Origin of the sequence: Streptococcus oralis, from assembly GCF_023109315.1 — a bacterium.
GTDB classification, from domain to species: Bacteria; Bacillota; Bacilli; order Lactobacillales; family Streptococcaceae; genus Streptococcus; species Streptococcus oralis_BS.
In genome coordinates, this window is record NZ_JALDUF010000001.1 from 1 (window position 1) to 115,343 (window position 115,343).

The window sequence follows — 115,343 nt, forward strand, 5'->3', positions numbered from 1 at the left end:
CGCGCCTGTAGACAGTGTCACAGTCGAACTCTATAAAGACGGCGTGGCAACTGGTCAAGTACAAGAGTTGACCAAAGACAACAACTGGACAGCCAGCTTTGAGCAACTGCCCGTCTCTGCGACCCTTGGTGGAGCAGCTCATCAGTACACCGTCAAAGAAGTTGGGGAAACTTCAAACAGCATTTTACTTGCAGGCAAGTGGTATGGAGTTGATTACGCAGGAAGCATGAAAGAAGGCTTCACCATCACCAATAAGGAAAAGACTCCAACAAAACCTTCTACACCAAATAATCCAGAATCGAATAAACCAGAGGTACCAAATACAAGTAATAACAAGACATTACCTAATACAGGAGATGGAAGCAACGTATCCCAATATGTATGGATAATGTTAACCTCAGGAGTATTACTGATGCTAATAGGATATAGACGTAAAAATCAAGGATAGTAGAAATAAGGAATAACTTCACTACTGTAAAGGATAGTGCTTAGAAGTCATGGGCAACTGTAGTGGGGAACATATAACTAAGTACGAGAGAGAATCAGATTGGTTCTCTCTTTTTGATATTCAAAGCAATGAGAATTCTAGTTTTAAAGTTGTCAAAGTTCTTCAAGTTTTGTGTCAGGTTATGGATGAAACTTAACGTTAAGGCTCTTATTATCGGCAGGCTTCTTCAGGCAATTTGAATATTAAGATTTACCTACTTTAGAAATGATAGAGCTTGCTAATTTCAGAAAATTTTCCCACTCTTTCATAAAGTGTGGTAGAATAGAAGAACTAAAATGACAAGGGGATTTATATGGAACAAACATTCTTTATCATTAAGCCAGATGGTGTGAAGAGAGGTCTAGTTGGCGAGGTTTTGAAAAGAATTGAGCGACGTGGTTTCAAACTCGAAAAATTAGAGTTACGTTCAACAGTTTCAGAAGATTTGATTGACCAACACTATCGCGACTTAGTTGGAAAAAGTTTTTATCCTCCTATCCGCCAATTTATGACCTCAGGTCCAATAATTGTTGGAATCATTTCAGGTCCCAAGGTAATTGAAAGCTGGCGTGACATGATGGGGGCTACTCGTCCAGAAGAGGCTCTTCCGGGGACCATCCGGGGAGATTTTGCTAAGGCGGCAGGAGAAAATCAACCCATTCAAAACGTCGTACATGGATCAGATTCAGAAGAGTCAGCTAAACGAGAAATCGCCCTCTGGTTTAAGGATTAGATTAGAAGAGAACAGTTCTGTGAATGACGGAACTGTTTTTTGTACAGTTCAGCGTCCTAATGTGACATTTTGGAAGTCATTTATCATTTTCTAATCCTGTCAGAGTATAATTTCTTATACGGAGGAAGAAAAGGAAATGATGAAATCAATTCGTGTTTTATTATTATTAGCTGTCGCTCAAATTTTATTTGGAAGTTGTTTATTGTGGAAGGAATCATTTTTATCCTTAAGAGAAGAAAATGTCTATTTTTTAATTCTCATAGTGGGAGTTTCTGGTTTTTGTGCTGGGATTAATTACTTCCATACCTTGGGTCATAAAAGTCATAGTATTTTGCATTCTGCAGAGAAAGTGAAGCTTATCCATAATCTTCTTTTAATCATCAATCTTTTAGCCAGCTGTTTCATTTTATCGGAAAGTATCCAAGTTGGTACTGAGCTTCAGCAGGATCTGGTTGACCTCTTTTTGCCTTCATTCTTTTTCTTGCTGGGAGTAGATCTATGGATTTTCTTACCTTTTGATAAATATATTCGGGATATGGACAACCATCTCAACAAGAAGAGAACGGTTGTGATTTCCGTTTTAGGCACGATTATTTTCTTGAGAAATCCCGTAACGATCTCCTCCATTCTCCTTTATATCGGTCTCGGTTTTTTATGTGCGCGTTTCCTCTTTCCAAAATCCGTGCAAAGGGAAATTTCATTTTACGGACATGTGATTCGCGATGTTTTATTTGTTATTTGTATTTTTACCTTTTTCTAAGAAAGGAAAGGAGAACTATAAATTTAGCATAGTAAGTCTATAAAGAAAATTCACACAAAAGAAAACTTTTTGGTATAATAGTAACATGTACACAAAAAATGAAGAAGAGCTTCGAGCTCTCGGAGAAAGATTAGGTCATTTGCTTCAAAAAGACGATGTTCTGATCTTGACGGGAGAGTTGGGTGCGGGTAAAACAACCTTTACAAAAGGCCTTGCCAAGGGTTTGGATATCCGTCAGATGATTAAAAGTCCAACTTATACTATCGTGAGAGAGTATGAAGGGCGTCTGCCGCTTTACCATTTGGATGTCTACCGTATCGAAGGAGACGCTGATTCTATTGACTTGGATGAGTTTCTCTTTGGTGGCGGTGTGACTGTTATTGAGTGGGGGCATCTTTTGGGTGAGGATTTACCAGATTCCTATTTGGAATTGGAAATTTTGAAAGAAGCTGAGGGTCGTTGTCTTCATTTTACGGCTCATGGCCCTCGGGCTGAACAACTCATCAAGGAGCTTCATGATGGAGTATGAGTTGTGCATTCGTGAGGCAGAGACTTCAGATGCTACAGCTTTGATTGCATTTTTAGATTGTGTCGGTCAAGAGACAGACCTCACTAGCCTAGATGAAAATGGTATCATGATGACAGCGTCTGAAATGGCTCTTTTTATCGAAAAACAAGCTGCATCGGAGAATCAAATTACTCTTCTCGCCTCACTGAATGATGAGATTGCAGGTATCTTAAATATCACAGCGGATCAACATTTAAGAGTTCGGCATATTGGAGATGTTTTTCTAGCAGTTCGCAAGAAATTTTGGAACCAAGGCTTGGCTACAATACTCCTAGAAGAAGGCATCGAGTGGGCTAAAGACAGTGGTGTCTTGCGCCGCTTGCAACTCAGTGTACAAAAACAAAACGAGGCTGCTATCCACCTCTATTCAAAAATGGGATTTATCATAGAAGGCTTGCAAGAAAGAGGAGCCTATTTAGCAGAAGGGATATTTTTAGATGTTTGTCTGATGGGCAAATTGATAGATGAATAACAAGATGATTAAAAAATTAATTGGAATGGTTCTAGGTTTCCTAGCAGTAACAGTTTTAGGTGTAGCGGTTTATGGCTATACCATCTACCAACAGGGAACAGAAACCCTAAGTAAAAAGACTTACAAAAAAATCGGGGAAGAAACCAACGTTATCGAAGCGACGGAGCCACTGACTATCCTCTTGATGGGGGTAGATACGGGAAATTCGGAACGTACAGATCCGTGGGCAGGGAATAGTGATTCCATGATTCTCTTGACGGTTAATCCAAAAACAAAGAAAACCACTATGATGAGTTTGGAACGAGATATTCTGACCAAGATTGAGAGTGGAAATGGCCAAGTTCAGGAAGCCAAACTCAATGCGGCCTATGCCAATGGCGGTGCGGAGCTTGCAATTTCTACTATTCAAAAGATGATGAATATCCACATTGACCGCTATGTAATGGTCAACATGCAAGGCCTTCAACAATTGGTGGATGCAGTTGGTGGAATCACTGTCAACAATACACTTGGTTTTCCAATTTCCATCACTGACCAAGAAGAGTTTAATAAGATTTCCATTGGTGTTGGGGAACAAAACTTGAATGGTGAGGAAGCCTTGGTGTATTCACGGATGCGTTACCAAGACCCTGAAGGAGACTACGGCCGTCAAAAACGTCAACGTGAAGTCATTCAAAAAATCGTAGAGAAGGTTTTGAGTCTAAACAGTGTGAGCCATTATCAAGGTATCCTCAAAGCTTTGAGTGACAACATGCAGACCAATGTGGACTTATCAGCTAAGAGCATTCCACAATTGCTCGGCTATCAAGATTCTTTCAAGAATATCGAAACGCATCAATTGCGCGGAGAAGATGCTGAGCTACAGGGAATTTCTTATCAGATTGTCACTTCAGAACATATGCTCGAAATGCAAAATCTCTTGCGTAGTTCACTAGGTAAAGAGCCAGTGACAGAATTGGAAACCAATGCGGTACTGTACGAAACAGCCTTTGGTCGGACAGCGCCTTCAACCAGTACTAGTGTTTCAAACGAAGAGGTAGAATAAAACAAAGAATCAAATCGTGGGAAATTTCCTGCGATTTTTTCAAAAAAATTCGAATAGATAAATAGGAGGAAAAATGAAAGCAGAAATTATTGCTGTCGGAACAGAAATTTTAACAGGGCAGATCGTCAATACCAATGCTCAGTTTTTATCAGAGAAGTTAGCCGAAATCGGGGTAGATGTTTATTTTCAAACAGCTGTCGGAGACAATGAAGCTCGTCTTTTGTCCTTGCTTGAGATTGCGAGTCAACGTAGTAATCTTGTGATTTTGACAGGGGGCTTGGGACCAACCAAGGATGATTTGACCAAACAAACTCTGGCTAAATTTTTGGGAAAAAATCTAGAGTTTAATCCTCAAGCGCAGGAAAAACTAGATATCTTTTTTGCCCAAAGGCCAGACTATGCGCGAACACCAAATAATGAGCGGCAAGCCCAAATTGTAGAAGGGGCGACCCCACTACCAAATGAGACTGGTTTAGCAGTAGGAGGGGTGTCGGAAGTAGATGGCGTGACCTACGTAGTCCTTCCAGGACCGCCAAGTGAGTTGAAACCCATGGTCTTAAATCAGCTCTTACCCAAGTTAATGACTGGTACTAAGCTCTATTCACGAGTGCTCCGTTTCTTTGGAATTGGGGAGAGTCAGTTGGTGACCATTTTGGCGGATTTGATTGACCATCAAACAGATCCGACCTTGGCGCCGTATGCCAAGACGGGAGAAGTGACCTTGCGCTTGTCCACAAAAGCAGTCAGTCAAGAAAAGGCTGATCGAGTGCTGGATATCCTAGAAAATCAAATCTTGGATCGTCAGACTTTTGAGGGAATTTCTCTGCGAGACATCTGTTATGGATATGGGGAAGAAACCAGTCTCGCAAGTGTCGTTGTAGAAGAGCTAAAGAAGAGACAGAAAAGCATTACTGCGGCAGAAAGCTTGACGGCAGGTCTCTTTCAAGCTACTTTAGCAGACTTTTCGGGCGTCTCAGCAATCTTTAATGGCGGTTTTATCACTTACAGCCTAGAAGAAAAGTCTAAGATGTTGGATATTTCCGAGCAAGAGCTAAAAGAACACGGGGTCGTTTCTGAGTTTACGGCTCGAAAAATGGCAGAGCAGGCACGGCTCAAGACTCAGTCTGATTATGGAGTCAGTCTGACAGGTGTAGCTGGGCCAGATAGCCTAGAGGGGCATCCAGCCGGCACAGTTTTTATTGGACTGGCACATGCAAAAGGGACAGAGGTGATCAAGGCTAATATCGCAGGACGGAGTCGAGCAGATGTACGTCACATCGCGGTTATGCATGCCTTTAACCTAGTTCGCAAGGCTTTATTAAGTGACTAAATTTTGATATAATAGTAAATAGGTCTAAGGACCAGTAGAATATAGGAGAACAGAATGGCGAAAAAACCAAAAAAATTAGATGAGATTTCAAAAAAGTTTGGAGCGGATCGTGAAAAAGCCTTGAACGATGCTCTTAAATTGATTGAGAAAGACTTTGGTAAAGGCTCAATCATGCGTTTAGGCGAGCGCGCGGAGCAAAAAGTGCAAGTCATGAGTTCAGGGTCCTTGGCTCTTGACATTGCTCTTGGTTCAGGTGGTTATCCTAAGGGACGTATCATCGAAATCTATGGACCAGAATCATCTGGTAAGACAACGGTTGCCCTTCACGCTGTTGCGCAAGCACAGAAAGAAGGTGGTATTGCAGCCTTTATCGATGCGGAACATGCTCTTGACCCAGCCTATGCTGCAGCCCTTGGTGTAAACATTGACGAATTGCTCTTGTCACAACCAGACTCAGGAGAGCAAGGTCTTGAAATTGCTGGAAAATTGATTGACTCAGGTGCAGTTGACCTTGTTGTTATTGACTCAGTTGCGGCCCTTGTACCTCGTGCAGAAATTGATGGGGATATTGGAGACAGCCACGTTGGTTTGCAGGCTCGTATGATGAGTCAGGCCATGCGTAAACTTGGTGCTTCTATCAATAAAACCAAAACAATTGCCATCTTTATCAACCAGTTGCGTGAAAAAGTTGGGGTTATGTTTGGAAATCCAGAAACAACACCTGGTGGACGTGCTCTGAAATTCTACGCTTCAGTCCGTTTGGATGTTCGTGGAAGCACACAAATCAAAGGAACTGGTGACCAAAAAGATACCAATGTCGGTAAGGAAACCAAGATCAAGGTCGTGAAAAATAAGGTAGCTCCACCGTTTAAGGAAGCCTTCGTTGAAATCATGTACGGAGAAGGGATTTCTAAGACTGGTGAGCTCTTGAAGATCGCAAGTGATCTCGATATCATCCAAAAAGCAGGAGCGTGGTACTCTTACAAGGGTGAAAAAATCGGGCAAGGATCTGAAAATGCTAAGAAATACTTGGCGGATCACCCAGAGATTTTTGATGAGATCGACCATCAGGTTCGTGTTCAATACGGTTTGATTGAAGATGAAGAAGGAACCACTTCTACTTCTGCCGCTGAAGATTTGGCACCTAACCAAGAAGTGACGCTTGACCTAGGCGATGGACTTGAAATCGAAATTGAAGATTAAAGATAAAACTAGGGAAAGCTTTCAAAATCATAAAAACGCATAATATCAGGTATTCAGAACCTTGATATTATGCGTTTTATTGTGAGAAAGTTCGTTAGACTTCTCTTCCTTGAAACAACTAATGATCACTAAAGCGCCTGTATTTGATGTGAAAGTCAAAATAATGTTCATCTTGTAATTTTTGGAAGATGTCGCGATAGGCTTCCTCGTCGAAATGGTCACCGCGGTAGAGAATTTCAAAACTCAAGCCATCATACTCTAGAAAAGCGTTAGCTGTTTTGAAGCCATTTTGTTGATAGAAGCTCATACGAGCTTTTCTTTGTTCCAAGTTATCGCATTCTTCATCCAATCGCTCTACTTCAAGCAACATGGTTCGCTGATAAAAATCAGTTAGTTTGTCGATAATTTCCTTCCCATACCCGTGACTTCTTAAGTGAGGCATGATGGCAAAAAAGCTGATATAGAAGGCCTTTTGGTTGGAGATGGCAAAAGCAAAGCCAACAAATTCTTCTTCGTTATAAAAAGCAAAAAAGTGGGCGTCATCTCGGTCCTGATAGCGCAAAAACTCAGAAAGAGGGACCCGTTCTTCCTCGGGGAAAGCTTCGTTATTTAGCTTTTCAACTTTATCAAGATCTGGAAACACATCGGTTATTAATTGACTGGTCAAACTCATAAATGACCTCCTTTCCTTGATTATAGCAAATTGTCTCTCTGTAAGCAATTGATTTCAGGATTCGTTAAAGAATCTTGTCGGTCCTCTGGAAAGCTGATATAATATCTTTATGAATAAAAAACGAACAGTGGACCTGATTCATGGCTCCATTCTCCCCTCGCTTTTGAGTTTTGCCCTTCCAATTCTGTTGTCCAATATCTTCCAACAACTGTATAATACAGCTGACGTCTTGATTGTAGGGCGGTTCCTTGGACAAGAATCCCTAGCAGCAGTAGGAGCAACGACGGCTATTTTTGATCTGATCATCGGCTTTGCCCTCGGAGTTGGAAATGGGATGGGAGTTGTCATCGCTCGCCTTTACGGTGCTCGTAATTTTGCTAAGATTAAAGAAGCTGTTGCAGCAACTTGGATTCTGGGTGCCATCCTGAGTGCTCTTGTCATGCTGATGGGTTTCTTCGGTCTTTATCCACTCTTGCAGTACCTAGAAACACCTGTAGAAATCCTTCCTCAATCCTACGAGTACATCTCCATGATTGTTACCTGTGTAGGGGTTAGTTTTGCTTACAATCTTTTTGCAGGCTTACTGCGCTCGATTGGTGATAGCCTTGCGGCTCTTGCTTTTCTTATCTTCTCAGCTATCGTTAATGTGATCTTGGATTTGTATTTTATTACGCAACTGCATCTGGGTGTTCAGTCTGCTGGTCTTGCGACTATTATCTCGCAAGGTCTGTCAGCTATTCTCTGTTATTTTTATATTCGTAAGAGTGTTCCAGAACTTCTTCCAGGCTTGAAACATTTCAAATGGAATAAGTCTCTCTATGTTGATCTCTTGGAGCAGGGGCTAGCCATGGGTCTGATGGGGTCAATCGTCTCTATCGGAAGTGTCATTTTGCAATCCTCTGTCAATAGTTTTGGTGCAGTCATTATCAGTGCTCAAACAGCAGCGCGCAGAATCATGGCCTTTGCCTTGCTGCCAATGACGGCTATTTCAGCATCGATGACGACTTTTATCTCTCAAAATTTTGGGGCGAAACGTCCCGAACGTATTGTCCAAGGCCTTCGTTTAGGGAGCTATTTGAGTATGTCTTGGGCAGCCTTTGCCTGTATTTTCCTATTTTTTGCCAGTCCTAGCCTAGTCTCTTTCTTGGCGAGTTCGACAGACAGCTACTTGGTAGAAAACGGGACCTTGTACTTACGTATCAGTTCTGTATTTTATCCATTTTTAAGCCTTTTATTGATTTATAGAAATAGCTTGCAGGGACTAGGCCAAAAACTTTTGCCACTTATATCTAGCTTTATCGAGTTGTTTGGGAAAATTATTTTCGTAGCTTGGATTATTCCATGGACAGGCTATACAGGTGTTATTCTCTGTGAACCGCTACTCTGGGTTGTGATGACTGTCCAACTTTACTTCTCCCTTTCCCAACACCCTTGGATAAAAGAAGGCAAGAAAATCGTGGCAGTCGGAGGGAAATTCTAGCTTGCTTTGCAAAAGAAAATCCATTTCCTCTAGTGAAAATCAGCTAGACTTGTGTTATAATAAGAAAGATTAAAATGTGAAAAAAGGAGATTCCTAATGGGACGTAAATGGGCCAATATCGTAGCCAAGAAAACGGCTAAAGATGGAGCTAACTCTAAAGTGTATGCAAAATTTGGTGTAGAAATCTATGTAGCAGCTAAAAAAGGGGAACCAGATCCAGAATCAAACACTGCTTTGAAATTCGTTATCGATCGTGCTAAACAAGCGCAGGTGCCAAAACACGTTATTGATAAGGCTATCGATAAGGCAAAAGGAAACACAGACGAAACCTTTACAGAAGGACGTTACGAAGGATTTGGACCAAATGGTTCTATGCTGATTGTGGATACCTTGACTTCAAACGTCAACCGTACAGCTGCGAACGTTCGTGCTGCTTTTGGTAAAAATGGCGGTAACATGGGAGCTTCAGGTTCTGTTTCTTACCTCTTTGACAACAAGGGTGTTATCGTATTTGCTGGTGATGATGCGGATGCTATCTTTGAGCTTTTGCTTGAAGCAGACATTGATGTGGATGATGTAGAAACAGAAGAAGGAACAATCACTGTTTACACAGCTCCAACTGACCTTCACAAGGCTATCGTTGCCCTTCGTGAGTCAGGTGTCGAAGAATTCCAAGTTACTGAACTGGAAATGATTCCTCAGTCAGAAGTTGAGTTGTCAGGTGAAGATTTGGAAACCTTTGAAAAACTTTACAGCGTTCTTGAGGATGATGAGGACGTCCAAAAGATCTACACAAATGTTGATGGATTCTAATAAAAAAGCGAACAGACTTGCTAGCTGTTCGCTTTTTATATTTGAGATTAGATTCTGGTTCCAGAATCTCTTTGCTGCTGGCTTTCTCCTAGGCCTACAGCTATTTTATGAACTAGTAAGAGCTGTCCATTGTCCTGTTTTGCAAAAGTTAAGGTAACAGTCTTGATCTTGTCACCAATAGAGATATAGGTGACTTTTCTCGTATCGTATCCCCCAATAGTGGAATCAAGCTCAGAGTCTGGCAGTCCGTGTTTTTTGATAATATCCTTGTAATTGGTACCACCTTTTCCTTTGTTATCAAGGTCACCTTCGATTAAAGCGTCGAACTGTTCTTGGGTCCAAGTGAAGGTATCGTCTTCTTCCTCCTCTTCAGGGAGTGAATCAATGGTATCATCTGTCAGGTCGCGTTCCATTGAGGAGCTAGCTTCTCTATAGGAACGGTTAAACTCTCTGACAAACTCTTTGTAGACATTAGCATACAACATCTGGGTCGTAAGGAAGAGTATAATAGAAGCAATTGACAAGGATGTTCCGATAATGGCCATTGTTTTCCGTTTTTTGAGGTTGACGATAAGGCCGATAATACCTAAGATCAAAGCGATAATAGCGATGAAAAACGATAGATAGTTAATAAATGGGATCCAAGATCCTAAAAGTGCGATGGCTCCAAAAATGGTTGCTAAAATCCCTAAAACCTTTTGTTCTTCTGGTTTCATTTGAACGTTTTCTCCCTTCATCAAGTGAATGGATTCCTATCCACGGTAGCTAGTGCTTATTATAGAGAAAATATTCTCCAATGTCAATTCAGACTAAAATAGTTCTCTAGGGAACTTTTTTCTTGACATCTTTTCTGAAAATGATAAAATAGTTCTCATGGAAACTTAATTAGTTCTCCAGAGAACTATTTTCATTTAGAAGGGAGAAAACATGGATAAACCGATGTTGGTCTTTAAACGTTTTGGGCATCAGGTTCACCTTATGGTGCAACAGGAAGCAAAACGTTGTGGTATTGAATTTATGGGCGGACCGCAGGGCCAAGTTATACGATTTTTAGACTATCGTGAGGAGTCTGAACAGGCGGTGTTAATCAAGGATATTGAGCAGGAACTCAATATCACCAAGTCAGTCGCCAGCAATCTAGTCAAGCGCATGGTACAAAATGGTTTGGTCGAGTTAGAGGCGAGCCCGAGCGATAAGCGGGCAAAATTTGTTCGCCTGACGGAGAAATCGCGTTCGCAGATGCAAAAAGTTAAAGCTTTTTTTGATCGGATTGATCAGAGCCTGCTAGAGGGTGTTTCAAAGTCAGACTTGGCAATCTTTGAAAAGGTACTCGGGCAATTGCAAGAAAATATTGAGAAGATAGGAGGAGAGAATGAAGAAACTCGCTAAACGTATTACAGGAAAAGAGTGGGGAATGATCGTCCTTACGATTCTTTTCACTTGTTTCTCGGTCTATCTCGAGTTAGAGGTACCGACCTACATTTCGCAAATTACAGAATTACTCGGAACGTCAGGGACACAGATGGATGCACTCTGGTCACCAGCTGCGAAGATGATTGGATTGTCTTTATTGGCTTTCTTTTCATCTGTTATGGTTGGTTTCTTTGCTGCTCGTGTTGCAGCATCCTATACAACCCATCTACGTAGAGACGTATTTCATCAGGTTTTGGATTTTTCACAGACAGAGATCAAGCGCTTTTCAATCCCAAGTCTTTTGACTCGGACGACCAATGATATTACCCAGGTACAGATGCTCTTTACCATGGGCTTGCAAGTGGTTACTCGTGGGCCGATTATGGCTATCTGGGCCATTGGAAAAATCCTTGGGAAGTCGGAATACTGGCTCTGGGCAGTAGTGGTAGCCGTCATTGTCAATGTCTTGATGACCACTGTTCTCATTACTCTAGCCTTTCCAAAACAATCTGTCATCCAAAAATTGACAGATAAACTCAATAGCATCACTCGTGAAAGTTTGACTGGGATTCGAGTTGTTCGTGCATACAATGCGGAAGATTACCAAGATAAGAAATTTGAAGCAGCCAACGATGAGGTAACACGTCTCAATCTCTTTGTCAATCGCTTGATGGCCATTATGAATCCCATTATGATGGCGATTTCTAGTGGCTTGAGTCTAGCCATTTACTGGATTGGTGCCTATATCATCAACGATGCAAGTTTGACAGAACGTTTGCCACTCTTTAGTGATATGGTGGTCTTCATGTCCTATGCTATGCAGGTCGTGATGGGCTTCCTTCTCATGGGAGCACTCTTTATCGTTCTTCCTCGTACCTTGGTTTCGGCAGGACGTATCAATCAAGTATTGGATCTGCATTCTTCTATTGAAAATCCTAGTCATGCACAGACAGCGGATCCTTCAGTTCAAGGACAAGTGGAATTCCGTGATGTGACTTTCCGCTACTCTAAAAACTCAGAAGCAGTCGTGGAACATGTCACTTTCAAAGCAGAAGCGGGTCAAACCGTAGCCTTCATCGGATCGACTGGATCAGGTAAGTCTACGCTTGTCAACCTCTTGCCACGTTTTTACGACGTTTCAGATGGACAAATCCTAGTGGACGGAGTTAATGTGCAAGATTACGATTTGGAAGATTTGCGCAATAAGGTCGGCTATATTCCACAAAAAGCTGTACTCTTTTCTGGAGATGTCAAGGGGAACTTGGACTTTGGTAAGAGCAAAGAAACTCCTCTGAGCGAGGCTGCTATGTGGCAAGCTCTTGAATTGGCCCAGTCTAAAGCATTTATCGAGGACAAGGAAGCAGGTCTTGCATCAGAAGTAGCCCAAGGTGGAACCAACTTCTCAGGAGGTCAAAGACAGCGTTTGGCCATTGCGCGTGCCTTGGCTCGTAAACCAGAGATTCTCATCTTTGATGACTCTTTCTCAGCCTTGGACTACAAGACAGATCGTGTCCTTCGCCAAGAGCTAGCTGAGAAAACAAAATCCATGACCAAACTTATCGTAGCGCAGCGGATTTCTACCATTATGGATGCTGACCTGATCTTAGTCTTGGATCAAGGAAAAGTCGTGGGGCAAGGCACCCACAAGGAACTTCTAGCTACCAATGAAGTCTACCAAGAAATTGCCTACTCACAACTATCGAAGGAGGAATTGGAACATGGAAAATAAGAAAATGTCTTTTTGGAAACACTCTAAACCTTTTCTAGCAGGTCTCCAACTTCCCCTACTAGTAGCGGTTGTAGCAGCTGTATGTTCAAGCATCATCACGGTTTATGGACCAACCAAGATTAAAGAAATTACCAACTTAATCTCAGATGGTTTGATGACGGGAATTGACCTAGAGGCTGTTTCAAGTATTGCTAGCTTTTTAGTGATTCTCTATGTACTTGGTGCTATCCTTAACTATACACAGGCCTATATCTTTTCAACAAGTATCCAACATTTTTCAAAACGCTTGCGGACGGCAATTGCTGAAAAAATCAATCGTTTGCCCCTTGGCTATTTTGATCGTCATTCTCAAGGAGATACCCTTTCGCGCGTGACCAATGACGTTGATACGGCCGCTCAATCTCTCAATCAAAGTTTGGGAACAGTACTCTCAGCTAGCTTCTTGTTGATTGCTGTTTTGGTGACCATGTTTAGCATGAACTGGATTTTAGCTCTGGTAACGGTTGTTTCTACGCTTGTTGGTTTTGCGGCAGTTTCCGTAATTATGGCTAAGTCACAAGGGTACTTTAGAGCTCAGCAAAACAACTTGGCGGCTGTCAATGGTTATGTAGAAGAAATGTATTCGGGACACAATGTTGTAACGAGCTACAACGCAGTAGACACCTCTAAAGCGAAATTTGCAGGTTTGAATCAGAACTTGCACGACAGCATCTGGAAATCTCAGTTTATCTCTGGTATCATGATGCCAGCCATGTTCTTTGTTGGGAATTTTAGCTATGTTTTGGTCATCATCGTTGGGGCCGCGCTTGCTCTAAAAGGGCATATCACTATCGGGGTTATTGTAGCCTTTATGGTCTATGTTCGTACCTTCTCACAACCCCTGTCACAGATTGCCCAAGGGATTACCAGCTTGCAACAAGCCAGTGCAGCCATGGGACGTGTCTTTGAATTTCTAGGTGAAGCTGAGATGCAGGATGAATCCCATAAGGAAAGACAATTGACTGGCATGAGGGGAGAAGTGGTCTTTGATCGCGTATCCTTTGGCTATACACCAGAACGCACCATCATCCATGACTTTTCTGCGACAGCTCATGCAGGCCAAAAGGTCGCTATCGTTGGGCCAACTGGAGCTGGTAAGACAACCATTGTCAATCTTTTGATGAAGTTCTATGAGGTTGATAAGGGAAGTATCCGTATCGATGGCGTGGATACTAAGGACATGAAGCGTTCGGAAGTGCATGATGCCTTTTCAATGGTCTTGCAAGATACTTGGCTCTTTGAAGGAACCATTCGGGAAAATCTCATCTACAATCAAACGGGCATCAGCGATGAGCGGATGATGGAAGCTAGCAAGGCTGTAGGAATCCATCACTTTATCATGACTTTGCCAGATGGCTACGATACTCTTTTGGATGACACAGTGACCTTGTCTGTCGGACAGAAACAGCTCTTGACTATCGCTCGTGCTTTATTGAAAGATGCACCGCTCTTGATTTTGGATGAAGCGACATCCTCAGTTGACACACGTACAGAGGAATTGATTCAGAAAGCCATGGACCGTTTGATGGAAGGCAGAACTTCCTTTGTCATTGCCCATCGCTTGTCAACTATTCGTAATGCTGATTTGATTCTTGTCATGAAAGATGGCAATATCATCGAACAAGGCAATCATGAGGAGCTGATGGCGCAAGGTGGCTTCTATGCCGACTTGTACAATAGCCAATTTACAGAAGACGAAGCAGAAGAATAAATCTAAAGAAGGCTTGACGGCCTTCTTTTTCTGCACTATACTAGAAGACAAATGCCTCACCGGTAGACAAAAACAAGGTAATGAATGAGAAGTATAAATGAAAAATTATCAAGAATGGTATCGAAATATCAGCTCCAGGCTCACCAGCCATCCCACCCTTCTATTTCTGTTACGCAGTTTTAATCGCTTGATGACAGTCGCCATGCCCTTGGTCTATCTGATCTTGCTAGTCACCACTTACCTGCAACTAGGATTGGGTCAGCAAGTTGGGGTTTATGTGCTTATCCCTGCATCAGGTTTTGTGATTTTGTCTCTTTTTCGTAAGAAAATCAACCACCCGCGACCTTATGAAACTTGGGACATCAGTCCTCTGCTTGAAAAAGATAGCTCGGGACAGTCGATGCCCAGTCGCCATGTTTTTTCGGCAACTATCATCTCCATGGCCTGTCTGCATGCTAGTCTACCTGTTGGCTTAGCATGCTTGCTCTTCTCAGCTTTGCTGGGCTTGGTGAGGGTTTTAGGTGGTGTGCATTATCCAAAGGACGTCTTGGTTGGCTATGTCTGCGGTCTGTTGTGGGGATTCCTTTTCTTCCTATTCTGACATGTAAGTTAGGCTGGTCCTACAACCACTTACTGCTTCATATAGACCACTTGCTTTTTTGCCCTTGTATTCCTATCTTAGCTTTGATATAGTAGAGTCAGAAAGGAGATGTGATGAAGTTACGAATTGAGATTGACGACAACTTAGAGGAGACTGAAATTGTCATCAAGACCCCCGCTTTGACAGATGAAATTGCAGACTTGCAACGACTTTTGCAAGAGTCAAAGGCTCCGAGGTTGACTTTTTACAAGGGGACAGGTGAATATTATCTAGACCTGTCAGAAATTCTCTTCTTTGAAACAGAAGGAAGCAAGATCTACGCTCATAACCAGAAGGAAGCCTATGAAGTTCGCCTCAAGCTCTATGAGTTGGAGTCCATCTTACCTCGCTATTTTAGTCGAGTTTCCAAGTCAACGATAGCAAACATCCGTCAGATTTACTCAGTGGACAAGTCCTTTTCAGGAACGGGCACCATTTCCTTTTATCAGACGCACAAGGAGGTTCATGTCTCACGACATTACCAGTCCCTCCTAAAAGAAAATCTAAGAAACATGAGGTAAAAGACATGAAAAAGAAAGCATTTGGTATTGTTTTATTGGTTTTAGCAGCCTGGATCTTGCTGCAAGGAAATTTTGGCATTCCTTCTTTGGATGGTAAAATATGGCCTTTGATTGGTATCGTCTTTTTTGCTTACCAATCAATTGAAGCTTTGCTTCGTCGTCATCTAACATCAGCAGTTTTTACCGCTCTAGTAGCCTTAATGATTGCGAATCATTTTTATAACATTTTTCCTATTCCAAACCAGTCTTTGTTTTGGGCTAGTATCTTAGCAGTGCTAGGAGTTGGCTATCTCACTCACTCAAGTAAGTTTTGGTATGGCAAAAAATGGTGGTACAACGGTGAACGAACAGTCGTCACGGATAAGGAAGTCGCTTTTGGTAGTGGGACCTTCTATAAGCAAGATCAAGATCTTGTAGATGACCAAGTTGAAGTTGCTTTTGGAGATGCAAAAATCTACTATGATAATGCAGAGATGTTAGGTGATTTTGCAACTTTAAATATTGAAGTGGCCTTCGGGAATGCAACTGTCTATGTTCCACAACACTGGCGTGTCGATTTGAAAGTAGAAACCTCCTTTGGTGCAGCTAAGGCAGATGCTCCTGTAGCGCCAACAAACAAAACCCTGATTATCCGTGGGGAAGTTGCTTTTGGTAAACTTGGAGTTGTTTACGTTAAATAAAAAAAGTCTCCTAATTTCCTTGCCAAAATAGAGAAAGTGTGATAACATAGTACGGTATGTGGTGCTAGCACATCCGCTATATTAGATCTAATAGGAGGAAAACACAATGGCTAAAGTATGTTACTTTACAGGTCGTAAGACTGTATCAGGAAACAACCGTTCACACGCGATGAACCAAACAAAACGTGCCGTAAAACCAAACCTTCAAAAAGTTACTGTTCTTATCGATGGTAAACCTAAAAAAGTTTGGGCTTCAGCTCGTGCTTTGAAATCAGGTAAAGTTGAACGCGTTTAATAAAAATGAAAAGACCGCTTAGGTCTTTTTCTTTTGCTCTAAGGATAAAATCATTTGAAAAATAGAGCAAATATCCGCCGATACAGCATTCTGCTTTTACACTTGGGCTGAAATATGATAAAATAGAGTATCAACTAGTTGAGGTAAAAAAAATGACTGTAAAAATTAATACAAAAGATGGTCAAATCGAACTGACAGATGAAGTGATTGCAACCGTAGTAGGTGGTGCCGCAACTGAGATTTTTGGTGTGGTCGGTATGGCTAGTAAAAATGCCCTCAAAGACAATTTCCAAGCCCTTCTTGGTAAGGAAAATTATTCTAAGGGTGTTGTCGTGAAGGCAGCCGAAGATGGTAGCATCGCAGTTGATGTTTATACCGTGTTGAGTTACGGAATAAAGATAAGCGAAGTGTCAAAAAACATTCAAGAGCGTGTTCGTTTTAGTCTAGAAAATCAACTAGGAATTACTGCTCAGACTGTGAATGTCTACATTCAAAATATCAAAGTTGTAGGAGAATAATCGTGTCAAAAATTACTACCAGTTTATTCCAAGAGATGGTGCAGGCTGCATCAACTCGTTTGAATAAGCAAGCAGAATATGTCAATTCATTGAACGTCTTTCCAGTTCCAGATGGAGATACTGGGACAAACATGGGAATGACCATTGAAAATGGTGCGAAAGAAGTAGCAGACAAGCCTGCTTCTACAGTTGGAGAAGTAGCGAGCATTCTTGCCAAAGGGCTCTTGATGGGGGCGCGTGGGAACTCAGGGGTTATCACTTCTCAGCTCTTCCGTGGCTTCTCCCAAGCTATCAAGGGAAAGGATGAATTAACAGGTCAAGACTTGGCTCTTGCCTTCCAATCTGGTGTCGAAGTAGCTTATAAAGCGGTTATGAAACCAGTTGAAGGAACTATTTTGACTGTTTCTCGCGGAGCAGCTATTGGGGCTAAGAAAAAAGCCGAGGAGACAGATGATGCTGTTGAGGTCATGCGTGCAGCCTTGGAAGGCGCAAAAGCAGCTTTGGCTAAGACACCAGAAATGCTTCCAGTCCTTAAGGAAGTTGGTGTGGTAGACTCAGGTGGTCAAGGTTTGGTCTTCATCTACGAAGGATTCCTTTCAGCTCTTACTGGTGAATACAGTGCTTCTGAAGACTTTGTAGCGACTCCTGCTAACATGAGTGAAATGATCAATGCAGAGCACCACAAGTCTGTAGCAGGGCATGTGGCAACTGAGGATATTACCTTCGGTTACTGTACAGAGATCATGGTAGCCCTCAAACAAGGTCCAACTTATTCTAAGGACTTTGACTACGATGAATTCCGTAACTACTTGAATGAACTCGGAGACTCGCTCCTTGTTGTCAATGATGATGAAATCGTCAAAGTTCACGTCCATACAGAAGATCCAGGTCTTGTCATGCAAGAAGGTCTCAAATATGGTAGCTTGATTAAGGTAAAAGTGGACAACATGCGTAACCAACACGAAGCGCAAGTTGAAAAAGAAGCAACTCAAGGAAACAAGCCTGCTGAAACAAAAGAGTATGCCCTTATCGCAGTAGTAGCTGGTCAAGGTTTAGCAGATATCTTCCGTGCCCAAGGTGTGGATTATGTCATCGAAGGTGGTCAGACAATGAACCCTTCAACAGAAGACTTTATCAAGGCTGTTGAACAGGTCAATGCTCGCAACATTATCTTCTTGCCAAACAACAAAAATATCTTTATGGCAGCTCAGTCTGCGGCTGAAGTGCTTGAACAACCTGCTGTTGTGGTAGAAGCACGTACAATTCCTCAAGGTTTGACCAGTCTTCTTGCCTTTGATCCAAGCAAATCAATCGAAGAAAACAAAGAACGCATGACTGCAGCCCTTGGTGATGTCATCAGCGGTAGTGTAACAACTGCCGTTCGCGATACAACTATCGATGGATTAGCAATTCATGAAAATGACAATCTTGGTATGGTAGATGGGAAAATCCTTGTATCAAATCCTGACATGCACCAAACCTTGACAGAAACATTGAAACATATGTTGGACGAGGACAGTGAAATCGTGACTTTCTATGTCGGTGAAGACGGAAGCGAAGAACTTGCCAATGAAATTGCCCAAGAAATCGCAGAAGAATTTGAAGATGTTGAAGTAGAGATTCACCAAGGTCAACAACCTGTATATCCATATCTTTTCAGTGTGGAATAAAATTTAATAGATAAAAAAGAAAGTTGATTTTACAGCTTTCTTTTTTTATGACATTTGTCATATTTCCTAGTGACAGAAGCATCTAGCTCCGCCAACTTCAAAAGTCTATAATTGAAGTATGAAATGGAGGAAGAAGAAATGAAAAATAAAATGATTATCGCAGTGAGTTTAGTAGCAGCAGGAGTTATGACCTATCTCATGTTTTCAGGATTGGACGAGGGTTTCTATCATTTTCCTTGGGAGCTCTTTGCTGGCTTTGGAATGATGTCTTGGCTTGTCAGAGAAGGTTTGAAATTGGTCAGAGATGTGAAAAAGGAGTTTGAGGAATGAAAAAAACAATCATCTATCTCTTTATCGGCCTGTCACTCTTGGTATGGTTAGTGGAAATGTGTACTGGTTGGTTTGACCAAACCTTGCTTCGCCAATTCATTCGTGGTGCTTGGGGTTTTGGATTTATGATTTTCGTTGTTTTCCCTATGGGAATGAAGTGGTTGAAAGGAGAATCTCATGGCTGTGATTAAAGTTGAGAAATTGAGTAAGAAAATAAAAGACAGGGAGATCTTGCGGAACATCTCCTTTGAAATCAACGATGGTGAGTGTGTCGCCTTGATCGGGCCTAACGGAGCAGGAAAAACAACCTTGATTGATTGCCTCTTGGGCGATAAGTTCATGAGCTCAGGTCAGATAGCCATTCAAGGGTTTGTACCAACAGATCCTCGATTAAAGCAGCTTATTTCTGTCTTGCCTCAAGAAAATGCAGTTGTCCAAAGCTTGAAAGTGAAAGAACTTCTATCATTTTTTAAGTCACTTTATCCCGACAGCCTTTCAGACAAAGAAATTGATGACTTGCTGAGATTCTCGGATAAGCAGAAAAATCAGCTAGCGGGCAAGTTGTCTGGTGGGCAAAAACGCTTGTTCTCTTTTGTGTTGGCACTAATAGGTCGTCCGAAAATTTTATTTTTAGATGAGCCGACTGCTGCAATGGATACCTCGACACGTCAGCATTTTTGGGAAATTGTCAATCAGTTAAAGAAAAATGGTGTGACTATTGTCTATTCTTCCCACTATATCGAAGAGGTGGAGCATACGGCTGACCGCATTTTGGTTCTCCACAAGGGAGAATTGATTCGCGATACGACGCCTTATGCCATGCGTGGTGAAGAACAAGAAAAGCATTTTACGGTACCTCTAACTTATCAGGAAGTTATCAGCACTTTGAACCAGGTTCAAGAGATTGAAATCAAGCAAAATGCACTTTCCTTCACAACCAAAGAAGCCAGCCAGGTATGGGAAGTCTTGCAAGAACAGGGCTGCACGATCGAAGAAATTGAAGTTCGCAATCGAACTCTCTTAGACAGCATCTTCGAAACGACTCAAGACTAAAGGAGATTGACGATGAAAAATATGACAAGTCTCATGAAAGTGGAAATCATTCTGATGAAACGGCAAGCCGTCTACTACTTGCTTTCCATCGGACTTCCAAGTGTGTTTTACCTTATATTTTCTGGTATGATGTCAGGGTCAGATATTCCAGAGATCGCTCTTCAAGCCTATCTTTTTGCCATGACGCTCTTTAGTATCATGTCAAGCGCCTTTTTCAGCATTCCTAGCACACTCGAGTCTGATAAGACAAACAACTGGCAAAAATTGATTCAACATTCTCCCGTATCTATGGTAGAATATTATGTATCAAAACTGTTCAGTACTCTACTGACTTTCTTGTTATCAATTATAGTTGTCTTTTCAGTTGGTCATTTTGTCCGTGGAGTGACTCTGCCTTGGCTTGATTGGTTGGTGATTGGAGTTATGTTGCTGGTCGGAAGTGTGGTCTTTATCAGTATGGGGGTCTTGGTGAGCTTGCTTCCCAGTGCTCAATTGATGACGGTTATTGGAAATATTGCCTATATTGCTTTGGCTGTCCTAGGTGGACTCTGGTTCCCTTTGAGTTCCTTCCCAGAATGGCTCCAATCTATTGGAAAACTGACTCCAACCTATCAACTGATGCAGGTCGTCTCTACTTATTTGGAGCACCATGAGTTGAATATTCTTTCTGCCTTGGTTGTACTAGGCTATACAGTGTTCTTTAGTGTACTGGTAATCCAGCTTAAAAAACGGATTGAGGTAAAATAAATCTATGTTGGAAAAATTTAAAAACACTCATTATATGTTTCATATTTCAACAGTGTTTATCATCTTTCCTATAGCGGGTGTCATCGTTGGAGAGTACCCGCTTTTAACCTTGTTATGGACCCTACTATTTGTCCTAGCTTTCTATTCGGTTTTAGTCAGTCAGAATCGCACCGTGCAGTGGCTAGCTTGGTGGATCATGCTTGCTTACATTTTTTACAGTTCCGTTTGGCTGAATGGGAGCTTCGCTTGGTTTATCTTTTATTTATCAAACCTCCTTATTTACCAACTGGATGAGATTTCTTTTCACTCTTGGCGTTTTGTCAGCTTTATTGTCTTACAACCGCTGATTTTGACAGGGATTTATATGGTCGATCAAGTTAGTCCCTGGCAACTGCTCTTTTTCTTGGTGACCTTTGTCTTTTCTGATGCCTTGACTTTTGGTCTCTATCGAATTCGGATGGCAGAAGAGCTAAAAGAAGAAAAGAGAAAACAAAATGCAAAGCTCAATCTCTTCTTGGCTGAAAATGAACGCAGTCGTATCGGCCAGGATCTCCATGACAGTCTAGGCCATACTTTTGCTATGTTGAGTGTGAAGACGGATCTTGCCCTCCAGCTTCTTCAAATGGAGGCCTATCCTCAAGTGGAAAAAGAATTAAAAGAAATTCATCAGATCAGTAAAGAATCCATGAACGAAGTTCGTACCATCATTGAAAATCTCAAAACCAGAACACTTGCCTCCGAGTTTGCGACTGTTAAAAAAATGCTGGAAATTGCTGGAATTGAAACGGAAGTCAATCACCAACTAGATACTGCTAGCCTAACTCAGGAATTGGAGTCAACAGCTTCCATGATTTTGCTTGAATTGGTGACCAATATCATCAAACATGCCAAAGCATCCAAAGCCTACTTAAAATTAGAACGAACAGAGAAAGAACTTATTCTAACAGTGAGAGATGATGGCTGTGGCTTTGCTTCTCTAAAAGGAGATGAACTTCATACAGTCTGCGATCGTGTCCTTCCTTTTTCAGGAGAAGTAAAGATAATCAGTCAGAAACATCCAACTGAAGTGCAGGTTCGACTACCTTATAAGGAGAGAAACTAAGATGAAACTACTTGTTGCAGAAGATCAAAGTATGTTGCGAGATGCTATGTGCCAGTTGCTTACCTTTCAACCAGATGTAGATTCTGTCCTACAAGCCAAGGATGGCCAAGAGGCAATCCAACTCCTAGAAAAAGAGTCTGTGGATATCACCATTCTTGACGTAGAAATGCCTGTTAAGACGGGCCTTGAAGTCTTGGAGTGGATACGAGCAGAAAAGTTAGAAACTAAGGTAGTCGTCGTGACGACCTTCAAACGCCCCGGCTATTTTGAACGTGCGGTCAAGGCTGGAGTGGATGCTTATGTCTTAAAAGAAAGAAGCATTGCAGATCTCATGCAAACCTTGCACACTGTTCTCGAAGGACGCAAGGAATATTCGCCTGAATTGATGGAAGTGGTGATGACACATCCCAATCCGTTAACAGAGCAAGAAATCGCCGTTTTAAAGGGAATCGCTCAGGGCTTGTCTAACCAAGAAATCGCAGATCAGCTTTATCTATCAAATGGAACCGTCCGAAACTATGTCACCAATATTCTTTCGAAACTAGAAGCTAGTAATCGAACAGAGGCAGCCAACATAGCAAAAGAATCTGGTTGGCTTTGATAAGAAGGGTTAAAAAATTCCGAAATGACAACTTGAATCAAAGGGAAACCATACTAGAAAGGAGGAGGCAAATTGCCTCCTTTTCTGGTTTAGAAAAGCGGTGAAAGCTAGTGTCAAAGAGTTAAAAGATCAGAATAAAAATAAAAAATATCTTGACAATGAAGGATAAATTGTGTTACAATAATAGACGGTACTTTTTACTTTTGGTCTCTCAAAAGTGTACAGGGACGTGCTGACAAATGTTGCAAAAGTACACACAGATGGTAGCTGTCACCAAGTGTATCATCACCAAAAATAAAAAAACACAGGAGAATGTAGATGCCTACAATTAACCAATTGGTTCGCAAACCGCGTAAATCAAAAGTAGAAAAATCTAAATCACCAGCTTTGAACGTTGGTTACAACAGTCATAAAAAAGTTCAAACAAACGTTTCTTCACCACAAAAACGTGGTGTTGCAACTCGTGTGGGAACAATGACACCTAAAAAACCTAACTCTGCCCTTCGTAAATTCGCTCGTGTACGTTTGAGCAACCTTATCGAAGTTACTGCCTACATCCCAGGTATCGGACACAACTTGCAAGAACACAGCGTGGTGCTTCTTCGTGGTGGACGTGTAAAAGACCTTCCAGGGGTACGTTACCATATCGTCCGTGGTGCACTTGATACTGCAGGTGTTAACGATCGTAAACAAGGCCGTTCTAAATACGGTACTAAACGTCCAAAAGCATAAGGAAAGGGGATAAAGAGAAATGAGTCGTAAAAATAGAGCTCCAAAACGTGACGTATTGCCAGATCCGCTTTACAATTCACAACTAGTTACTCGTCTTATCAACCGCGTTATGCTTGATGGTAAACGTGGTACAGCTGCTTCAATCGTTTACGGTGCTTTTGAGCAAATCAAAGAAGCTACTGGTAACGATGCACTTGAAGTATTTGAAACAGCTATGGAAAACATCATGCCTGTACTTGAAGTACGTGCACGTCGTGTTGGTGGATCTAACTACCAAGTCCCAGTTGAAGTTCGTCCAGAACGTCGTACAACACTTGGACTTCGTTGGTTGGTAACCATCGCTCGCCTTCGTGGTGAACACACAATGCAAGACCGTCTTGCGAAAGAAATCTTGGATGCTGCGAACAACACTGGTGCAGCAGTTAAGAAACGTGAAGACACTCACCGTATGGCTGAAGCTAACCGTGCCTTCGCACACTTCCGTTGGTAATAAAATGATACTAAGAGCGGTAAAGGCCCAAGGCAAAAATAGGAAACTGATGCAGTGTTCCGTGAACACAAAGCAGTTTATCTTTTTTGCACCGGGCCTCGCTCGGGTTCAAATCAGCTAACTTGAGCTTTTAGCCCGAGTTCAATTCAACTTGTCTACAAGTTGAAACCAACAAAAACAAGATAAACATTGAGAACGGGTAGGTCCTGCCTATCCGTTTTTATTAAAATCGTGTTATAATAGAATAGAAATCAAAAATAAATAGGAGAAACAAACCTCATGGCACGCGAATTTTCACTTGAAAAAACTCGTAATATCGGTATCATGGCTCACGTCGATGCCGGTAAAACAACAACTACTGAGCGTATTCTTTACTACACTGGTAAAATCCACAAAATCGGTGAAACTCACGAAGGTGCGTCACAAATGGACTGGATGGAGCAAGAGCAAGAACGTGGTATCACTATCACATCTGCTGCGACAACAGCTCAATGGAACAACCACCGCGTAAACATCATCGACACACCAGGGCACGTGGACTTCACAATCGAAGTACAACGTTCTCTTCGTGTATTGGACGGTGCGGTTACCGTTCTTGACTCACAATCAGGTGTTGAGCCTCAAACTGAAACAGTTTGGCGTCAAGCAACTGAGTACGGAGTTCCACGTATCGTATTTGCCAACAAGATGGACAAAATCGGTGCTGACTTCCTTTACTCAGTAAGCACACTTCATGACCGTCTTCAAGCAAATGCACACCCAATCCAATTGCCAATCGGTGCTGAAGATGATTTCCGTGGTATCATCGACTTGATCAAGATGAAAGCTGAAATCTATACAAACGATCTTGGTACAGATATCCTTGAAGAGGATATTCCAGCTGAATATCTTGAACAAGCACAAGAATACCGTGAAAAATTGATCGAAGCAGTTGCTGAAACTGATGAAGATTTGATGATGAAATACCTCGAAGGTGAAGAAATCACTAACGAAGAATTGAAAGCGGGTATCCGTAAAGCTACTATCAATGTTGAATTCTTCCCAGTATTGTGTGGTTCTGCCTTCAAAAACAAAGGTGTTCAATTGATGCTTGATGCGGTTATCGACTACCTTCCAAGCCCACTTGACATCCCAGCAATCAAAGGTGTTAACCCAGATACAGATGAAGAAGAAACTCGTCCAGCATCTGATGAAGAGCCATTTGCAGCTCTTGCCTTCAAGATCATGACAGACCCATTCGTAGGTCGTTTGACATTCTTCCGTGTTTACTCAGGTGTTCTTCAATCAGGTTCATACGTATTGAATACTTCTAAAGGTAAACGTGAACGTATCGGACGTATCCTTCAAATGCACGCTAACAGCCGTAAAGAAATCGACACTGTTTACTCAGGTGATATCGCTGCTGCCGTTGGTTTGAAAGATACGACAACTGGTGACTCATTGACTGATGAAAAAGCTAAAATCATCCTTGAATCAATCGACGTTCCAGAACCAGTTATCCAATTGATGGTTGAGCCAAAATCTAAAGCAGACCAAGACAAGATGGGTATCGCTCTTCAAAAATTGGCTGAAGAAGATCCAACATTCCGCGTTGAAACAAACGTTGAAACTGGTGAAACAGTTATCTCTGGTATGGGTGAGCTTCACCTTGACGTCCTTGTTGACCGTATGCGTCGTGAGTTTAAAGTTGAAGCGAACGTAGGTGCTCCTCAAGTATCTTACCGTGAAACATTCCGCGCTTCTACTCAAGCACGTGGATTCTTCAAACGTCAGTCTGGTGGTAAAGGTCAATTCGGTGATGTATGGATTGAATTTACTCCAAACGAAGAAGGTAAAGGATTCGAATTCGAAAACGCAATCGTCGGTGGTGTGGTTCCTCGTGAATTTATCCCAGCGGTTGAAAAAGGTCTTGTAGAAGCAATGGCTAACGGTGTTCTTGCAGGTTACCCAATTGTTGACGTTAAAGCTAAACTTTACGATGGTTCATACCACGATGTCGACTCATCTGAAACTGCCTTCAAGATTGCTGCATCTCTTGCACTTAAAGAAGCTGCTAAGACTGCACAACCAGCTATCCTTGAACCAATGATGCTTGTAACAATCACTGTTCCAGAAGAAAACCTTGGTGATGTTATGGGTCACGTAACTGCTCGTCGTGGACGTGTAGATGGTATGGAAGCACACGGTAACAGCCAAATTGTTCGTGCTTACGTTCCACTTGCTGAAATGTTCGGTTACGCAACAGTTCTTCGTTCTGCATCTCAAGGACGTGGTACATTCATGATGGTATTTGACCACTATGAAGATGTACCTAAGTCAGTACAAGAAGAAATCATTAAGAAAAACAAAGGTGAAGAATAATCTGTCTTCGCAATAGAAGGAAGTCACTTGGTGGCTTCCTTTTTTATTACCTTTATTGCACGCATATCTGCTGAATATATTATGGAAATTTAGGAATTAAATGAAAATCTTGCCAACTTCCATCCCATGTACGAAGAAATTAGACTGATTTAATAAATGAAAGCAAGGGAAAGTTCCTTATTTTGATGATATGCTAATAAAAATGATAAAAAAGTTCATAAATACACTTTTAGATAGAAAATTCAGAAAATTGCTTCTTTTGTCTTGAAAATTTTTGAAAAAATGGTATGATAGTAACAAGCTATTTTTAAGAGAAGAGAAAGGGGAACAATGGAGAAAATCAGTTTAGAATCTCCTAAGACGGGGTCGGACCTAGTTTTGGAAACACTTCGCGACTTAGGAATTGATACCATATTTGGCTATCCTGGTGGTGCAGTCTTGCCTTTGTATGATGCGATATATAATTTTAAAGGCATTCGCCACATTTTAGGACGCCATGAGCAAGGTTGTTTGCACGAAGCTGAAGGATATGCCAAATCAACTGGAAAGTTGGGTGTTGCTGTCGTCACGAGTGGACCGGGAGCTACAAATGCCATTACAGGGATTGCAGATGCCATGAGCGATAGCGTTCCCCTTTTGGTCTTTACGGGCCAGGTGGCGCGAGCAGGGATTGGGAAGGATGCCTTTCAGGAGGCGGATATCGTGGGAATTACCATGCCAATCACTAAGTACAATTACCAAGTTCGTGAGACGGCAGATATTCCTCGCATCATTACGGAAGCTGTTCATATCGCAACGACAGGTCGTCCAGGGCCTGTCGTGATTGACCTACCAAAAGACGTATCTGCCTTAGAGACAGATTTCATCTATTCACCCGAAGTGAATTTGCCAAGCTATCAGCCGACTCTGGAGCCAAATGACATGCAAATCAAGAAGATCTTGAAGCAATTGTCAAAAGCCAAGAAACCTGTTTTATTAGCAGGTGGTGGAGTTAGTTATGCAGAAGCAGCTACAGAACTCAATGAGTTTGCAGAACGCTACCAAATTCCAGTCGTGACCAGTCTTTTAGGACAAGGTACGATTGCAACGAGTCATCCGCTCTTCCTAGGAATGGGGGGCATGCACGGGTCTTTCGCAGCCAACATTGCAATGACGGAAGCCGACTTTATGATTAGTATTGGTTGCCGCTTCGATGACCGCTTGACTGGAAATCCTAAGACCTTTGCGAAGAATGCTAAGGTTGCCCACATTGATATTGACCCAGCTGAGATTGGCAAGATTATCAGAGCAGATATTCCTGTGGTGGGCGATGCTAAGAAAGCCTTGCAGATGCTTTTAGCAGAACCAACTGTTCATAATAATACTGAAAAGTGGATTGAAAAAGTTACCAAGGACAAGAATCGAGTTCGTTCTTATGATAAGAAAGAACGTGTGGTTCAACCTCAAGCCGTTATTGAACGCATTGGTGAGTTGACGAATGGGGATGCCATTGTTGTAACTGACGTTGGTCAACACCAAATGTGGACGGCTCAGTATTATCCTTACCAGAATGAGCGCCAGTTAGTCACTTCAGGTGGTTTGGGTACCATGGGATTCGGAGTTCCTGCAGCTATCGGAGCTAAGATTGCCAATCCGGAAAAAGAAGTTATCCTTTTTGTCGGTGATGGTGGTTTCCAAATGACCAACCAAGAGCTAGCAATCCTAAACATCTACAAGGTACCGATTAAGGTTGTCATGTTGAATAACCACTCACTAGGAATGGTTCGTCAGTGGCAGGAATCCTTCTATGAGGGTAGAACTTCCGAGTCAGTCTTTGATACACTTCCTGACTTCCAGCTGATGGCACAGGCTTACGGCATCAAAAACTATAAATTTGATAATCCGGAGACGCTAGAGAAGGATCTAGAAGTCATTCTGGAGGATGTGCCCATGTTTATCGAGGTGGATATTTCTCGTAAGGAACAGGTTTTACCGATGGTACCAGCTGGTAAGAGCAATCATGAGATGTTGGGGGTGAAGTTCCATGCGTAGAATGTTAACAGCAAAACTACAAAATCGTTCGGGAGTCCTCAATCGCTTTACAGGTGTCCTTTCTCGTCGTCAGGTCAACATTGAAAGTATTTCAGTTGGTGCGACAGAGAATCCTGATGTATCACGGATTACCATCATTATCGATGTAGCTTCACACGATGAAGTAGAGCAAATTATCAAGCAACTCAATCGTCAGATTGATGTGATTCGCATTCGAGATATCACAGATAAACCACACTTGGAAAGAGAAGTTATCTTGGTGAAGGTATCTGCTCCTGCTGAAAAGCGTGCAGAAATCTTGGCCATTATCCAACCTTTCCGTGCAACGGTAGTAGATGTGGCTCCAAGCTCCATCACTATTCAGATGACTGGAAATGCTGAAAAGAGTGAAGCTTTATTGCGAGTGATTCGACCATATGGTATCAAAAATATCGCTCGTACGGGTGCAACTGGATTTACCCGCGACTAATACTCTTTGATTTTCATTGACTATAAAATCCAGCATAAATTTGTTAAACCAGCCTAAAAGGCAATAAATAATAGAAAAGAGAGAAAAACTATGGCAGTTCAAATGGAATACGAAAAAGATGTTAAAGTAGCAGCGCTTGACGGTAAAAAAATCGCCGTAATCGGTTATGGTTCACAAGGACATGCGCATGCGCAAAACTTGCGTGATTCAGGTCGTGATGTCATTATCGGTGTACGTCCAGGTAAATCTTTTGACAAAGCAAAAGAAGATGGTTTTGACACTTATACAGTGGCAGAAGCAACTAAATTGGCTGACGTTATCATGATCTTGGCACCAGACGAAATCCAACAAGAATTGTATGAAGCAGAAATCGCTCCAAACTTGGAAGCTGGAAATGCAGTTGGATTTGCCCATGGTTTTAACATCCACTTTGAATTTATCAAAGTTCCTGCAGATGTAGATGTCTTCATGTGTGCTCCTAAAGGACCAGGACACTTGGTACGTCGTACTTACGAAGAAGGTTTTGGTGTTCCAGCTCTTTATGCAGTATACCAAGACGCTACAGGAAATGCGAAAAATATTGCTATGGACTGGTGTAAAGGTGTTGGAGCAGCTCGTGTTGGTTTGCTTGAAACAACTTACAAAGAAGAAACTGAAGAAGATTTGTTTGGTGAACAAGCCGTACTTTGTGGTGGTTTGACTGCCCTTATCGAAGCAGGTTTTGAAGTCTTGACAGAAGCAGGATACGCCCCAGAATTGGCTTACTTTGAAGTTCTTCACGAAATGAAATTGATCGTTGACTTGATCTACGAAGGTGGATTCAAGAAAATGCGTCAATCTATTTCAAACACTGCGGAATACGGTGACTATGTATCAGGTCCACGTGTGATTACTGAGCAAGTTAAAGAAAACATGAAAGCTGTCTTGGCAGATATCCAAAATGGTAAATTTGCAAATGACTTTGTAAATGACTACAAGGCTGGACGTCCAAAATTGACTGCTTACCGTGAACAAGCAGCTAACCTTGAAATTGAAAAAGTTGGTGCTGAATTGCGTAAAGCAATGCCATTCGTTGGTAAAAATGACGACGACGCATTCAAAATCTACAACTAATTCTTGTGAAGAAAAACAGAAGGCGAGTTGGGGGTACCTAACTCGCTTTTTATCTTAAACAGTATTTGAGGAGGAGACAATGCTAAGTGCAAAAGACGTGGTGAAAGCCCACAAAGTATTGAGTGGTGTAGTAGTCAATACTCCACTTGATTATGATCATTATTTATCAGAGAAGTATGGTGCCAAGATTTATTTGAAGAAGGAAAATGCCCAGCGTGTTCGTTCTTTTAAAATTCGTGGAGCCTATTATGCTATTTCTCAACTATCAAAAGAAGAACGTGAGCGTGGTGTAGTCTGTGCCTCTGCAGGAAATCACGCTCAAGGCGTCGCCTATACTTGTAATGAGATGAAGATTCCTGCAACCATCTTTATGCCCATCACAACACCGCAACAAAAGATTGGACAGGTCCGCTTTTTTGGTGGAGACTTTGTGACCATTAAACTAGTTGGAGATACCTTTGATGCCTCAGCTAAAGCAGCTCAAGAATTTACAGTTTCTGAAAGCCGCACCTTTATTGATCCCTTTGATGATGCTCATGTCCAAGCAGGTCAAGGGACTGTCGCTTATGAAATTCTTGAAGAAGCTCGTAAAGAGTCTATCAATTTTGATACAGTACTTGTACCAGTAGGCGGTGGCGGACTGATTGCAGGGGTTTCGACCTATATCAAAGAAACCAATCCCGCTATCGAAGTAATTGGTGTAGAAGCCAATGGTGCCCGTTCGATGAAGGCGGCCTTTGAGGCGGGAGGTCCAGTTAAACTCAAAGAAATTGATAAGTTTGCTGATGGGATAGCTGTACAGAAGGTTGGACAATTAACCTATGAAGCGACCCGTCAGAATGTTGAAACGCTGATTGGGGTGGACGAGGGCTTGATTTCTGAAACCTTGATTGATCTTTATTCCAAACAAGGAATTGTAGCAGAACCAGCTGGGGCTGCTAGTGTTGCAGCCTTGGAAGTTTTATCAGACTATATCAAAGGAAAGACGATTTGTTGTATCATTTCTGGGGGAAATAACGATATCAACCGTATGCCAGAGATGGAAGAACGTGCCTTGATTTACGATGGAATCAAGCATTACTTTGTAGTGAATTTCCCACAGCGTCCTGGAGCTCTACGAGAGTTTGTAAATGACATTTTGGGGCCAAATGATGACATCACTCGTTTTGAATATATCAAACGAGCAAGCAAGGGGACAGGTCCTGTCTTGATTGGGGTAGCTCTTGCCAATAAGCATGATTATGCTGGATTGATTCATCGAATGGAAAAGTTCGACCCGTCTTATATTAATTTGAATGGAAATGAAACATTGTATAACATGTTAGTTTAAACTAAAATAAAATTATTATCATATTATTTGCGTAATGATAACGATGGTGTTATAATGAGGGTGATGAAAGGGGGAGATTCCCATGGTTTTACAAATTTTACTTGTTGTATTGATTTTAGTGGTGATTGCATCGGTGATTATAGTTAGTTCTGTGTATGTGGTACGACAACAATCTGTCGCTATTATAGAACGCTTTGGTAAATACCAAAAGTTGAGCAATAGTGGTATTCATTTGCGGGCTCCCTTTGGGATTGATAGAATTGCAGCAAGAGTACAACTACGCTTGTTGCAGAGTGAAATCGTTGTAGAGACAAAGACGCAAGATAATGTATTTGTAACGATGAATGTGGCAACTCAGTATCGAGTGAATGAAAACAATGTCACAGATGCCTATTATAAATTGATGCGTCCAGAAGCCCAAATCAAATCCTATATTGAAGATGCTTTGCGCTCATCTGTACCAAAGTTAACCCTAGATGAGTTGTTTGAGAAGAAGGATGAAATCGCCTTAGAAGTTCAAAAACAAGTGGCAGAAGAAATGTCTACGTATGGGTATATCATTGTCAAAACGCTGATTACTAAGGTTGAACCTGATGCTGAAGTAAAACAATCAATGAATGAAATTAACGCGGCCCAACGTAAGAGAGTTGCGGCGCAAGAACTTGCTGAAGCAGATAAGATTAAGATTGTGACCGCAGCAGAAGCAGAAGCAGAAAAAGATCGCCTACATGGTGTAGGGATTGCAGAACAGCGTAAAGCGATTGTTGACGGACTGGCTGATTCTATCAAAGAGTTAAAGGGAGCTAATGTTGAGCTGACTGAAGAACAAATCATGTCTATCCTATTAACGAACCAGTATTTAGATACGTTGAATAATTTTGCGGATAAAGAGGGTAATAATACAATCTTCCTACCAGCAAATCCTAATGGAGTTGAGGATATAAGAACTCATATATTGTCGGCTTTAAAAGCCAAATAAAAATATGCAGAATAATATAGTTGTGACGAATATATGTTTTTTTATTGACAGATGAAATAAAAACGTATACAATTAAGAATTGTAAAGAATAATTCAGGAGAAGAACATGGTTAAGTCAAACTTTGAAAAGGTAGAAGCAGTTGTTGGCTGGGTTCGTGATAAGAAGATCACAGGTTACCGTATCTCTAAAGAAACGAATGCGCGTGAAATGTCTATCATTGCTCTAGCACAAGGACGCGCAAAAGTTAAAAATATTTCATTTGAAACAGCTCTTAGTTTAATCGATTTCTATGAAAAAAATCATGAAAAATTTGAAGATTGAACTGTGGTTACAGGCAGATTCCTGAATCGAGTCTGCCTTTTCTTTACAATTACAAACTAAAAAGACTGCATTCTTTATGCAGTCTTTATTTATTAATTGAGATAACGCTGAAGGAATTCTTTTGTCCGTTCTTCTTTAGGGTTCGTGAAGAGTTCTTCAGGTTTACCTTCTTCTGCAATGATTCCCTTGTCCATGAAGATGACACGATGGGAAACATCGCGAGCAAATTCCATTTCGTGGGTTACAACAATCATGGTCAAGCCTTCTTGAGCTAGGTCCTGCATAATTTTGAGGACTTCCCCGACCATTTCGGGGTCAAGGGCAGATGTAGGTTCGTCAAAGAGAATGGCGTCAGGATTCATGGAGAGTGCACGAGCGATAGCTACACGTTGCTTTTGTCCACCTGAAAGTTGTTTAGGCTTGGCTTGCCAGTAACGTTCTCCCATACCAACTTTTTCGAGATTCTCTTTGGCAATTTTTTCAGCTTCAGAGTGGTCGCGTTTGAGTACTGTCGTTTGGGCAACGATGGTATTTTCGAGGACATTCAGATTTTCAAAGAGATTGAAAGATTGGAAAACCATACCGAGCTTTTCACGATAATGGGTGAGGTTATAGCCTTTTTCCAGAACATTTTCTCCGCGATAGAGAATCTCTCCCCCTGTAGGTGTTTCGAGTAAATTGATTGAACGAAGGAAGGTTGATTTTCCGCTTCCCGAGCTTCCGATGATGGAAATAACCTCTCCTTTATGGACGGTGAGAGAAATGTCTTTTAGCACTTCGTTTTGCCCATAGGATTTTTTTAGGTGTTTGATTTCAAGGATTGGTTGTGTCATTTTTTCAAATCCCCCGTTTGCATTTGGTTAGCACCTGTAGTGTAAGTGTCCATGTCCATATAGCGTTCGATAAAACGTAGGATACGGGTCACAGTGAAGGTGAGGACAAAGTAAATCACTGCAATGATGGTAAAGGTCTGGAAGTATTGATAGGTTTGCGTCGCTACAGTATTTCCTGAGAAATAAAGCTCGACAACTGAAATAACGTTCAATACAGAGGTATCTTTGATATTGATGACAAACTCATTACCAGTAGCAGGTAGAATATTACGGACAACCTGAGGAAGGACAATCTTACGCATGGTTTGATTGTGGGTCATACCAAGAGCAGTTGCAGCTTCGAACTGCCCCTTGTCAACTGCTAGAATACCGCCACGAACGATTTCTGTCATATAGGCACCCGTGTTGATTGAGACGATAAAGATAGCAGCCAGTGTCCGGTCGAGATTGATACCGAAAGCTTGAGCAGTCCCATAGTAGATAACCATGGATTGAACAATCATCGGTGTACCACGGAAGATTTCAATATAGACATTGAGAATCCAACCGACTAGTTTTTGTAGGCTGTAAATGGCTTTGTTTTCAGAGAGAGGAGCCGTACGGAAGACACCAATGGCAAGACCGATAATGAGACCTACGATAGTTCCGATGATTGAGATTAAAAGAGTGATACCAGCACCACGCAAGAGCTGTTGCCAGTTTTCAGAAAGAATTTTAGCAACTTGGCTGAAGAAATTACTGCTACTTTCTTCAGTTGTTGTGGCTTCGGCAGGTTGCTCCTGAATCATACGATCCATGAGGGCTACTTGCTCATCCTTAGAGATGGTTTCAATACTCGCATTGATTTGGCTGATACGACTGTCATCTTTACGAAGTCCAATGGCGATAGCTGTATCTTCTTCGCCAGTTTTGAAACCTGGTTGGGGTTGGATCATTTTGAACTTAGCGTTAGCAGACTCAGCGGTCATTGCTTCAGGTCGTTCAGAAACATAGGCATCAATAACACCAGCCTCCAAAGCTTGACGCATCTGAGCGAAGTCCCCCATAGCTGTTTCTTTTTTGGCACCTGGAATTTGAGAAATCAAATCATAAAGGTAAACACCTTGTTGAGAAGTGATTTTTGCTCCGCTAAAATCTTCCAAAGATTTGGCATTTGCATAGGCAGAGTCCTTTTTGACCAATAGAACTGGCTCGCTAGTATAGTAACTGCTTGAAAAAGCAATTTCTTGTTTACGTTCAGCGGTTGGGCTCATACCAGCAATGATCATATCGATTTTGCCAGAAGTAAGGGCTGGAACAAGTCCTTCCCACTTGGTTTTCACGACCAAAGGTTCCTTACCTAGATCTTTGGCAATTTTTTTAGCGATTTGAACATCGTAGCCGTTGGCATATTGGTTGGTACCGTCGATTTTGACAGCACCATTACTATCGTCGTCTTGGGTCCAGTTGAAGGGAGCGTAAGCTGCCTCCATCCCGATGCGTAAATATTCGTCGGCTTGGACTTGGCTAACCAGTCCTAATGTAAGGGCTAGGCTAGCAAGAATAGATAAGCATAATTTTTTCATGTTTTCTCCTATTTCTAGTCTAAAAATGACTTCTCTCTATTGTATCTAAAAATGGTGAGATTTTCAATACAAGTAAGCCTTTACTTATAAAAAATGATATAATGGTGAAAAGATTGAAAGGGAATCGATTATGAAAAAAAGATGGCTGGTGACTTTGGTATTTGCTTGTTTATTATTTATACCGAGCTTAGTTTTTGCAGTAGACTTTGATATTTTATCCTATCAGGGAGATTTGAATATTCATGCAGATAATACTGCGATTTTTAAGGAAACAATCACCTACCGTTTTGGAGATGATTATAATGGCCAGCTAGTTGGACTAGGAAAAGCTGGGAAAATGCCAGAAGGATTTGACATTGATCCGGACCCGACCGTTCAAGTGTCTAAAAATGGGCAAATTATTCAAAATGTTTCCTTCTATACTATGGAGGAAGAGGACGGCTACAAGGTAAAAATTTACAATGCTGGATATGCCGGAGATACTGTTCGGGTGACGGTCATCTGGAAACTATCAAATCTTCTCTTCTTATACAAGGATATCGCTGAGCTAAATTGGCAGCCTTTGACAGATAGTTCAGAACCTATCGAAAATTTTGAGTTTCGGGTAAAGGGCTTTAATGGAGCTGAAAAACTTTTCTTTCATACAGGGAAACTCTTTACAGAGGGCAAAGTAGAGAAGATAGATGGTGGTTATCGTGTTTATTTACAGAACCTACCTCGTCAGCGTGGAGTTGAATTGCATGCCTATTGGCCTAGAAAAGATTTTGAAACAGCTTTGAATCAGGGACTGAAAGGTAATCGTTTAGCAGAATTTGAAAAAATAGAGGAGTCCATTACTGCTGAAAAAGCTCAGAGCAAAGATCTGGTTACGTGGATTATCCCTTTCCTACTCTCGCTTTCTTTAGTCTTTAGTGTTATTTTCTACTGCATTTACAGAAGAAAAACCTCTCCATCGAAGAAATATGCCAAAAATCACCGTCTCTATGAACCGCCAATGAACTTAGAACCGATGGTTTTATCGGAAGCTGTTTACTCCACTTCTTTAGAGGAAGTCAGCCCCTTGACCAAGGGAGGAGGGAAGTTCACCTTTGACCAACTCGTTCAGGCAACCTTGTTGGATGTGATTGACCGTGGAAATGTTTCGATCATCTCAAATGGAGATGAGGTCCGTCTAAAAGTCGTAAAAGAAAAAGGATTGGCAAGTTTTGAAAAGGATTGCCTTAATTTGGCCTTTTCAGGAAGAGAAGAAGTGCTTGTTTCAGATTTGTTTGCAGATTACCAAGTGTCAACTAGTCTTTACCAAGGTGCAAAAGCAGCTGATGAAAAACGAATTCAGAAAACGGGACGTAAGCTTAAGTCTTCTTTCGAGCAAGCTCTGAAGCAGATGCAGGATGGGGTGAGAAAGCGGGTTTCTTCTTTGCAACTTCCAGATTATTATCGTCCACTGAGTAATGGGGAAAAAATCCTGCGATTGACGATAGGTGTCTCTACGCTTCTACCTGCTTTCGTTGGTTTTGGCTGGTTCTTGTATAGTTTGGATGCTCACGGGTATCTTTCCCTGCCACTTCCTATCCTTGGGTTTGTGAGCTTGATGTTAGCTGCCGTCTATTATTGGACAACCCGATTTGATACTCGTGATGGTGTTTTAAACGAAGAAGGACTAGAAGCGTACTATCTCTGGACTAGTTTTGAAAACATGCTTCGCGATATCGCCCATCTAGACAAGGCAGCATTAGAAAGTATTGTTGTTTGGAATCGTCTCCTTGTTTATGCTACTTTATTTGGTTATGCGGACAAGGTGAGCCATTTGATGAGATCTTATCAGATTCAAGTCGAGAACCCAGATATCAATCTTTATGTAGCTTATGGCTGGCACAGTATGTTTTACCATTCAACTGCTCAAATGAGCCACTATGCTAGTATTGCAAATACAGCAAGCAATTACTCCGTCTCTTCTGGAAGTGGTTCTTCAGGTGGAGGATTCTCAGGAGGCGGAGGCGGTGGTAGCATCGGTGCTTTCTAAAAAATCTATCGCAGAATCCGAAATTATGCTATAATAGAAGACAGAAAAAGGAGTAATACATGTATCTTATTGAAATTTTGAAGTCGATCTTTTTTGGGATTGTTGAAGGAATTACAGAATGGTTGCCCATTTCAAGTACGGGTCACTTGATCTTGGTTGAAGAATTTGTACAATACAAGGACCAAAATGAAGCCTTCATGTCCATGTTTAATGTTGTCATTCAGCTCGGTGCTATCTTAGCGGTTATGGTCATTTACTTTAACAAGCTCAATCCTTTCAAACCTGGTAAAACTAAGGTCGAAGTCCGTCGAACTTGGCAATTGTGGTCAAAAGTCTTCGTTGCAACCTTGCCTTTGCTATTGGTTTTTAAATTAGATGATTGGTTTGATGCCAACTTCCATAACATGGTTTCGGTTGCGATCATGTTGATTATCTATGGGGTTGCCTTTATCTATCTTGAAAAACGAAACAAGGCGCAAGCCATTGAACCAACAGTAACAGAGTTAGACAAGTTGCCTTATAAAACAGCCCTTTACATTGGGCTCTTCCAAGTCCTCGCTCTCTTTCCAGGAACGAGCCGTTCAGGTGCAACTATCGTTGGTGGTTTGTTGAATGGAACGAGTCGCTCTGTCGTAACAGAGTTTACCTTCTATCTCGGAATTCCTGTTATGTTTGGGGCTAGTGCTTTAAAGATTTTTAAATTTATAAAAGCAGGTCAACTTTTGAGTTTTGGACAACTATTCCTGCTTTTGGTTGCTATGGGTGTTGCCTTCGCGGTCAGCATGGTTGCTATTCGCTTCTTGACTGGCTATGTGAAGAAGCACGACTTTACCCTCTTTGGTAAATACCGTATCGTACTCGGTAGTGTCTTGTTGCTCTATAGTTTTGTGCGTTTATTTGTATAAGAAAAAGCTTGAGGGAATCTTCCTTCAAGCTTTTTAAAATCCTGTTACTGTGACTCCTAGCAAACGAATGCCTTTTTCTTTTTCAGCTAGTTCCTCGTAGAGTTGAAGGGCAGTTTGAGAAATCTGACTAGCATCCTGTGTTGCTTGTGGGAGGCTTTTTCGTCTAGTTAGAGTAGAGAAGTCAGCATATCGTATTTTTAGGATAATGATTTTTCCAGCTTTGCCTTGTTGGCTGAGATTGTGAGCTACCTTTTCTGAGAGAAGAGTCAGCTCTTTTTTGATGTCTTCTTCTACTTGCAGGATTTTTCCGTAGGTTTTTTCCTTGCCAATGGACTTGCGAATACGATTGGCCTTGACCGGTGAATTATGAATGCCCCTAGCCTTTCGATAAAGATCAAAACCAAGTCTACCAAACCGATCGATTAAAGTGACTTCTGAGACGTCCAATAAGTCTTCACCAGTATAAATGCCCATTTCATGAAGCCGTTCAACTGTTTTTTTGCCCACACCGTGAAATTTAGCAATGTCCATTTGTTTGAGAAAATCCTCAGCCTGATCTGGGAGGATGACTGTTAAACCATGTGGTTTTTGATAGTCACTAGCCATTTTAGCTAAGAATTTGTTATAAGAGACGCCTGCAGAAGCAGTCAGATGTAGCTCCTGCCAGATATCTTGTTGGATGAGGCGGGCTATTTTGACAGCTGACTTGATACCGAGTTTATTTTCCGTTACATCCAAGTATGCCTCGTCAATACTCATAGGTTCAATCAAATCAGTGTAGCGTTTAAAAATAGCACGAATCTCAAGTCCCACAGTCTTATACTTTTCATAATTTCCTGAGATAAAGATAGCTTGGGGACAGCGCTCATAAGCTTCTTTAGAGCTCATGGCTGAATGAACACCAAAAGCTCGCGCCTCATAGCTACAGGTAGAAACGACACCACGTCCACCTGTTTGTCTGGGGTCACTCCCGATGATGACAGGTTTGCCCTTTAACTTAGGATTATCTCTGATTTCCACCGCAGCAAAAAAGGCATCCATGTCGATATGGATGATTTTTCTAGACAAATCATTAATCAATGGAAATATGAGCATTTAGCTTCCTTTCTAGCCGTATTTTCTTTCTCATTATACCGTTTTTTCTGAAAAAATGGAAAAGAGTAGTCTAACTTTCAAAAATATAATACAGATAATATCAAAAAACAGCCTGTATTATAAAAGAAAGCGCTAAAAAGGCTGTTTTCTCCTTGTTGAAATCGGTTACTGTGTGGTATACTTGACTTATGAATGTAACAGATAGTTGTTACTAGAAAGAAAAATGAGGACATTAACATGGTTGTTAAGACAGTTGTTGAAGCACAAGATATTTTTGATAAAGCTTGGGAAGGCTTCAAAGGCGTAGATTGGAAAGAAAAAGCAAGTATTTCTCGCTTCGTTCAAGCTAACTATACACCTTACGATGGAGATGAAAGTTTCCTTGCTGGACCAACAGAACGTTCACTTCACATCAAAAAAATCGTAGAAGAAACAAAAGCACATTACGAAGAAACTCGTTTCCCAATGGACACTCGTCCAACATCTATTGCTGATATTCCTGCTGGATTTATCGACAAAGAAAACGAATTGATCTTCGGTATCCAAAACGATGAACTCTTCAAATTGAACTTCATGCCAAAAGGTGGTATCCGTATGGCTGAAACTACTTTGAAAGAAAATGGATACGAACCAGATCCAGCTGTTCACGAAATCTTCACAAAATACGTAACAACAGTTAACGACGGTATTTTCCGTGCTTACACTTCAAACATCCGTCGTGCTCGTCACGCTCACACTGTAACTGGTCTTCCAGATGCCTACTCTCGTGGACGTATCATTGGTGTTTACGCACGTCTTGCTCTTTACGGTGCAGATTATTTGATGCAAGAAAAAGTAAACGACTGGAATGCAATTAAAGAGATTGATGAAGAAACAATCCGTCTTCGCGAAGAAGTAAACCTTCAATACCAAGCATTGCAACAAGTTGTTCGCTTGGGTGACCTTTACGGTGTTGACGTTCGCAAACCAGCGATGAACGTCAAAGAAGCTATCCAATGGGTGAACATCGCCTTCATGGCTGTCTGCCGTGTTATCAACGGTGCTGCAACATCTCTAGGACGTGTGCCAATCGTACTCGATATCTTTGCAGAACGTGACCTTGCTCGTGGTACATTTACTGAATCAGAAATTCAAGAATTCGTTGATGATTTCGTTATGAAACTTCGTACAGTTAAATTTGCTCGTACAAAAGCTTATGACCAATTGTACTCAGGTGATCCAACCTTCATCACAACTTCTATGGCTGGTATGGGTAACGACGGTCGTCACCGTGTTACTAAGATGGACTACCGTTTCTTGAACACTCTTGACAATATCGGTAACTCTCCAGAACCAAACTTGACAGTTCTTTGGACTGACAAATTGCCTTATAGCTTCCGTCGTTACTGTATGCACATGAGCCACAAACACTCTTCAATCCAATATGAAGGTGTTACAACAATGGCTAAAGACGGATACGGTGAAATGAGCTGTATCTCATGTTGTGTATCTCCACTTGACCCAGAAAATGAAGAACAACGTCACAACATCCAGTACTTCGGTGCTCGTGTTAACGTATTGAAAGCCCTTCTTACTGGTTTGAACGGTGGTTACGACGATGTTCACAAAGACTACAAGGTATTTGACATCGAACCAATCCGTGACGAAGTTCTTGAATTCGAATCAGTTAGAGCTAACTTTGAAAAATCTCTTGACTGGTTGACTGACACTTACGTAGATGCTTTGAACATCATCCACTACATGACTGATAAGTACAACTACGAAGCTGTTCAAATGGCCTTCTTGCCAACTAAACAACGTGCAAACATGGGATTCGGTATCTGTGGATTTTCCAACACTGTTGATACATTGTCAGCAATCAAATACGCTACAGTTAAACCAATCCGTGACGAAAATGGCTACATCTACGATTACGAAACAATCGGTGAATACCCACGTTGGGGTGAAGATGATCCACGCTCAAACGAATTGGCAGAATGGTTGATCGAAGCTTACACAACTCGTCTACGTAGCCACAAACTCTACAAGAACGCAGAAGCCACAGTATCACTTTTGACCATCACATCTAACGTTGCTTACTCTAAACAAACTGGTAACTCACCAGTCCACAAAGGCGTATACCTCAACGAAGATGGTTCTGTGAACTTGTCTAAACTTGAGTTCTTCTCACCAGGTGCTAACCCATCTAACAAAGCTAAAGGTGGATGGTTGCAAAACTTGAACTCACTTGCTAGCCTAGACTTTGGTTACGCAGCTGACGGTATCTCATTGACAACTCAAGTTTCTCCACGTGCTCTTGGTAAAACTCGTGACGAACAAGTGGACAACTTGGTAACAATCCTTGATGGTTACTTCGAAAACGGTGGACAACACTGTAACTTGAACGTAATGGACTTGAAAGATGTTTATGACAAGATTATGAATGGCGAAGATGTCATCGTTCGTATCTCAGGATACTGTGTAAATACTAAATACCTTACTCCAGAACAAAAAACTGAATTAACACAACGTGTCTTCCACGAAGTTCTTTCAATGGATGATGCATTGAGCTAATATTCAATTAGAATAGAAAGAAAGCCAGTTAATCTAACTGGTTTTCTTGTGTTTTAAAAACTTTTTTAAAAAAATAGTCAAATTTAGTCAAAAATTTATTGACTTTTACTGACTAATGTGATATAGTAGAAACATAAGGAAAATGACTTCCTTAGAAAAACTCATTTTCAATGATTCTATTTCTTGAAAATGTATAATAGATACCCTAGAAAGGGGTGAGGCCTATGTTAAATCTAACAGACTTTGAAAAGAAAATGATAAAAGGCTTATTTAAGAAAGAAAAACCAGAAATTATACGTAGGGTAGCTAGTTAGCTAGTCTAAAATTTTTAAAACAAAGGTCAAAGATAGTCAATATCAGATATCGCAAATAATTAAGAATAAACGAGGTAAAGAATATGAACAACAACTTTAATAACTTTAACAACATGGATGATTTATTTAACCAATTGATGGGTGGTATGCGAGGATATAGTTCTGAAAACCGTCGCTACTTGATTAATGGACGAGAAGTGACACCTGAGGAATTTGCTCATTATCGTGCAACTGGTCAATTACCAGGAAATGCAGAATCTGATGCGCAAATGCAACAACACGCTTCAGGTATGAAACAAGACGGTGTCCTTGCTAAACTAGGTCGAAACTTGACCGCAGAAGCTCGCGAGGGCAAGTTGGATCCTGTTATCGGACGAAACAAGGAAATTCAAGAAACAGCTGAAATCCTCTCACGTCGTACCAAGAACAATCCTGTACTTGTCGGAGATGCAGGTGTTGGTAAGACAGCCGTTGTCGAAGGTCTAGCACAAGCTATTGTGAATGGAGATGTTCCAGCTGCCATCAAGAACAAGGAAATTATTTCTATTGATATCTCAGGTCTTGAGGCTGGTACTCAATACCGTGGTAGCTTTGAAGAAAACGTTCAAAACTTGGTCAATGAAGTAAAAGAAGCAGGAAATATTATCCTCTTCTTTGATGAAATTCACCAAATCCTTGGTGCTGGTAGCACTGGTGGAGACAGTGGATCTAAAGGGCTTGCAGATATTCTCAAGCCAGCCCTCTCTCGAGGTGAGTTGACCGTTATTGGGGCAACGACTCAAGACGAATACCGTAACACCATCTTGAAAAATGCAGCTCTTGCTCGTCGTTTCAACGAAGTGAAGGTCAATGCTCCTTCAGCAGAGGATACCTTTAAAATCCTTCAAGGGATTCGTGATCTCTATCAACAACACCACAATGTCATCTTGCCAGACGAAGTCTTGAAAGCAGCAGTTGATTATTCTGTCCAATACATTCCTCAACGTAGCTTGCCAGATAAGGCTATCGACCTTGTTGATGTAACGGCTGCTCACTTGGCAGCTCAACATCCTGTAACAGATGTGCATGCTGTTGAACGTGAAATTGAGGCAGAAAAAGACAAGCAAGAAAAAGCAGTTGAGGCAGAAGACTTTGAAGCAGCTCTTAATGCCAAAACACGCATTGCAGAATTGGAGAAAAAAATCGAAAACCACACAGAAGACATGAAAGTGACTGCAAGTGTCAACGATGTGGCTGAATCTGTGGAACGAATGACAGGTATTCCAGTGTCACAAATGGGAGCATCAGACATCGAACGTTTGAAAGATATGGCTCATCGCTTGGAACACAAGGTTATTGGCCAAGATAAGGCGGTAGAAGCTGTCGCTCGTGCCATCCGTCGTAACCGTGCTGGTTTTGATGAAGGCAATCGCCCAATCGGTAGCTTCCTCTTTGTAGGGCCTACTGGGGTTGGGAAGACCGAGCTTGCTAAGCAATTGGCGCTCGATATGTTTGGAACCAAGGACGCTATCATTCGTTTGGATATGTCTGAATACAGTGACCGTACAGCTGTTTCTAAGTTAATCGGTACAACAGCAGGTTATGTGGGTTATGATGACAATAGCAATACTTTGACAGAACGTGTTCGCCGCAATCCTTACTCTATCATTCTCTTGGACGAAATTGAAAAGGCTGATCCTCAAGTAATCACCCTTCTCCTCCAAGTCTTGGATGATGGTCGTTTGACTGATGGTCAAGGAAATACAGTGAACTTCAAGAACACGGTCATTATCGCAACATCAAATGCTGGATTTGGCTATGAAGCTAACTTGACAGAAGATGCAGACAAACCAGAATTAATGGATCGTTTGAAACCCTTCTTCCGTCCAGAATTCCTTAACCGCTTTAACGCAGTTATCGAGTTTTCACACTTGAATAAGGAAGACCTTTCTAAGATTGTGGACTTGATGTTGGCTGAAGTTAACCAAACCTTGGCTAAGAAAGACATTGATTTGGAAGTTAGCCAAGCAGCTAAGGACTTTATCACAGAAGAAGGCTATGACGAAGTCATGGGTGTTCGTCCTCTCCGTCGTGTGGTTGAACAACAAATTCGTGATAAGGTAACAGATTTCCACTTGGATCATCTAGATGCTAAACATCTGGAAGCAGATATGGAAGATGGCGTTTTGGTCATTCGTGAAAAAGCCTAACTCAAGATTTTGAGAATAAAAAAAGAAGGAACTAGCTAAAAGCTGGTTCCTTTTTGTGTTTAGATGATATGGCGCTCAAAGGCATCATCTGAGATTCCTTGTTCCAGGATGAGTTTCGCCCATTCTTTAGCTGAAAAGAGGCTGTGGTCCTTGTAGTTCCCGCAAGATTCGATGGTTGTTCCTGGGACATCTTCCCAAGTAGTAGTCTCAGCGATTTCCTTGAGCGAATCCTTGATAACGGCTGCAATTTCAGCACTGGTATGGCGTCCCCACATAATCATGTGAAAACCTGTACGGCAGCCAAACGGCGAACAGTCAATCATCCCGTCAATTCGGGTACGGATGAGTTTTGCCAAGAGGTGTTCGATAGTGTGAAGGCCAGCGGTAGGGATTGAGTCTTCGTTCGGTTGCACCAAGCGAATATCATAATTGGAGATGATGTCTCCTTTTGGCCCTGTTTCTTCCCCAATCAAGCGAACATAGGGGGCTTTAACAATGGTGTGGTCAAGTTCAAAACTTTCAACAATAACTTCTTTTGACATGGTAGTTCCTTTCAGTTTTCTTCTTTCATTATAACATAAAGGGTGCTGTTGATGGAGTTTGATAAATGACTTTTTGGCACTAGAATGATAATAAAGTCTCTATACATAAACCTCAGAATTATAAAAAAGAATGGAGTAAAGGAAAAGAAAAACTGAGTTCTTTCTAATGAAGCTAGAGCGACTTTTGAAAAGTGGATCAACTTTTTCTGAAATTTCTGTTTAATCTCTGAACTAATTCTGAACTAGATTGGGTATACTGGAGAAAATAAAGATAAAGGAGTTCAGTATGGAACATATGGTGAAAATAGAAGGCGTCTGCAAAAAGCATGGCAGCAAGCAGATTTTAGAAGATATTTCTTTTACAGCTAGAAGCGGTCGGATTACAGCTTTTCTAGGCCCAAATGGTGCAGGGAAAAGTTCGACCTTGAGGATTCTCTTGGGGTTCGATTGGGCGACAGCAGGAACTGCGACTTTTGATGGACAAACCTATCAGTCAATGATTTATCCTCTCAAAACAGTAGGTGCAGCTTTTGACGGTATTGGAGGTCTGCCAAATAGAAAGGTTTACGACCATCTGCATATTATTGCTGCAAGTAATGCTATTCCGAAGTTTCGGATTGATGAGGTTTTGGAGATGACTGGGATCGCTCATAAGAAAAAGGATTTCTTATCAAGCCTGTCTCTGGGGGAAGGTCAACGCTTGGGTTTGGCAGCAGCTTTGCTGGGTGATCCTCAGTTTCTTATATTAGATGAGCCGACTAATGGGCTGGATCCAAGTGGGATTAAGTGGTTTAGAAAGTTCATCCGTCAGCAGGCTGATTTAGGGAAAACGGTACTTCTATCTTCCCATATCCTATCAGAGGTGCAAATGGTGACAGATGATGTAGTCTTGATTCATCATGGGCGAATTATTGAGCAGGGACGATTGGAAGAGGTGCTGCAAGATTCAGACAGTCTAGAAGATCTCTTCTTTGATTTGACAGAGGAGGTTTAAGATGAAAGAAACGATGTCCTTATTGCATTCAGAATGGTTGAAAATCCGATCAATCAAGGCTTTCAAAGTGAGTATGGCCCTCATGCTGCTATTGGTGCCTGTCGTATCCTGGCTGGAGGGCCGACAGTATCTGTCTATCGGCTTGGATGCTACACCTGAGACGGTTCCTAATCTGATAAATGCCATTGATCCGCTGGAATATCTAGGTCTCAACGGGGCTTCTATGGCGGTCATGGTTTTGGTCATCTTAGCTGGAATTTTGGGAGCTATGGAATTTCAGTCTCATAGCTTGAGAACCAGTCTCTTGACCTGTAATAACCGCCTGAAGTTGCTTGTGGGGAAACTCATGACCTTTGCTTGCTTTTCTCTTGCCACTAGCTTTTTATCAATCTACTTTAGTTATATGGTCATGCATCTGGCTTTAGGAAAGGAAGGGCTTGATCCGATTCTGCTCAATCCGGCAGCTTGGAGTTTGATTTTGTGGAAAACCTTATCTCTAACCTTATTAGGAATCCTTTCATTTTTGTTAGGTTTATTGGCTCGGACCATGCTAGTTCCTCTGCTTTTTCTCGTACCCCAAATCTATAATTTAGGAAACTACCTAGCTGCTCACACGAGTTGGGGAACTTATTTGCCACAGCCAGCAGGAGAGTTGTTTGCTGCAACGCCAACTTCCCAATATGCTAACAATCCCTTGCAAGGGCTGTTGATACTTGGTGCATGGTTGCTAGTCATCGGCGGCATGGCTTCTCTGCGCTTTTTGAAGACGGATTTAGGAGGGCGATACTGATGATAAAAGCTCTGCTTAGAAGTGAATGGATTAAGTTTCGTTCTTACTATCTCGCTCTTGGTGCAGCCTTGGTGGTTCTGGTAGTCGTTCCTTTTTTCCTGATGAATCTTGACTATAGTCAGACAGCAGTTGGCCAGACGAAGGCTCTGAGCGAGGTTTTGCATGCCCTCTATCTGGCGCAGCCTGTCATCGTCATCTTCACTTCTCTCTATTTTGCCCAAGAGTTTGTCAAGTCTGGGATGCGAACGAATTTTCTAACCGTATCAAATAGAAAGGCTTGGTTGGCTGGGAAATTCCTTTTTCTGGACTTGCTGCTCTTGGTTCTCTACAGTGTCATGATAGGCAGCTGTTTCCTTGTTATGCTGGCTCGTTTTGACCTAAGCTTTAGCTGGTCCTTACTAGAGAAATTCCTCTATTACAGCTTTTTTGGTCTTCTCAGCAATCTTTTTCTGGCTTTTTTAACTGCTGGCCTCGCTTTGCTATTTCAATCTTGGGTTGTGCCGGTGTCGGTGCTCTTTCCTCTTTTGATTGGTTTCAGCCGTTTATTAGCGACTTTCATCAAAGAAGCAAAATACCTGCCCGATCTAGCTACGCTAAATCTTTTTGAGTATGAAGGGCTTCAGCAGTCAATAGATCTGTCAGGTCTGGGAATACAGTTGTTATGGTTAGCTTTGGTTTGGAGCTCTGCTATATTCTTAACCTTGAAACGAGATGTTCGCTAGAGGTATGCTATAATGGAACTCATGAGACAGTATCGTATTTTGGTGGTTGATGACGACTGGAGCATTTTGAAGCTGGTGAAAAACGTCCTAGAGCTCGATGCTTATGATGTGACGACGCTTGATTGGATAGAAGAGCTAGATTTGACGCATTTTGTCGGATATGACTTGATTCTGCTGGATGTGATGATGGAGCCTGTTAACGGTTTTGAGCTGTGTTCCTACATTCGTCCTCATCTTTCGTGTCCGATCATCTTTTTGACGGCTAAGGAATTGGAGGCGGACAAGGTGGAAGGACTCTTTCGCGGAGCAGATGACTATATTGTCAAGCCTTTTGGAACCAAAGAATTGCTGGCGCGTGTCAGAGCTCATCTTCGGCGGGAGGAAAGACGGGAGGAGCGATACTCTGAAATTGCTTCTTGTCAATTTTATCCAGAGCGCTATGAAGTTGCCTGTTTTGGTAAAGTCTTGAAATTTTCAGAGCGAGAGTTTAAGTTGCTACATTTACTAGCTAGCAATCCCAAGCAGACCTTTTCAGCTGAACGCCTGCATACCTTGCTTTACCCAGAAAGCTCAGAAACACAGCTTCGCTCTATCTCAGAATACGTATATCAGATTCGCCAAAAATGCAAACAAGAAGGGCTGCAAGCAATCGCAACAGTGAGAGGAGTAGGCTATAGATGGCAATTAGAACCCGAAATTTCAAAAGCCTAGTCTGGACAACCAGTTTAAAGATCGTCTTTTTTCATGTTTTGATTTTTGTGCTTATAGGTTATGAATTTACGCAAGGAAGTGATCACGTTCTTTTCACCTTGTTCTTTTGGGCAGGGAGCTTGCTGCTGATTACTTTTTATCATATTTTGAAATTGCTCCGAAAAATCGACAGGGAAATAAAAATGCTAACGAGTAAGAAGCTTTTAGAAGAAAATCAAAGCCAGCTTTTTCGGATCGAGGAAATGCTCGAAGTCTATAGCGATTTACGGAGCAGCCACCAAGAAAATGCTCGTCTTCTAGAAAAAGAGCAGCAGCATAATCAGGAGTTGATTTTACAGCTATCAGCGACATCGCACGATTTGAAAACGCCCCTAACTGTGATTAAGGGTAATGCTGAGCTCTTGGAATTGGCGCAGTTAGGCCAGCCACAGGCAGACTATGCTGCTGAGATTTTGCAGGCCAGTCACAAGATGGAAGAGTATTGTGGCTCTCTTATTGATTACGCTAAGGCTTTTCAGATTGATTCTAATCAGTTCAGTCAGCTTTCCTTAGAGGAATTTTTGGCTTATCTCCAGGACGATTGGGCACTGTTCAGTAAACAGGAAAGCTATCGTTTTTATCTCCAAGAAGATTGTGATCTTAGTCTGATTTTGTCGATTCATTTGGACTATCTCAAACGGGCTTTGCTCAATATTTTACTGAATGCGCTTGAACATGCAGACCAGGATCAAAAGGAAGTCAAGCTAACGGTATCAGTGCAGCAGGACCAGTTGGTTTTTGCTATCTGGAACAACGGCCCTTCATTTTCAGAGGAGATGCTGCTGGGAGCGGAACGGCTCTTTTACCAGAGTGACCAAAGCCGCAATTCAGCTAATCCCCATCATGGTATTGGCTTAGCCTTTTCTAAGCAGGTCGCTCTCTTGCATGGTGGTTGTCTAACCCTGCTCAATCCAGAGCAAGGAGGAGCTTGTGTTGAGTTGACAATTTCATTGAAATAAATGAGAATGGAAAACCATAAAAACGCATAATACCAAGTGTCCAAAAGACTTGATATTATGCGTTTGATTTTTTTATTATGTAAAGATTTACTGGATTTTTCTCTCAAATTGAGTTTTTGTCCAGCCTTGTTTATTTACTTCCGATACAAGCGGTCGTATTGGTAGTATGGGTCAAAGGTTACGTTGATGCCTAGTTTGCGAAGGACGTTCTTGTCTTCATCGGTCAAGATGATGGTTGAATGAGCTTCGCTTCCTTTGAGATTACCAAGTTCTTCCATGGCACGCGCAGCATCAGGATTTTCCATAGCTGTGATGGCTAGCGCAATCAAAATTTCATTTGAGTGGAGGCGAGGATTGCGGCTACCTAGATGATCGATTTTAAGACCTTGAATTGGTTTGACGACTTCAGGCTCGATTAGTTTCACTTCCTTAGCGATGTCAGCTGATTTTTTGATAGCATTGATCAAGGCAGCAGCTGTAGGACCAAAGAGTTCAGAGTTTTTACCAGTCACGATTTCCCCATTTGGCAATTCAAGGGCTAGGGCAGGGCCACCAGTTTCTTCTGCTTTTTGGCGTGCAGCGACAGCAACCTGACGGTCTGCAGGTGTGATACCGAGATCGTTCATGAGAAGTTCAATCTTCTTGACAGCAGTTTCTCCGACCTTTTCAGCTTTAAAATCAAGTACAGTCTGATAGTAGCGACGGATGATTTCTTGTTTAGAGGCTTCGATAGCAGCCTCATTATCTGTAATAGCGAAGCCAACCATGTTGACACCCATGTCTGTTGGAGAAGCGTATGGAGATTCGCCGAGGATGCGCTCTAACATGCGCTTGAGCACTGGGAAAATTTCGATATCACGGTTGTAGTTGACAGTGGTTTCTCCATAGGTTTGAAGATGGAATGGGTCAATCATGTTGACATCATCAAGGTCTGCGGTTGCAGCCTCGTAGGCCAAGTTGACTGGGTGATGAAGGGGAAGGTTCCAAACTGGGAAGGTTTCAAATTTAGCGTAACCAGACTTGATACCATTGATTTGGTCGTGGTACATATTGGACATACAAGTGGCCAATTTTCCAGAACCAGGTCCAGGAGCTGTTACGACGATCAAGTTGCGACTGGTTTTGATGTAGTCGTTTTTCCCCATACCTTCTGGAGAAATGATGTGGTCCATATCAGTCGGATATCCTTTGATTGGGTAATGAAGATAAGAATCAATCCCATTTTTCTCAAGTTGGTTTCGGAAGGTATCTGCAGCGGGTTGCCCTGCGTATTGTGTGATGACAACTGAGCCAACAAAAATTCCCAGCTCATTGAATTTGTCAATCAAGCGAAGAACTTCTTGGTCATAAGAAATGCCTAGGTCGCCACGCGCTTTAGAATGCTCGATGTTGCTTGCGTTAATGGCGATCACAACTTCAACCTGCTCTTTCAATTCTTGCAAGAGCTTGATTTTGTTGTCAGGCTCATAACCAGGAAGAACGCGAGCAGCGTGGAAATCTTCTAACATTTTGCCGCCAAACTCCAAGTAGAGCTTGCCGTCAAATTGGTTGATGCGCTCCAAAATGTGGTCGCGCTGTAGATTCAGATATTGTTCAGAACTAAAAGCTTGTTTTTTCATTTTTTTACCTCTGACCTCTATTATAATAAAAAATTGAAAGTTAGGAAACTACGGAGCTAAAAAAGAAATTAAAAAGATTAAGCAAACGCTTGCACTAAGTTAAAAAAAGCGCTATCATAGACTATAGATTATTAAAATAATGAGGTAAGAAGATGCAAGAAAAATGGTGGCATAATGCTGTAGTCTACCAAGTCTATCCAAAGAGTTTTATGGACAGCAACAGAGATGGCATTGGTGATTTGCCAGGAATTACGAGTAAGTTGGACTATCTATCCAAGTTAGGAATCACAGCGATTTGGCTTTCTCCTGTTTATGACAGTCCGATGGATGATAATGGTTATGATATTGCTGATTATCAAGCGATTGCAGCTATTTTCGGGACCATGGAGGATATGGATGAATTGATCGCGGAAGCCAAGAAGCGTAACATTCGAATTATCATGGACTTGGTGGTCAATCATACCTCGGATGAGCACGCCTGGTTTGTCGAGGCTTGTGAAAATCCTGATAGCCCCGAGCGTGACTACTATGTCTGGCGGGATGAGCCTAATGATTTGGAGTCTATCTTTAGTGGGTCTGCTTGGGAATACGATGAAAAGTCAGGTCAGTACTATCTCCACTTTTTCAGCAAGAAACAGCCGGATCTCAACTGGGAAAATGAAAAACTGCGCCAGAAAATTTACGAGATGATGAACTTTTGGATTGATAAAGGTATTGGTGGTTTCCGTATGGATGTTATTGACATGATTGGAAAAATTCCTGATGAGAAAGTGGTTAATAATGGTCCTATGCTTCATCCCTATCTCAAGGAAATGAATCAGGCGACCTTTGGAGATAAGAATCTCTTAACAGTAGGAGAGACCTGGGGAGCAACGCCAGAGATTGCTAAGCTCTACTCGGATCCAAAGGGACAAGAATTGTCTATGGTCTTCCAGTTTGAACACATCTGTCTTCAATATCAGGAAGGGCAACCTAAGTGGCATTACCAAAAAGAGTTAAATGTAGGGAAATTAAAAGAGATTTTTTACAAATGGCAGACAGAGCTGGGAGTTGAAGATGGTTGGAATTCCCTCTTCTGGAACAACCATGACCTTCCTCGCATCGTCTCTATTTGGGGAAATGACCAAGAATATCGCGAAAAATCCGCCAAAGCCTTTGCAATCCTGCTTCATCTTATGAGAGGGACACCTTATATCTACCAGGGTGAGGAAATTGGGATGACCAACTATCCATTTGAAACACTGGACCAAGTAGAAGATATTGAATCTCTCAACTATGCGCGTGAAGCTCTTGAAAAAGGCGTTCCGATAGAAGAAATCATGGACAGCATCCGTGTCATCGGTCGTGATAATGCCCGTACTCCGATGCAGTGGGATGAGAGCAAAAACGCTGGTTTCTCAACAGGTCAACCTTGGTTGGCGGTTAATCCAAACTATCAAGAAATCAACGTTCAAGAAGCACTGGCAAATCCAGATTCTATTTTCTATACCTATCAAAAACTCGTTCAAATCCGTAAGGAGAATAGTTGGCTGATTCGAGCTGATTTTGAATTGCTTGATACAGCTGACAAGGTCTTTGCCTATATCCGTAAGGACGGTGACTGCCGCTTCCTAGTTGTGGCTAACTTGTCCAATGAAAAACAAAACCTTTCAGTAGAAGGAAGAGTTAAGTCAATCTTGATTGAAAACACTACTGCTAAAGAAGCAGTTGAAAAACAAACCTTAGAGCCATGGGATGCTTTCTGTGTGGAAATGACTAACTAAAATAAGAGAACCTCAAGTCTTTGATGCTTGAGGTTTTTTTACTAAAAAATATGTAGAAAAGTCTTTAAAAATATTTGTTAGAATTTTCTAAAAAATCTGTCGAAAGCCCTTGCTTTTATGAAAAAATAGGGTATAATGGTGAAAACACTATCTTTAAGGAGATTACTTATGAAATCGAAAAAGTGGCTCTTAGGAGCAGGTGCTGTCTTGAGTGCAGCCCTTCTTTTAACTGCTTGTGGGAAAAGTGAAAAGAAGGCTGATGCGCCCAAGACATTCTCTTATGTCTATGCTATGGATCCATCATCTTTGGACTACAGTGTGACGAGCAAGAGTTCAACTTCTGATGTTATAGCGAACGTTGTCGATGGCCTCTTGGAAAACGATAAATACGGGAACTTGATTCCGTCGCTTGCAGAAGACTGGTCCGTTTCTAAAGATGGCTTGACCTATACCTACAAACTTCGTAAGGGTGTGAAATGGTATACTTCTGAGGGAGAAGAGTATGCTGAAGTCAAGGCTCAGGATTTTGTTACTGGTCTAAAACACGCAGCTGATGGAAAATCAGATGGTCTTACTTTGATTCAAGATTCTATCAAAGGATTAGCTGCCTACATCAGTGGAGAAAGCAATGACTTTTCTACAGTAGGAGTCAAGGCTGTTGACGATTACACGGTAGAATATACGCTCAACAAGCCAGAAAGTTTCTGGAACTCTAAAGTCACAACTGCGACCATGCTTCCAGTAAATGAAGAGTTTTTGAATTCTAAAGGGGGCGACTACGGTGCGCCAACCCCATCAAGCATCCTTTATAACGGTCCTTATTTCTTGAAATCATTGACTTCAAAATCAGCCATTGAATATGAAAAGAATCCAAACTACTGGGATAAGGACAATGTCAAGATTGACAATATTAAACTAACCTTCTACGATGGATCAGACCAAGAATCCTTGATTCGTAGCTTTACTCAAGGTGCCTATACAACAGCCCGACTCTTCCCAACAAGCTCAAACTTTGAGTCGACTAAACAAGAGTACGGCGATAAGATTGTCTATAGTCCACAAGAAGCGACTAGCTACTACCTCACTGTTAACGTAAACCGCCAGTCTTACAATAAAACAGCCAAAACAGACGAAGCTCAAAAAACTTCAACAAAAGAAGCTCTTCTTAACAAGAACTTCCGCCAGGCGCTGAACTTTGCTCTTGATCGTCATTCTTATACTGCTCAGTTGAATGGTGAAGAAGGTGCGGACAAGATTATCCGTAACAGCCTAGTGCCTCATGACTACGTTCAAGTAGGTGAAAAAACTTTTGGAGAGTTGGCTCAGGCAGAGCTCGTTTCATATGGAGACCAGTGGAAAGATGTAGCCCTTACAGATGGCAAGGATACGATTTACAGTCCTGAAAAAGCCAAGGCAGCCTTTGCTAAAGCTAAGGAAGAATTGCAAGCCAAGGGTGTTACCTTCCCAATCCATTTGGATATCCCAGTTGAACAAACAGATGTAATAGCGGTTCAGCAAACTAACTCACTCAAGCAGTCTATCGAATCATCACTTGGTACTGAAAATGTCATTGTCGATGTCCTTCAAATGACCGATAATGAGAAAATGAGCATTACGTCTCAAGCCAAGGTTCCATCCCAAAAAGACTATGACTTGAACGGAACTGGTTGGGGACCAGACTATCAAGACCCAGCTACCTACCTCAATATTCTTGATGCCAAGAAGGGTTCTGCCCTCAAACACTTGGGAATTACTCGCGGAAAAGATCCAGAAGTGATGGCTCAGGTTGGACTGGACGAATACAAGAAACTCTTGGATGATGCTGCAGCTGAAACTAGCGACCTTAATAAGCGTTATGAAAAATACGCCAAAGCTCAAGCTTGGGTGTCTGATAGCTCACTCTTAATCCCAGTTGCTTCTTCAGGTGGTTCTCCAACGGTTAGCCGTACTGTACCGTTCACAAAAGCCTACTCTCAAGTCGGAATCAAGGGAGACCCATTTGTGTTCAAAGGATTGGAGTTGCAAAATGATGTTGTGACTGCAAAAGAATACGAAGAAGCCTTCAAGAAATGGCAACAAGAAAAAATCGAAACAAATGCCAAATACCAAAAAGAACTTGAAAAACACGTCAAGTAATCTATAAACAGAAAAGGAAGTTGCAGGAAACTGTGCTTTCTTTTTTGTTTTGAGACACTAGTCGTCATAAAAGCAGTAACTTTACATTTTTGAATAAATTTGATAAAATATGGTTATGTTATAAAACGTAACATAGATGAGTGACTGAGGAGTAGATGATCAAAATGAAAAAAAGACTAATCGGGACAGGTCTTGTCTTAGCGACAGGTATTTTGCTTTCGGCATGTGGACAGTTCAACACAAATACTAGCACTTATTCATCAACATTTAGTGCGAATCCAACAACTTTCAACTATCTTCTAGATTATTATGCAGATAACACTGCCGTTATTACCAATCTCGTAGATGGTTTGTTAGAGAATGACAGCTATGGGAACCTCGTACCTGCTCTTGCGGAGGATTGGTCAGTTTCATCAGATGGTTTGACCTATACCTACAAGCTCAGAAAAGATGCCAAATGGTATACAGCTGATGGTGAGGAATATGCATCAGTCAAGGCTCAGGATTTTGTCACTGGGATCAAATATGCCGCGGACAACAAGGGGCAAGCCATGGATCTGATCCAAAATTCAATCAAGGGATTAGATGACTATGTGACGGGTGTGACTAATGACTTTTCAACTGTTGGTGTCAAAGCCTTAGATGACTACACAGTCGAGTACACTTTGACTCGACCAGAACCGTACTGGAATTCAAAGACGACTAATAGTATCCTTTTCCCAGTCAATGAAGAGTTCTTGAAATCAAAAGATAAAGACTTTGGTACCTTGACACCAGACAGCATCCTTTATAACGGTCCATATCTGTTAAAAGATTTCACATCAAAATCTTCGATCGAATATGTGAAGAATCCACACTACTATGACCATGATAAAGTAACCATTGAAAAAGTTAAGTTAGCCTACTTTGATGGGTCAGATCAGGAGATGACCATTCGAAACTTTGAAAATGGTGCCTACTCAATTGCGGGAGTCTATCCAAATAGTTCGAACTATGCCAAGACAAAAGAAAAATACCAAGACAATATCGTTTATAGCTTACAAGACAAGACATCTTGGTACTTTAACTTTAACGTCAACCGTAAGACCTATAATCATACTGCTAAAACAACGGACGAACAAAAGAAATCAACTCAAATAGCTATTTTAAATAAAAACTTCCGTCAGGCTATCAACTTTGGTATTGATCGAACAGCCTACTCTGCTCAATCTAACGGTGAAGAAGCAGCAAGCAAGACCCTTCGTAATACTCTAGTTCCACCAACATTTGTCCAGGTGGGAGATAAGACCTTTGGAGAAGTGACAGCTTCTAAACTTGTAAACTATGGAACTGAGTGGTCAGGTATCAATTTGGCAGACGCTCAAGATGCTTACTTTAACAAGGAAAAGGCCCAAGCAAAATTTGCAGAAGCTAAAAAGGAATTGGAAGCCCAAGGCGTGACTTTCCCAATCCATTTGGATGTTCCTGTTGATCAGACGAATAAAAATGCGGTTTCTGGTATGAACTCAGTTAAACAAACCCTTGAAACAGTACTAGGTTCTGACAATATCGTCATTGATGTTCAACAGCTTTCTACAGATGACTTTGGAAATGTTGCCTTCCTAGCACCAAATCCAGCAGCTCGTGACTACGACCTAAACTTTGATGGTTGGGTTGGTGATTACCAGGATCCATCAACTTATCTAGACCCCTTCAATGCTGAGACCGGCTTCTATCTCAAGATTTTTGGTCTTGATGCCAAGGAAGACCAAGAACTCATTAAGAGTCTAGGGTTAGATACCTATACACAACTCCTGAAAGAAGCAGATGCCGAGAACAAAGATGTCGCTAAGCGTTATGAAAAATACGCCGAAGCTCAAGCTTGGATGATTGACAATTCTCTAATCATGTCTGCTATGTCAAATGGTGGTACAGCCTCTGTAACTAAAGTAACTCCGTTTACACGTGCCTACTCCCTAGTGGGCATCAAGGGTGACGGAAATAATTATAAGTACATGAGACTGCAAAAAGACCCTGTTACCAAGAAACAATTTGACGAAGCCAAGGCTAAGTGGGAAGCAGAAAGTAAAAAGGCTATTGAAAAGAGCCAAAAAGAGTTTGAAAATCATATCAAATAAAAACAGAAATGGGGCCCCATGATAAGGGGCCTTGTTTTTGTTTTATCAAGGATTCTGTTAATGGAAGTCATAAATTCAAAATATAGATAAGAAAAAATGAATGAAAACGCTGATAATAGCAGGAATGGATGGAATTTCTTTCATGATTGTGATATAATAATTATAATTATTAACGTGTATAGGGGATTACCATGAGTAGACGTTCAAAGAGAAATCGTTCAGGAAATGTGAAACGAAGTATTAATATAGTTTTATTAGCCATTTATTTATTATTGAGTGGCTCTTTGTTGTTCTTAATTTTTAGACATAACATCCTAGCCTTTAGACATCTCAATATCTTAGCTACAGTTCTAGTTTTACTATCTGCTGTCGCAGCTCTACTTTTAATAGTATATAAGAAAGCCGAAAAGTTCACGATTTTCTTTTTGGTACTTGCGGTGTTGACTAGTTCGGTTTCGCTATTTGCTTTGCACCAATTTGTGGGCTTGACTAATCACATCAATGCGACATCAAACTACTCAGAATATTCGATGAGTGTTGTGGTTTTAAAAGATAGTGAAATCAACAACGTTACCCAGTTGGAAAGTGTAACAGGTCCGACTGAAACGGATAATGACAATATCCAAAAATTGATAGCGGATATTAAGACGACTCAGAACAAAGACTTGGCGGTTGAACAAAGTGCATCTTACTTAGCAGCCTATAAGAGCTTGATTTCAGGTGATGCGAAAGCGATTGTCTTGAACAGTGTCTTTGAAAACATCATTGAAGCGGAGTATCCAGATTATGCTTCGAAGATTAAGAAAATCTATACGAAAAAACTAACCAAGGATGTTGCGGCACCAAAGGTATCTAAGAATCAATCCTTTAATATTTATATCAGTGGTATTGATACCTACGGACCTATCAGTTCAGTTTCTCGTTCAGACGTCAACATCTTGATGACTGTAAATCGAGATACTAAGAAAATCCTTCTCACCACAACACCTCGAGATTCTTATGTTCCGATTGCGGACGGAGGAAATAATCAAAAGGATAAATTGACTCACGCGGGGATTTATGGAGTGGACTCATCAATTCATACCTTGGAAAACCTATATGGAGTTGATATTAACTACTATGTTCGTTTGAATTTCACCTCTTTCTTGAAATTGATTGACCTTCTAGGTGGTGTGGATGTTTATAATGACCAAGATTTCACTTCTTTGCATGGGCAGTACCATTTTCCTGTCGGGAATGTCCATCTAGACTCTGAAAGAGCCCTTGGTTTTGTCCGCGAACGCTACTCTCTAGCGGATGGAGACCGCGACCGCGGTCGGAACCAGCAAAAAGTCATTGTTGCCATCATTCAGAAGCTAACCTCGACAGAGGCTTTAAAGAATTATGACAACATTATTCAAGGATTGCAAGATTCTCTTCAGACTAATATGCCTTTGGAAACCATGATGGACTTGATTAATACACAGTTGGATAGTGGTGGTCAGTATAAGGTTAATTCCCAAGACTTAAAAGGAACTGGTAGAACGGATCTTCCATCCTACGCTATGCCAGATAGCAACCTCTATATGATGGAAATTGATGAAAGTAGCTTGGCTGCAGCCAAGGCAGCTATCAAAGATGTGATGGAGGGGAAGTAGCATGATAGACATCCATTCACACATCGTTTTTGATGTGGATGATGGTCCAAAGTCGATAGAGGAGAGTAAAAACCTTTTAAGAGAAGCCTATAGTCAAGGGGTCAGGACCATTGTTTCCACGTCTCATCGTCGTAAAGGGATGTTTGAGACGCCAGAAGAGAAAATAGCAACTAACTTTTTGAAAGTTCGCGAAATGGCCAAAGAGGTGGCAGATGATCTTGTCATCGCTTATGGTGCAGAAATATACTATACGCCAGATGTTGTCGAAAAATTGGAAAAGAAATTGATTCCAACCCTCAATGATAGTCACTATGCTTTGATTGAGTTTAGTATGAATACACCCTATCGAGATATACATAAAGGACTGAGCGATATTCTCATGTTAGGGATTACACCAGTTATTGCCCATATTGAGCGTTACGATGCTCTAGAAAATAATGAAAAGCGAGTTCGGGAACTGATTGATATGGGGTGCTATACCCAGGTCAATAGTTCTCATGTCTTGAAACCAAAACTCTTTGGAGAAACCTACAAATTCATGAAAAAGAGAGCTCAGTATTTCTTGGAACGTGATCTAGTTCATGTCATTGCTAGCGATATGCATAATTTGGATCGTAGACCACCTCATATGAAAGAAGCCTATGATATCATTGCTAAAAAGTATGGCGAAGATAAGGCGAAGGAACTTTTCAAAGATAACCCACGAAAAATAATAATGGATCAATTGATTTAGGAGAAACAATGAAAGAACAAAATATGATGGAAATTGATGTATTTCAATTGCTTAAAATTCTCTGGAAACGGAAATTTCTAATTGCACTGGTAGCAATCGTAACTGGGGTAGTAGCCTTTGCCTACAGTAGCTTTATCGTGAAACCTGAATATACCAGTACGACACGTATCTATGTAGTTAATCGTAATCAGGGAGATAAGTCGGGATTGACAAACCAAGACTTGCAAGCAGGATCTTACTTGGTTAAAGACTATCGCGAAATTATTCTTTCGCAAGACGTTTTAGAGAAGGTTGCGACTGATTTGAAACTAGAACTCCCTCCAAAAGGTCTAGCTAGTAAAATCAAGGTAACAGTTCCAGTGGATACGCGTATTGTATCGATTTCTGTTACAGACCGTGCACCTGAGGAAGCTAGCCGTATCGCCAACTCTTTGAGAGAGGTTGCGGCTCAAAAGATCATCAGCGTCACTCGCGTTTCGGATGTGACAACACTTGAAGAAGCACGCCCTGCAACATCGCCATCTTCACCAAATATTCGTCGCAATACCATGGTTGGATTCCTTGCGGGGGCGGTTGTGATGGTTGTCACAGTTCTCCTTGTTGAGCTCTTGGATACACGAGTGAAACGTCCAGAAGATATTGAGGACGTGATGCAAATTGCACTATTGGGAGTAGTTCCAAATTTGGATAAATTGAAATAGGAGAGAAAAATGCCAACGTTAGAAATTGCACAAAAAAAATTAGATTTGGCAAGAAAAGCAGAAGAATACTACAATGCCCTTCGCACCAATATTCAATTGAGTGGGAATAACTTGAAAGTGATTTCCATTACCTCTGTCAAACCAGGAGAAGGAAAATCAACAACTTCTACCAATATTGCTTGGGCTTTCGCGCGTGCGGGCTATAAGACGCTGTTGATTGATGCGGATATCCGTAATTCAGTAATGTCAGGTGTCTTTAAATCACGGGAAAAGATTACAGGCTTAACAGAGTTCTTGTCAGGCACAACAGACCTGTCACAAGGTTTATGTGAAACCAATGTTGAAAATTTGTTTGTCATTCAAGCGGGTTCTGTATCACCAAACCCAACAGCTTTGTTACAAAGTGAAAATTTTGCGACCATGATTGACACCTTACGCAAGTACTTTGACTACATCGTTGTAGATACTGCTCCGATTGGAGTTGTTATCGATGCGGCGATTATCACGCAGCAGTGTGACGCTTCTGTTTTAGTAACTGCGGCTGGTGAAACAAATCGTCGTGATGTCCAAAAAGCTAAAGAACAACTCGAACAAACAAGCAAACCATTCTTAGGAATTGTGCTTAACAAACTCAATACTTCAGTTGAGAAGTATGGATCATATGGGGCTTATGGCTCCTACGGAAATTATGGCAAAAAATAACAAATAGCCTAGGGAAGATATTATGGAAGAAAAGGGATTAAAGATTTCTTTGGCAGTTTTCCAGAGTTTTCTTGTCATTATTTTAGCTTATTTGCTCAGTTTTGTTAAAGAAACAGATATTGTATATACCTCAATGGTAATTCTATACATTCTCCATTATGTTGTCTTTCATATTAGTGATTACGGACAAGATTTTTTCAAAAGAGGGTACTTGGCAGAGTTTATCAGAACAGCAAAATATATTATTTTCTTTGCTTTAGCGATTAGCATCTCGAATTTTTTCTTAGAAGATCGTTTTAGCATTTCAAGACGAGGGATGGTGTATTTTTTGATAATACATTCCATTTTGCTTTATCTGATGAATCTATGTATTAAGCGTTATTGGAAACGACTATTCCCAAACTTAAAAGGAAGAAAGAAAGTCTTTTTGATAACGGCGACTTCTAGAGTTGAGAAAGTAATGGATAGACTGATAGAAGCAAGTGAAATTTTATGGGAGTTAGAAGCGGTTAGTGTTTTAGATCAGCCAAACTTCCGTCATGAACATTTAAAAGTCATTCCTGCTGAAAATATTTTAGACTATACAACTCATGAAGTTGTCGATGAGGTCTTTATCAATCTACCTAGTGAAGAGTATAACATTGAAGATTATATTTCTCTCTTTGAAACCATGGGAATAGATGTGACAGTCAATCTCAATGCTTTTAACGATAATCTAGGTAGTGATAAAAAAATTCGTGAAATGGCAGGTTTGAATGTTGTATCTTTTTCAACAAAATTTTATAAACCTAGTCATGTGGTCGCTAAACGGATCATTGATATTTGTGGTTCAATTGTCGGACTGATTATCTGCGGTTTGGTGAGTATTGTTTTGGTTCCAATGATTAGAAAAGATGGTGGACCAGCGATTTTTTCTCAAACTCGTATTGGAAAAAATGGCCGACATTTCACTTTCTATAAATTTAGATCTATGTGCGTGAATGCTGAGAAACGCAAACAAGAACTTTTGGCTCAAAATACCATGCAAGGTGGTATGTTTAAGGTTGATGATGATCCTCGTATCACACCAATTGGTCGCTTTATTCGTAAGACCAGCATAGATGAGTTGCCTCAGTTTTGGAATGTTTTAATCGGAGATATGAGTCTGGTCGGGACCCGTCCCCCAACAGTGGATGAGTATGAAAAGTATACACCTGAACAAAAACGTCGATTGAGTTTTAAACCTGGGATAACAGGCTTGTGGCAAGTCAGTGGACGAAGCGAGATCAAGGATTTCGATGAAGTTGTCAAATTAGATGTAGCCTATATTGATGATTGGACTATTTGGAAAGATATTGAAATTTTATTGAAGACCGTTAAGGTTGTATTTATGAGAGATGGGGCGAAGTAATTTCTGCCCCTCAGTCTTGTTAGGAGAGAAATGAAACAGTCAGTTTATATCATTGGTTCAAAGGGGATTCCTGCCAAGTATGGAGGATTTGAAACCTTTGTTGAAAAATTAACCGAATATCAAAAAGACAGCAACATACAATACTATGTTGCTTGTATGCGTGAAAATTCAGCTAAATCTGGCATCACGGATGACCAGTTTGAGCATAATGGGGCCATTTGTTTCAACATTGATGTTCCTAATATTGGCCCGGCTCGTGCTATCGCTTACGATATTGCAGCGGTCAATAAGGCTATTGAATTGGCTAAGGAAAACAAGGACGAGGCTCCCATTTTTTACATTTTAGCTTGTCGCATTGGGCCCTTTATTTCTGGACTCAAGAAAAAAATTCGTGCGATCGGTGGCCGGATGCTGGTAAATCCAGATGGACATGAATGGCTACGAGCAAAATGGAGCTTACCAGTTCGTAAGTACTGGAAATTCTCAGAGAAACTCATGGTCAAGCATGCCGATTTATTGGTATGTGATAGCAAAAATATCGAACAATATATCCAAGAGGACTATAAGCAGTATCAACCAAAGACCACCTATATTGCCTATGGGACAGATACTGCTCCTTCAAGCCTGAAGGCAGAAGATACCAAGGTCCGGAACTGGTATCATGAAAAAGGTGTTAGCGAAAATGGCTATTATCTAGTGGTGGGACGATTCGTCCCTGAAAACAACTACGAAACCATGATTCGTGAATTTATCAAGTCTAAGTCCAAGAAAGACTTTGTACTTATTACAAATGTGGAGCAGAATAAATTTTACGACCAGTTGTTACAGGATACTGGTTTTGACAAAGATCCTAGGGTTAAATTTGTTGGTACGGTCTATGACCAAGAATTGCTCAAGTACATTCGTGAAAATGCTTTTGCCTATTTCCATGGGCATGAGGTTGGGGGAACCAACCCCTCTTTACTAGAAGCCCTTGCCTCAACAAAACTAAATTTGTTACTGGATGTTGGTTTTAACCGTGAAGTTGGTGAGGATGGAGCCATTTACTGGAAAAAAGAAGAGTTAGCGCATGTAATCGAAGAAGTGGAACGATTTGATGAAGATGCTATTTCGGAATTAGACGAAAAGTCTAGCCAACGAATTGTAGATGCATTTACGTGGGAAAAGATTGTGTCGGATTATGAGGAAGTGTTCATTGTATGAAAATTTTGCATTATACTTTAGGCTTTCAACCATCACGTACAGGTGGTCTTGTCAAGTACGCTGAGGATTTGATGACTCAGCAAGCTATAGATGGACATGAAGTAATTGCATTATATCCAGGAGAAATCTCTTTTATATTTAGGCAAGTTAGAATAAAAAAAGCAGAGAATCGAAAATTCCAATGCTACAAAATAATAAATAGCTTGCCCTTGGCTCTATTTGGTGGTATTTCAGAACCAGATAAATTTATGAAGAGCTGTGATAAAGTTTCTTATAGGAAATTTTTGAAAAGCATCAAGGTAGATGTGATTCATATTCACTCGCTTATAGGCTTACATAAGGAATTTCTTGAAGTTGCAAAAGAATTAGGGATTAAAACTGTATTTACAAGCCATGATTATTATGGTTTGGCGCCAGTTCCGCATTTCTATTTTAACGGAGTAGATTATAGTAGTAATAATACTAATTTAGCATGGAATGTTATGTCCTCCAACGCTCTCAGTGTAAAGAAACTTCGACTCTTTCAAGTCCCTTTTTACCCAACAATTCGGAAATTGCTGAAAATACTTGGGAAAAATCCAAAATCCAAGAAAAACTTAGTAATTCGTGAGGTCACAGAGGCTATTGACTACAGTGGTCTCCGTTCATATTATAAAGCAATGTTTGGGTTGATAGATGCTTACCTTTTCAATAGTCAGTTAGCTAAGGAAGTTTATGAAGCTAATCAGATAACCCCTAAAAATAATAGCATAGTTTCCATTTCTAACAGCTCAATAACTAAGCATAATATTCTTTCTAATTCTCGGGAGAAAACAGTGGTAGCTTATATTGGGCCTGATGAGGAATATAAGGGGTATTTTGATTTTCTAAATATAGTTGATGATTTAGATCTGGAAAAGTATGATATTAAAACATATGGGCATTTTCCAAATGAAGATTGCCCATCCTATATCCAACAGAATGGTTATTTTACAAAAGAAACTATCGATAGGATATACGCTGATATAGATATTCTTATCGTACCTAGTAAATGGAAGGAGACATTTGGTTTCATCACGATGGAGGCGTTATCTTATGGTGTTAATGTATTTGTTAGTGAAAATGTGGGTTCAAAAGACTTAGTTTCTCAAAATCATATATTTTATGACAAACAAGACCTACTTGATAAATTGAATAGTGTCCAGCGTGAGACAGTTAAACTTAAAACTTTGAAAGATCACGTAATAGAGATTATAGAATATTATTCAAGAGTTAGAATGTAAGAAACAATGCTAATTAGATGAATTAATATCAGTTGTTTTGCACTTGGTCATTAAGGATAAACAATTGCAATTTGGTAGACATCTATAATACGGCAGGTAGAATTATTTTTTGGATAGTTATATTAAGAACTTCTTGGAATTATATAAAATAGATAGAAAAGATTAGTTATGAATAAAATAGATTTTGTTGTTACTTGGGTAGATGGTGGAGATCCTATTTGGCAAGCCAAGAAGGCTAAATATTCTGGAGCTGTGGATACTTCTAAAAACAGTATGAATTCTGTGAAAGCCTACCGTGATTGGGGAACCTTTAAATACTGGTTTAGAGGGGTTGAAAAGTTTGCCCCTTGGGTCAATAAGGTCTACCTCGTGACCGACCAGCAAAAGCCAAGCTGGTTAGATATAAACAGTGAAAAATTGGTCTTGGTAGATCACACAGAGATTATATGCAATGACTACCTACCAGTTTTTTCTTCTAATGCAATTGAAGCAAATCTTCATAAGATTTCTGGTTTAAGTGAGCACTTTGTGGTTTTCAATGACGATATGTATTTGACGGCTCCAGTTGAACCAACAGATTTTTTCTCAGAGGATGGTTTGCCCAAATATAATACGGCACTTTCACCGATTATTCCTGAAAGATATGGAACAGGAAATTTTCAGATAAATGACATGGAGATTGTCACCAGCTATTTCAGTCGAAATGAAATTTTGAAAAATGGCCAATTCTTTGATCCGAAGCAGGGATTAAAAAGTATTGTTAAGTCGCTATTATACAGAAATAGTCAATTTATCTGTGGTTTCTGGGAGAGTCACCTGCCCTACCCCCTATTAAAATCAACGATGAACTTGGTATGGGAAAAGGAAAAAGCAGTCTTGGAGAGAACATCAGCGAGTCGTTTCAGGAATCCCTCTGATACCAATGTTTGGCTTTTTAAATATTGGCAAATTGCCAGTGGTCAATACGCTATCGGAAATCCTAAGTTAGGAGGCCTCTTTTCTTTGGATAATGCTGGACCAGATTTTTGGAAGCTACTGAATTCTGGCAAATACCAAATTATGTGTATCAATGATGGATTTGATATCAATGATGAAGAGAAAGTGATGCATGAATTTATTACGACAATGGAAAAGTTGTTACCTGAGAAAAGTGTATTTGAATTATAAAAAAGGAGTGAGACTATGCCAACTGTTTGTGCTCTAGTTGTTACATACAATCGTTCAAAATATCTTCAAAAGGCTTTAGAAGGTATTTTAAATCAACAGCAGGAAATTTCAGGAGTTTTAATTTATAACAATAATGCTACAGATAATACTGAAGAAACTCTTATTAAATTAGGTTATGTTGACTCAAAAGGTGATAAGATAAAAGAAAATTATCTTTATTCGACCGAAAAAGATGGAAAGCACTTTTACTATTACCATAATGACGAAAACCTAGGAGGTGCTGGGGGCTTTGCAAATGGAATTCGATTAATTTCAGAGCTTAATTATGATTATGTTTGGATTATGGATGATGATGTCTATCCGGAACCTAATTGTTTAGCTGAAATCATGAAACAAATGGGTGCCCAGAATGTACAGGTAGGTATTCCAAATCGTACGGATGAAAATTTTGATGATCGCGCTATTATCGGTTTTGATTTTGATGATTATCATAAGTTTTGGACAGAAATGAGGAAGACAGTAACTTATGGTCCGTTTAATGATGATGCTATAAAAGTTGTTGATATGCCATTCGAAGGTCCAGTTGTTGAAATGTCGTTACTTCGTAAAGTTGGTATACCTGATAGTGGTTTTTTTATTGAATATGATGATTCAGATTTTGCACAACGTCTACAAAAATATTCAGAAATTATTTTTGTTACAAAGGCGCAGTTGCATAGACAACTTGCTGTAAAGGTTGATCCTTCTGTTGTAAAAAAGGAAGAGCCATATAATTGGCGAAATTACTATAAAATTAGAAATAACATTATTTTTGATAAGCGTTATGGAAAAAATTGGAAAGTTCGTCAACTTAGTCCTATAATTTTAATTGCTCACCATATTGTCTTAGCAAATCGTCGGGGTCATTTAAAACAAAATCTCCCGATTATATGGAAAGCTTTTTGGGATGGGGTTTTCCAACGTATGGGGAAACGTGTAGACCCTAATTATTAGTAAGGAGAGAAAAATGTCTGAATTGCTGTTGAGTTTTATAATGCCGACATATAATTCCTCACTATACATTGAGGAAACATTAGACAGTCTTTTTAGATCCATAGGCGACTACTCTGATATTACTGAAGTTATTTGTGTTGATGATGGCTCCTCGGATAATACGATTGAGATAATTGAACGTTATCAGAGATTATTTCCAAATTTATATTTATTTAAAAATTCTCACGGTGGAGTGAGTTCTGCTAGAAATACTGCATTAGAACAGGTGAGTGGTAAGTTTTTAACTTTTGTAGATAGTGATGATTTGTTCTCAAGTGATTTTGTTGAATATTTTATGAACTTAGAACAAAATTTTGATTTGTTATTTACAGATGTGAAAAATACAGGAGGGGTTGTCAGTTATACTTCCGTGTCCCCAAATGATAAACTTGGTATATTTAAAGCTAATTTTGGAATTGGTAAGTATACAATACATCCCGGAATTGCTGGAAAATTTTTCAGAAGTCAATTTGTTCAAGATAACCAAATTAGATTTAATGAAAAGCTGTCGTTTGCTGAGGATATTCTATTTAATTTTTCGGCATTAACTATAGCTAACAATGTTCTACTTGATGATAAAGAATTCTATTATGTTAATGGTACTCATAGTTTGATGTACTACAATGAAAAAAATCTTACTGGTCAGCTTGAATTTGTTAAGGAAATTCGTTTACTTTTGAAACAATATCCAGAGAGTGACTCTAAAGATTTAATTGAAAGAATGGTTGTTCTTAAGGCAATGACAGTTTATATTGACCGTTACTTTGGTCCACTATGGTTAAATGGAACGTATACCTTAAACGAGGCTTCAGAACAACTTAAAGACGTAATTGAGAAACATCATTTTCAAAAAGTTTTCAAATTTAGGGATTTAGATAGTCAAATTGGAAAACGTTATGTTGTGTTTAGGAAATTATTGAGATTCAAACAATATAAGTTATGCCTGATATATAATCGGGTAATGGATAAAATTAAGGGATATGAGAGGTTTAGGAAACATTGATTGGTGATTTCTGTTTACAAAAATTATAGAAATAACATGTCTAATAGATATTATTACTATATATCTCTGTCAAAATTATTTTGCTTCATTTTAACACAACAATCGAAAGGTATGGTGAGTACTTGTGAATAACAATCGCTCTATTTCAGAAAAAATCTATTTATCTACTCTTTTTTTGTGGGTTATTGTCACTTCACTAGTAACAACCACTTATTTTGTTCGATTAGATGGTTTTCTATTCTTGTATAGGATGCTTCTCTATTTTACTATTATCATGATTTTGATAAAAGAGTTTATCACTCTTCCGAAGACCTTGTATTACTTTAGGTTTCACTGGAAATCGCTGTTAATAGCACTTGCATTCCTCTTTTCGATGTTGATAGTTTCAAAAAATCGTGATGGTTTACTTGACATAAACGTTTTATTATTAGTTTTTTCAGCTAGAGATATTGATTTTAGGAAATTGTTAGGAACGTTTTCTTTAGCGACATTCCTGGTACTTTGTTTGACAATTTATGCCAGTCAAAAAGGTATGATTGACAATATGTTTATGAATGCAGATGGTGGCTACCGTTTTAGTCTAGGATTTAACTATGTATCCTTTGCGTCACAGAGACTGTTTTTTGCCCTGTGTACTTATCTGATGTTTCGGGGCAAAAGAATTTCTTACCTTGAATTGTTGGGCCTACTCTTGGCTACCATTTATATGTATCAACAGACTTCGACATCTAGTCCGTTTTACTTAAGCATTTTGATACTAACCTATGCTTTGTTGAGTATTAAAATCTTTAAAAAAGAGTTTATCATTGGAAACTTCTGGACAAAGACACTTGTGCACTACGGTTTTATTTTAGCTTTAGTGATTATCTTGTATTTTTGTTTTTATTCATCTGGGAATTTATTTCACTTAGTCGATCAATTTACGCATAATCGCTTGCGTCTCAGTGTCAATGGTTTTCAAAATTTTGGAGTATCTTGGTTAGGGCAACCAATTTCCTTTACAACTCTTGATATATTTGGAAATTTCACTAGTAATTACAATTATATTGATAGCTCTTTTGTTCAATTATTGGTTATTGATGGCTTGATTGTCAGTGCATTTATGTTGTTTGCATTGACAAAAGTGATGCGTTATTTTGTGTCCATTCAAAAAGATATCGTACTGGCTTGCTTAGGGATTATGATTATCCATGGTATGTTTGATCCTCAGATGTTAGTTCTTCGTTATTCTCCATTAATCTTATTTATTAGTCGCCTATTTATTGTGAATGAGGATGCGAAAATTGAATAAAGAAGAGTATTCGTCAAATTCAAAGGAAGGCTAAAACAAGTTATTGTACTTATGAAAGTTTTAAAAAATTACGCCTATAATCTTTCCTACCAGCTGCTGGTGATTATTCTACCGATTATCACCACCCCGTATGTCACTCGGGTATTTAGCTCTGAAGATTTAGGAACTTACGGCTATTTCAACTCCATTATCACTTATTTTATCCTCCTAGCAACGCTAGGAGTTGCCAACTATGGTACCAAAGTCATTTCAGGACATCGCAAGGAAATTGAAAAAAACTTTTGGGGAATCTACTCTCTGCAATTAGGTGCAACAGTTCTTTCTCTGTCCTTGTATGCTCTTCTTTGTCTGAATCTTCCCTTTATGCAAAATCCGGTAGCCTACATTCTAGGCTTGAGTTTAGTTTCAAAAGGTTTAGACATTTCCTGGCTTTTTCAAGGGTTGGAGGATTTTCGAAAGATTACTGTTCGAAATATCACGGTCAAGCTCGTTGGAGTCATTTCAATCTTCCTCTTTGTCAAATCTGCAAATGACCTATACCTCTATGTTTTTTTGCTAACCATATTTGAACTTTTGGGGCAATTAAGTTTGTGGTTACCTGCTAGGGAGTTTATCGGCAGACCGCATTTTGATATAAAATATGCTAGGCATCATTTGAAGCCTGTCATATTATTATTCCTTCCGCAAGTGGCAATTTCCTTGTATGTTACGTTAGATCGTACCATGCTTGGAGCACTGGCTTCTACAAAAGATGTCGGGATTTACGACCAGGCATTAAAACTCGTCAATATTTTGTTGACCTTGGTGACGTCTCTGGGAAGTGTCATGTTGCCTCGTGTATCTAGTCTTTTGTCCTCTGGAGACCACAAGGCTGTCAACAAGATGCACCAAATGTCCTTTTTGATTTATAATTTGGTCATTTTCCCCATCATTGCTGGCATGCTGATTGTCAATGACGATTTTGTTCAGTTTTTCCTTGGTCAAGATTTTCAGGATGCACGTTATGCAATCGCCATTATGATTTTCCGTATGTTCTTTATCGGTTGGACTAATATTATGGGGATTCAAATATTGATTCCACACAATAAGAATAAGGAATTTATGATATCAACAACAGCTCCCGCAATTATCAGTGTAGGTTTGAATTTACTATTCCTTCCCAAACTTGGATATATCGGAGCAGCCATTGTTTCTGTATTGACAGAGGCGTTAGTATGGGCGATACAATTATACTTTACTCGCAGATATCTAAAAGAAGTTCCTGTTATCGGATCTATGACAAAAATTGTTCTAGCATCAGCTATCATGTACGGCATTCTGCTAGGTTCAAAAACAGTTATACATTTTTCACCAACTATGAATGTTCTAGCCTTTGCAGTGCTTGGTGGAATCATTTATCTTTTTGCAATTCTATCTCTGAAAGTGGTAGATGTAAAAGAATTAAAACAAATGATTAGGAAAAATTAGAATGCGCAAATATCGAAATATTAACTTAGATCTACTAAAAGTACTTGCATGTGTTGGAGTTGTTCTACTTCATACAACGATGGGTGGGTTTAAAGAGACAGGTTCATGGAATCTTTTGACATATTTATATTACTTAGGAACCTATTCTATTCCTCTATTTTTTATGGTCAATGGTTATTTATTGTTAGGCAAAAGGGAAATAACTTATCCTTATATACTTCAAAAAGTTGAATGGATTCTAATAACAGTGTCATCATGGAACATTATCGTTTGGCTCTTTAAAAGAGACTTTGCGGTTAATCCAATTAAAAAAATTGTAGGCTCTCTGTTACAAAAAGGGTATTTCTTTCAGTTTTGGTTTTTTGGTTCGCTTATACTTATTTATTTATGTCTACCCATTTTGAAAAAAATTCTTAATTCAAAAAGAAGATATTTTTATATTCTATCTTTATTGGTAGTTATTGGTTTGATTTTTGAGTTGGCCAATATTGTACTTCAAATGCCAATTCAAACATATGTTATACAAACTTTTAGATTATGGACATGGTTATTCTATTATCTTTTAGGTGGTTTTATAGCTCAATTTGATAAAGATATTATCAAAAATAGGTTTAAGAGATGGATGAAAGCAGTTGTGGTACTGTTGTTATTGATTTCACCGGTAATATTATTTTTCATAGCGAAGACCACTTATCATAATCTTTTTGCTGAATATTTTTATGATACTTTATTTGTAAAAGTTGTAAGCTTGGGAATTTTTCTAACTATACTCACGCTTACTTTGAATGAAAAACGGAGCGAGTGTATTGTTTCCCTTTCTAATCAAACTATGGGAGTTTTTATAATACACACATATATTATGAAGGTATGGGAAAAATTATTTGGTTTTAGTTTCGTAGGATCATATTTACTTTTTGCTATATTTACTTTAAGTGTTAGTTTTATTATTGTTGGAATATTAATGAAACTTCCTTATTTCAATCGAATTGTCAAATTATAAGAAGGAGAATGATATGTACGACTATCTAATCGTCGGAGCTGGTTTATCTGGAGCGATTTTTGCTCATGAGGCAACCAAGCGTGGTAAAAAGGTAAAAGTGATTGATAAACGTGATCACATCGGTGGGAACATCTACTGTGAGAATGTAGAAGGTATCAATGTTCATAAATATGGTGCCCATATCTTTCATACCTCTAATAAAAAAGTTTGGGACTATATCAATCAATTCGCTGAATTTAACAACTATATCAACTCACCTGTCGCAAACTATAAGGGAAGTCTTTATAATCTTCCTTTCAATATGAATACCTTCTATGCTATGTGGGGCACAAAAACTCCACAGGAAGTAAAAGATAAGATTGCTGAGCAGACAGCTGATATGAAGGATGTTGAGCCGAAAAATCTTGAAGAGCAAGCTATCAAGTTGATTGGTCCAGATATCTACGAAAAGTTGATTAAGGGTTATACTGAAAAGCAGTGGGGGCGCTCAGCAACGGAACTTCCTCCATTTATCATTAAACGCCTTCCAGTTCGTCTAACATTTGATAATAACTATTTTAATGACCGTTACCAAGGGATTCCTATTGGTGGTTACAATGTCATTATTGAAAATATGCTTAAAGACGTTGAAGTTGAGCTTGGTGTTGATTTCTTTGCTCACCGTGAAGAGTTAGAAGCATCAGCTGAAAAAGTTGTCTTCACAGGAATGATCGACCAATATTTTGACTACAAACACGGAGAGTTAGAATACCGTAGCCTTCGCTTTGAGCATGAAATTTTGGACGAGGAAAATTATCAAGGGAATGCTGTGGTGAACTATACAGAGCGTGAGATCCCTTATACTCGTATCATCGAACACAAACATTTTGAATATGGAACGCAGCCAAAGACAGTTATCACGCGTGAATATCCAGCTGACTGGAAGCGTGGGGACGAGCCTTACTATCCGATCAACGATGAGAAAAATAATGCTATGTTTGCTAAGTACCAAGAGGAAGCTTCAAAGAATGATAAGGTTATTTTCTGTGGGCGCTTAGCAGATTATAAATATTACGATATGCATGTGGTGATTGAACGAGCGCTTGAGGTTGTGGAGAAAGAATTTAGTAATTGAAAAACAACGAAGAAAGGTTGCTTCACTATGAAAGGTATTATTCTTGCAGGTGGTTCGGGGACACGTTTGTATCCTTTGACTCGGGCTGCGTCAAAACAGCTGATGCCGGTTTATGATAAACCCATGATTTACTACCCTTTGTCAACCCTGATGTTGGCTGGGATTAAGGATATTTTGATTATCTCAACACCACAGGATTTGCCCCGTTTTAAGGACTTACTCTTGGATGGTTCCGAATTTGGGATCAATCTTTCCTATGCGGAACAACCTAGTCCCGATGGACTTGCTCAGGCTTTTCTTATCGGTGAAGAATTTATCGGTGACGATAGTGTTGCCTTGATTTTGGGCGACAATATCTATCATGGACCTGGTTTGAGCAAAATGCTTCAAAAGGCAGCCCAGAAAGAGAAAGGTGCGACTGTTTTTGGCTACCAAGTGAAGGATCCAGAGCGTTTTGGTGTGGTCGAGTTTGATACAGACATGAATGCCATTTCCATAGAAGAAAAACCAGAGAATCCTCGCTCCAACTATGCAGTGACAGGTCTTTATTTCTATGATAATGATGTTGTGGAGATTGCCAAACAGATCAAACCAAGCGCACGTGGAGAGTTGGAAATCACAGATGTCAACAATGCTTATTTGAAACGTGGGGATTTGTCTGTTGAGGTGATGGGGCGTGGTTTTGCTTGGTTGGATACTGGAACTCATGAAAGTCTATTAGAGGCTTCACAGTACATCGAAACAGTGCAACGGATGCAAAATGTTCAGGTGGCAAACTTGGAAGAAATTGCTTACCGCATGGGCTATATCAGTCGCGAAGATGTCTTGACCTTAGCCCAACCGCTTAAGAAAAATGAATACGGACAGTATCTGCTCCGTCTGATTGGAGAAGCATAGATGACAGATAATTTTTTCGGTAAGACGCTTGCGGCACGCAAGATTGATGCTATACCAGGACTGCTAGAGTTTGACATTCCCGTTCACGGTGACAATCGTGGCTGGTTTAAGGAAAATTTCCAGAAGGAAAAGATGATACCACTTGGTTTTCCTGAAAACTTCTTTGCAGAAGGGAAACTGCAAAACAACGTATCCTTCTCCCGTAAAAATGTTCTTCGTGGTTTGCATGCAGAGCCTTGGGACAAGTATATCTCAGTTGCTGATGACGGAAAAGTCTTAGGAACGTGGGTGGATCTGCGTGAAGGTGAGACTTTTGGAAATGTTTACCAGACAGAGATTGATGCTAGTAAGGGAATTTTTGTCCCTCGTGGCGTCGCCAATGGTTTCCAAGTCCTCTCGGATACAGTTTCCTATAGCTATCTGGTCAATGACTACTGGGCTCTTGAACTCAAACCCAAATATGCCTTTGTCAGTTATGCGGATCCAGACTTGGGAATTGAGTGGGAAAACTTGGCGGAAGCTGAGGTTTCAGAGGCAGACAAACATCATCCCCTACTTAAGGATGTCAAACCACTTACGAAAGACGATTTGTAAAAGGAAACATTATGACTGAATACAAAAACATCATCGTGACAGGTGGAGCTGGATTTATCGGTTCTAACTTTGTTCATTATGTCTATAACAACTTCCCAGATGTCCATGTGACAGTATTGGACAAGCTGACTTATGCAGGGAATCGTGCTAATATTGAAGAAATTCTAGGAGATCGCGTTGAGTTGGTTGTTGGAGATATTGCGGATGCTGCCTTGGTGGATAAATTAACTGCTCAAGCGGATGCCATCGTTCATTATGCGGCTGAAAGCCACAATGATAATTCACTTAATGACCCGTGCCCCTTTATCCACACCAACTTCATCGGAACTTATACACTCTTGGAAGCGGCTCGTAAATATGACATTCGCTTCCACCATGTATCGACTGACGAAGTCTATGGTGATCTGCCTCTGCGTGAAGATTTGCCAGGTCATGGAGAAGGTCCAGGTGAGAAATTTACGGCTGAAACCAAGTACAATCCAAGCTCGCCCTACTCATCAACCAAGGCAGCTTCAGACTTGATTGTCAAAGCTTGGGTGCGCTCATTTGGTGTCAAAGCAACGATTTCTAACTGTTCAAACAACTATGGTCCTTACCAGCACATTGAGAAATTTATTCCGCGCCAGATCACCAATATCCTGAGCGGTATCAAGCCAAAACTCTACGGTGAAGGGAAAAATGTGCGTGATTGGATTCATACTAATGACCATTCATCAGGTGTTTGGACGATTCTGACCAAGGGTCAAATCGGTGAAACCTACCTGATTGGTGCGGATGGTGAGAAGAACAATAAGGAAGTGTTGGAACTCATCCTCAAGGAAATGGGACAGCCAGCTGATGCTTATGACCACGTAACAGATCGAGCTGGTCACGACCTCCGCTATGCCATCGATGCTAGCAAACTTCGTGATGAACTAGGATGGAAGCCAGAATTTACCAACTTTGAAGCAGGCCTCAAAGAGACCATCAAGTGGTACACAGATAACCAAGACTGGTGGAAATCTGAGAAAGAAGCAGTAGAAGCTAATTATGCTAAAACGCAACAAGTGATTAAATAATCAGATACTAAAAAAGCAAGAGAACTCGAGGTCTCTTGCTTTTTATGTATGTAGTAAGCTTTTATTTTCTTACTTCTTGTTTATAAAACTCTTTAAGGGCATCTTGCCAGGTTGGGATGACGAAACCGGTTGCCTTGGCTTTGGATAGGCTCATGGTTGAGTTGAGTGGACGTTTGGCCTTGGCAGGGAACTTGCTAGAGTCTACTGGCACTACTTCAACATCACTGTCCTTAAGAATCTCGATAGCAAAGTCATACCAAGTGGTATCTTCGGTGGAGTCATTTGATAAGTGGTAGTAGCCATACTCTTTTTGATTTTCAGTCAAGTAGGTCATGAATTCAGCTAAGGTACGCGTCCAAGTTGGGCGACCGTGTTGGTCGTTGACCACTGTGAGCGTTTTATGGGTTTTAGCTAGATTTTGCATGGTAAAAACAAAGTTCTTTCCATAATTTCCAAAGACCCAAGCAGTACGGATAATGTAATGCTGTGATGTAAGGTTTTCAACGAGTTCTTCACCCATTCGCTTGGTACGTCCGTACTCTGTTTGCGGATCAGGTAGGTCATTGATTTCCCACTCTTGTCCGATAGGTTTCTTTCCATCAAAGACATAGTCTGTCGAGATATAGACTAGAGTAGCTCCGTATTTCTCAGAGGCCTTGGCTACATTTTCAGTTCCAGTTACGTTGATGGCAAAATCCAGTTCTTTCCCTTCATCTTCGGCTGCATCAACAGCAGTGTAGGCTGCACAATGATAGACTAAAGTTGGCTTAACCTCAGCAAATACTTTTTCAACCATTTCAGAATTAGTGATATCCATTTCGGCCACATCCACTGCAACATAGTCCACATTTCGTTCATCTAGCAGATAACGTAGTTCTGTGCCGAGTTGACCATTGGCACCTGTAATTAAGATCATATCTTTCTCCTTGATTGTTCTTATACTTAATTATATCAAAAATATAGAAAAATCGGTTTTCAGTGAACCCTTTTTCGGTATAAACTTTGTTAGTGAAGCCCAAGAGAGACGAATAGTTATTACTTTAGAATACCCTTAAAAGTATTTTTCAGAATATACCAAACTAACACAAAAATTCTGAAAATTCTGTTGACAACTTTCTGAAAAGGGTCTATAATGGGATGTAAATTTTAAAGGAGAAAATGATGAAAAGTTCAAAATTACTTGCCCTTGCGGGTGTAACCTTGTTTGCAGCTGCGACTCTAGCTGCGTGCTCTGGATCAAGTTCAAGTGCTAAAGGTGAGAAGACATTCTCATACATTTATGAAACGGATCCTGATAACCTAAACTATTTGACAACTGGTAAGGCAGCTACTGCAAATATTACCAGTAACGTCATCGATGGCTTGCTCGAAAATGACCGCTATGGGAACTTTGTGCCATCTATGGCTGAGGATTGGTCTGTATCTAAGGACGGCTTGACTTACACATATACGCTTCGTAAGGATGCAAAATGGTATACCTCTGAAGGTGAAGAATATGCAGCAGTCAAAGCGCAAGACTTTGTTACGGGTCTGAAATATGCTGCTGATAAAAAATCTGATGGTCTTTATTTAGTTCAAGAATCAATCAAAGGATTGGATGCCTATGTAAAAGGAGAAATTACAGACTTCTCTCAAGTGGGAATCAAGGCTCTTGATGATTATACAGTTCAGTACACATTGAACAAGCCAGAAAGCTTCTGGAATTCTAAGACAACGATGGGAGTTTTGGCTCCAGTAAATGAAGAGTTCTTGAACTCCAAAGGGGATGACTTCGCTAAGGGAACTGATTCAAGCAGTATTCTCTACAATGGTCCGTTCTTACTCAAATCAATTGTTGCTAAATCTTCTGTCGAATTTGCGAAAAATCCTAACTACTGGGATAAGGACAATGTCCATATCGATAAGGTTAAATTATCATTCTGGGATGGACAAGATACCAACAAACCAACTGAAGCTTTCAAAGACGGCAGCTTTACAATGGCTCGTCTCTTCCCAACAAGCGCTAGCTACACAGAGACTGAAAAGGCATTTAAAGACAATATCGTTTATACACAACAAGACTCTACTACTTATTTAGTAGGTACGAATATCGATCGCCAGTCTTATAAGTACACTTCTAAGACAACCGATGAAGAAAAAACATCAACCAAGAAAGCTCTTCTAAACAAGGACTTCCGTCAAGCTCTTGCTTTTGGTTTCGATAGAACGGCCTATGCTTCTCAAGTAAATGGTGCAAGCGGGGCAACTAAACTGCTTCGTAACTTGTTTGTTCCTCCTACATTTGTACAGGCAGATGGAAAGAACTTTGGCGAAATGGTCAAAGAAAAATTGGTGACTTATGGTGACGAGTGGAGCAACGTGAACTTGGATGATGCTCAAGATGGACTCTACAACCCAGATAAGGCCAAAGCAGAGTTTGCTAAAGCTAAGACAGCTCTTCAAGCGGAAGGTGTGAAATTCCCAATCCACTTGGATATGCCTGTAGACCAAACCAATACAACAAAAGTTCAACGTGTCCAATCTTTTAAACAGTCAGTTGAAGAAAACTTAGGATCTGATAATGTGGTTGTCGATATCCAACAACTTCAAAAAGACGATGTCTTGAACATCACTTACTTTGCTGAAACTGCGGCTGGAGAAGACTGGGATATCTCAGATAACGTTGGTTGGTCTCCAGACTTTGCAGACCCTTCTACCTACCTTGATATTATCAAACCATCTGTAGGGGAAAATACAAAGACTTACCTAGGATTTGACTCAGGAACAAACAACGCTGCTGCCAAGCAAGTTGGTTTGGAAGACTACGAAAAAATGGTTGTCGAAGCTGGGGAAGAAACTACTGACGTTTCAAAACGTTATGAAAAATATGCTGCTGCCCAAGCTTGGTTGACAGACAGTGCCTTGATCATTCCAACAACTTCTCAAACTGGTCGTCCAATGTTGTCTAAGATGGTACCATTTACACTTCCGTTTGCATACTCTGGTAACAAGGGTATGAGCGAAGCCCTCTTGTATAAATACCTAGATGTACAAGATAAGGCGGTAACAACAGAAGAGTACCAAAAAGCTCAAGAAAACTGGTTGAAAGAAAAAGAAGAGTCTAATAAGAAGGCTCAAGAAGACCTCGCAAACCATGTGAAATAAATTTTACAGGATATGAGAAAGGATTTAGTATTCCTCTTGGATGCTAAGTCCTTTTTATATCTTTAAAGCGAGCTTTTAAATTTGGGGTGTCTTGAGAAATTTTTGCGAATTTTCCTTTTTCCTATTGCTTTCTTAGATATTATTTGTTATATTAAAAGCATAATTATTTTTTTATTTATGACAGTTAAGCACGGTACTTTCAGAGAAAGGAGTATTTTTAAAAAAAGAAATGTAAACGCTTACTGTTAAGTGAAAGGATTAAGGAGTTTATGGATAAACAATTTTTTGAAAAACACTGTAAGTTCAGTATTCGTAAGTTTACGCTTGGAGTAGCTTCAGTGATGATTGGAGCGACTTTCTTTGCTACTGCCCCAGTGTTGGCTGATCAAGCAAGGGTTGGTTCAACAGATAATTTGCCAAGTGAACTAGCTGATTTGGATAAGAAGGCTAGTGATGCGGGGCACGATTTTGACAAGGAAGCCGCCGCTCAGAATCCTGGTTCGGCTGAAACTACTGAAGGCTCTCAAACAGAAGAAGAGTTGTTGGCTCAAGAAAAAGAAAAGTCTGAAAAGCCAAGCAATTTGCCAAAAGAATTAGAAGATAAGTTGGAGAAAGCTGAAGACAATGGGCGCGAAGTTGACAAGGATCAGTTGGCCCAAGATACTGGGAAGCTCGTCCCAGAAGATGTGGCTAAAACGACCAATGGGGAATTAAACTACGGCGCGACTGTTAAGATCAAGACGCCATCAGGAGAAGGTAGCGGTATTGTCGTTGCTAAAGACCTTGTCTTGACGGTTTCTCATAACTTTATCAAGGATAGCCAAGACGGCAATATCCGTAAGGTTGTGGACAATGATCAGGGGGATGGAGATATCTATAGTATCTCTTATCCAGGATTGCCAGATGTCAAGTTTAGCAAGAAAGATATTATTCATTGGGATCGTGAAGGCTATCTGAAAGGCTTCAAAAATGATTTGGCCCTTGTGAGATTGCGTACAGTTCTAGAAAATACGCCTGTTGAAGTAACCAAAAAGCCAGTAGTTAAGAAAATCGGAGATAAACTCCATGTCTTTGGTTATCCAGAAGGGAAATTGAATCCGATTGTCAATACTACAGTTGATTTTGTGGAACCATACGGAGAAGGTGTCCAAGGGATTGGTTACCAAGGAGGCAAACCGGGCGCTAGTGGTGGCGGTATCTTTGATACAGAAGGCAAACTAGTCGGTGTGCATCAAAATGGTGTAGTTGGAAAACGTAGTGGAGGCATTCTCTTCTCACCAGCTCAACTAAAATGGATCCAGGACCACATGCAGGGAATTTCAAGTGTGAAACCAGCAGACTTGGAAGAGAAAGAAAAACCGGCTGAAGAAAAACCAAAAGAGGATAAACCTGCAGCTGCTAAACCTGAAACCCCTAAGACAGTAACCCCTGAATGGCAAACGGCAGCAAAAAAAGAACAGCAGGGAACAGTTACTGTTCGTGAAGAAAAGGGTGTCCGCTATAATCAATTGTCCTCAACTGCACAGAACGACAATGGCGATAAACCAGCCTTGTTTGAAAAACAAGGATTGACAGTTGACGCGAATGGAAATGCGACGGTTGATTTAACCTTCAAAGATGATTCTGAAAAGGGCAAATCACGCTTTGGTGTCTTCTTGAAATTTAAAGATACCAAGAACAATGTTTTTGTTGGTTATGACAAAGATGGCTGGTTCTGGGAGTATAAATCTCCAACCGATAGCACCTGGTATAAGGGCAACCGTGTAGCAGCACCAGAACCAGGTTCTGTAAACCGTCTTTCTATCACCCTCAAATCAGATGGACAACTCAATGCAACGAATAATGATGAGAAACTCTTTGATACGGTCACTTTGCCAGCAGCTGTTAATGAAACTCTCAAAAATGAGAAGAAAATCGTCCTAAAAGCTGGTTCCTATGGCAATGAGCGTACAGTTGTCAGCGTTAAAACAGACAATCAAGAAGGTGTAAAATCAGATGATACTCCTGCCCAGAAAGAAACAGGTCCAGTTGTTGACGATAGCAAGGTGACTTATGATACGATCCAGTCTAAGGTCCTCAAGGCAGTAATTGACCAAGCCTTCCCTCGTATTAAAGAATACAGTTTGAACGGGCATACCTTGCCAGGACAGGTGCAACAGTTCAATAAAGTATTTATCAACAAACACGAAGTCACCCCTGAAGTTACCTACAAAAAAATCAATGAGACAACAGCAGAGTACGTGATGAAGCTTCGCGATGATGCTAATCTTATCAATGCGGAAATGACAGTACGCTTGCAAGTTGTGGATAATCAATTGCACTTTGATGTGACCAAGATTGTCAATCACAATCAAGTCACTCCAGGTCAAAAGATTGATGACGAAAGAAAACTACTTTCTTCTATTAGTTTCCTTGGTAATGCTTTAGTCTCTGTTTCGAGTGATCAAGCTGGTGCTAAGTTTGACGGGGCAACCATGTCAAATAATACCCATGTCAGCGGAGATGATCATATCGATGTAACCAATCCAATGAAAGACTTGGCTAAGGGTTACATGTATGGATTTGTTTCTACAGATAAGCTTGCTGCAGGTGTTTGGAGCAACTCTCAAAACAGCTATGGTGGTGGTTCGTATGACTGGACTCGTTTGACAGCTTACAAAGAAACAGTCGGAAATGCCAACTATGTTGGAATTCATAGTTCTGAATGGCAATGGGAAAAAGCTTATAAGGGCATTGTCTTCCCAGAGTATACTAAGGAACTTCCAAGTGCCAAAGTTGTTATCACTGAAGATGCCAATGCGGACAAGAAAGTCGACTGGCAGGATGGTGCCATTGCTTATCGTAGCATCATGAACAACCCTCAAGGTTGGGAAAAAGTTAAGGATATAACAGCTTATCGTATCGCGATGAACTTTGGCTCACAAGCACAAAACCCATTCCTTATGACCTTGGATGGTATCAAGAAGATCAATCTTCACACAGATGGTCTAGGACAAGGTGTTCTCCTTAAAGGATATGGTAGCGAAGGCCATGACTCTGGTCACTTGAATTATGCTGATATTGGTAAGCGTATCGGTGGTGTTGAAGACTTTAAGACCCTAATTGAGAAGGCTAAGAAATATGGAGCTCATCTAGGTATCCACGTTAACGCTTCAGAAACTTATCCTGAGTCTAAGTACTTCAATGAAAAAATTCTTCGTAAGAATCCAGATGGAAGCTATAGCTACGGCTGGAACTGGCTAGACCAAGGTATCAACATTGATGCTGCTTATGACCTAGCACATGGACGTTTGGCTCGCTGGGAAGACTTGAAGAAAAAACTTGGTGAAGGTCTCGACTTTATCTATGTGGACGTTTGGGGTAATGGTCAATCAGGTGATAACGGTGCCTGGGCTACCCACGTTCTTGCAAAAGAAATCAATAAACAAGGCTGGCGCTTTGCGATCGAGTGGGGACACGGTGGTGAGTACGACTCTACCTTCCATCACTGGGCAGCTGACTTGACCTATGGTGGCTACACCAATAAAGGTATCAACAGTGCCATCACGCGCTTTATTCGTAACCATCAAAAAGATGCTTGGGTAGGGGACTATAGAAGTTACGGTGGTGCAGCAGATTACCCACTTCTAGGTGGCTACAGCATGAAAGACTTTGAAGGCTGGCAAGGACGGAGTGATTACAATGGCTACGTGACTAACCTCTTTGCCCATGACGTCATGACTAAGTACTTCCAACACTTCACTGTAAGTAAATGGGAAAATGGTACGCCAGTTACCATGACCGATAATGGTAGCACCTATAAATGGACTCCAGAAATGAAGGTTGAGCTAGTCGATGCAGCAGGTAACAAGGTTGTTGTGACTCGTAAGTCAAATGATGTCAATAGCCCGCAATATCGCGAACGTACAGTAACGCTCAATGGACGTGTCATCCAAGATGGCTCAGCTTACTTGACTCCTTGGAACTGGGATGCAAATGGTAAGAAACTTCCTACTGATAAGGAAAAAATGTACTACTTCAATACGCAAGCTGGTGCAACAACTTGGACACTTCCAAGCGATTGGGCAAATAGCAAGGTTTACCTTTACAAGCTAACTGACCAAGGTAAGACAGAAGAGCAAGAACTAACTGTAACAGATGGTAAGATTACCCTAGACCTTCTCGCAAATCAACCATACGTTCTCTACCGTTCAAAACAAACCAATCCTGAAATGTCATGGAGCGAAGGCATGCACATCTATGACCAAGGATTTAACAGTGGAACCTTGAAACACTGGACCATTTCTGGTGATGCTTCTAAGGCAGAAATTGTCAAATCACAAGGTGCAAATGAAATGCTTCGTATCCAAGGCAATAAGAGCAAGGTCAGTCTTACTCAGAAACTGACTGGCTTGAAACCAAATACCAAGTATGCCGTTTATGTTGGTGTCGATAACCGTAGTAATGCCAAGGCAAGTATCACAGTGAATACTGGCGAAAAAGAAGTAACTACTTATACTAATAAGTCACTCGCTCTCAACTATATCAAAGCATATGCTCATAACAATCGTCGTGACAATGCTACAGTTGACGATACAAGTTACTTCCAAAATATGTACGCCTTCTTTACAACTGGATCGGACGTATCAAATGTTACTCTGACTTTGAGTCGTGAAGCTGGTGATGAAGCAACTTACTTTGATGAAATTCGTACCTTTGAAAACAATTCAAGCATGTACGGAGACAAGCATGATACAGGTCAAGGAACCTTCAAACAAGACTTTGAAAATGTAGCTCAAGGAATCTTCCCATTTGTAGTGGGTGGTGTCGAAGGTGTCGAAGACAACCGCACTCACTTGTCTGAAAAACACGATCCATATACACAGCGTGGATGGAACGGTAAGAAAGTTGATGATGTTATCGATGGAAATTGGTCACTCAAGACCAATGGACTAGTGAGCCGTCGTAACTTGGTTTACCAAACTATTCCGCAAAACTTCCGTTTTGAAGCTGGTAAGACTTACCGTGTAACCTTTGAATACGAAGCAGGTTCTGACAATACCTATGCCTTTGTAGTCGGTAAGGGAGAATTCCAGTCAGGTCGTCGTGGTACTCAAGCTAGCGACTTGGAAATGCATGAATTGCCAAATACTTGGACAGATTCTAAGAAAGCCAAGAAGGTAACCTTCCTTGTGACAGGTGCAGAAACAGGCGATACTTGGGTAGGTATCTACTCAACTGGAAACGCAAGCAATACTCGTGGAGATGCTGGCGGAAATGCCAACTTCCGTGGTTACAACGACTTCATGATGGACAATCTTCACATTGAGGAAATTACGCTAACAGGTAAGATGTTGACAGAAAATGCTCTGAAGAACTACTTGCCAACGGTTGCCATGACCAACTATACGAAAGAGTCTATGGATGCTTTGAAAGAGGCGGTCTTTAACCTCAGTCAGGCAGATGATGATATCAGTGTGGAAGAAGCGCGTGCAGAGATTGCCAAGATTGAAGCTCTGAAGAATGCTTTGGTTCAGAAGAAGACAGCTTTGGTAGCAGAAGACTTTGAAAGTTTGGATGCGCCAGCTCAACCAGGCGAAGGTCTAGAGAATGCCTTTGATGGAAATGTATCTAGTCTATGGCATACATCTTGGAATGGTGGAGATGTAGGCAAGCCTGCAACCATGGTCTTGAAAGAACCAACTGAAATCACAGGACTTCGCTACGTTCCACGTGGATCAGGTTCAAATGGTAACTTGCGTGATGTGAAACTGGTTGTCACAGATGAGTCTGGCAAGGAGCATACCTTCACCGTGACAGATTGGCCTGATAACAACAAGCCAAAAGACATTGATTTTGGCAAGACAATCAAGGCTAAGAAAATTGTCCTTACTGGTACCAAGACTTACGGAGATGGTGGTGATAAATACCAATCTGCAGCGGAACTCATCTTTACCCGTCCACAAGTAGCAGAAACACCTCTTGACTTGTCAGGCTATGAAGCAGCTTTGGCTAAGGCGCAGAAATTAACAGACAAAGACAATAAAGAGGAAGTAGCTGGAGTTCAGGAGAGCATGAAATATGCGACGGATAACCATCTCTTGACGGAAAGAATGGTGGCCTACTTCGCAGACTATCTCAACCAATTAAAAGATTCTGCTACGAAACCAGACGCTCCAACAAGTAGCAAGGGGGAAGAACAACCACCAGTTCTTGATGTACCTGAGTTCAAAGGCGGCGTCAATGCAGCAGAAGCAGCTGTACATGAAGTCCCTGAGTTCAAAGGCGGCGTCAATGCGGTTGAAGCAGCTGTCAATGAGGCCCCAGAATACAAAGGTGGCATCAATGCAGCAGAAGCAGCTGTACATGAAGTTCCTGAGTTCAAGGGAGGAGTTAATGCAGCAGAGGCAGCTGTCAATGAAGTCCCTGAGTTCAAGGGTGGAGTTAATGCAGTTGAAGGAGCTGTCAATGAAGTCCCAGAGTTTAAGGGTGGCGTCAATGCGGTTCAAGCCTTGGTAAACGAGAAACCAGCCTACACAGGTGTATTGGCTACCGCTGGAGATCAAGCCGCTCCAACAGTTGAAAAACCTGAGTACCCGCTCACTCCAAGCCCAGTAGCTGATGCCAAAACTCTGGAAGATAAAGAAGAGAAACTTCCTGCTACAGGAGAACATGGTTCAGAAGCTGCCCTCTTCTTAGCAAGTGTGAGTATCGCTTTATCTGCTGCGGTCCTTGCGACAAAACGTAAAGAAGATTAATGAGATTTGATTTCAGCTATTCAAAGCAACTCGAATCAAAAAGGAACAAACAGCCGGAGAGGACCTCTTGGTTCTCTCCTTTTTCAAAGGAGAAATGATACCGCTTACTCATGTATGCGGATGAAAGGAATAGGAGAAAGATGGATAGACATTTTTTTGAGAAACGCTGTCACTATAGTATAAGAAAATTTGCAATCGGTGCAGCCTCCGTTATGATTGGTGCTAGTATCTTTGGCGCCAATATGGTTCAGGCGGCAGAAACAGCAACACCTTCAGAGACAGAGGGAAGTATTACTCATGTTCAAGCCTTGGATAAGTTACCAGATGATTTAGCCGCTGCGCTTGAAAAGGCGGATGCAGCAGCTGCAACAGAAGCAAATCATGAGGAGACTCCAGCGACTGATGAGGGAACCAATCCTGCAACAAGTGAAGAGGCAAAACCTGAGACAAGTCCTGCAAGTCCCAAGCCAGCAGCAACGCCGAAACCGGTTGAAACACCAAAGGCAGACAATAAACCTGCGGAAACCACTACGCCCGCAACAAAACCAGATGAAAAGCAAGTCGAAGATAGAGAGGATGTCAACCATCTCGAAGGTGCTACTGCTCAGGCGAGTAACCATGAGACTGGTACCAGCTTTACTGCAGATAAGGCTATCGATGGAGATGACAATACTCGTTGGGCTACAGACAAAGATGTACCAAAACCAACTTTTGAACTAACTCTGCCAAAGACTACCTTGATTAAACATGTAGAAATCGACTGGGATCGTCGTCTTCGGAATGGGCAAAATGACCCCAATATCAAATCTTGGAGTCTCTACTACGCAGGTCAAGAAGACGTGGGCGCTAATGGAGAAAAACAATGGAAACTCGCTCATACCAAAATAGGAGATCCAGTCTTAGATGAGAAAGTTGACCTAGCTGAAAGTATCAAAGCTAAGTACCTCAAATTGGAGGTCAATAATTACCAAGCTGGGACCATGAACTGGAGAAACGTTGGAATCCAAGAAATTCGAGCTTATTCTAACGTTCCGGACCATAGTAAGGTAACGGATATCCGCCAAGTAACCGAACTAACAGTAGCAGAAGACGGACAGTCTCTTGTCTTACCAACTTTACCAGGGAAAGTTAGCCTTATCGGAAGCAACAAGCAAGGTGTGATTGACCTTCAAAATCACATCTATAAGCCTTTGACAGATCAACGCGTCAATGTCATGGTCCAACAAATCAGAGACAGTCATACCTTTACAAAAGAGTTTGAAGTAGTCATCAAGGGCTTACATCAGGACGAAGGTGTGGGTGTGAAACCAAAAGTAGCACCAGCTGTTCAACAATGGTATGGGAAAGAAGGCCAATCTTCTATCACTTCAGATACAGTTCTTGCGACAGGAGATTCAGGCTTTGATCAGGCTGCAACCTTCTATCAGTCAGACCTTGCCAGCCGTGGATTGGAACTAGCAACAGGTGACAAGCAAGCTCAAAAACGAATCGAATTTAAAAAAGTTGAAAACAAGGGTTATGGTAAAGAAGGGTATGGTATCACTATCCAAGATGATGTGATTACCATCGAAGCTGCCACAAACACAGGAGCCTTCTACGCCACTCGTACTCTTCTTCAAATGGGAGAAACAGATCTACAAAATGGTGAAATTCGCGATTTCCCAAGTTTCAGCCACCGTGGCTTTATGCTAGATACAGGTCGTAAATTTATCCCTTATGACACCCTTGTAGACATCATGCTCAACATGGCTTACTACAAGATGAACGACTTGCAGTTGCACCTTAATGATAACTATATCTTCCTTAAGGAACACTTGGCAGGTAAGAATTTAAGTCCAGAAGAACAACTCAAGTATGTCCTTGAACATGCTAAGACTGGTTTCCGTGTGGAGACAGATATTGTTGGTAAGAATGGTCAAAAATTGACATCAGATGAGCATTATACCAAGGAAGAAATGCAAAATCTGATTAAACTTGCCAAGGCCTTGCATATCAACCTAGTGCCAGAAATTGATACACCAGGTCATGCACTATCATTTGTCAAAGTTCGCCCAGACCTCATGTATCAAGGTAGTCTGAGCGATTATGCAGGCAAGCATAATGTCGAGCGCGTAGCCATGCTCGATCTAGACAATAAATACGAAGAAACTCTTAAATTTGTCAAATCCGTCTATGACAAACTCCTAGATGGACCAGATGCACCGCTTCATGGGGTATCAACTGTTCATATCGGAACGGATGAATACTATGGCAGCAGAGAAAGCTATCGCCGCTATGTCAATGACCTTATCAAATACATTAAAGGAAAAGGCTATACCCCTCGTATCTGGGGCTCGCTCAGTGCGAAACGTGGGAGCACTCCTGTTGATTGGAACGGAGTAGAAGTTGATATCTGGAGCATTGGCTGGCAACGACCAAATGAAGCCATTGCTCAGGGAGCTAAGATTATTAACATCACGGATGTGCCGACATATAGTGTCCCAAGTGGAAGCAATAGTCAAGCAGCCTACGGGGACTATGCAAACTACGAACGCCAGTACAACAGCTGGACACCGAATGATTTTAGAACAGGTGGAGGTCCACTTCTACCAGCTTCTCATCCAAGTATCCTTGGTGGTGGGCACGCAGTTTGGAATGACAATATCGACCTTCATGAGACAGGTTTGACCTCTTATGACATCTTCAAACGCTTCTTCAAGAGCATGCAAACCACTGCGGAACGCACCTGGGGATCCGACCGTGCAGCTGCGACCTTTGCAGAACGCACCCTACCAACGAGCCCTTATGCGCCACAGTCAAATCCTGATAAAGAGATTGATCAAAGCGACTTGTTTACCATCAATCCTGAAACAGTCAAGAACTATGCAAGTAAGAAAGTGAAGACAAGCGAGCGGGGATTGGCTTTTGAGAAAGATAGCAGTATCGAAGGCTTGGCAGGTGATGTTGGTCCAAGTCACGTCTTGAAGTTTGATGTAACTGTCACTGGAGATGGGGAACAAACCTTCTCAACTAGTGGGGACAATCGTATCTATCTAGCTGATAAAGATGGCTATCTTGCTTATCAATTTGAACAGTTCCATATCCAATTCAATAAAAAACTTGAAAAGAACAAACGTTATCAAATCTCCATCGTGACCAAACCACAATCAACGGAAGTCTATGTGGATGGTGAAAAGATTGAGCGTATCGCAAATCCAGAATACCCTCGCTTTGCCCACAATAGCTTGGTACTACCGCTTGAAAGTATCGGTGGGTTCAAAGGAATCTTGCATAGTGCAGAGTTGTCGGATAAACCATTTGTAAATCCTCGTTTGATTTCAAATGATAAGATTACAGCAACCGCAAGCAGTCAGCAACTTCCAGGAAACGCGACTGAAGGCGCTGTTGAAAAGGCCTTTGACAATGATCCAAATACCTTCTGGCATACTAAGTGGACTGGTGACACTGCGCCATACACCCTTACTATGACCTTGAAAGAAGCAGAAAAAATCAATGGCTTGACGTATCTCCCACGTCCAGGTGGTGGAAATGGTGTTGTGACGCGCTACGAAATCTACGCACAAAAAGATGGCCAAATGGTCAAGGTTTCAGAAGGAAGCTGGGACAACAACGCCCAAGAAAAAACAGTCAACTTTGCGGCAGTACATACCAACAAGATTGAGTTGAAAGTATTGGAAGGCGTTGGTGGTTTTGCAAGTGCAGCCGAAGTTCATCTATTGAAACCTGTCAAAGAAGAGCAAGAAACGCCTGCACCAAGTCAACCAGAAAAACCAACTACACCTGAAAAACCAAAAGTAGACCAAACCGGTGATGGAACAGTTGAATTGGCAGATCAATTCACTGCAAGTAAACCAGCTAGCGAAGACAGCATTGCAGATGCCAGCAAGAGCGCAGACTATCTCAAGAAAGAGTACAAGGTCTTCCCAACGCCACAAAAAGTGACTTATGGAGAAGGAGTCACAGCTCTTCGTAAGCAAGTCAATCTGGTCATGGGCAATCAACTCGATATCTATACTCGTAATCGCTTGAAGAGTGTCTTGCAGGACAATCAAGTATCTTATACAACTGGTAAGGCGGCAATCGCTGGCGCAACCAATATCTATCTTGGGGTGCATGGACAAGGCTCACAAGCAGAGCAAAACTTGTCCAATGTTTCAGCAGGTCTCTTTGACAAGATTGACGCCTATGTCTTGAGCATCAAGGATAATTCGATTTCCATCGTCGGAAAAGACACAGATGCGGTCTTCTATGGTTTGACAACCTTGAAACACATGCTCAAGGAAAGCCAAGTACCAGTCCTTCGAAATGTGACAGTAGAAGATTACGCAGAGCTCAAGAACCGTGGTTTCATCGAAGGTTACTATGGAAATCCATGGTCTAATGCCGATCGTGCAGAGCTCATGCGTTATGGTGGCGATTTGAAATTGAACCAATACTTCTTTGCACCAAAAGATGATCCATACCACAACAAGAAATGGCGTGAACTCTATCCAGAAGAAAAACTAGCTGAAATCCGTGAACTTGCTCGTGTCGGAAATCAAAGTAAAACCCGCTATGTCTGGACTATCCATCCATTCATGAACAACCGCATCCGCTTTGGCAATGAAGCGCATTACCAAGAAGATTTGGCAACCATCAAGGCTAAATTTACCCAGTTGATGAAAGTGGGTGTCCGCGAATTTGGTATCCTTGCAGATGATGCTCCAAGCCCAGTCGGAGGCTACAATAGCTATAACCGCTTGATGCAAGATATGACCAAGTGGTTGACTGAAATGCAGGGAACTTACAGTGGCCTTCGCAAAGAAATGATCTTTGTTCCTGGACAGTATTGGGGTAATGGACGTGAGGATGAGTTGAAATCCCTCAATGAAAATCTCCCAAGTTCAACATCCATGACCTTGACGGGTGGTAAGATTTGGGGTGAAGTCTCTGAAAGCTTCCTTTCAACTCTCAAGAACAATCTATCCGCAGGTGGCAAGACCTATCGCCCAGTTTCACTTTGGATTAACTGGCCTGTAACAGATAACTCTAAACAACACTTGATTCTAGGTGGTGGTGAGAAATTCCTTCATCCAAATGTGGATCCAAGTTTGCTATCGGGTATCATGTTGAACCCAATGCAACAGTCTGAACCATCTAAGATTGCCCTCTTTGCAGGAGCTCAATACTCATGGAAACAGTGGAAATCAGAAGAAGAAGCTAAGAAAATCAATGACATTGCCTTCAACTTTGTAGAAAATGGTCATTTTGAAGATAGCAAGGTATCAGCAGCCTTCCGCGAACTTGGTAAGCACATGATCAACCAAAACATGGATAATCGTGTCGTCAAACTAGAAGAATCTGTAGACTTGGCTCCAAAATTAACAGACTTCATGACCAAGCTCAAAGCAGGTCAGGATGTGACTGCCGAACGTGCAGCCTTGCGAGCTGAATTTGCCAAGATTAAAGAAGCAGCCGAACTTTACAAAGCATCAGGCGACCAAAAGATGGTTGCCCAAATCCACTATTGGTTGGATAATGCAATCGACCAAATGAATGCTCTCGATGCCTTCCTTACAGGAGCTGAAGCCATGGCTACAAACGATGCAGCTAAACTCTGGGATAGCTACTATAAAGGTTTGAAATTGTACGAACAGTCTCAAACTCACACCTTCCATTATGTAGACCATATGGAAAAGGCTGAATTGGGTGTTCAACATATTCGTCCATTTATCCTATCCCTGAAAGAAGTTCTAGCGTCTGAAGTTCAAAAAGTCTTGCATCCAGATCAAATCATCAGTACCTTTATTACCAATCGAACAGGTGTAGAAGGTGGTTTGGCAGAAGTAACGGATGGCGACTTGGCAACCCATGCGATTATTAAATCACCAAACAGCATCAAGACAGGTGATTATATTGGTATGAAGTTCAACAAGCCGGTAGCGATCCAAACCTTGACCTTTGCAATGGGAACGCAGGCAAATCCACGTGATACCTTTAGTAAGGCCGAAGTGCAGTATTTAGATGAAAATGACAACTGGGTAACTTTGAAAGAGCCAAGCTATGTCGGAAATGAATCCCTGCTTAAGTTTGAGAATCTCAACATCAAGGCTAAGGCAGTTCGCATGATTGCGACAGCAGACCGCGAGAACACTTGGTTTGCAGTTCAGGAAATTGCAGTTAACCGTTCAGTTGAAAAATCTCGTAGCCAACAAGCAACGACAGTTAGTCTAAGCTCAAACTTAGTTTACAAACTAAATACCTCAGCCCGTCAAATCACTGATGGCAAGGATAATACAGAAGCCATGATGGCAAATGCTGACGGTAGCAATACGACACCAGTAGATGCTTGGGCACAACTTGACCTCGGTGAAGTCAAGTCAATCACTAAAGTTCGTCTTCGCCAAGGAACGGGTGATAAGCTTGCCGCAGGTGTACTTGAGTACTCTACAGATGGAACTTCATGGCAAGAGTTGGATCGCCTATCAGGAGAACAAACCAAGGAAGTGACCAGAGCGATCAATGCTCGTTACATCCGAGTACGCAATACCAAGGCCCTCGACCTCTGGTGGCGTATCCAAGACTTCTCTGTTGAGACACGCTCTGGAAATAGTGAGTTAACAGACACCAACGTCGACGCCTTGAAGGAAACACCAGTAGTGGATAGCTTGGGCAGTTACGAACTTCAAATTCCAGCTGGAACTAAACTCCCTGCTCATAGCTATCTAGGTATGAAGCTTGACCGTATCCATCAAATCAAGAGCATCCAGCTCCAAGGTCAGGCAAACCCTGCTCTTACTCTAGAGTACTCTGCAAATGCGCAAGAATGGACGCCAGCTAGCCAGTTGACTGATAGATCTGTAGCAAGCCACTTAGTACGTTATGTTCGTCTGGTCAACAAAACAGATCAGGAACAAGCTGTGACAGCCACTTCTCTCCTTGTGACGACTAAAGAAGTGCAACCAACAAAATTGGAATCAACTTCAATGGGAATTCACCCAGCATATGGTAGCAATGATGTTCGTAAACTGAACAACCTAGATCAATTATTTGATGGTGTTTACAACAACTTCGTTGAATTTTCAGACTATGCTCGTAAAGATGGTCATGTGACCTTGAAACTTGGCAGCGAACGCACCATCAAGAAGATTAGAGCCTACATCCAAGACGGAACTCAAAACTATCTTCGTGATGGTAAGATTCAAGTCAGCCAAGACGGTAAAACTTGGACTGATGTCGTTACAGTAGGAGATGGTGTGGCCAATAGCCAACACGATGATTCATTGACAGATGGTTGGACACATGATTCTAAGATGCCAGGAAATCGCTACATCGAAGGTGAATTGACAACACCAGTCAAAGCCAACTATCTCCGTGTCCTCTATACAGCAGACTATGATGCCCGTTTTGTAGGCTTTACAGAATTGGTCATCAACGATGGTGAATTTGTCAAACCAATCAATGATCCAACAGTAGAAGGAAGTAGTGGAGAAAGCCAAGGCAACCTTTATAATAATCTTGTAGACGGAAAAGTCTTGACTAGCTATAAGTCTGAAAAAGACAAGGGCGAGTTGGTTTATCACTTGTCTGAGCCGACCAATGCCAACCACCTTCGTCTTGTTTCCAGTCTTCCTGAAGGAGCGAAAGCACGCATTCTTGCTAGAACACTCAAGGATGGTCAAGACAGCTGGACAGACCTCGGTGCCATTACATCTAGTCTCCAAACCTTCGCTATCCGAAATGGTGGCTCTCTTCTAGACGTCAAATTAGTCTGGGAAGGTGGCAAGGCCGAGTTTTATGAATTGGCGAGCTTCTATCAAGAATTAACAGAAGAATCGGTTCAATCAAGTAAGGGCGAAGAGCCAGCACCTGTTCTTGAGGTTCCTGAATTCACAGGCGGTGTCAATGCAATTGAAGCCTTGGTACATGAACTTCCAGAGTACACAGGCCCAGTAGCAACGGTAGGCGACCAACCAGCTCCGACAGTTGAGAAGCCTGAGTTCAAGGGCGGTGTCAATGCAGTTGAAGCCCTAGTACATGAACTTCCAGAGTACACAGGTCCAGTAGCGACAGTAGGTGACCAAGCTGCTCCGACAGTAGAGAAGCCTGAGTTTAATGGTGGTGTCAATGCAGCTGAAGCCTTGGTACATGAGCTTCCAGAGTATACAGGCCTAGTAGCAACAGTAGGCGACCAACCAGCTCCGACAGTTGAGAAGCCTGAGTTTAATGGTGGTGTCAATGCAGCTGAAGCCTTGGTACATGAGCTTCCAGAGTACACAGGACCATTATCGACAGTAGGCGATCAAGCCGCTCCAACTGTAGAGAAACCTGAGTTTAAACTTAGCTCATTTGCTTCAGATGAAGATAAGACACCGGCACCGGATCTAAAACAAGAAGTGACGAAGCAAGAAACTGCTGAACAAAGCTTGCCAGCAACAGGTGAGAGCCAATCTGACACAGCCCTCTTCCTAGCAGGTGTTAGCCTAGCCCTATCTGCTCTCTTTGTAGCAAGAACAAAGAAAGACTAGTATTCAACAAAACCTCTTAGCAAGATTACGAAATCTGTTTCCTATCTTTCCTAATGAGGTTTATAGTACGCAGAAAGCCTGAGAAGAAATCTTCTCAGGCTTTTGCTAATCATATAAATACGATACTGCTATGAAAAAATCACCCAGAATACTCTGAGTGATAAATGTTATGGTTGTGCTGGTTGCGGATTCTGGTTTTGTTGGCCAGGGGTTGTATTTGATTGTTGCGTATTATTGTTAGGATTGGTAGTCGTACTATTATTTGTGCTTGTATTTGTGCTTGGAGTAGTCGAGCTTGACTGAGAAGTCGAGCTCTCAGATGTTGAGCTAGAACTTTCAGGTGTTGGGGCTTGCTGTGGAGCAGGTGTAGTCCATGTAGAACGAGCACCATTTTTAAAGACAAATTCTCCACCTCTGTAGAGTCCTTCTGGCATAGTCCAGTCACCAGGATGATCATCTTCAGATAGATAAGTCATCATCGAACGGTAGACCTTAGCTGCAACATAGAAGCCATCACCAACGATAGGAGTAAGGCGGTTTGAGTAACCAGTCCAAACGGCCATTGAATATTTACGAGTATAGCCAACGAACATTTCGTCCGGAGCTACATAACCCGTATTTTTAATGTAGTTTTCAATCTCATCATCTGTATAGTTTGACGTACCAGTTTTACCAGCTTGTGGTAGCCAAGGGAGGTAGGCTCCTCGACCAGTTCCGTATGCCAAAACGGTTTTCATCATATCTGTCATCATATAGGCTGTCGTTTCTTTCATAGCACGTGTACCAGAATCAGAGAATTCTTTTGAACTGCCATCACTAAAGACAATCTTATTGATATACATAGGTTTGCGGTAGATACCGCCATTGGCAAAAGCAGCATAAGCCGCAGCCATCTTCTCGCTGCTTGCTCCATACTTTTTGTCAGATTCGGTTGTATTACTTGAAATAGCATTAGCATAGTGTATGCTTGGGTAGTCAATACCGAGTCCATTTAGAAACGTCTTGGCACGATCGAGCCCTACTTTCTCTAGCGTTTCTACAGCCGGTACATTCCGTGATTGCTGGAGAGCATACTGGAGTGTTATGTTTCCAAAGTAACTCTTATCCCAGTCATAGACAGGGGTAGAGGTTCCGGGGTAATTATAAGGACTATCGTGAACAATCGAAGCAGTTGAATCATAAACGCCGTATTCCAAAGCAGGAGCATAGTCTGTAATAGGCTTCATGGTAGAACCCCAGTCACGGTTAGTTTCTACAGCCTGGTTTATTCCAAAGGAAACGTTACTTGATTGGTGGCGAGCACCTAATTGGGCAATGACTTTCCCGTTTGTGACATCAACGATAGTAGAGGCTACCTGTAACTCATCATCTGGATAGTTGACATACTCGTCCGTATTGTAAATATCCCAGAGACGTTGTTGGACCTTAGAATCAACGTTTGTGTAGACTTCCATACCCGTAGTTAAAAGGTTGTAACCTGTTTCCTGTTCAACTTGGTCAATCACCTCTTTGAGGTAATTATCCATGTAAGGAGGATAACTGTTAGCTGATTTTAGGCTTTGAAGTCCATCTGTAATCGGAGTATTAATAGCTTTTTCGTATTGTTCGGCTGTAATGTAACCTTGCCCCTTCATCTCAGAGAGGACGAGATTACGGCGTTCTTGGGCGGCTTCCGGATGCGAGTATGGATCATACTGGTTTGGAGCCTGAGGCATTCCGGCAAGGAGGGCCAATTGAGGAATACTCAAATCTTTGAGGTCTTTGCCATAGTAACTTTGAGCAGCCGTCTGCATTCCGTAGTTACCGTTTGACATGTAAACCTTGTTGATGTAGTAGGTCAAGATCTCTTGTTTAGTCGCTTTTTGTTCTAGCTGGACGGCGAGCCATGCTTCTTGAGCCTTACGAGAAAGGGTTTGATCAGAAGTTGACGTAGAGAAATAGGTTAACTTGATCAACTGCTGCGTCAAAGTTGAAGCCCCTTGAAGGCCTCCGCCACCACGAAGATTTCGTAGGGTAGCACCTAGGATACGGATAGTATCGATTCCTCGGTGATTAAAGAAGCGATGGTCTTCGATCGAAACAATAGCATTGACCAAATCGGTCGGTACTTCGTTTGCTTGTGCATTGACCCTACGTTCTGATCCGAGATCGGCAATGAGTTCATCGTTTTTGTCATAGATCTTGCTAGACGTTGTAGCGACCAGTTTACTTTCAGATAGGGCTGGAGTCTTGCTAACATAGTAGAGAAAGAGACCTCCGCCCAGCATAATAGCTACGATAAATACAGTTAAGAAGCAGATACTGATATATTTAGTTATTCGCAGGATAGTTTGTTTGTTCATCTTGTTTTACCACCTAGTAAATGTTCTTTGATAATATCGAGATAGGGAATCTGGGGAAAGGCACCTAGCTCAATCCTATATCCATTTTCTCGAATATATCCAAGTGGCATTGACTTTTGTCCCTTATCTTGATGATAGAAACGAATCAGGTCAACAGCCGGCAATAAATAAGTTTCTTGCTGAGAAGCAAAGTGAAGAAGGACAAAGCAGATTCCTCGCTGAGCAAGGACCTGTTCCATATGCTGAATCTGATGGTGATGGAAATTCTTCATCGGAATTGCATGTCTTTGTCTGGTTTCCTTGGCTTCAAAGTCGATGTAGTATCCATCATAAACCCCTGAATAGTCAGTCGTTGAGGCCTGCCTAAAGTAGGCTTCAACGATCTTGGCTCGACTTCGTTGGGGATAGTCGACACGTACGATTTGGATGGGAGTTGGTTTCTTGTGAATCACTGCCAACCCATGTGACAAATAGTAGTCGTTCGTAGCGTTGATCATCTTTTCAAGAGACATTCCCCGATTTGCGAAATTTTTAGTTTGTGACGGGGGAGCTTGTCTCTTCTGTGATGAAATTTTATGTGGATAGTTGACCATAATTCTCCTTATTGGTACAATAACATCACTCTATTATATCATAAATTTGCAAAGAAAGGGTTAAAAATGACAACAGCCTTGATTTTAGGCTATTCTGCCTTCGACCTTGGTCTCTTTAATGACAAGGATATTCGCGTTGATATTATCAAAACAGCTATTCGGAGAGACCTGGAGCGTTTAGCGGAGGAAGGGGTGACCTGGCTTATCTTTACTGGGGCTCTGGGCTTCGAGTACTGGGCGCTTCAGGTGGCAAAAGACATGAAAATAGACTATGGATTTCAGCTGGCGACCATTTTTGATTTTGAGACCCATGGCAGTAACTGGAATGAAGCCAATCAAGTGAAGTTGAGCGAATTCAAGCAAGTTGATTTTGTCAAATATGCCTATCCACAATATGAACACAAGGGACAACTACGTGATTATCAGAAATTTTTACTGGAGAACACAGATATTTGCTATCTTTTTTATGATGAAGAAAACAAAACTAAATTACAATATTTTTACCAAATGATGAAAAATCAAGCGGACTATGTTACAAGGCAATTAACATTTGATGAGTTAAATGAACTAGCAGAAAATTTTTCTGAAAAGTAACCCTTTGACCTTGATTTTTACTTGTCTTTTTTTATATAATAATACTAGTAACCCAGAATGGAGAGAGACATGGCAAGTATTATATTTTCAGCAAAAGATATTTTTGAACAAGAGTTTGGACGCGAAGTACGTGGATATAGCAGAGCAGAGGTGGATGAATTCCTAGATGATGTGATTAAGGATTATGAAACTTACGCAGCTTTGGTTAAATCCCTTCGCCAAGAAATTGCTGATTTGAAGGAGGAGTTGTCTCGTAAACCACAGGCGGCTCCAACTCAACCAGACTCTATTGAAGTAACAGCTTCTACTTCAATGACAAATTTTGATATTTTGAAACGCTTAAATCGTCTCGAAAAAGAAGTATTTGGTAAGCAAATCTTAGACAACCAAGATTGATATTGAATAAGGGATGAGTGCAATTTTTGGATAATCGCGTGAAGAGGTTCTCTTTTCATGAGGAAAGTCCATGCTAGCACAGGCTGTGATGCCTGTAGTGTTTGTGCTAGGCGAATCCATAAGCCTAGGGACGAGTGATCGTTACGGCAGTCGAAATGGCTAAGTCTTCGGATAGGTCAGAATAGGCTTGAAAGTGCCACAGTGACGGAGTCTTTCTGGAAACGGAGAGAGTGGAACGCGGTAAACCCCTCAAGCTAGCAACCCAAATTTTGGTCGGGGCATGGAGTGCACGGAAACGAACGTAGTACTCTGACTGCTAGCAGATTTATGCTGTTAGCGGTAGACAGATGATTATCGAAGGAAGTGGTCCTAGTCACTTCTGGAACAAAACATGGCTTATAGAAAATTGCATATAGGTTGGGGCTGAGAAATCTTTCTCAACCTCATTTTTTAAAGTGAACAAGAGAAAGGTCTTGCAAGACTAGAAATGAAAGAACAATTTAATTTAATCGCAACTGCTGCGGCGGGCCTCGAGGCAGTCGTTGGACGTGAGGTGCGAGAACTTGGTTATGATTGCCAGGTTGAAAATGGGCGTGTCCGCTTCCAAGGAGATGTGAAGGCAATCATTGAGGCCAATCTTTGGCTTCGTGCAGCGGATCGCATCAAGATTGTAGTCGGAAGTTTTCCAGCTAAGACTTTTGAAGAGCTTTTTCAAGGTGTTTTTGCTCTAGATTGGGAAAACTATCTCCCGCTTGGGGCGCGTTTCCCGATTTCAAAGGCCAAATGTGTTAAGTCAAAACTTCATAACGAGCCCAGTGTTCAGGCCATTTCTAAGAAAGCTGTTGTGAAGAAATTACAAAAACACTATGCCCGCCCAGAAGGAATTCCCTTGATGGAAACTGGTCCTGAGTTTAAGATTGAGGTGTCTATTCTGAAAGATGTGGCAACTGTCATGATTGACACGACAGGTTCTAGCCTTTTTAAACGAGGTTATCGTACGGAAAAGGGTGGAGCACCTATCAAGGAAAATATGGCAGCGGCCATTTTGCAACTTTCCAACTGGTATCCAGACAAGCCCTTGATTGATCCAACCTGTGGTTCAGGAACTTTCTGTATCGAGGCGGCTATGATTGCTAGAAAGATGGCGCCGGGTCTTCGCCGTTCCTTTGCTTTTGAGGAATGGAACTGGGTTAGCGATCGGTTAATCCAAGAGGTCCGTACTGATGCTGCTAAGAAAATTAATCGTGAGATAGAACTGGATATCATGGGCTGTGATATTGATGCTCGTATGGTAGAAATTGCCAAGGCAAATTCTCAAGCAGCAGGTGTCGCAGGAGATATTACTTTTAAGCAAATGCGGGTACAGGACTTGCGCACAGACAAGATCAATGGCGTTATCATTTCCAATCCACCATATGGGGAGCGCTTGTCCGATGATGCAGGAGTTACGAAACTTTATGCTGAGATGGGACAAGTCTTTGCACCACTGAAAACCTGGAGTAAGTTTATCTTGACGAGTGACGAAGCTTTTGAAAGTAAGTACGGAAGTCCAGCGAATAAAAAACGAAAACTCTATAACGGGACCTTAAAAGTGGATTTATATCAATATTTTGGTCAGCGTGTGAAACGCCAAGAGGTAAAATAGAAAGGTAAACTCATGAGCAAGAAAAGACATGATCGTCATAAAAAAGAACAGCAAGAGCCACAATTCGACTTTGACGAAGCAAAAGATTTGACTGTTGGTCAAGCAATTCGTAAGAATGAAGAGGTTGAGGCTGGAGTATTGCCTGAAGACAATATCTTGGACAAATACATCAAACAGCACCGCGAAGAGATCGAGGCAGATAAGTTTGAAACTCGTCAGTTTGAAAAAGAAGAACTGGCTTCTACTCAAAACTTAGAGGAATTGATCCAAGAAGTTCGTGAAACAAGTGAACTTTCTGGAGAGGTAGACGATTCAGACCTGGTTTCCGAGGAATTTAGTGAAGAGATAGATAATGAAGAAACTACTCAGTTTGTTCCCCCACTTCAAGATGAAGAAAGTGCTGAAATAGAGCCTCTCGTTTTAACAGAAACAGAATCCAAGGAAATGAATGAGGAAAATGAGGAACAAGAAGAAACCTATACTTCCCTATCACGATCAGTACAGACGGAACCTGAAACAGGCTCTAAAAAGAAACGTCTGATTACCATCGTTTCTGTGGTAGCTGTGATTCTTGTTCTTGCTGGTACGTATTATGTTTACCGTCAGGTATCCCGTTCGAACCAAGAAATCCAGTCTTCTCAATCATCTTCAGGAAATCAAGAATCGCAAACCGATTTGCAAGAGTTCAATACGCTTTATGATTCCTTCTATACGGATGCCAATAAGACTGCTTTAAAAAATAGCCAGTTCGATAAGTTGAACCAGCTAAAAACCTTACTGGATAAGTTAGAAGGTAGCCGTGATTATGCACTAGCTAAGTCAAAATACGATAGCCTAGCAACTCAAATCAAGGCCATTCAAGATGTCAATGCCCTCTTTGAAAGTCCAGCTATTACTGATGGTGTCTTGGATACCAATGCTAAAGCCAAGGCGGATGCTAAGTTCACGGAAGTTAAAACGGGAAATACAGAGCTTGATAAACTGTTAGATCAGGCGATTAGTCTTGGTAAGAGTCAACAAACCAGTGCTTCCAGCTCAAGTTCTAGCACGAGTCAAGCAAGCTCAAGTTCAGCTACAGAAAGCAGTGCAAGCAGTACGACGCCTTCAACAAGTACCACAGCACCGGCTAGAGATACAAATGGTGGTTTGTCAGGCGATGGGGTTAATCTTCAAAGAAGTGCTAGTCGTGTACCCTACAACCAATCAGCTGTAGACGATAGCAATAACCCTGCTTGGACGTTTGCAGATGGTGTATTGGAACAAATCTTAGCAACCTCACGTGCACGTGGCTATATAACTGGCAACCAATACATTCTCGAACGTGTCAATATTGTAAACGGAAACGGCTATTACAACCTCTACAAACCAGATGGAACCTACCTCTTCACCCTCAACTGTAAGACTGGTTACTTTGTAGGGAATGGTTCTGGCCATGCAGATGACTTGGACTATTAGGAGTCCGTTACAAAATTCTTTCCTTTCATAGGTAAAAATGATAAAATAAAACAAATTAAATAAGAGGAGTGTCACATGACAAAAGCTAACTTTGGTGTTGTAGGTATGGCCGTAATGGGTCGTAACCTTGCCCTAAATATCGAATCTCGTGGCTATACAGTTGCCATTTACAACCGTAGTAAAGAAAAAACAGAAGACGTAATTGCCTGCCATCCTGAAAAGAACTTTGTGCCAAGCTATGACGTTGAAAGTTTTGTAAACTCAATCGAAAAACCTCGTCGTATCATGCTGATGGTTCAAGCTGGACCTGGTACAGATGCAACTATCCAAGCTCTTCTTCCACACCTTGATAAGGGTGATATCTTGATTGATGGAGGAAACACTTTCTACAAAGATACCATCCGTCGTAATGAAGAATTGGCAAACTCAGGTATCAACTTTATCGGTACAGGGGTTTCTGGTGGTGAAAAAGGTGCCCTTGAAGGTCCTTCTATCATGCCTGGTGGACAAAAAGAAGCCTACGAATTGGTTGCTGATGTTCTCGAAGAAATCTCAGCTAAAGCACCAGAAGATGGCAAACCATGTGTGACTTACATCGGTCCTGATGGAGCTGGTCACTATGTGAAAATGGTCCACAACGGTATTGAGTATGGTGACATGCAATTGATCGCAGAAAGCTACGACCTCATGCAACACTTACTTGGCCTTTCTGCAGAAGACATGGCTGAAATCTTTACTGAGTGGAACAAGGGTGAATTGGATAGCTATTTGATCCAAATCACAGCTGATATCTTGAGCCGTAAAGATGATGAAGGTCAAGATGGACCAATCGTAGACTACATCCTTGATGCTGCAGGTAACAAGGGAACTGGTAAATGGACTAGCCAATCAGCACTTGACCTTGGTGTGCCATTGTCACTTATCACTGAGTCAGTATTTGCGCGTTACATCTCTACATACAAAGAAGAGCGTGTGCATGCTAGCAAGGTCCTTCCAAAACCAGCTGCCTTCAAATTTGAAGGTGACAAGGCTGAGTTGATCGAAAAGATCCGTCAAGCCCTTTACTTCTCAAAAATCATTTCATATGCACAAGGTTTTGCCCAATTGCGTGTGGCTTCTAAAGAAAATAACTGGAACTTGCCATTTGCGGACATCGCATCTATCTGGCGTGATGGCTGTATCATCCGTTCTCGTTTCTTGCAAAAGATTACAGATGCCTACAACCGCGATGCTGATCTTGCAAACCTTCTCTTGGATGAGTACTTCTTGGATGTTACTGCTAAGTACCAACAAGCAGTGCGTGATATCGTAGCTCTTGCTGTTCAAGCTGGTGTACCAGTGCCAACCTTCTCAGCAGCTATTACTTACTTTGATAGCTATCGTTCAGCAGACCTTCCTGCTAACTTAATCCAAGCACAACGTGACTACTTTGGTGCCCACACTTACCAACGTAAAGACAAAGAAGGAATCTTCCACTACTCTTGGTATGACGAAAAATAAGTAGGTCTGCCATGGGGAAACGGATTTTATTACTTGAGAAAGAACGAAATCTCGCTCATTTTCTCAGTCTGGAACTCCAAAAAGAGCAATACCGTGTTGATCTGGTCGAGGAGGGACAAAAAGCCCTCTCCATGGCTCTCCAGATAGATTATGACTTGATTTTACTGAATGCTCGTCTGGGGAATATGACGGCCCAGGATTTTGCAGAGAGGCTGAGTCGGACAAAACCTGCCTCAGTGATCATGGTCTTGGACCATCGCGAAGAATTGCAAGACCAGATTGAGACAATCCAGCGCTTCGCCGTTTCTTACATCTATAAGCCAGTGATTATTGATCAGCTGGTGGCTCGTATTTCAGCGATTTTCCGAGGTCGGGACTTTATCGACCAACATTGTAGTCAGATGAAGGTCCCAACGTCTTACCGCAATTTGCGTATGGATGTAGAACATCATACCGTTTATCGTGGCGAGGAGATGATTGCTCTGACGCGCCGTGAGTATGACCTTTTGGCCACTCTCATGGGAAGCAAGAAGGTCTTGACTCGTGAGCAGTTGTTGGAAAGTGTTTGGAAGTACGAAAGTGCGACAGAAACCAATATCGTGGATGTTTATATCCGTTATCTACGTAGCAAGCTTGATGTAAAAGGTCAAAAAAGCTACATTAAAACCGTGCGTGGTGTTGGTTATACCATGCAAGAATAGAAAAGCAGTTGCAGTTGTGTAACTGCTTTTTTTGAGGAGCTTCTATATATTGACATACAGTAAAGTCTTTGCTACAATCAGTTATGGAGGAAAGATCGAATGAAAAAATTTAAAATAGTGATGCAAGTTGGACTAGCTGTCTTTCTCTTTGCTTTTCTAGCGACAAGCACCGTCTTTGCGGATGATGCTGATTCGGAAGGCTGGCAATTTGTCCAAGAAAATGGTAGAACCTACTATAAGAAGGGGGACCTCAAAGAAACCTACTGGCGAGTGATTGATGGGAAGTACTATTATTTTGATCCTTTATCTGGCGAGATGGTTGTCGGCTGGCAATATATACCTGCTCCACACAAAGGGGTTACGATTGGTCCTTCTCCAAGGCAAGATGTTGCTTTTAGACCAGATTGGTTTTACTTTGGTCAAGATGGGGTACTACAAGAATTTGTTGGTAAGCAAGTGTTAGAAGCAAAAACTGCTACAAATACCAACAAACATCATGGTGAACAATATGATAGTCCAGCAGAGAGACGAGTCTATTATTTTGAAGATCAGCGTAGTTATCACACTTTAAAAACCGGTTGGATTTCTGACGAAGGGCATTGGTATTATTTACAGGAGGATGGTAGCTTCGATGCTCGTATCTACAGTTTAACGGTTGGGGAGCTAGTGCGTGGCTGGACCAATGATAACTCAACTTGGTACTATCTAGATCCAGAAACTGGTATCATGCAAACTGGTTGGAAATATCTTGGTAATAAATGGTACTACCTCCGTTCATCAGGAGCCATGACAACTGGTTGGTATCAGGAAGGCTCCACTTGGTATTATTTAGATGAACCAAATGGCGATATGAAAACGGGCTGGCAATACCTTGGGAACAAGTGGTACTACCTCCGTTCATCAGGAGCTATGGCGACTGGCTGGTATCAGGAAGGTTCGACTTGGTATTATCTACAAACAAGTAATGGTGATATGAAGACAGGCTGGTTCCAGGTTAATGGTAAATGGTACTACGCATATAGTTCAGGTGCTTTAGCAGTGAATACGACCGTAGATGGTTATTTTGTCAACTATAATGGCGAATGGGTCCAATAATGAAAGAGGCGATTGTGAATGGAAACAATCGCTTTTTTTGTGAAAATATAATAAAATAGATAGGAGAAAATACTACTGTATGAAATGAGACGGTCTTTTCGTCTGGTTAAAGGAAAACATGACAAAAAAAGTTGGTGTCGGTCAGGCACATAGTAAGATTATTTTAATAGGGGAGCATGCGGTCGTATACGGCTATCCTGCCATTTCCCTGCCTCTCTTAGAGGTGGAGGTGACATGTAAGGTGGTCCCTGCTGAAAGTCCGTGGCGTCTCTATGAGGAGGATACCTTGTCCATGGCGGTTTATGCTTCGCTGGAGTATTTGGATATCAAAGAAGCCTGCATTCGATGTGTGATTGACTCGGCTATCCCTGAAAAACGGGGAATGGGTTCGTCAGCAGCTATCAGCATAGCAGCTATTCGAGCAGTTTTTGACTACTATCAAGCCGACCTGCCTCATGATGTACTAGAAATCTTGGTCAATCGGGCTGAAATGATTGCCCATATGAATCCAAGCGGGTTGGATGCTAAGACCTGTCTCAGTGACCAGCCTATTCGCTTTATCAAGAATGTTGGTTTTACAGAACTTGAGATGAACCTATCTGCCTATTTGGTCATTGCTGATACGGGCGTGTATGGTCACACTCGTGAAGCTATCCAAGTGGTTCAAAGCAAGGGGAAAGATGCCCTACCGTTTTTGCATGCCTTGGGAGAATTGACCCAGCAGGCAGAAGATGCGATTAGACGAAAAGATGCTGAAAGACTGGGACAAATCCTCAGTCAAGCGCATTTACATTTAAAAGAAATTGGTGTTAGTAGCCCTGAGGCAGACTCCCTCGTTGAAACGGCTCTGAGCCAGGGTGCTCTAGGTGCCAAGATGAGTGGTGGTGGGCTAGGAGGCTGTATCATAGCCTTGGCAACCAATTTGACTCAAGCTCAAGAACTAGCAGAAAGATTAGAAGAGAAAGGAGCTGTTCAGACATGGATCGAAAGCCTGTAACAGTACGTTCCTACGCAAATATTGCCATTGTCAAATATTGGGGAAAGAAAAAAGAAAAAGAGATGGTTCCTGCTACTAGCAGTATCTCTTTGACTTTGGAAAATATGTACACAGAGACGACTTTGTCGCCTTTACCGACGGATGCGACTGCTGATGCCTTTTATATCAATGGTCAACTTCAGAGTGAGGATGAGCATGCCAAAATGAGCAAAATCATTGACCGTTACCGCCCAGAAGGTGAGGGCTTTGTCCGTATTGATACCCAAAACAACATGCCTACCGCAGCGGGCTTGTCCTCAAGTTCCAGTGGTTTGTCCGCCTTGGTCAAGGCCTGTAATGCTTATTTCCAGCTTGGTTTGAATCAGAGTCAGTTGGCGCAGGAAGCTAAGTTTGCCTCAGGTTCTTCCTCTCGGAGCTTTTATGGACCACTAGGTGCCTGGGATAAGGATAGTGGGGAAATTTACTCTGTTGATACAGACCTGAAACTAGCTATGATTATGTTGGTGTTAGAGGATAAGAAAAAACCAATTTCTAGCCGTGATGGAATGAAACTTTGTGTGGAAACCTCGACGACCTTTGATGATTGGGTTCGTCAGTCTGAGAAGGATTATCAGGATATGCTGGTCTATCTCAAAGAGAATGATTTTGCCAAGGTTGGGGAACTAACGGAGAAAAATGCCCTTGCTATGCACGCTACGACCAAGACTGCTAGTCCAGCCTTTTCATATCTAACGGATGCGTCCTATGAAGCCATGAACTTTGTTCGTCAGCTTCGTGAGCAAGGTGAAGCCTGTTACTTTACAATGGATGCCGGTCCCAATGTCAAGGTCCTCTGTCAGGAGAAAGATTTGGATCATCTATCTGAAATCTTTGGTCAACGTTACCGCCTGATTGTGTCGAAAACAAAGGATTTGAGTCAAGATGATTGCTGTTAAAACGTGCGGAAAACTATACTGGGCAGGGGAATACGCTATTCTAGAGCCAGGGCAATTAGCCTTGATAAAGGCCATCCCCATCTATATGAAGGCTGAGATTGCTTTTTCTGAGAACTATCGTATCTACTCAGACATGTTTGATTTCGCAGTGGACTTGACGCCAAATCATGACTACAGTTTGATTCAAGAAACAATTGCTTTGGTGAATGACTTCCTCGCCAATCGTGGTCAGACTTTGCGACCTTTTTCCTTGGAAATCCGTGGAAAAATGGAACGCGAAGGCAAAAAGTTTGGTCTGGGTTCTAGTGGTAGCGTCGTTGTCTTGGTGATCAAGGACCTGCTGGCTCTATATGATATTACGGTTGATCCGGAACTCTTGTTCAAGCTGGCAAGCGCGGTCTTGCTCAAGCGAGGCGACAATGGTTCTATGGGAGACCTTGCCTGTATTGTGGCAGAAGATTTGATTCTCTACCAGTCGTTTGATCGCCAAAAGGTGGCTGCTTGGTTGCAAGAAGAAAGCTTGGCTACAGTTTTGGAGCGTGATTGGGGCTTTTCGATCTCACAAGTGCAACCAGCTCTAGAATGTGATTTCCTAGTGGGCTGGACCAAGGAAGTGGCCGTATCAAGTGGCATGGTCCAGCAAATCAAGCAAAACATAGGCCAGAATTTTTTAAGTTCCTCAAAAGCAACGGTATCTGCTTTGGTAGAAGCCCTGGAGCATGGGAATGCAGAAAAAATTATCGAGCAGCTGGAAACAGCCAGTCAGCTTTTAGAAGGTTTGAGCCCAGATATTTACACACCTTCGCTGAGACAGCTGAAAGAAGCCAGTCAAGATTTGCAGGCTGTTGCCAAAAGCAGTGGCGCTGGTGGTGGTGACTGTGGCATTGCCTTGAGTTTTGATGTGCAATCAACCGAAACCTTAAAAAATCGTTGGGCCGATCTGGGGATTGAGCTCTTATACCAAGAAAGGATAGGACATGACGACAAATCGTAAGGATGAGCATATCCGCTATGCCCTTGAGCAGAAAAGTTCCTATAATAGCTTTGATGAGGTGGAGTTAATTCATTCTTCCCTGCCTCTTTATGACCTGGATGAGATTGATTTGTCTACAGAGTTTGCAGGTCGAAAGTGGGACTTTCCTTTTTATATCAATGCCATGACAGGTGGGAGCAACAAAGGTAAAGAAATCAATCAAAAACTAGCTCAGGTGGCAGAAGCCTGTGGGATTTTGTTTGTAACGGGCTCTTATAGTTCAGCCCTAAAAGATCCAACAGATGATTCTTTTTCTGTCAAATCTAGCCATCCAAAGATCCTCCTTGGAACCAATATTGGCTTGGACAAGCCTGTTGAGTTAGGACTTCAGACTGTAGAAGAGATGAATCCTCTTCTCCTTCAAGTGCATGTTAATGTCATGCAGGAATTACTCATGCCCGAGGGAGAAAGAAAGTTTCGAAGCTGGCAATCGCATCTAGCAGATTATAGCAAGCAAATCCCAGTTCCTATTGTCCTAAAGGAAGTGGGCTTTGGGATGGATGTGAAGACTATCGAAAGAGCCTATGAACTGGGTGTTCGAACGGTTGACCTGTCGGGTCGTGGTGGTACTAGCTTTGCCTATATCGAAAATCGTCGCAGTGGTCAGCGTGATTACCTCAATCAATGGGGCCAGTCTACTATGCAAGCCCTTCTCAATGCCCAAGACTGGAAAGACAAGGTCGAACTCTTGGTCAGTGGAGGGGTTCGTAACCCGCTGGATATGATTAAGTGCCTGGTCTTTGGAGCCAAGGCTGTGGGACTGTCACGTACCGTTCTGGAATTGGTTGAAACCTACTCGGTCGAGGAAGTGATTAGCATTGTCCAAGACTGGAAAGAAGATCTGCGTTTGATCATGTGTGCCCTTAATTGTGCCACCATAGCGGATCTGCAAAACGTAGACTATATTCTTTATGGCAAACTAAAAGAAGCAAAAGATCAGATGTAGAGAGGTCGGGACAAGAATCCCGCCCTTTTTTGTAGCCTTTTGTCAACTGTGGTGGGCTGAAAGAACCTAGTTTGTAGGAGCGATTTCTGTCCTATCTCCTTTTTCCATCCTCAGACCGAGGTGACTTTTTTGAATTGTGATAAAATAGAAAAGAGAGGATGCAGCTATGAAAAAATTTCAAATCTTTTTATTTATTGAAGCCTGTCTATTGACGGGAGCTCTGATTTTGATGGTATCAGAGCATTTTTCGCGTTTTCTGCTGATTCTATTCCTCTTTTTGCTCTTGCTCCGCTATTATACAGGTAAAGAGGGCAACAACGTTTTCCTCCTTGTGGCGACTATTCTTTTCTTTTTCATCGTCATGCTCAATCCCTTTGTGATATTAGCTATCTTTGTAGCAGTTATCTATAGTCTCTTTCTTCTCTATCCGATGATGAATCAAGAAAGAGAGGAGACGGACTTGGTCTTTGAAGAGGTGGTAACGGTTAAAAATGAACACAATCCTTGGTTTGGCAATCTCCATCATTTCTCTAGTCACCAGATCTGCCAATTTGACGATATCAACCTCTTTCGCCTCATGGGCAAGGACACCATTCATTTGGAAAGAGTTATTCTAACCAATCATGACAATGTCATTATCCTTAGAAAGATGGTGGGAACGACTAGGATCATCGTACCTGTAGATGTGGAAATCAGCCTCAGTGTCAACTGCCTCTATGGAGATTTAACATTCCTTCATCAACCTAAGCGAGCCCTCCGTAATGAACACTATCATCAGGAAACCAGAGACTACCTCAAGAGTAACAAGAGCGTCAAAATTTTCCTAACTACTATGGTTGGCGATGTGGAGGTGGTCAGAGGATGAAAAAGCAATCGTACCTATTAATCGGGCTGACTTCACTCCTCTTTATTCTCTTTTTGGCTAATAGTCTGCTTGATATTCTAAATCTTGATTGGTCCTATTTGCTACAGGATATCGAGAAAACAGAAAAGTTAATCTTCTTAGTCTTGGTCTTTAGCCTTTCCATTACCTTCTTTTTTGTCCTCTTTTGGCGGGTGATGGAAGAAATTTCACGCAGAAAAATGCAGATCAATCTCAAGCGACTGCTAGCAGGAAAAGAGGTGGTTTCTTTTGCAGATCCAGACTTGGATGCGAGTTTCAAGTCCTTATCTGGCAAGCTCAACCTTTTGACAGAGGCTGTTCAAAAGGCTGAAAATCAAGGTCTGGTCAAGGAAGAAACAATCATCGAGAAAGAACGGAAGCGGATAGCACGTGACTTACATGATACGGTTAGTCAGGAGTTGTTTGCGGCCCATATGATTTTATCAGGTGTCAGTCAGCAGGCTTTGAAGCTGGATAGAGAAAAGATGCAGACCCAGTTGCAAAGTGTTGCAGCCATTCTCGAAACAGCCCAGAAAGATCTGCGGGTCTTGCTCCTACATTTGCGACCTGTTGAGTTGGAAGAGAAGAGTTTGGTTGAGGGGATTCAAATCCTCTTAAAAGAGCTTGAGGACAAGAGCGATCTCAAGGTCAGTCTCAAGCAAAATGTGTCTAAATTGCCTAAGAAAATCGAAGAGCATATCTTCCGTATATTACAGGAGTTGATCAGCAATACCCTCCGCCATGCCCAGGCATCTTGCCTAGATGTCTACCTCTATCAGACAGAGGTTGAATTGCAGCTGAAGGTGGTGGACAATGGGATTGGTTTCCAGTTAGGGAGCTTAGACGACTTGAGTTATGGACTGAGAAATATTAAGGAGCGGGTCGAAGATATGGCAGGAACGGTTCAACTTTTGACAGCACCTAAGCAAGGACTGGCGGTTGATATCCGTATTCCCCTGCTAGACAAGGAATCATAAAGGAGTAGAGATGAAAATTTTACTGGTAGATGACCATGAAATGGTCCGATTGGGCTTGAAAAGCTACTTTGACCTCCAAGACGATGTAGAAGTTGTGGGCGAGGCGGCCAATGGGTCTCAAGGTATTGAGTTAGCCTTGGAACTCCGTCCAGATGTCATTGTCATGGATATCGTCATGCCTGAGATGAATGGGATTGATGCTACCTTGGCCATCCTCAAAGAATGGCCTGAAGCGAAGATTTTGATTGTGACTTCATACTTGGACAATGAAAAAATCATGCCAGTCTTGAATGCTGGTGCCAAAGGCTATATGCTCAAGACTTCTAGTGCAGACGAGCTACTCCATGCCGTTCGTAAGGTGGCTGCTGGCGAGCTGGCCATTGAACAAGAGGTCAGTAAGAAGGTCGAATACCACCGCAATCATATTGAGCTTCATGAGGACTTGACTGCGCGTGAGCGAGACGTACTTCAACTCATCGCTAAGGGCTACGAAAATCAACGCATTGCAGATGAACTCTTCATCTCTCTCAAGACGGTCAAGACCCACGTGTCCAACATCCTAGCCAAGCTTGAGGTCAGTGATCGTACCCAGGCTGCAGTCTATGCCTTTCAGCACCACTTGGTAGGGCAGGAGGACTTTTAGATGAGTCTTACAGATATACTTGAGGAGCTAGAAGCAGCAAAAGACCCTGAGAAAGCAGACCCAATGGAAGCCTATATGCGCCATCAATTTCCCTTTCTAGGCATTGCAGGTCCTGAAAAAGATGCACTCTATAAAAAGTATTTTCCAGAAACGAAAAAAACAAAGATTATCGATTGGGATTTTGTAGACACTTGCTGGGAAAAGGAGCCTAGAGAATACCAATATGTAGCTGCCAACTATTTGAAAGCCATGCAGTCTTATCTAACGAAGGATGATTTGCCTAAGCTTGAGCGTCTGGTCGTGACCAAGTCTTGGTGGGACACGGTAGATATCCTAGATCGAGTAGTAGGAAGTTTGGTAGCCGACCATCAGGAGCTTGAAGAAGTGCTTTTAAAATGGAGCCTATCAGATAATATCTGGTTGAGGCGAGTCGCTATTGACCACCAGTTGTTAAGAAAAGAAAAAACAAACGTTCAACTGATGGAAAAGATCCTGCTCAACAATCTGGACCAGACAGAATTTTTTATCAACAAAGCCATCGGCTGGGCTCTAAGAGACTACTCTAAAACCAATCCCGAATGGGTAGCACGTTTTATTGAGAAAAATAAGAAGAGAATGGCTGAACTTAGTATCAAGGAAGCGAGCAAGTACCTCTAGCACTATTGAAAAGCGCATTCATGACTTGAAAATTAACCGTAGTTTATGCTATAATAGACTGTATTTAAAAAATTTTAAGGAGAAATGACAGAATGTCTGTATCATTTGAAAACAAAGAAACAAACCGTGGAGTCTTGACTTTCACTATCTCTCAAGACCAAATCAAACCAGAATTGGACCGTGTCTTCAACTCAGTAAAGAAAACTCTTAACGTTCCAGGTTTCCGTAAAGGTCACCTTCCACGTCCTGTCTTCGACCAAAAATTTGGTGAAGAAGCTCTTTATCAAGATGCAATGAACGCTCTTTTGCCAAACGCTTATGAAGCTGCAGTAAAAGAAACTGGTCTTGAAGTAGTTGCACAACCAAAAATTGACGTGACTTCAATGGAAAAAGGTCAAGACTGGGTTATCACAGCTGAAGTCGTGACAAAACCGGAAGTTAAATTGGGTGACTACAAAAACCTTGAAGTATCAGTAGATGTAGAAAAAGAAGTAACTGACGCTGACGTTGAAGAACGTATCGAACGCGAACGCAACAACTTGGCTGAATTGGTTATCAAAGACGGCGCTGCTGAAAATAGCGACACTGTCGTCATCGACTTCGTTGGTTCTATCGACGGTGTTGAGTTCGACGGTGGAAAAGGTGAAAACTTCTCACTTGGACTTGGTTCAGGTCAATTCATCCCTGGATTTGAAGACCAATTGGTAGGTCATTCAGCTGGTGAAACTGTTGATGTTATCGTAACATTCCCAGAAGACTACCAAGCAGAAGACCTTGCAGGTAAAGAAGCTAAATTCGTAACAACTATCCACGAAGTTAAAGCAAAAGAAGTTCCAGCTCTTGACGATGAACTTGCAAAAGACATCGACGAAGAAGTAGAAACTCTTGACGAATTGAAAGAAAAATACCGCAAAGAATTGACTGCTGCGAAAGAAGAAGCATACAAAGATGCCGTTGAAGGTGCAGCAATCGATAAAGCTGTAGAAAATGCTGAAATCGTAGAACTTCCAGAAGAAATGATCCACGAAGAAGTTCACCGTTCAGTAAATGAATTCCTTGGAAACTTACAACGTCAAGGGATCAACCCTGACATGTACTTCCAAATCACAGGAACTACTCAAGAAGACCTTCACAAACAATACGAGGGAGAAGCTGAGTCACGCACCAAGACTAACCTTGTTATCGAAGCAGTTGCCAAAGCAGAAGGATTTGACGCTTCAGAAGAAGAAATCCAAAAAGAAATTGAGCAATTGGCAGCAGACTACAACATGGAAGTTGCACAAGTACAAAACTTGCTTTCAGCTGACATGTTGAAACACGATATCGCAATCAAAAAAGCTGTTGAATTGATTACAAGCACTGCAACAGTTAAATAATCTTAAAAGAGAAAAAGCCCACCTGACTAGGTGGGTTTTCTGTTGCACTATTTTCCAAAAATTTCTTTAAGGTCTGCGTCTGTAATCCCAATCATGGCTGGAATACTAGACCAGTTTTCCTCGGTGAGGATGTAGGATTGTTCAGAGTCACTTGCTGTGGCAGTTTCAGAGAAGGCTTGTTTATTTTCTTCAATGTCATTTTCAATTAAATCACTGAAGCGTTCAATCAGATAGGTCTTGCGAGCAGTCCCGATGTGCTTGACTGCATAGTCGAAAGCCTGTAATTCACCAAGAAGGATGAGCTTGCTCTTGGCCCGTGTAATAGCTGTGTAGATGAGATTTCGTTCCAGCATGCGCTTGCTAGCACTGGTAATGGGCAGGATGACAACGGGGAACTCACTTCCCTGAGACTTATGGATGCTCATAGCATAGGCCAAGCGAATCTTGTACCATTCGTTACGTGGATAGATGACTTCATTGCCATCAAAATCAATGAAAATCTCGTCTTGTTTGGACTCGGTGTATTTACCAGGAATTAGGTCTGTGATGTAGCCTAGGTCTCCATTAAAGACATTGACTTCAGCGTCGTTGACTAGGTGAATGACCTTGTCCCCTGTTCGATAGTGACACTGAGTTGCTTCAAAGCTAACTTGCCCCTTTTGCTGAGGATTGAGCAGGTCTTGCATGAGTTGGTTGATGGCGTCAATACCAGCAGTTCCTCGATACATAGGCGCTAGCACCTGAATATCGCGAGCCGGAATGCCACTTCTGAGGGCAGCGCCAAGAATTTTCTCAATCGTAGCTGGGATATGGCCGCTAGCGATTTCAAAGTAGGAACGGTCAGCTTTTTTCTGGGTAAAGTCAGCTGGCAAGATGCCTTGTCGAATCTGACTAGCCAAGGTGACGATAGTTGATTCTTCACTCTGACGGTAAATCCGTTCCAAGCGCGTCTGAGGTATCAGGGGTATCTGGAGCAGGTCTGCAAGGACTTGTCCAGGACTGACAGAAGGCAACTGGTCACTGTCTCCCACGATGAGAATTTTGCTGTTAGAAGAGATATTGGAGAAGAGTTGGTTGGCTAACCAAGTGTCCACCATAGAAAACTCATCCACGATGATGAAGTCGGCATCCAGATAATCTTCCAGATGGCTGGTATCATCATCTCCCGTCATTCCCAAATGGCGGTGTATGGTAGCACTTGGCAATCCTGTCAATTCATTCATGCGCCGAGCGGCTCGACCAGTTGGGGCAGCGAGAAGAATAGGTAAGTTGCTCTTTTTCTTGAGATTGAGTCCTTCAAGCAGGGCATAGACAGCGATAATCCCATTGATAACAGTGGTTTTACCTGTACCAGGTCCACCTGTCAGGATAAAGACCTTGTTCTGGATGGCGTCACAGATAGCTTGCTTTTGGATACTATCGTATTGGATACCCAGTTCTTCCTCGACAGTAGAGATATGCTTGTGAATGGTTTCCAAATCCTGATTTTTCTGCTTTTCTTTTTCAAGGATACGAACCAAGTGACTGCGAATGCCTTCCTCAGCAAAAAAGAGGCTGTTATCAAAGATTTTGGTATCAATCTGCTGGACCTTGTCTTCTTCGATCAAATGAGATAATTCCTGAGCGACTTGGCTGGGATCCAGTTCCACGGGACGGGAAGATTCAAGGAGAGTAAGGGTTTGTTCCAGCAAATCCCGGGCTTCCATATAGGTATCGCCTGTATCCATACATCCCTGAAAAAGACTGTGGACAAGGCCAGCACGGAAGCGTTCAGGAGCTTGACTTTCGATGCCTAGTTCGGCAGCCAATTGGTCTGCAATGATAAAACCTAAGCCCTTGATATCTTCAACCAGTTGGTAGGGATAGTTTTCGACAATATCTAGCGTTTCTTCCTTGTAAAAGTCTTGAATCTGAAAGGCCAGTTTATTAGGAATACCGTAGTTAGCAAGTTTAGCCAAGACCATCTCTGTTCCATAGTTGAGACGGAGGGTGGAAACAAAAGCCTCACGGTTTTTGACAGAGAGTCCTGCAATACTTTCTAGCTTTTCAGGATGTTCCAGAATTTCGTCAATGGTATTGTCACCATAGCTATCGACGATTTTCTGAGCAGTTTTGAGACCAATTCCCTTGAAATGGCTACTGGAAAAATATTTGACTAGCCCTTTTCTAGTTGGTTTTGCCCGTTCATAACGGCTGATCTGAAGCTGTTCCCCATACTTGGAGTGCTGAACGATTTGCCCCCAAAAAGTGTAGTCTTCTCCTTCAATCACGTCCGCCATGGTTCCTGTAACGATGATTTCAAAATCATCGAAGTCCTCCGCATTGGTATCTTCGATATCTAGGAGGAGAATACGATAAAAATTACTGGGATTTTCAAAAATAATGCGTTCAATGGTGCCTGAAAAATAAACTTCCATAGGTTTCCTTTACATGAGTTCGTGAGAATTGGCCCCTTAGCTTCTTCAACAAGCTAGGAGGCTAAAAGGTCTTTTTCTCGCAATAGAAAAAGAGACTGAGACTTAGCATTCTCGGCCTCTTCCTTATCTTAAAAAGTTCCGATACGGTTAAGTGGCCAGAAACGGAATTTTGCTTCGCCCTTGATATCGCTGGCCTTGAAGGTACCAACATGGCGGCTGTCGCTAGAGACTAGACGATCGTCACCAAGGAGAAGGTACTCACCTTGAGGGACAGTAAAGCTGAAGCTGGTATTGGAATTGACATCAACTGTAAAGGCCTGCGCCTTTTGAGCAAGTTCTCTAAAGTAAACTCCCTTATTGCCTTCAAATCCTTTTCCAGTATAGGTGTTTTGCAACTTTTCTGTTTTGAACAAGTTGAGGTATTCAGCTAGGTAGGGTTCATCCGTTTCTTCACCGTTGATAAAGAGTTTGTCATTTTCATAGCGGATGGTATCTCCAGGCATACCGATGACCCTTTTGACAATGTCTTTATTTCCGTCTTCCTCATGCGCAACCACGATATCGAAACGGTCAATTGGGAGATGTTTGACAACGAAGAGAACCTCTCCGTCGGCTAGGGTAGGATCCATAGAGTGCCCTTCCACACGGACATTGCTCCAAAGGAAGATACGGCTAAGGCCGACCAGCGCGATAATCAGGAAGAAAACTCCCCATTCTTTTAGAAATGTTTTAAACGAATTCATAACTCACCTTTCTAGAAGTACTTTGGCTTTTTCAGTATTTTTAAAATGCAGTTTGGCGCAGAAATGAAGTCCCTTCATGCCATAGGCTTGAAGGATTTTGCTAGCAACCTTATCAGATGCAGTTCCAGCGCCACTTGGCAGTTGATAGCCTAGTTCCCGTCCAAGATTTTCCAAGTTTTCGAGGAAGAGATCTCGCGCGATGATAGAGCTAACTGCAACAGCCAGGTATTTGCCCTCGGCTTTTTCTTCTAAGCTAATTTTGTTTGGAAAACGGTTGGCTTCTTGCGCCAAGTACTTGTCATAGTTTTTAGGGCTTGTAAAAGCATCAATCACGATTTTTTCTGGCTGGACTCCTTTTTGAAGCAGGAGAAAGATAGCCTGGTTGTGAAGGGCAACCTTTACAGAAACAGCATTGTAGCGCTCTCCGATAACTTCGTTGTACTTGCTCGGTGAAAGGAGGAGCGCTT

The 115,343-nt window shown here is 41.5% G+C and carries 95 protein-coding genes and 1 other RNA gene (1 of these 96 running past the window's edge); 83 read left to right on the top strand and 13 right to left on the bottom strand.

Annotation, left to right across the window (positions count from 1 at the left end; all coding sequences use genetic code 11):
• The 8 genes from M1F74_RS00005 to recA all read left to right on the top strand — a co-directional run.
• The coding region (locus M1F74_RS00005; protein WP_247945929.1) for a Cna B-type domain-containing protein at positions 1–448 on the top strand (448 nt) is incomplete at its 5' end.
• A gap of 352 nt (positions 449–800) precedes the next feature.
• Positions 801–1,220, top strand: coding sequence for a nucleoside-diphosphate kinase (gene ndk, locus M1F74_RS00010; RefSeq protein WP_247945930.1), 420 nt, complete (start codon positions 801–803; stop codon positions 1,218–1,220).
• 136 nt (positions 1,221–1,356) lie between these two features.
• Positions 1,357–1,980, top strand: a complete 624-nt coding sequence (locus M1F74_RS00015; protein WP_247945931.1) for a hypothetical protein — start codon at positions 1,357–1,359, stop codon at positions 1,978–1,980.
• A gap of 85 nt (positions 1,981–2,065) precedes the next feature.
• Entirely contained in the window at positions 2,066–2,509 is a 444-nt protein-coding gene (gene tsaE / locus M1F74_RS00020; protein WP_000288252.1) for a tRNA (adenosine(37)-N6)-threonylcarbamoyltransferase complex ATPase subunit type 1 TsaE, read from the top strand.
• Complete coding sequence (locus tag M1F74_RS00025; protein ID WP_247946210.1) at positions 2,499–3,020, top strand: GNAT family N-acetyltransferase; 522 nt, start codon at positions 2,499–2,501, stop codon at positions 3,018–3,020. Before tsaE ends, M1F74_RS00025 begins: the two co-directional genes overlap by 11 nt.
• 4 nt (positions 3,021–3,024) lie before the next feature.
• Positions 3,025–4,065, top strand: coding sequence for a biofilm formation/cell division transcriptional regulator BrpA (gene brpA, locus M1F74_RS00030; protein WP_247945932.1), 1,041 nt, complete (start codon positions 3,025–3,027; stop codon positions 4,063–4,065).
• A 73-nt stretch (positions 4,066–4,138) separates the two neighbouring features.
• Positions 4,139–5,395 carry a competence/damage-inducible protein A gene (locus tag M1F74_RS00035; RefSeq protein WP_247945933.1) on the top strand — a complete coding sequence of 419 codons (1,257 nt, stop codon included), beginning with the start codon at positions 4,139–4,141 and terminating at the stop codon, positions 5,393–5,395.
• A 54-nt stretch (positions 5,396–5,449) separates the two neighbouring features.
• Positions 5,450–6,598, top strand: coding sequence for a recombinase RecA (gene recA, locus M1F74_RS00040; protein ID WP_001085446.1), 1,149 nt, complete (start codon positions 5,450–5,452; stop codon positions 6,596–6,598).
• Between the two features lie 118 nt (positions 6,599–6,716).
• On the opposite strand, the gene M1F74_RS00045 is transcribed toward recA, so the two are convergent.
• A complete protein-coding gene (locus M1F74_RS00045) occupies positions 6,717–7,271 on the bottom strand; it encodes a GNAT family N-acetyltransferase (protein WP_000060287.1) in 555 nt (184 codons plus the stop codon).
• Positions 7,272–7,380: 109 nt separating this feature from the next.
• Between M1F74_RS00045 and M1F74_RS00050 the strand changes: the two genes are divergently transcribed.
• Both M1F74_RS00050 and M1F74_RS00055 read left to right on the top strand, forming a co-directional pair.
• Entirely contained in the window at positions 7,381–8,751 is a 1,371-nt protein-coding gene (locus M1F74_RS00050; RefSeq protein WP_247945934.1) for an MATE family efflux transporter, read from the top strand.
• 96 nt (positions 8,752–8,847) lie between these two features.
• Complete coding sequence (locus M1F74_RS00055) at positions 8,848–9,564, top strand: YebC/PmpR family DNA-binding transcriptional regulator (RefSeq protein WP_247945935.1); 717 nt, start codon at positions 8,848–8,850, stop codon at positions 9,562–9,564.
• Positions 9,565–9,611: 47 nt separating this feature from the next.
• Here the strand turns inward: M1F74_RS00055 and M1F74_RS00060 are convergent, their stop codons facing one another.
• On the bottom strand, positions 9,612–10,301 hold the full coding sequence (locus M1F74_RS00060; RefSeq protein ID WP_247946211.1) for a CD20-like domain-containing protein: 690 nt from the start codon (positions 10,299–10,301) through the stop codon (positions 9,612–9,614).
• A 190-nt stretch (positions 10,302–10,491) separates the two neighbouring features.
• Here M1F74_RS00060 and M1F74_RS00065 point away from each other — a divergent pair, with 190 nt between their 5' ends.
• The 24 genes from M1F74_RS00065 (at position 10,492) to M1F74_RS00180 (ending at position 32,440) form a co-directional block, all read left to right on the top strand.
• A complete protein-coding gene (locus M1F74_RS00065) occupies positions 10,492–10,953 on the top strand; it encodes a MarR family winged helix-turn-helix transcriptional regulator (RefSeq protein WP_247945936.1) in 462 nt (153 codons plus the stop codon).
• Complete coding sequence (locus tag M1F74_RS00070) at positions 10,937–12,706, top strand: ABC transporter ATP-binding protein (protein WP_247945937.1); 1,770 nt, start codon at positions 10,937–10,939, stop codon at positions 12,704–12,706. The genes M1F74_RS00065 and M1F74_RS00070 overlap by 17 nt, the downstream gene beginning before the upstream one ends.
• Complete coding sequence (locus M1F74_RS00075) at positions 12,696–14,456, top strand: ABC transporter ATP-binding protein (protein ID WP_247945938.1); 1,761 nt, start codon at positions 12,696–12,698, stop codon at positions 14,454–14,456. Before M1F74_RS00070 ends, M1F74_RS00075 begins: the two co-directional genes overlap by 11 nt.
• A gap of 97 nt (positions 14,457–14,553) precedes the next feature.
• Positions 14,554–15,057, top strand: coding sequence for a phosphatase PAP2 family protein (locus M1F74_RS00080; RefSeq protein WP_247945939.1), 504 nt, complete (start codon positions 14,554–14,556; stop codon positions 15,055–15,057).
• A 113-nt stretch (positions 15,058–15,170) separates the two neighbouring features.
• Positions 15,171–15,617, top strand: coding sequence for a LytTR family DNA-binding domain-containing protein (locus M1F74_RS00085; RefSeq protein ID WP_247945940.1), 447 nt, complete (start codon positions 15,171–15,173; stop codon positions 15,615–15,617).
• A 5-nt stretch (positions 15,618–15,622) separates the two neighbouring features.
• Positions 15,623–16,297 (top strand): LiaF transmembrane domain-containing protein, encoded by a 675-nt coding sequence (locus tag M1F74_RS00090; RefSeq protein WP_247945941.1) that lies wholly within the window; start codon positions 15,623–15,625, stop codon positions 16,295–16,297.
• Positions 16,298–16,403: 106 nt separating this feature from the next.
• Complete coding sequence (gene rpmB, locus M1F74_RS00095) at positions 16,404–16,592, top strand: 50S ribosomal protein L28 (RefSeq protein WP_001140948.1); 189 nt, start codon at positions 16,404–16,406, stop codon at positions 16,590–16,592.
• A gap of 152 nt (positions 16,593–16,744) precedes the next feature.
• The gene (locus M1F74_RS00100) at positions 16,745–17,110 is read left to right on the top strand and encodes an Asp23/Gls24 family envelope stress response protein (RefSeq protein ID WP_000216435.1); all 366 of its coding nucleotides are present in this window, start codon (positions 16,745–16,747) and stop codon (positions 17,108–17,110) included.
• Between the two features lie 2 nt (positions 17,111–17,112).
• Positions 17,113–18,780 carry a DAK2 domain-containing protein gene (locus M1F74_RS00105; protein ID WP_084910516.1) on the top strand — a complete coding sequence of 556 codons (1,668 nt, stop codon included), beginning with the start codon at positions 17,113–17,115 and terminating at the stop codon, positions 18,778–18,780.
• A gap of 123 nt (positions 18,781–18,903) precedes the next feature.
• A complete protein-coding gene (locus M1F74_RS00110; protein ID WP_057488782.1) occupies positions 18,904–19,110 on the top strand; it encodes a hypothetical protein in 207 nt (68 codons plus the stop codon).
• The gene (locus tag M1F74_RS00115) at positions 19,107–19,301 is read left to right on the top strand and encodes a hypothetical protein (protein ID WP_247945942.1); all 195 of its coding nucleotides are present in this window, start codon (positions 19,107–19,109) and stop codon (positions 19,299–19,301) included. The genes M1F74_RS00110 and M1F74_RS00115 overlap by 4 nt, the downstream gene beginning before the upstream one ends.
• Positions 19,288–20,163: an ABC transporter ATP-binding protein gene (locus M1F74_RS00120; RefSeq protein WP_247945943.1), complete on the top strand. Its 876-nt coding sequence runs from the start codon at positions 19,288–19,290 to the stop codon at positions 20,161–20,163. Before M1F74_RS00115 ends, M1F74_RS00120 begins: the two co-directional genes overlap by 14 nt.
• Before the next feature lie 12 nt (positions 20,164–20,175).
• Positions 20,176–20,910 (top strand): ABC transporter permease, encoded by a 735-nt coding sequence (locus tag M1F74_RS00125; RefSeq protein WP_247945944.1) that lies wholly within the window; start codon positions 20,176–20,178, stop codon positions 20,908–20,910.
• Between the two features lie 4 nt (positions 20,911–20,914).
• Complete coding sequence (locus tag M1F74_RS00130; protein WP_247945945.1) at positions 20,915–22,012, top strand: sensor histidine kinase; 1,098 nt, start codon at positions 20,915–20,917, stop codon at positions 22,010–22,012.
• Between the two features lies 1 nt (position 22,013).
• Positions 22,014–22,613 (top strand): response regulator transcription factor, encoded by a 600-nt coding sequence (locus M1F74_RS00135; RefSeq protein WP_247945946.1) that lies wholly within the window; start codon positions 22,014–22,016, stop codon positions 22,611–22,613.
• 318 nt (positions 22,614–22,931) lie between these two features.
• A complete protein-coding gene (rpsL, locus tag M1F74_RS00140) occupies positions 22,932–23,345 on the top strand; it encodes a 30S ribosomal protein S12 (RefSeq protein ID WP_001142332.1) in 414 nt (137 codons plus the stop codon).
• A gap of 19 nt (positions 23,346–23,364) precedes the next feature.
• Entirely contained in the window at positions 23,365–23,835 is a 471-nt protein-coding gene (rpsG, locus tag M1F74_RS00145) for a 30S ribosomal protein S7 (protein ID WP_000087873.1), read from the top strand.
• Between the two features lie 279 nt (positions 23,836–24,114).
• The gene (gene fusA / locus M1F74_RS00150) at positions 24,115–26,196 is read left to right on the top strand and encodes an elongation factor G (RefSeq protein WP_000090342.1); all 2,082 of its coding nucleotides are present in this window, start codon (positions 24,115–24,117) and stop codon (positions 26,194–26,196) included.
• A gap of 330 nt (positions 26,197–26,526) precedes the next feature.
• On the top strand, positions 26,527–28,227 hold the full coding sequence (locus M1F74_RS00155) for an acetolactate synthase large subunit (RefSeq protein WP_045617707.1): 1,701 nt from the start codon (positions 26,527–26,529) through the stop codon (positions 28,225–28,227).
• A complete protein-coding gene (gene ilvN, locus M1F74_RS00160; protein WP_001253806.1) occupies positions 28,220–28,696 on the top strand; it encodes an acetolactate synthase small subunit in 477 nt (158 codons plus the stop codon). The genes M1F74_RS00155 and ilvN overlap by 8 nt, the downstream gene beginning before the upstream one ends.
• A gap of 90 nt (positions 28,697–28,786) precedes the next feature.
• Complete coding sequence (gene ilvC, locus M1F74_RS00165; protein WP_000290683.1) at positions 28,787–29,809, top strand: ketol-acid reductoisomerase; 1,023 nt, start codon at positions 28,787–28,789, stop codon at positions 29,807–29,809.
• 79 nt (positions 29,810–29,888) lie between these two features.
• Complete coding sequence (gene ilvA, locus M1F74_RS00170; protein WP_247945947.1) at positions 29,889–31,139, top strand: threonine ammonia-lyase IlvA; 1,251 nt, start codon at positions 29,889–29,891, stop codon at positions 31,137–31,139.
• An 82-nt stretch (positions 31,140–31,221) separates the two neighbouring features.
• On the top strand, positions 31,222–32,118 hold the full coding sequence (locus M1F74_RS00175) for an SPFH domain-containing protein (RefSeq protein ID WP_000244066.1): 897 nt from the start codon (positions 31,222–31,224) through the stop codon (positions 32,116–32,118).
• A gap of 106 nt (positions 32,119–32,224) precedes the next feature.
• Positions 32,225–32,440: a hypothetical protein gene (locus M1F74_RS00180; protein WP_000241003.1), complete on the top strand. Its 216-nt coding sequence runs from the start codon at positions 32,225–32,227 to the stop codon at positions 32,438–32,440.
• 92 nt (positions 32,441–32,532) lie between these two features.
• Here M1F74_RS00180 and M1F74_RS00185 read toward each other — a convergent pair whose 3' ends face one another.
• Both M1F74_RS00185 and M1F74_RS00190 read right to left on the bottom strand, forming a co-directional pair.
• On the bottom strand, positions 32,533–33,273 hold the full coding sequence (locus tag M1F74_RS00185) for an amino acid ABC transporter ATP-binding protein (protein ID WP_000193353.1): 741 nt from the start codon (positions 33,271–33,273) through the stop codon (positions 32,533–32,535).
• Entirely contained in the window at positions 33,270–34,838 is a 1,569-nt protein-coding gene (locus M1F74_RS00190) for an ABC transporter substrate-binding protein/permease (protein ID WP_247945948.1), read from the bottom strand. Before M1F74_RS00190 ends, M1F74_RS00185 begins: the two co-directional genes overlap by 4 nt.
• Before the next feature lie 130 nt (positions 34,839–34,968).
• On the opposite strand from M1F74_RS00190, the gene M1F74_RS00195 reads away from it, so the two are divergent.
• Entirely contained in the window at positions 34,969–36,861 is a 1,893-nt protein-coding gene (locus M1F74_RS00195) for a DUF2207 domain-containing protein (RefSeq protein WP_247945949.1), read from the top strand.
• 59 nt (positions 36,862–36,920) lie between these two features.
• Positions 36,921–37,766 carry an undecaprenyl-diphosphate phosphatase gene (locus M1F74_RS00200; protein ID WP_247945950.1) on the top strand — a complete coding sequence of 282 codons (846 nt, stop codon included), beginning with the start codon at positions 36,921–36,923 and terminating at the stop codon, positions 37,764–37,766.
• A 33-nt stretch (positions 37,767–37,799) separates the two neighbouring features.
• On the opposite strand, the gene dinB is transcribed toward M1F74_RS00200, so the two are convergent.
• Positions 37,800–38,861, bottom strand: a complete 1,062-nt coding sequence (gene dinB, locus M1F74_RS00205) for a DNA polymerase IV (RefSeq protein ID WP_061588726.1) — start codon at positions 38,859–38,861, stop codon at positions 37,800–37,802.
• 237 nt (positions 38,862–39,098) lie between these two features.
• Here dinB and pflB point away from each other — a divergent pair, with 237 nt between their 5' ends.
• Positions 39,099–41,414 carry a formate C-acetyltransferase gene (gene pflB, locus M1F74_RS00210; protein WP_247945951.1) on the top strand — a complete coding sequence of 772 codons (2,316 nt, stop codon included), beginning with the start codon at positions 39,099–39,101 and terminating at the stop codon, positions 41,412–41,414.
• A gap of 397 nt (positions 41,415–41,811) precedes the next feature.
• Positions 41,812–43,917: an ATP-dependent Clp protease ATP-binding subunit gene (locus M1F74_RS00215; protein ID WP_247945952.1), complete on the top strand. Its 2,106-nt coding sequence runs from the start codon at positions 41,812–41,814 to the stop codon at positions 43,915–43,917.
• A gap of 59 nt (positions 43,918–43,976) precedes the next feature.
• On the opposite strand, the gene M1F74_RS00220 is transcribed toward M1F74_RS00215, so the two are convergent.
• Entirely contained in the window at positions 43,977–44,459 is a 483-nt protein-coding gene (locus M1F74_RS00220) for an S-ribosylhomocysteine lyase (RefSeq protein ID WP_247945953.1), read from the bottom strand.
• A 286-nt stretch (positions 44,460–44,745) separates the two neighbouring features.
• On the opposite strand from M1F74_RS00220, the gene M1F74_RS00225 reads away from it, so the two are divergent.
• The 5 genes from M1F74_RS00225 to M1F74_RS00245 are packed head-to-tail and all read left to right on the top strand — an operon-like array spanning position 44,746 to position 48,674.
• On the top strand, positions 44,746–45,453 hold the full coding sequence (locus M1F74_RS00225; RefSeq protein WP_247945954.1) for an ABC transporter ATP-binding protein: 708 nt from the start codon (positions 44,746–44,748) through the stop codon (positions 45,451–45,453).
• Between the two features lies 1 nt (position 45,454).
• Positions 45,455–46,243, top strand: coding sequence for an ABC transporter permease (locus M1F74_RS00230; RefSeq protein ID WP_247945955.1), 789 nt, complete (start codon positions 45,455–45,457; stop codon positions 46,241–46,243).
• A complete protein-coding gene (locus M1F74_RS00235) occupies positions 46,243–46,965 on the top strand; it encodes a lantibiotic ABC transporter permease (RefSeq protein WP_247945956.1) in 723 nt (240 codons plus the stop codon). The genes M1F74_RS00230 and M1F74_RS00235 overlap by 1 nt, the downstream gene beginning before the upstream one ends.
• A 12-nt stretch (positions 46,966–46,977) precedes the next feature.
• A complete protein-coding gene (locus M1F74_RS00240) occupies positions 46,978–47,676 on the top strand; it encodes a response regulator transcription factor (RefSeq protein WP_247945957.1) in 699 nt (232 codons plus the stop codon).
• A complete protein-coding gene (locus tag M1F74_RS00245) occupies positions 47,643–48,674 on the top strand; it encodes a sensor histidine kinase (RefSeq protein WP_247945958.1) in 1,032 nt (343 codons plus the stop codon). Before M1F74_RS00240 ends, M1F74_RS00245 begins: the two co-directional genes overlap by 34 nt.
• Before the next feature lie 134 nt (positions 48,675–48,808).
• On the opposite strand, the gene M1F74_RS00250 is transcribed toward M1F74_RS00245, so the two are convergent.
• On the bottom strand, positions 48,809–50,293 hold the full coding sequence (locus M1F74_RS00250) for a DUF1846 domain-containing protein (RefSeq protein WP_247945959.1): 1,485 nt from the start codon (positions 50,291–50,293) through the stop codon (positions 48,809–48,811).
• Positions 50,294–50,445: 152 nt separating this feature from the next.
• Between M1F74_RS00250 and M1F74_RS00255 the strand changes: the two genes are divergently transcribed.
• From M1F74_RS00255 to rfbB, 20 genes are all read left to right on the top strand, one after another.
• Positions 50,446–52,056 (top strand): glycoside hydrolase family 13 protein, encoded by a 1,611-nt coding sequence (locus M1F74_RS00255; RefSeq protein ID WP_247945960.1) that lies wholly within the window; start codon positions 50,446–50,448, stop codon positions 52,054–52,056.
• A 168-nt stretch (positions 52,057–52,224) separates the two neighbouring features.
• The gene (locus M1F74_RS00260; protein WP_247945961.1) at positions 52,225–54,192 is read left to right on the top strand and encodes a peptide ABC transporter substrate-binding protein; all 1,968 of its coding nucleotides are present in this window, start codon (positions 52,225–52,227) and stop codon (positions 54,190–54,192) included.
• Positions 54,193–54,347: 155 nt separating this feature from the next.
• Entirely contained in the window at positions 54,348–56,309 is a 1,962-nt protein-coding gene (locus M1F74_RS00265; protein WP_000594267.1) for a peptide ABC transporter substrate-binding protein, read from the top strand.
• Between the two features lie 191 nt (positions 56,310–56,500).
• On the top strand, positions 56,501–57,946 hold the full coding sequence (locus M1F74_RS00270; protein ID WP_247945962.1) for an LCP family protein: 1,446 nt from the start codon (positions 56,501–56,503) through the stop codon (positions 57,944–57,946).
• Between the two features lies 1 nt (position 57,947).
• Positions 57,948–58,679: a capsular polysaccharide biosynthesis protein Cps4B gene (cps4B, locus tag M1F74_RS00275; RefSeq protein ID WP_247945963.1), complete on the top strand. Its 732-nt coding sequence runs from the start codon at positions 57,948–57,950 to the stop codon at positions 58,677–58,679.
• A gap of 8 nt (positions 58,680–58,687) precedes the next feature.
• Entirely contained in the window at positions 58,688–59,380 is a 693-nt protein-coding gene (cpsC, locus tag M1F74_RS00280; protein ID WP_247945964.1) for a capsular polysaccharide biosynthesis protein, read from the top strand.
• A 9-nt stretch (positions 59,381–59,389) separates the two neighbouring features.
• Positions 59,390–60,082 (top strand): tyrosine-protein kinase, encoded by a 693-nt coding sequence (locus M1F74_RS00285; RefSeq protein WP_096421676.1) that lies wholly within the window; start codon positions 59,390–59,392, stop codon positions 60,080–60,082.
• Positions 60,083–60,104: 22 nt separating this feature from the next.
• On the top strand, positions 60,105–61,472 hold the full coding sequence (locus tag M1F74_RS00290; protein ID WP_180833765.1) for a sugar transferase: 1,368 nt from the start codon (positions 60,105–60,107) through the stop codon (positions 61,470–61,472).
• 30 nt (positions 61,473–61,502) lie between these two features.
• On the top strand, positions 61,503–62,675 hold the full coding sequence (cps2T, locus tag M1F74_RS00295; RefSeq protein ID WP_084910624.1) for a beta 1-4 rhamnosyltransferase Cps2T: 1,173 nt from the start codon (positions 61,503–61,505) through the stop codon (positions 62,673–62,675).
• On the top strand, positions 62,672–63,937 hold the full coding sequence (locus M1F74_RS00300) for a glycosyltransferase (RefSeq protein ID WP_247945965.1): 1,266 nt from the start codon (positions 62,672–62,674) through the stop codon (positions 63,935–63,937). The genes cps2T and M1F74_RS00300 overlap by 4 nt, the downstream gene beginning before the upstream one ends.
• A 168-nt stretch (positions 63,938–64,105) precedes the next feature.
• Positions 64,106–65,104: a Stealth CR1 domain-containing protein gene (locus M1F74_RS00305; protein ID WP_084910628.1), complete on the top strand. Its 999-nt coding sequence runs from the start codon at positions 64,106–64,108 to the stop codon at positions 65,102–65,104.
• A gap of 15 nt (positions 65,105–65,119) precedes the next feature.
• Positions 65,120–66,097, top strand: a complete 978-nt coding sequence (locus M1F74_RS00310) for a glycosyltransferase family 2 protein (protein WP_084910630.1) — start codon at positions 65,120–65,122, stop codon at positions 66,095–66,097.
• Between the two features lie 13 nt (positions 66,098–66,110).
• Positions 66,111–67,139 (top strand): glycosyltransferase family 2 protein, encoded by a 1,029-nt coding sequence (locus M1F74_RS00315; RefSeq protein ID WP_084910633.1) that lies wholly within the window; start codon positions 66,111–66,113, stop codon positions 67,137–67,139.
• Positions 67,140–67,263: 124 nt separating this feature from the next.
• On the top strand, positions 67,264–68,430 hold the full coding sequence (locus M1F74_RS00320; RefSeq protein WP_084910635.1) for a polymerase: 1,167 nt from the start codon (positions 67,264–67,266) through the stop codon (positions 68,428–68,430).
• Between the two features lie 51 nt (positions 68,431–68,481).
• Positions 68,482–69,897 carry a flippase gene (locus M1F74_RS00325; RefSeq protein ID WP_084910636.1) on the top strand — a complete coding sequence of 472 codons (1,416 nt, stop codon included), beginning with the start codon at positions 68,482–68,484 and terminating at the stop codon, positions 69,895–69,897.
• A 1-nt stretch (position 69,898) separates the two neighbouring features.
• Positions 69,899–70,897 (top strand): acyltransferase, encoded by a 999-nt coding sequence (locus tag M1F74_RS00330; protein ID WP_247945966.1) that lies wholly within the window; start codon positions 69,899–69,901, stop codon positions 70,895–70,897.
• 13 nt (positions 70,898–70,910) lie between these two features.
• Positions 70,911–72,011, top strand: coding sequence for a UDP-galactopyranose mutase (gene glf, locus M1F74_RS00335; protein WP_084910641.1), 1,101 nt, complete (start codon positions 70,911–70,913; stop codon positions 72,009–72,011).
• Between the two features lie 27 nt (positions 72,012–72,038).
• Positions 72,039–72,908, top strand: coding sequence for a glucose-1-phosphate thymidylyltransferase RfbA (gene rfbA, locus M1F74_RS00340; RefSeq protein ID WP_247945967.1), 870 nt, complete (start codon positions 72,039–72,041; stop codon positions 72,906–72,908).
• On the top strand, positions 72,909–73,502 hold the full coding sequence (locus M1F74_RS00345) for a dTDP-4-dehydrorhamnose 3,5-epimerase family protein (protein WP_247945968.1): 594 nt from the start codon (positions 72,909–72,911) through the stop codon (positions 73,500–73,502).
• An 11-nt stretch (positions 73,503–73,513) separates the two neighbouring features.
• The gene (gene rfbB, locus M1F74_RS00350) at positions 73,514–74,560 is read left to right on the top strand and encodes a dTDP-glucose 4,6-dehydratase (RefSeq protein ID WP_247945969.1); all 1,047 of its coding nucleotides are present in this window, start codon (positions 73,514–73,516) and stop codon (positions 74,558–74,560) included.
• A gap of 61 nt (positions 74,561–74,621) precedes the next feature.
• On the opposite strand, the gene rfbD is transcribed toward rfbB, so the two are convergent.
• On the bottom strand, positions 74,622–75,476 hold the full coding sequence (rfbD, locus tag M1F74_RS00355; protein ID WP_247945970.1) for a dTDP-4-dehydrorhamnose reductase: 855 nt from the start codon (positions 75,474–75,476) through the stop codon (positions 74,622–74,624).
• 245 nt (positions 75,477–75,721) lie between these two features.
• On the opposite strand from rfbD, the gene M1F74_RS00360 reads away from it, so the two are divergent.
• The 3 genes from M1F74_RS00360 (at position 75,722) to M1F74_RS00370 (ending at position 92,948) form a co-directional block, all read left to right on the top strand.
• A complete protein-coding gene (locus M1F74_RS00360) occupies positions 75,722–77,704 on the top strand; it encodes a peptide ABC transporter substrate-binding protein (protein WP_247945971.1) in 1,983 nt (660 codons plus the stop codon).
• Positions 77,705–77,973: 269 nt separating this feature from the next.
• Entirely contained in the window at positions 77,974–84,441 is a 6,468-nt protein-coding gene (locus tag M1F74_RS00365; protein WP_247945972.1) for a SpGH101 family endo-alpha-N-acetylgalactosaminidase, read from the top strand.
• Positions 84,442–84,581: 140 nt separating this feature from the next.
• A complete protein-coding gene (locus M1F74_RS00370) occupies positions 84,582–92,948 on the top strand; it encodes an SIALI-17 repeat-containing surface protein (protein ID WP_247945973.1) in 8,367 nt (2,788 codons plus the stop codon).
• A 167-nt stretch (positions 92,949–93,115) separates the two neighbouring features.
• Here M1F74_RS00370 and pbp1a read toward each other — a convergent pair whose 3' ends face one another.
• Together pbp1a and recU are read right to left on the bottom strand one after the other, a co-directional pair.
• Positions 93,116–95,290, bottom strand: a complete 2,175-nt coding sequence (gene pbp1a / locus M1F74_RS00375) for a penicillin-binding protein PBP1A (RefSeq protein WP_247945974.1) — start codon at positions 95,288–95,290, stop codon at positions 93,116–93,118.
• On the bottom strand, positions 95,287–95,883 hold the full coding sequence (recU, locus tag M1F74_RS00380) for a Holliday junction resolvase RecU (protein ID WP_247945975.1): 597 nt from the start codon (positions 95,881–95,883) through the stop codon (positions 95,287–95,289). The genes pbp1a and recU overlap by 4 nt, the downstream gene beginning before the upstream one ends.
• A gap of 66 nt (positions 95,884–95,949) precedes the next feature.
• On the opposite strand from recU, the gene M1F74_RS00385 reads away from it, so the two are divergent.
• From M1F74_RS00385 to tig, 17 genes are all read left to right on the top strand, one after another.
• Entirely contained in the window at positions 95,950–96,477 is a 528-nt protein-coding gene (locus tag M1F74_RS00385; protein WP_247945976.1) for an SLOG family protein, read from the top strand.
• A gap of 69 nt (positions 96,478–96,546) precedes the next feature.
• Positions 96,547–96,873, top strand: coding sequence for a cell division regulator GpsB (gene gpsB / locus M1F74_RS00390; RefSeq protein WP_061418633.1), 327 nt, complete (start codon positions 96,547–96,549; stop codon positions 96,871–96,873).
• A 22-nt stretch (positions 96,874–96,895) separates the two neighbouring features.
• Positions 96,896–97,277: RNase P RNA component class B (gene rnpB / locus M1F74_RS00395), an RNA gene on the top strand.
• An 83-nt stretch (positions 97,278–97,360) separates the two neighbouring features.
• Positions 97,361–98,518, top strand: a complete 1,158-nt coding sequence (locus M1F74_RS00400) for a THUMP domain-containing class I SAM-dependent RNA methyltransferase (RefSeq protein WP_247945977.1) — start codon at positions 97,361–97,363, stop codon at positions 98,516–98,518.
• A gap of 12 nt (positions 98,519–98,530) precedes the next feature.
• Positions 98,531–99,973 carry a cell division site-positioning protein MapZ gene (gene mapZ, locus M1F74_RS00405; protein ID WP_247945978.1) on the top strand — a complete coding sequence of 481 codons (1,443 nt, stop codon included), beginning with the start codon at positions 98,531–98,533 and terminating at the stop codon, positions 99,971–99,973.
• Positions 99,974–100,048: 75 nt separating this feature from the next.
• Entirely contained in the window at positions 100,049–101,473 is a 1,425-nt protein-coding gene (gene gndA, locus M1F74_RS00410) for an NADP-dependent phosphogluconate dehydrogenase (RefSeq protein WP_247945979.1), read from the top strand.
• An 11-nt stretch (positions 101,474–101,484) separates the two neighbouring features.
• Positions 101,485–102,174 (top strand): response regulator transcription factor, encoded by a 690-nt coding sequence (locus tag M1F74_RS00415; protein ID WP_247945980.1) that lies wholly within the window; start codon positions 101,485–101,487, stop codon positions 102,172–102,174.
• A gap of 99 nt (positions 102,175–102,273) precedes the next feature.
• Positions 102,274–103,269, top strand: a complete 996-nt coding sequence (cbpF, locus tag M1F74_RS00420; RefSeq protein WP_247945981.1) for an N-acetylmuramoyl-L-alanine amidase family protein — start codon at positions 102,274–102,276, stop codon at positions 103,267–103,269.
• Positions 103,270–103,387: 118 nt separating this feature from the next.
• Complete coding sequence (gene mvk / locus M1F74_RS00425; RefSeq protein ID WP_247945982.1) at positions 103,388–104,266, top strand: mevalonate kinase; 879 nt, start codon at positions 103,388–103,390, stop codon at positions 104,264–104,266.
• Entirely contained in the window at positions 104,248–105,201 is a 954-nt protein-coding gene (mvaD, locus tag M1F74_RS00430) for a diphosphomevalonate decarboxylase (protein WP_247945983.1), read from the top strand. Before mvk ends, mvaD begins: the two co-directional genes overlap by 19 nt.
• A complete protein-coding gene (locus M1F74_RS00435; RefSeq protein WP_247945984.1) occupies positions 105,188–106,195 on the top strand; it encodes a phosphomevalonate kinase in 1,008 nt (335 codons plus the stop codon). Before mvaD ends, M1F74_RS00435 begins: the two co-directional genes overlap by 14 nt.
• Entirely contained in the window at positions 106,179–107,180 is a 1,002-nt protein-coding gene (gene fni / locus M1F74_RS00440; RefSeq protein ID WP_247945985.1) for a type 2 isopentenyl-diphosphate Delta-isomerase, read from the top strand. The genes M1F74_RS00435 and fni overlap by 17 nt, the downstream gene beginning before the upstream one ends.
• A gap of 166 nt (positions 107,181–107,346) precedes the next feature.
• Positions 107,347–108,045: a cell wall-active antibiotics response protein LiaF gene (liaF, locus tag M1F74_RS00445; RefSeq protein WP_084853524.1), complete on the top strand. Its 699-nt coding sequence runs from the start codon at positions 107,347–107,349 to the stop codon at positions 108,043–108,045.
• The gene (locus tag M1F74_RS00450) at positions 108,042–109,040 is read left to right on the top strand and encodes a sensor histidine kinase (RefSeq protein WP_247945986.1); all 999 of its coding nucleotides are present in this window, start codon (positions 108,042–108,044) and stop codon (positions 109,038–109,040) included. The genes liaF and M1F74_RS00450 overlap by 4 nt, the downstream gene beginning before the upstream one ends.
• A 10-nt stretch (positions 109,041–109,050) precedes the next feature.
• Positions 109,051–109,683 carry a response regulator transcription factor gene (locus M1F74_RS00455; protein WP_000698421.1) on the top strand — a complete coding sequence of 211 codons (633 nt, stop codon included), beginning with the start codon at positions 109,051–109,053 and terminating at the stop codon, positions 109,681–109,683.
• On the top strand, positions 109,684–110,340 hold the full coding sequence (locus M1F74_RS00460; protein ID WP_247945987.1) for a DNA alkylation repair protein: 657 nt from the start codon (positions 109,684–109,686) through the stop codon (positions 110,338–110,340).
• Positions 110,341–110,432: 92 nt separating this feature from the next.
• Positions 110,433–111,716 (top strand): trigger factor, encoded by a 1,284-nt coding sequence (gene tig / locus M1F74_RS00465; RefSeq protein WP_247945988.1) that lies wholly within the window; start codon positions 110,433–110,435, stop codon positions 111,714–111,716.
• A 47-nt stretch (positions 111,717–111,763) separates the two neighbouring features.
• Here tig and recD2 read toward each other — a convergent pair whose 3' ends face one another.
• From recD2 to rnhC, 3 genes are all read right to left on the bottom strand, one after another.
• Positions 111,764–114,133 (bottom strand): SF1B family DNA helicase RecD2, encoded by a 2,370-nt coding sequence (recD2, locus tag M1F74_RS00470; protein ID WP_247945989.1) that lies wholly within the window; start codon positions 114,131–114,133, stop codon positions 111,764–111,766.
• 128 nt (positions 114,134–114,261) lie between these two features.
• Entirely contained in the window at positions 114,262–114,876 is a 615-nt protein-coding gene (lepB, locus tag M1F74_RS00475; protein ID WP_001083990.1) for a signal peptidase I, read from the bottom strand.
• 3 nt (positions 114,877–114,879) lie between these two features.
• On the bottom strand, positions 114,880–115,343 hold the 3' portion of the coding sequence (gene rnhC / locus M1F74_RS00480) for a ribonuclease HIII (protein ID WP_000146844.1). The gene runs 418 nt beyond the window's last position; 464 of the gene's 882 nt are visible here — the last part of the coding sequence; its start codon lies beyond the right edge, outside the window; it ends in the stop codon at positions 114,880–114,882.

Coding starts and splice junctions, on each gene's coding strand:
- ndk (WP_247945930.1), top strand. CDS start 801: ATGGAACAAACATTCTTTATCATTAAGCCAGATGGTGTGAAGAGAGGT.
- M1F74_RS00015 (WP_247945931.1), top strand. CDS start 1,357: ATGATGAAATCAATTCGTGTTTTATTATTATTAGCTGTCGCTCAAATT.
- tsaE (WP_000288252.1), top strand. CDS start 2,066: ATGTACACAAAAAATGAAGAAGAGCTTCGAGCTCTCGGAGAAAGATTA.
- M1F74_RS00025 (WP_247946210.1), top strand. CDS start 2,499: ATGGAGTATGAGTTGTGCATTCGTGAGGCAGAGACTTCAGATGCTACA.
- brpA (WP_247945932.1), top strand. CDS start 3,025: ATGATTAAAAAATTAATTGGAATGGTTCTAGGTTTCCTAGCAGTAACA.
- M1F74_RS00035 (WP_247945933.1), top strand. CDS start 4,139: ATGAAAGCAGAAATTATTGCTGTCGGAACAGAAATTTTAACAGGGCAG.
- recA (WP_001085446.1), top strand. CDS start 5,450: ATGGCGAAAAAACCAAAAAAATTAGATGAGATTTCAAAAAAGTTTGGA.
- M1F74_RS00045 (WP_000060287.1), bottom strand. CDS start 7,271: ATGAGTTTGACCAGTCAATTAATAACCGATGTGTTTCCAGATCTTGAT.
- M1F74_RS00050 (WP_247945934.1), top strand. CDS start 7,381: ATGAATAAAAAACGAACAGTGGACCTGATTCATGGCTCCATTCTCCCC.
- M1F74_RS00055 (WP_247945935.1), top strand. CDS start 8,848: ATGGGACGTAAATGGGCCAATATCGTAGCCAAGAAAACGGCTAAAGAT.
- M1F74_RS00060 (WP_247946211.1), bottom strand. CDS start 10,301: ATGAAGGGAGAAAACGTTCAAATGAAACCAGAAGAACAAAAGGTTTTA.
- M1F74_RS00065 (WP_247945936.1), top strand. CDS start 10,492: ATGGATAAACCGATGTTGGTCTTTAAACGTTTTGGGCATCAGGTTCAC.
- M1F74_RS00070 (WP_247945937.1), top strand. CDS start 10,937: ATGAAGAAACTCGCTAAACGTATTACAGGAAAAGAGTGGGGAATGATC.
- M1F74_RS00075 (WP_247945938.1), top strand. CDS start 12,696: ATGGAAAATAAGAAAATGTCTTTTTGGAAACACTCTAAACCTTTTCTA.
- M1F74_RS00080 (WP_247945939.1), top strand. CDS start 14,554: ATGAAAAATTATCAAGAATGGTATCGAAATATCAGCTCCAGGCTCACC.
- M1F74_RS00085 (WP_247945940.1), top strand. CDS start 15,171: ATGAAGTTACGAATTGAGATTGACGACAACTTAGAGGAGACTGAAATT.
- M1F74_RS00090 (WP_247945941.1), top strand. CDS start 15,623: ATGAAAAAGAAAGCATTTGGTATTGTTTTATTGGTTTTAGCAGCCTGG.
- rpmB (WP_001140948.1), top strand. CDS start 16,404: ATGGCTAAAGTATGTTACTTTACAGGTCGTAAGACTGTATCAGGAAAC.
- M1F74_RS00100 (WP_000216435.1), top strand. CDS start 16,745: ATGACTGTAAAAATTAATACAAAAGATGGTCAAATCGAACTGACAGAT.
- M1F74_RS00110 (WP_057488782.1), top strand. CDS start 18,904: ATGGAGGAAGAAGAAATGAAAAATAAAATGATTATCGCAGTGAGTTTA.
- M1F74_RS00115 (WP_247945942.1), top strand. CDS start 19,107: ATGAAAAAAACAATCATCTATCTCTTTATCGGCCTGTCACTCTTGGTA.
- M1F74_RS00120 (WP_247945943.1), top strand. CDS start 19,288: ATGGCTGTGATTAAAGTTGAGAAATTGAGTAAGAAAATAAAAGACAGG.
- M1F74_RS00125 (WP_247945944.1), top strand. CDS start 20,176: ATGAAAAATATGACAAGTCTCATGAAAGTGGAAATCATTCTGATGAAA.
- M1F74_RS00130 (WP_247945945.1), top strand. CDS start 20,915: ATGTTGGAAAAATTTAAAAACACTCATTATATGTTTCATATTTCAACA.
- M1F74_RS00135 (WP_247945946.1), top strand. CDS start 22,014: ATGAAACTACTTGTTGCAGAAGATCAAAGTATGTTGCGAGATGCTATG.
- rpsL (WP_001142332.1), top strand. CDS start 22,932: ATGCCTACAATTAACCAATTGGTTCGCAAACCGCGTAAATCAAAAGTA.
- rpsG (WP_000087873.1), top strand. CDS start 23,365: ATGAGTCGTAAAAATAGAGCTCCAAAACGTGACGTATTGCCAGATCCG.
- fusA (WP_000090342.1), top strand. CDS start 24,115: ATGGCACGCGAATTTTCACTTGAAAAAACTCGTAATATCGGTATCATG.
- M1F74_RS00155 (WP_045617707.1), top strand. CDS start 26,527: ATGGAGAAAATCAGTTTAGAATCTCCTAAGACGGGGTCGGACCTAGTT.
- ilvN (WP_001253806.1), top strand. CDS start 28,220: ATGCGTAGAATGTTAACAGCAAAACTACAAAATCGTTCGGGAGTCCTC.
- ilvC (WP_000290683.1), top strand. CDS start 28,787: ATGGCAGTTCAAATGGAATACGAAAAAGATGTTAAAGTAGCAGCGCTT.
- ilvA (WP_247945947.1), top strand. CDS start 29,889: ATGCTAAGTGCAAAAGACGTGGTGAAAGCCCACAAAGTATTGAGTGGT.
- M1F74_RS00175 (WP_000244066.1), top strand. CDS start 31,222: ATGGTTTTACAAATTTTACTTGTTGTATTGATTTTAGTGGTGATTGCA.
- M1F74_RS00180 (WP_000241003.1), top strand. CDS start 32,225: ATGGTTAAGTCAAACTTTGAAAAGGTAGAAGCAGTTGTTGGCTGGGTT.
- M1F74_RS00185 (WP_000193353.1), bottom strand. CDS start 33,273: ATGACACAACCAATCCTTGAAATCAAACACCTAAAAAAATCCTATGGG.
- M1F74_RS00190 (WP_247945948.1), bottom strand. CDS start 34,838: ATGAAAAAATTATGCTTATCTATTCTTGCTAGCCTAGCCCTTACATTA.
- M1F74_RS00195 (WP_247945949.1), top strand. CDS start 34,969: ATGAAAAAAAGATGGCTGGTGACTTTGGTATTTGCTTGTTTATTATTT.
- M1F74_RS00200 (WP_247945950.1), top strand. CDS start 36,921: ATGTATCTTATTGAAATTTTGAAGTCGATCTTTTTTGGGATTGTTGAA.
- dinB (WP_061588726.1), bottom strand. CDS start 38,861: ATGCTCATATTTCCATTGATTAATGATTTGTCTAGAAAAATCATCCAT.
- pflB (WP_247945951.1), top strand. CDS start 39,099: ATGGTTGTTAAGACAGTTGTTGAAGCACAAGATATTTTTGATAAAGCT.
- M1F74_RS00215 (WP_247945952.1), top strand. CDS start 41,812: ATGAACAACAACTTTAATAACTTTAACAACATGGATGATTTATTTAAC.
- M1F74_RS00220 (WP_247945953.1), bottom strand. CDS start 44,459: ATGTCAAAAGAAGTTATTGTTGAAAGTTTTGAACTTGACCACACCATT.
- M1F74_RS00225 (WP_247945954.1), top strand. CDS start 44,746: ATGGAACATATGGTGAAAATAGAAGGCGTCTGCAAAAAGCATGGCAGC.
- M1F74_RS00230 (WP_247945955.1), top strand. CDS start 45,455: ATGAAAGAAACGATGTCCTTATTGCATTCAGAATGGTTGAAAATCCGA.
- M1F74_RS00235 (WP_247945956.1), top strand. CDS start 46,243: ATGATAAAAGCTCTGCTTAGAAGTGAATGGATTAAGTTTCGTTCTTAC.
- M1F74_RS00240 (WP_247945957.1), top strand. CDS start 46,978: ATGGAACTCATGAGACAGTATCGTATTTTGGTGGTTGATGACGACTGG.
- M1F74_RS00245 (WP_247945958.1), top strand. CDS start 47,643: ATGGCAATTAGAACCCGAAATTTCAAAAGCCTAGTCTGGACAACCAGT.
- M1F74_RS00250 (WP_247945959.1), bottom strand. CDS start 50,293: ATGAAAAAACAAGCTTTTAGTTCTGAACAATATCTGAATCTACAGCGC.
- M1F74_RS00255 (WP_247945960.1), top strand. CDS start 50,446: ATGCAAGAAAAATGGTGGCATAATGCTGTAGTCTACCAAGTCTATCCA.
- M1F74_RS00260 (WP_247945961.1), top strand. CDS start 52,225: ATGAAATCGAAAAAGTGGCTCTTAGGAGCAGGTGCTGTCTTGAGTGCA.
- M1F74_RS00265 (WP_000594267.1), top strand. CDS start 54,348: ATGATCAAAATGAAAAAAAGACTAATCGGGACAGGTCTTGTCTTAGCG.
- M1F74_RS00270 (WP_247945962.1), top strand. CDS start 56,501: ATGAGTAGACGTTCAAAGAGAAATCGTTCAGGAAATGTGAAACGAAGT.
- cps4B (WP_247945963.1), top strand. CDS start 57,948: ATGATAGACATCCATTCACACATCGTTTTTGATGTGGATGATGGTCCA.
- cpsC (WP_247945964.1), top strand. CDS start 58,688: ATGAAAGAACAAAATATGATGGAAATTGATGTATTTCAATTGCTTAAA.
- M1F74_RS00285 (WP_096421676.1), top strand. CDS start 59,390: ATGCCAACGTTAGAAATTGCACAAAAAAAATTAGATTTGGCAAGAAAA.
- M1F74_RS00290 (WP_180833765.1), top strand. CDS start 60,105: ATGGAAGAAAAGGGATTAAAGATTTCTTTGGCAGTTTTCCAGAGTTTT.
- cps2T (WP_084910624.1), top strand. CDS start 61,503: ATGAAACAGTCAGTTTATATCATTGGTTCAAAGGGGATTCCTGCCAAG.
- M1F74_RS00300 (WP_247945965.1), top strand. CDS start 62,672: ATGAAAATTTTGCATTATACTTTAGGCTTTCAACCATCACGTACAGGT.
- M1F74_RS00305 (WP_084910628.1), top strand. CDS start 64,106: ATGAATAAAATAGATTTTGTTGTTACTTGGGTAGATGGTGGAGATCCT.
- M1F74_RS00310 (WP_084910630.1), top strand. CDS start 65,120: ATGCCAACTGTTTGTGCTCTAGTTGTTACATACAATCGTTCAAAATAT.
- M1F74_RS00315 (WP_084910633.1), top strand. CDS start 66,111: ATGTCTGAATTGCTGTTGAGTTTTATAATGCCGACATATAATTCCTCA.
- M1F74_RS00325 (WP_084910636.1), top strand. CDS start 68,482: ATGAAAGTTTTAAAAAATTACGCCTATAATCTTTCCTACCAGCTGCTG.
- M1F74_RS00330 (WP_247945966.1), top strand. CDS start 69,899: ATGCGCAAATATCGAAATATTAACTTAGATCTACTAAAAGTACTTGCA.
- glf (WP_084910641.1), top strand. CDS start 70,911: ATGTACGACTATCTAATCGTCGGAGCTGGTTTATCTGGAGCGATTTTT.
- rfbA (WP_247945967.1), top strand. CDS start 72,039: ATGAAAGGTATTATTCTTGCAGGTGGTTCGGGGACACGTTTGTATCCT.
- M1F74_RS00345 (WP_247945968.1), top strand. CDS start 72,909: ATGACAGATAATTTTTTCGGTAAGACGCTTGCGGCACGCAAGATTGAT.
- rfbB (WP_247945969.1), top strand. CDS start 73,514: ATGACTGAATACAAAAACATCATCGTGACAGGTGGAGCTGGATTTATC.
- rfbD (WP_247945970.1), bottom strand. CDS start 75,476: ATGATCTTAATTACAGGTGCCAATGGTCAACTCGGCACAGAACTACGT.
- M1F74_RS00360 (WP_247945971.1), top strand. CDS start 75,722: ATGAAAAGTTCAAAATTACTTGCCCTTGCGGGTGTAACCTTGTTTGCA.
- M1F74_RS00365 (WP_247945972.1), top strand. CDS start 77,974: ATGGATAAACAATTTTTTGAAAAACACTGTAAGTTCAGTATTCGTAAG.
- M1F74_RS00370 (WP_247945973.1), top strand. CDS start 84,582: ATGGATAGACATTTTTTTGAGAAACGCTGTCACTATAGTATAAGAAAA.
- pbp1a (WP_247945974.1), bottom strand. CDS start 95,290: ATGAACAAACAAACTATCCTGCGAATAACTAAATATATCAGTATCTGC.
- recU (WP_247945975.1), bottom strand. CDS start 95,883: ATGGTCAACTATCCACATAAAATTTCATCACAGAAGAGACAAGCTCCC.
- M1F74_RS00385 (WP_247945976.1), top strand. CDS start 95,950: ATGACAACAGCCTTGATTTTAGGCTATTCTGCCTTCGACCTTGGTCTC.
- gpsB (WP_061418633.1), top strand. CDS start 96,547: ATGGCAAGTATTATATTTTCAGCAAAAGATATTTTTGAACAAGAGTTT.
- M1F74_RS00400 (WP_247945977.1), top strand. CDS start 97,361: ATGAAAGAACAATTTAATTTAATCGCAACTGCTGCGGCGGGCCTCGAG.
- mapZ (WP_247945978.1), top strand. CDS start 98,531: ATGAGCAAGAAAAGACATGATCGTCATAAAAAAGAACAGCAAGAGCCA.
- gndA (WP_247945979.1), top strand. CDS start 100,049: ATGACAAAAGCTAACTTTGGTGTTGTAGGTATGGCCGTAATGGGTCGT.
- M1F74_RS00415 (WP_247945980.1), top strand. CDS start 101,485: ATGGGGAAACGGATTTTATTACTTGAGAAAGAACGAAATCTCGCTCAT.
- cbpF (WP_247945981.1), top strand. CDS start 102,274: ATGAAAAAATTTAAAATAGTGATGCAAGTTGGACTAGCTGTCTTTCTC.
- mvk (WP_247945982.1), top strand. CDS start 103,388: ATGACAAAAAAAGTTGGTGTCGGTCAGGCACATAGTAAGATTATTTTA.
- mvaD (WP_247945983.1), top strand. CDS start 104,248: ATGGATCGAAAGCCTGTAACAGTACGTTCCTACGCAAATATTGCCATT.
- M1F74_RS00435 (WP_247945984.1), top strand. CDS start 105,188: ATGATTGCTGTTAAAACGTGCGGAAAACTATACTGGGCAGGGGAATAC.
- fni (WP_247945985.1), top strand. CDS start 106,179: ATGACGACAAATCGTAAGGATGAGCATATCCGCTATGCCCTTGAGCAG.
- liaF (WP_084853524.1), top strand. CDS start 107,347: ATGAAAAAATTTCAAATCTTTTTATTTATTGAAGCCTGTCTATTGACG.
- M1F74_RS00450 (WP_247945986.1), top strand. CDS start 108,042: ATGAAAAAGCAATCGTACCTATTAATCGGGCTGACTTCACTCCTCTTT.
- M1F74_RS00455 (WP_000698421.1), top strand. CDS start 109,051: ATGAAAATTTTACTGGTAGATGACCATGAAATGGTCCGATTGGGCTTG.
- M1F74_RS00460 (WP_247945987.1), top strand. CDS start 109,684: ATGAGTCTTACAGATATACTTGAGGAGCTAGAAGCAGCAAAAGACCCT.
- tig (WP_247945988.1), top strand. CDS start 110,433: ATGTCTGTATCATTTGAAAACAAAGAAACAAACCGTGGAGTCTTGACT.
- recD2 (WP_247945989.1), bottom strand. CDS start 114,133: ATGGAAGTTTATTTTTCAGGCACCATTGAACGCATTATTTTTGAAAAT.
- lepB (WP_001083990.1), bottom strand. CDS start 114,876: ATGAATTCGTTTAAAACATTTCTAAAAGAATGGGGAGTTTTCTTCCTG.